The sequence below is a fragment of the Citrobacter sp. Ce129 genome, assembly GCF_030334545.1.
In the GTDB taxonomy this organism is placed as follows: Bacteria; Pseudomonadota; Gammaproteobacteria; order Enterobacterales; family Enterobacteriaceae; genus Citrobacter; species Citrobacter europaeus.
Map to the genome: position 1 here is coordinate 56,479 of NZ_JAOWDS010000058.1, position 82,748 is coordinate 139,226.

Below are 82,748 nucleotides of genomic sequence, written 5' to 3' on the forward strand. Positions count from 1 at the left end.
CAACCCGCATTTCCTGAGCATCATCATGATTTTCATGAAATTGTAGTGGTCGAGCATGGCACGGGGATCCATGTGTTTAACGGACAGCCTTACACCATTAGCGGCGGGACGGTGTGTTTCGTCCGCGATCATGACAGGCATTTATATGAACATACTGACAATCTGTGCCTGACCAACGTTCTGTATCGCTCTCCGGATGCGTTTCAATTTCTGGCTGGGCTGAATCAGCTTTTGCCTCAGGAACAAAATGGGCAGTATCCCTCCCACTGGCGCGTAAACCAGGGCGTACTGCAGCAGGTTCGTCACCTGGTGGGGCAGATGGAGGCGCTCGGCGAGGGGATGGATACGCCGACGGCGGCAAATCGCGAGATCCTGTTTATGCAGTTACTGGTGCTGCTGCGTAAAAGCAGCCTGATGGAAGCGGCCACTGATAACGACGCGCGGCTTAATCTTCTGATGGCGTGGCTGGAAGATAATTTTGCCGACGAGGTGTGTTGGGAGGCGCTGGCCGAGAAGTTTTCGCTCTCTTTACGCACTTTGCACCGCCAGCTTAAACAGCAGACAGGACTAACGCCGCAGCGCTACCTTAACCGTCTGCGGCTTATTAAAGCCAGGCATCTGCTTCGTCACAGTGATGACAGCGTGACAGATATCGCTTATCTCTGCGGTTTCGGCGACAGTAACCACTTTTCGACGCTTTTCCGCCGTGAGTTCGAGTGGTCACCGCGCGATATTCGTCAGGGGCGCGACCTTATTGCGGGAAGCAGCCTTCAGTAACGCGAAAGCTATCAACGTTTTTTACCGCCGAATCTCAGATAATCATGTCCCTCAACGCCGGATGGCGGCTACGCCTTATCCGGCCTACGTGTCACGTAATCTGTAGGTCGGATAAGGCGTAGCCGCCATCCGACAGGGAATATTGTGATGGCGAATCAGCTAATCCTTCTGAAATCAGACTTTTTTGCGCATGAAAAGCAGGCGGTCGCCGTGGCCGATCGTTATCCGCAGGATGTCTTTGCTGAACATACTCATGAGTTTTGCGAACTGGTACTGGTCTGGCGCGGCAATGGGTTACATGTTCTCAACGAACGTCCGTACCGGATAACCCGTGGCGATCTGTTTTACATTCGCGCCGAAGATAAACACTCCTACACTTCCGTTAACGACCTGGTGTTACAAAATATCATCTACTGCCCGGAACGATTGACGCTGAATGTTGACTGGCAAGGGGCGATCCCCGGCTTTAACGGTACGCCGCGGCAGCCGCACTGGCGTCTCGGTAGCGTTGGTATGACCCAGGCCCGGCAGGTGATAAGCCAGCTTGAGCATGAAAGTAATCAGCGTGATGCGCAGGCTTTTACCATGGCGGAACTGCTGTTCGGGCAACTGGTGACGCTCCTTAAACGCCATCGTTACGCCACAGATACGCTCCCGGCGACATCGAGTGAAACGCTGTTGGACAAACTGATCACCGCGTTAGCCGGTAGCCATGAGCATGCGTTCGAACTGGATAAGTTTTGCGAGCGTGAACGGTGCAGCGAGCGCGTTTTGCGCCAGCAGTTTCGCAGTCAGACCGGGATGACCATCAACCAGTATCTGCGCCAGGTGCGGGTCTGCCATGCTCAGTATCTGCTCAAGCATAGCCGGTTGATGATTAGTGAGATTTCTATGCGCTGCGGCTTTGAGGACAGTAACTACTTTTCGGTGGTGTTCACGCGCGAAACCGGGATGACGCCGAGCCAGTGGCGTCATCTCAGCACTCAACATAATTAGCTGGCCATTCCCAGACCCACAATGTTTGCCGCGACAATGATCACCACGCAGCCAAGGCTTAGCACGCTGACCGGACGGCGTCCTGCATTGCTCCACTCTTTCATGATCAGGCCCACGATGCCACCGCACAGGACGTAGAAGCTCATGTGCAGCATCCAGCTCATGTAGTCATATTGCGCCGGAATTTTGGCATGGCCCCAGGCGTAAAAGAAGAACTGGAGATACCACATCAGACCAGCAAGCGCCGAGAACAGGATGTTGCTGATAATCAGCGGCTTGGCTAACGAGAAGTCGGCTTTTACTGACAGGTTTTTCATTTTTGCCAGACGAATGAAGCAGTATCCCAGATTGATCACCGCGCCGCCGCCCATGATGACGACGTAGCTGGGCAGGGCAACATACAGCGGATCGATACCGAGCGCAGCAGCGGCTTCGTGCATGGGTTTAGCCGCATCCATCGCAAAGGACATCCCTGCGGAGAAAAAGCCGCACATCACCGCCAGTATCAGACCTTTTTTCAAATTGAACTCTTCGGCTTTGATGCCCATCTTGCGCTCTTTTAACTGTCCGGCGCGGGTAACAATCGCCACACCGATCAGGGCGACCAGCACGCCGAGCAGGGTCATACGCCCACCAGGTGTGCCGATGAGCACGTCAAATTTACCGGCAATGATTGGCGTCATTAAGGTGCCAACAATCAGCGTAATACCGATAGCGATCCCGATCCCCATCGACATCCCGAGGTAACGCATGGTCAGACCATAGTTGATGTTACCAATCCCCCACATGGCACCGAACAAAAATACCGGCAGCAGTGTGGACGCGCTGAATGAACTGTAATAGGTCCAGAAGTCCGGCAGCAGGATCGCGCTGACGAGCCAGGGAAGGATCAGCCATGAAACAAAACCACCGATGGACCACATGGTTTCCCAGGACCAGTGTTGTACCTTTTTAAAGGGGGCATAGAAACAAGCGGCACTAGCGGCACCGATAAGATGCCATATTATCCCCATCGTAATTGCGTTACCCATTCTGTTTCCTTTTGAATTATCGATTTGGCAGGATGAAAATCACCCGTTTTGATGTTCAAAAGTCTAAAGAGTGAGCAATGAATTAACCTTCAGCATGCTGCCGCGTGATGAGTAATGCTGGCAAAATTCAGGGGATGAAAGGGATGTTGATCACAAATGCGGCTCCGCCCCTCTTTTTTTGAGAAGGGCGGAAATATCGAGGATTAGCAGATTCTTACTGCCTGAATACCCAGTAGCCAGGCGAGTTTTTCCAGCACCTCACCATGATGCCCCAGGCCAATGCTGCAATGATGAGCGGGGCCACCCATGCACCATTGCGTGGTGAACTCGCGAGCCGATAATGGGAAGCGATAGCGGCTGTTGGTGTTGCCGATATCCAGGACTTCACCTGCCACCGCTTCACCTTCGGCATACTGTAAACGCACCCCATTTTCAGCATCTTCAATTACCGAAAGAAAGGTTACCGGGCCAGCTTTCACGGTCATCTGAATAGACACACCTTTACCGGGTTTGCCATGATAAACCGGCAACGGCACCAGATTTACCGGACCATCCGCCATCAACGGGTGTGCCGGACCATCATGTCCCCATAAAACAACATCATCGGTAAATTCAATACCATAGGGTTCTGAAAATGAACCGCCAGCGCCCAGAAGTTGCTGAATTTTCATCGCCAGCACATTTTTGATTTCATATTCTCCCGCTACGGGAATACCACGGTGGGTGAGCAGCGTGTTGCCGAGAATTATTGAGGTGATGATGTTCTCGTAAGCGTTACCGTTACGACCTTCATAGTAATAAGCGAGTGCACCGAGTTTATTCTGGGCAATCAGTTTATCCATGGCGCAGGCAGTGGTGATTGCCCGGCCAAGCTCTGCAGGTTCGCATGCCGCATCCAACTGAAGCACACGGTGCATTTCCTGTTGTTTGGCGTTGAAGTCTGCTTCGCTGACCTGCTCGCGGTATTCCGCCAGCTCACACATCTCCAGTGGCATAAAGCGGACGCCCATTTTGGCGGACAAATTCGTCATATTGCTGTAAACGTCCACCATGCCGTCATAATAGTGTCCGAGGACGCCGACCTGGCAACTTGCCAGCATTTGACAAGCGTTAAGGGCTTGCAGCCACTGCGAAGTTTGTTGCCAGACGTACTCATCGCCCTGTAATGCACCAACGATCAATTGAAAGCGGATATTCGCACGGTTAAACACGTTTGCCAGTTCGGGGGCGCTGCAGGCCTGACAGTGCGCCAGCCACTCTCCAGTTCGCCCGCCCCGATCGGGGATTTGACGGATAGTTGAATAGGGCAGCCCTGGCTCTGGCTGTAGGGCCAGAATAATGACCGGTTTATTGATACTCTGCACAAGGGGTAGCACCGTTGAGCTGAGCGCGTAGGTGCTGATGTAAAGGCAGACTGCATCGACTGGTTGTTGCTGCAACCGTTTGATAAGGGCATCGGCTTTATCGACGTTATCAATCAGGCCGCCATTAATGACGGTGGCTTGTTGCGCCGTCAGACGCTCATCAATTGTTTGCAGGTAGCCCTGAAGACGTGATTCCAGGCCTGTAAACTGGGGCCAGTATGTGTCGAGACCGATACCGAAAAGGGCGATATTGACAGACATAGCAAGATTTCCTTGTGAGATAATTCGCAAACTATCTCGTGCTTTATCTCCCATGTCCTTCATGTCACTGCCTGTTTTCTACCCAGGTTGGCAAAATTCGCCTGATTTTCCTAATGATGCTCACACTTTTACCGCATAATAACCCTGTAAAGAGTACGGCATTGATAATCATTTTCAATATCATTTAATTAACTATAATGACCCAACTGCTTACGCGGCGTTAACACTGGCCGCCCGACAATACTGGAGATGATTATGAGTTATACACTGCCATCCCTGCCGTACGCTTATGATGCCCTTGAACCGCACTTCGATAAGCAGACGATGGAAATCCACCATACCAAACACCACCAGGCTTACGTAAACAACGCGAACGCTGCGCTGGAGAGCCTGCCTGAATTCGCTAGCCTGTCTGCTGAAGAACTGATCGCTAAACTGGATCAACTGCCAGCAGACAAGAAAACCGTTCTGCGCAATAACGCGGGCGGCCACGCTAACCACAGCCTGTTCTGGAAAGGTCTGAAAACCGGTACTACGCTGCAGGGCGATCTGAAAGCGGCTATCGAACGTGACTTCGGTTCCGTCGACAACTTCAAAGCTGAATTTGAAAAAGCTGCGGCAACCCGTTTTGGCTCCGGCTGGGCGTGGCTGGTTCTGAAAGGTGACAAGCTGGCTGTTGTTTCCACCGCTAACCAGGATTCCCCGCTGATGGGTGAAGCTATCTCTGGCGCTTCCGGCTTCCCGATCGTGGGCCTGGACGTTTGGGAACACGCTTACTACCTGAAATTCCAGAACCGTCGCCCGGACTACATCAAAGAGTTCTGGAACGTGGTGAACTGGGACGAAGCTGCCGCGCGTTTCGCAGCGAAAAAATAAGTTCTACGCATTAACGAAACCCCTACAGGCGATGCTTGTGGGGGTTTTTTTGTGATCAAACTCAATATAAAAACGATGATCCACTTAAATTGAAACAAGGTTTTATTATGCGAGTGGGATCACTTTTATAGTCTCTATGAATGTCTATCTTCTTTCCATCAAGACGGGCGCATCTCAAAAGCAAGATGCAATCGCCCATAAAAATTGCCCCATTTTTATGTCTACAGGTGATGGAAATGCAGATCAAACGAACGATAGAGAAAATCCCAGGCGGTATGATGCTGGTGCCGCTTTTCCTGGGCGCGTTGTGTCACACCTTTTCCCCCGGCGCCGGGAAATATTTCGGCTCCTTTACCAACGGTATGATCACCGGTACGGTACCTATCCTGGCAGTCTGGTTCTTTTGCATGGGGGCGTCGATTAAGCTAAGCGCTACCGGCACCGTGCTACGTAAATCAGGCACGTTGGTCATCACCAAGATTCTGGTGGCATGGGTGGTCGCGGCGATTGCTTCACGTATTCTGCCGGAACATGGTGTGGAGGTCGGATTCTTCGCCGGGCTGTCTACGCTGGCGCTGGTGGCCGCTATGGATATGACCAACGGCGGGCTGTATGCCTCGATTATGCAGCAGTACGGCACCAAAGAAGAGGCCGGAGCGTTTGTCCTGATGTCGCTGGAGTCTGGCCCGCTGATGACGATGGTGATTTTGGGAACCGCCGGGATCGCGTCGTTTGAACCGCACGTGTTTGTGGGGGCTGTATTACCGTTTCTGATTGGCTTTGCGTTGGGGAATCTGGACCCCGAGTTGCGCGAGTTCTTCAGCAAAGCGGTGCAGACGCTGATCCCTTTCTTTGCTTTCGCATTGGGTAACACCATTGATTTAAGCGTGATTGCGCAAACCGGAGTACTGGGTATTCTGCTGGGTGTCGTGGTGATTATCATCACCGGTATTCCCTTGATTATCGCTGATAAACTGATTGGTGGCGGTGATGGTACGGCGGGGATTGCGGCCTCCAGCTCAGCGGGTGCGGCGGTCGCCACGCCGGTGCTGATTGCGGAAATGGTTCCGGCATTTAAACCGATGGCACCAGCAGCGACTTCCCTCGTTGCCACGTCAGTGATTGTGACCTCCATTCTGGTGCCGATTATCACGTCTATCTGGTCGAAAAGAGTTAAAGCCAGGGCGGCGGAAATTGATATTCGTGGTACCGTGAAATAAATCTCTTAAGCCGGATGGTCTGCGCCATCCGGCTTAACGAGTTAACCTTCTACGATAAATACTTCATCGATTGTCCGACATTCGCTCTCGTTCAACTCTCCGCCAGCATTACGTGACACGCCGGTGCAATAGCCAAACTTACGCGATACCACGGTTTTGATGGTGGTGACAAAATCTTCGCCAATGGCGTAGATGGACATGTAGGTGCCAATCTGGTCCTGAATATCGCGAAGCGCTGCCAGGTCGCCCTGCTTAAACGCTTCCCGCGCGCTGACAAACAGTTCCGGCATGACGTTGTTTAATCCTGAAATAATCCCCGCACCGCCTGCCAGCAGGTTAGGAATGTAGTATTCGTCATAGCCGGACAGCACGGCAAAATCCTCACGCACGGCGCGGGTGGTCTGAATCATACTGCGGGTATGGGACTGACAGTCGACGGTATCTTTAATGCCTGCGAAGTTGGGAAATTCATCGACGAGGGTGGCAACCAGTTCGGGGGTTAAATCGCAGCCGGTACGTGCCGGAAAGTTATAGGCAAACCATTTACCGCTGAGTTTCTGTCCCAACTGACGGAAGTAGCTCAGCAGCTGTTTTGCCGTTTGCCCATAGTAGTAAGGTGGGAGGATCATCACAGCGTCGTAACCGGCGCGATACGCTTCCTGCGCCATCAACAGCACATCATTCTGGCAGGTGGATGAGACGTTGGCGACCATCTTCAGCGAGCTCATGGCGCGGGCTTCGCGGATCAGCACTAGCCTTTCTTCGAGCGTAAAGGAGGCAAATTCCCCGATGCTGCCCATCAGCAAAATCACGTCGATTTTGGCCTCGGTTAGGCGTTTGAGATGCTGGCTCAGACCGTTAAGATCGATCTTGCCGTCATTGTCCATTGGCGTAATGGATGGACACCAGACGCCAGCAAATTGCGATTGACCAGTCACGTTGTCGACTCCTTATTTGAAATGATGTTTCAAAACCAGCTTACATTGATAGCATGTGTCCCTAACTTTCATGTGAACCGTGCTCTCATTTTGAGCGACTGGGGTAAAATAAATGTGGTGTAATGGGGGAAATTTATCGGGAGAGGGAACAGATGCGATATCCGGTCGATGTTTTTACTGGCAAGGTTCGGGACTACACGGGAAGCCGTCCCAGCGCGATTGCTAAAGTCCAGGTTGACGGTGAGTTGATGCTGACCGAACTGGGGTTGACGGGTGATGAGCAGGCGGAAACAAAAATTCACGGCGGGCCGGATCGCGCGCTGTGCCATTATCCGCGTGAACACTATCAGCACTGGAGACAAGAGTTTCCGGAGCAGGCGGAGCTATTTGTCGCCCCCGCGTTTGGCGAGAATCTCTCTACTGAGAGGTTAACGGAAGAGAATGTCTTTATTGGCGACATTTTCCAGTGGGGAGATGCGCTGATTCAGGTCACGCAGCCGCGCTCGCCGTGTTTTAAGCTGAATTTCCATTTCGGCATCAGCGACATGGCCAGCCAGATGCAGGATGCAGGCAAGACAGGCTGGCTGTGCAGCGTCATCGCTCCCGGTCAGGTGTCGGCAGACGCGCCGTTGATCCTGGCATCACGCGTCAGCGACGTCAGCGTACGGGAGGCGATTGCCATTGCCTGGCATATGCCGTTTGATGACTCGCAATATCATCGTTTACTGTCGGCTGCCGGGTTATCCAAAAGTTGGACCAGAACGATGCAAAAACGTCGTTTAAGCGGCAAGATCGAAGACAATTCCCGCCGTTTGTGGGGAAAATAAACCCACCTCTATCTTGCAATTAAATCAGGTGGCAACACCTGATTTACCTCTCCCATGCTCGTTATCTCTGCGTACTGAAGCGGGTAAAAACCTGCCTGTCACAACACGCTTTCTGCCCATTCTTGATACCTGGTCCACAAAAAGAAACTCTGCGTTGAAAAAAAACTTGAGTATTTCCGGCACTCAAATATCTTAGCTTCAAATTGGTTTAAACCAGATGAGCGAGATGAAAAAGAAAAACAATGTTGATGTGCTCAGAGAGCGCTTTGAAAGCTGGTTAAACGAAAATAATTTGCCAGCAGGATCCAAATTGCCCTCGGAAAGAGAGTTATGCGAGCTGCTGGATGCGAAGCGCATGACCTTACGTCAGGTTCTGATTGAGCTTGAGATCGATGCGCGTATTTTCCGCAAGAACCGCAGTGGTTGGTTTATTTCATCGAAACGATTTATTTATAACCCCAAATCACTTTCCAGTTTCAATGCCGAAGCCTGTGCTCAGGGGCGTAAACCTTTTTGGGATTATTTAACCAAAGAAACCATTGAGACGGTCCCGCATCATGTTGATGATGTTTTTCTCTCCACCGGTGAGCGCTATTTAGTTACCGGCTGGTGTGGTCTTGATTCACATAAAGTGTTTTACCATGAGTCCTACATTGATGCTGATGTTGCACCAGGATTCATAAACAAACTGGGCAATCAATCTTTTTCCAGCGTCTGGGAAGATGCGTTTGGTCATATTTTAAATATCAAAGAAATGATTTTTAAACCGGTAAATATGCCAGAAGTGGCGTGCAAAGAACTGGGCGTTGCGCCTAATACGTATGGAATTTTAGTAGAAAAACATCGGGCTACCCGAGATAAAAAAGTGGTTCAGGTTGATTTTGAATACTGGCGACTTGAATCAGTGGAACTTGTTATTCGTGATGAATGAGAAAACTATGGGAAAATGTAACCAGAAACTTCTTGCTGAACGTGCGAGAAATATACCACTGTACCTACATGCTTATGCCTTTCATCTGAATATGCGCTATGAGAGAGTCCTGCCTGGCGATCTTCTGGATATTGCGCATCAGCAGCAATTAAAGGGTGTGAAAATACATGTTGAGGATGGTGAATCCCAGTCACTGCAGAAAATAAACGATCGGCAGTTACACGATTTTAAAGAAAAGGCTAAAAAATATAACCTGGATGTGCATATTGAAACCAGCGCATCGGACCAGGCGACATTGACGGATGCAATTCGTATTGCTGTGGCAACTGGCGCAACGTCAGTTCGTTTCTACCCGCGCTATGAAGGGCATCTCAACGACGTTATGGCGAAGATTGCCAATGATCTTGCGTGGTTGTCTCAGTATGATGATTGTGGCCTGAGCTTTACCATTGAACAGCATGAAGATCTACAGGGTCATGAGCTGGTGACGCTGGTTAATAATAGTGGAATGAAGAATCTCTCTATTCTTTTTGATTTTGGCAACATGATTAATGCCAATGAGCAGCCGCTTTCTGCGTTAGAGGTCATGTCTCCTTTGATCACTCAGGTACATATTAAAGACGCAAAGATTATTAAAGAAGGTAAAGGCTGGGGGCATGAGGCTTGTCGTTCAGGATACGGTGATTTACCCATGGAAGAGATGCTCAAAGCATTATTACTCTTGGGAGAAGATAAACCACAAGTACATGCTTTTGGTCTGGAAGAAGAAGTTGAATATTATGCACCCGCATTTCGTTTTGATGATGAAGGTGATAATCCCTGGATCCCATGGCGCGATGCAAGTTATACGCCGCTACCCGACGCTGACATGATTGATGCGCGACTGGCGCAGGAAAAAGAACACGCTCTGGCTCAAATAAAATACATTCGTGACTTGTGTAATAAATTTATAGGTAATCAATAACTTTCATAATTTTACTAAATGCGAAAAGAGTTATGAAAATAACTCTACAGTTTTATTAATTATATAAATTAATCTAAATATTTCTCTCAACAAGCAATGAGGGTTTACTCATGTTCATGAATAAATGGGCAAGGCTCTGTTTTTTGATTTTAGGCGGCGGCACAATATTTAAACTTTCAAGTATGAAGGATGTTTTCTATGTGCCAATGCAAAGCGACTGGGGTTTAACTAATACGCAAATTGGCCTGAGTTTTACGGTTTATACTATTGTTCAGACAACCGGGCTTTTTCTTTCGCTTTATATCGCTGACCGTTATTCCAAGAAAATATTATTACCATTCGGTCTCATCGGCGTAGGACTTTGCGGCTTATATCTGGCAACGCTGCCGTCATTTACTGGTTATCTCATTTGCTTTGCCGCAATGGCATTCTTTGCCGATGTGGTTTACTGGCCGGTATTGCTGAAAGCCGTGCGTCTGCTGGGCACAAAAGAAGAACAAGGACGCATGTTTGGCTTTTTAGAAGCCGGACGCGGCGTGGTGGATGTCATCGTCGCATCTGGCGCTCTGTTTGTCTTCGTCCAGTTTGGTGAAGGTAAGGCGGGGATGCAGGCGGGTCTGTTGTTTTATACGGTTATTACGCTGGCGGCGGGCATTGTGACGTACTTTATTGTCGATGATGACAAAGTGAAAGGCGGCGAGAAAACCAGCGCCAATATGGAAGTTTTAAAGGGAATCAAACATGTGTTGTCCTGCCCTAACGTCTGGCTGGCTTCTTTAGGGATTTTCTTTGTTTACGCCGCATACTGCGGGCTGACTTACTTCATCCCGTTCTTAAAAGATATCTACATGCTGCCGGTAGCGCTCGTCGGGGCGTACGGCATCATCAACCAGTATGCGTTGAAAATGGTGGGAGGACCGATTGGTGGGCTGCTGGCGGATAAGGTTGCCAAATCGCCGACGGTATACCTGAAGTGGACGTTTTTGATCTCCGCCGTTGCGATGCTTGTTTTCATGCAGTTACCGCATCAAACAATGAACGTATACATCGGTATGGTAGCAACATTAGGATTTGGGGCGATTATCTTCTCCCAGCGCGCCATTTTCTTCGCGCCGATGGATGAAATTGGTACCCCACGTGAGTATGCCGGTTCGGCAATGGCATTTGGCTGTATCATCGGTTATATGCCCGCTATGTTTGCATACACGTTATACGGCTACTTACTGGATACCAATAGCGGCATCACGGGCTACAACTACGTCTTTAGCGTGATGATTGCGTTCAGCTTAATGGGCTTTATCTGTTCGACAATTCTGGTGAAGCGGATTAAAAAGCAAAAGCTAGCAGCTGCAGCGGCAACAGCATAAAGTGAGAGCTTCCCCGGCACGAGGTTACCGGGGAAGCCTGTTAAGCGCGTTTGTACAGCGGCAACCAAATCACCAGCCGTAAACCACCCAGTGGGCTGTCTTCGGCCTTCACCCAGCCACGATGCTGCTGGATTGCGGTTTCAACAATCGCCAGACCCAGACCTGTTCCGCCAGACTCGCGATCGCGCGCCTCATCGGTACGATAGAACGGACGGAAAATCTGTTCCCGGTCTTCAGGGCTAACGCCCGGGCCATCGTCATCCACAGTGATGGTAATCCCGTCGATATCCACCGCGAAGCCAACTTCAATCTTCGTGTGTGAATAACGCAGGGCATTGCGCACAATGTTTTCCAGCGCGCTTTCCAGCGCATTTGGGTTGCCGTACAGCGGCCAGGGACCCGGCGGGAAATTCACCGTGAGCGATTTACCCATCTGCTCGGCTTCAAAGGCGGCGTTATCCAGCACTTCGCCCCACAGCTGATTGGCTTTCACCGTTTCACTGACCAGCGCGTTTTTCTGCTGATTACGTGACATCACCAGCAGGTCGTTGATCATGCTGTCCAGCCGATGCGCTTCTGTTTCAATACGCTCCAGCTCTTTACTTTCACCGCTGCGACGGCGCAGCAGCGCGGTACCCAGCTGCAGACGCGTCAGTGGCGTTCTCAACTCGTGAGAGATGTCCGACAGCAGGCGCTGCTGCGTGGTCATCATTCGCTCCAGCGCCGTCACCATCTGGTTAAAGCTGGCGCCTGCCGCCAGAAACTCCTGCGGACCGGCTTCCAGCTCCGGATGCTGACGCAGGTTGCCCTGGGCCACTTCATCCGCCGCGTTTTTCAACTTACGCGCTGGTTTCGCCAGACTCCAGGCAAGCCAGAGCAATAGCGGAGAGCTGACTAACATGGTGACGATCAGCAACAACAGCGGTCGGTCAAACAGCAGGTTGATAAAGTCAGATTGTGAGCTGTTGGCTGGTCGAATGAGATACAGCTGGTAGTTATCTTCACCGTCTCTGACGGAGAAAGGCCCGACCATCTCAACGCGACCGTATTTTTTCTTTTGCGGATGGTCGGCGTTATCGGCCTGACCAATAAAGTTACGAATGATCTGCATTTCGTTGCGTTCTGCGCCGATCACGCGTCCTTCCGTCGTAACAAGCAATAACCGCTGTCCTGGCGGCGCCCACTTGTCTATCGCCCGAAACAAGCGACGCCACCACATCAAATCGTTGGGTGGGTCGTTCGCCAGTTCAGCTTCAACGTGTTGCTCAATCATCAACCCCTGGCGCTGCTCGCTGTCCAGTAGCTCGGTCATCTGGCGTGAATCGAGCTTGGGTAACATCAGTACCAACATCAACACCAGTGCCAGCGTCAACCAGAAGATGGCAAAGATGCGTGCGGTTAAGCTCCCTATCATGAAGCGGAGACCATCAGGTAGCCGCGACCGCGCAGGGTTTTAAACCACGGGTGTCCGTCTTTACGCTCTGGCAGCTTACGACGCAGGTTCGAGATATGCATGTCGATCGCGCGATCGAAAGGCGTCAGGCGTTTGCCCAGCACTTCCTGGCTCAGGTGTTCACGCGAAACCACCTGACCGAGATGCTGTGCCAGCAAATAGAGCAGGGTGAATTCGGTGCCGGTTAACTCCAGGGTTTGCCCGTCAAAGCTGGCTTCCTGGCGACCCGGATTAAGGCTTAACGCATCCACTTCCAGCGTCGGCGAACCGTTGTCGCTGTTCTGCTGTTGTTCGCTCCAGTGTGAGCGACGCAGAATAGCGCGGATGCGCGCGACCAGTTCACGGTCGTTAAACGGTTTGGGTAAATAGTCGTCCGCGCCCAGCTCAAGGCCAAGTACGCGATCCAATTCGCTGCCGCGAGCGGTCAGCATGATTACGGGTGTCTGGTGTGTCTGACGAAGTGCTTTCAGCGTATCGATGCCGTTTTTCTTTGGCATCATGACGTCGAGCAAAAGTAAATCGATGCTGTCATCCAGAAGCTCAAGCGCCTGTTCCCCATCATGGGCAACCAGCACATCGAAACCTTCCATTTCGAGCAACTCCTTTAACAGGGAAGTCAGCTCTCGGTCATCATCAACTAACAGGATTTTATTCATTGTTTACGTACCTCCGAGGCAGAAATTACGTCATCAGGCGTCGCTAATCTATGACTTTACGTTGTTTTACACCCCCTGACGCATGTTTGCAGCCCGAATCGTAAACTGTCTCTCGTTGAATCGCGACAGAAAAGATTTTGGGAGCAAGTGATGGGCAAAGTTACCGCTGCCGTCATGGCCTCAACGCTGGCATTCAGTACTTTAAGCCATGCAGCTGAAGTCGTCACAGGCGATCACTGGCACCTGGGTGAAGGCTCCGCGCAACGCAGCGTTCAGAGCCACATGTTTGACGGTATCAGTTTAACCGAACATCAACGTCAACAGATGCGAGATTTAATGCAGCAGGCAAGACACGAACAGCCTCCTGTTAATGTTAGCGAAATGGAGACAATGCATCGCCTTGTCACCGCAGAGAAATTTGATGAAAGCGCTGTGCGCGCTCAGGCAGAAAGAATGGCGCAAGAACAGGTTGCCCGCCAGGTTGAAATAGCCAAGGTCCGCAACCAGATGTATCGCCTGTTAACGCCCGAGCAGCAAGCGGTTTTAAATGAGAAACATGAACAACGAATGGAGCAACTGCGCGACGTAGCGCACTGGAAAAAAAGCTCATCGTTGAATTTATTGAGTAGTAGCAACTCACGTTCCCAGTAGTAACCCTGTTTTCCTTGCCATAGACACCATCCCTGTCTTCCCCCACATGATGTGGGGGTTTTTTTTGCCCAAAATTTGTCACTCGGTTATTGCCTGACTGTTTTACTTCATCCGTTATACTAGCGGCATATCCTGGCAGGAGTGTTTATGAATCAAACCTATGGGCGGCTGGTTAGCCGGGCGGCAATCGCGGCGACCGTGATGGCATCGCTGTTACTTTTGATCAAAATTTTTGCGTGGTGGTACACCGGATCGGTCAGTATTCTGGCAGCGCTGGTGGATTCTCTGGTGGACATCGCGGCCTCGTTAACCAACCTGTTGGTGGTGCGCTATTCGCTGCAGCCCGCAGATGATGAGCATACGTTCGGACACGGAAAAGCGGAATCGCTGGCGGCGCTGGCACAAAGTATGTTTATTTCCGGTTCGGCGCTGTTTTTATTCCTGACCGGGATTCAGCATCTCATCCAACCTACGCCGATGAAAGATCCTGGCGTCGGGGTGATTGTCACCATCATTGCGTTGGTGTGTACAATCATTCTGGTCTCGTTTCAGCGCTGGGTAGTAAAACGCACGCAAAGTCAGGCCGTCAGGGCGGATATGCTTCATTATCAGTCTGATGTTATGATGAACGGTGCGATTCTCGTGGCGCTTGGGCTGGCATGGTACGGCTGGCATCGCGCAGATGCCTTGTTTGCGCTCGGGATTGGCATCTATATTTTATATAGCGCATTACGCATGGGGTATGAGGCGGTACAGTCTTTATTGGATCGTGCTTTACCCGATGAAGAACGTCAGGAAATTATTGATATTGTGACGTCATGGCCCGGAGTCAGCGGCGCTCACGATCTTCGCACGCGGCAGTCAGGGCCGACCCGCTTTATTCAGATTCATTTGGAAATGGAAGATAATCTGCCGCTCGTTCAGGCGCATTTAGTGGCTGAACAGGTTGAGCAGGCAATTTTACGGCGTTTCCCGGGATCGGATGTCATCATTCATCAGGATCCTTGTTCGGTCGTACCCAAGGAAGGCAAGATGTTTGATCTTTCATAATTCGTTGTAAAAAAAGTGAACCGGGCCAGCATTTTGTGTATAAATTACCACCATTTGGCCTGACCTGAATCAATTCAGCAGGAAGTGATTGTTATACTATCTGCATATTCGTTGGATCGTTTCGATATGCGGAATCGACTTCCGGCAGCAGATTTCATTTTGCATTCCAAAGTTCAGAGGTAGTCATGATTAAGAAAATCGGTGTGTTGACAAGCGGCGGTGATGCGCCGGGCATGAACGCAGCAATCCGTGGTGTTGTACGTGCAGCGTTGACGGAAGGGCTGGAAGTCATGGGGATCCATGATGGCTACCTGGGTTTGTATGAAGACCGTATGGTCCAACTTGACCGCTACAGCGTGTCCGACATGATCAACCGTGGCGGTACGTTCCTCGGTTCTGCTCGCTTCCCGGAATTCCGCGACGAAAACGTGCGTGCGGTGGCTATCGAAAACCTGAAAAAACGTGGCATTGACGCGCTGGTTGTTATCGGTGGTGACGGTTCATACATGGGGGCAAAACGCCTGACTGAAATGGGCTTCCCATGTATCGGTCTGCCGGGCACTATCGACAACGATATCAAAGGTACCGACTACACCATCGGTTACTTCACCGCTCTGGGTACCGTAGTTGAAGCGATTGACCGTCTGCGCGATACCTCTTCTTCTCACCAGCGTATTTCCATCGTTGAAGTGATGGGCCGCTATTGTGGCGATCTGACCCTGGCAGCTGCAATTGCCGGTGGCTGTGAGTTCGTGGTGGTTCCTGAAGTGGAATTCAGCCGCGACGATCTGGTTGCTGAAATCAAAGCAGGTATCGCGAAGGGTAAAAAACACGCAATCGTTGCGATCACTGAGCACATGTGCGACGTTGACGAACTGGCGCATTACATCGAGAAAGAAACCGGCCGTGAAACGCGTTCAACCGTACTGGGTCACATCCAGCGTGGCGGTTCTCCGGTACCTTACGACCGTATCCTGGCATCCCGTATGGGCTCCTATGCCATTGAACTGCTGCTGGAAGGCCACGGCGGTCGCTGTGTAGGTATTCAGAACGAGAAACTGGTTCACCACGACATTATTGACGCTATTGAAAACATGAAGCGTCCGTTCAAAGGTGACTGGCTGGACTGCGCGAAAAAACTGTACTGATTGTATTTTTTGCGCGCCTGATGGCGCTTCGCTTATCAGGCCTACAGGTTGCAGAGACTTGTAGGCCTGATTAGACGTTAGCTGCCATCCGGCAAATCCTCAGATTTATTCCTTGAAGTTATAGCAAATCTTTTTTTATTCTTTAATGTTTGGATGCCTTTCTGGCACGCTTTGCTCATCACAACATCACATAAGAGAGCTGGGCGATGAACAAATGGGGCGTAGGGTTAACATTATTGCTGGCATCGACCAGCGTTCTGGCAAAGGATATTCAGTTACTTAACGTATCGTACGATCCAACGCGTGAGCTGTACGAGCAGTACAACAAAGCTTTTAGCGCGCATTGGAAGCAGGAAACTGGCGACAATGTCGTGATCCGCCAATCGCATGGCGGTTCGGGTAAACAGGCGACTTCCGTCATTAACGGCATTGAAGCCGATGTCGTGACGCTGGCACTGGCTTACGACGTAGATGCCATTGCTGAACGTGGTCGAATTGATAAAAACTGGATCAAGCGCCTGCCGGATAACTCCGCGCCGTATACCTCCACCATCGTGTTCCTGGTCCGCAAAGGCAATCCTAAACAAATTCATGACTGGAACGATTTGATCAAACCTGGCGTGTCGGTCATTACGCCGAATCCGAAAAGCTCCGGTGGCGCACGCTGGAACTATCTGGCGGCATGGGGCTATGCCTTGCACCACAACAACAACGATCAGGCCAAGGCACAAGACTTCGTGAAAGCCCTGTATAAGAACGTTGAAGTACTGGATTCCGGTGCGCGTGGCTCAACCAATACCTTCGTTGAACGCGGTATCGGTGATGTACTGATCGCCTGGGAAAACGAAGCGCTACTGGCAACGAACGAGCTGGGTAAAGACAAATTCGAGATAGTGACGCCGAGTGAATCTATCCTCGCGGAGCCGACCGTTTCCGTGGTCGACAAAGTCGTGGAAAAGAAAGACACCAAAGCGGTGGCAGAGGCTTACCTGAAGTATCTCTACTCCCCGGAAGGCCAGGAAATTGCAGCGAAAAACTACTATCGTCCACGTGATGCTAACGTTGCGAAGAAATACGAAAACGCATTTCCGAAGCTGAAGCTGTTCACCATCGACGAAGAGTTTGGCGGCTGGACGAAAGCGCAGAAAGAGCACTTCTCTAACGGCGGTACGTTCGACCAGATCAGCAAACGATAAATAAATCTGTGATTTACCGACCCGGTGGCTTAATGCGACCGGGTTTTTTATTTGTCATGGTTTTGCGTTACTCTTGCCCTTCAATGGGATACAGGAAACGCGTAATGAAAAAAGCAGGCTATCTTTTACTGGCGGTGATTGTGGTCGCCGCCGCTGCAGGTATCGGGTACTGGAAATTCACCGGCAACCCGGACGCATTACGCCAGATTGTTCTTCAGCAATGCCTGCCGCACCAGTTGCAGCAGCAGGATCCCGCGCCGTGCGCAGAAGTGAAGCCGGATGCCGGATATGTGGTATTCAAAGACCGAAATGGCCCTTTGCAATATTTGTTGATGCCCACTTACCGCATCAACGGTACGGAAAGCCCGCTACTGTTGAAATCAGGCACGCCGAACTTTTTCTGGCTGGCCTGGCAGGCGCGCAGCTTTATGAGCCAGAAAGACGGCCACGAAATTCCTGACAAAGCGGTATCGCTGACCATTAACTCGCGTAGCGGGCGTACGCAAAATCACCTGCACATTCATATCTCCTGCCTGCGAACTGATGTCAGACAACAGCTGGATGACAATCTGGCGAAAATCAGCACCCGCTGGCTGCCTTTACCTGGCGGGCTGCGCGGTCATGAATATCTGGCGCGCCGCGTCACGGAAAATGAACTGGCGCAACGCAGCCCATTTATGATGCTGGCAGAAGAGGTGCCGGATGCGCGTGAGCATATGGGCAGCTATGCGTTGGCGATGGTGCGTCAGAGCGATGAGTCTTTTGTCCTGCTGGCGACCCAGCGCAATCTGCTAGCGCTCAATCTCGCCTCCGCTGAGGAAATTCAGGATCATCAGTGTGATATTCTGCGTTAACCCCACCTAATCTGGCGTTTACTCCGCATGCTTGTCCCCGTATTCTTGTTGAAAAAAACAACAGGAGACAGGCATGTCGCTCTGGCTTACACACCCTCTGTTTATCCCCTCTCTGGTGGTTGGCATCACCATCCTGCTCTGGGCCACGTCGCTGCTGCCGGAGTTTATAACGGCGCTACTGTTCTTTGCCGTAGCGATGGTTGCCAAAGTCGCGCCTGCGGATGTGATTTTTGGCGGCTTCGCGTCGTCGGCGTTCTGGCTGGTTTTCAGTGGATTTGTGCTGGGTATCGCGATTCGTAAAACGGGGCTGGCGGACAGGGCGGCGAGGGCGCTGTCATCGCGGTTGACCGACTCCTGGCCGTTAATGGTGGCGAGCGTGGTGCTGCTGAGTTACGCGCTGGCGTTTGTGATGCCATCCAACATGGGCCGCATTGCGCTGCTGATGCCGATTGTCGCGGCGATGGCGAAGCGGGCCGGGATTAACGACGGTACGCGCGCCTGGTATGGTCTGGCGCTGGCCGTTGGGTTTGGCACGTTCCAGCTTTCCGCGACGATTTTACCCGCTAACGTACCGAATCTGGTGATGAGCGGCGCGGCGGAAGGCTCTTACGGCATCCACCTCAATTATCTTCCCTATTTGCTGCTGCATACGCCAGTTCTGGGCTGGCTTAAGGGGGCGGTGCTTATCGTGCTTATCTGCTGGCTGTTCCCTGGTAAGCCCCATGCGCCGCGCGATCTCACACCGCTGGAGCCGATGAGTCGGGATGAAAAACGCCTGGCCTGGATGCTGGCCGTGGTGCTGCTGCTGTGGGTTAGCGAAAGCTGGCATGGTATTGGTCCTGCGTGGACCGGGCTGGCGGCGGCGGTTATCACACTGCTACCACGGGTTGGTTTTATCAATGGCGATGAGTTTTCCACTGGGGTAAATATTCGCACCTGTATTTACGTAGCGGGTATTTTGGGTCTGGCGATCACCGTCACCCAGACCGGCATTGGCAGCGCTGTGGGCGAGGCGCTGTTACAGGTGATGCCGCTGGATGCGGAAAAACCGTTTACCAGCTTTCTCGCGCTGACAGGCATTACCACCGCGCTCAATTTTATTATGACAGCGAACGGTGTTCCGGCGTTGTATACCACGCTGGCACAAAGTTTTGCCGATGCGACGGGGTTTCCGCTGCTGTCGGTGATTATGATTCAGGTATTGGGATATTCCACACCGCTGCTGCCGTATCAGGCTTCGCCGATTGTGGTGGCGATGGCGCTTGGGAAAGTGCCTGCGAGGGCGGGGATGTTGCTGTGCATTTCGCTGGCGGCGGCAACGTATCTGTTGCTTCTGCCGTTGGATTATCTCTGGTTCAGTATGCTGGATAAATTATAACTGTATATAAATGTTAATTTTTTGTTTTGTGAGATGATGAATTGTTTTATTTGGGCTGATGGCGGTTAATACCGGGGCGCAGATTTGTGCACTGGAAACTCAAGGATTGATTCATGGACAGTTTGACCCCTATCCGCTGTTGGCCTGCCATCATTTCGCTCGCGATCACGCTTACCATCTGGTTTGTTATCCCGTGTCCGCCTGATGTCACTCCGCAAGCGTGGCATCTGCTGGCGTTGTTCATTGGTACGATCGCAGCGATTATCGGTAAAGCCATGCCCATTGGCGCCATTGCGGTTGTGGCGATTATGCTGGTGGCGATGACCGGCGTCACTAACCCCGGTAAACCCTCGGCCGCGCTGAACGATGCCTTGAGTGGCTTCTCTAATCAACTGATTTGGCTGATTGGTTTATCCATCATGCTGTCGCAAAGCCTGTTAAAGACCGGGTTGGGCGCGCGTATTGGCTACGGGTTTATTGCGCTGTTTGGTAAAAGAACGCTGGGTATTGCGTGGGCATTAACCCTTGCGGAAACGCTGATCGCACCCGTAACGCCAAGCAATACCGCGCGTGGCGGCGGCATTATCCATCCGGTAATGCGGGCGATTGCGGAAAGCCTCGGATCGCAACCGGGCAACAACGAGAATGGCTCAACGGGCCGCTATCTGGCGCTGGTGAATTACAACATTAACCCCATCAGCTCGGCAATGTTCATCACCGCGACCGCGCCTAACCCCTTAATCGTTAGCTTTTTAACGAAGGGAACGGATGGGGTGCTGAATATGACCTGGGGAATGTGGGCTATCGCCGCGCTGCTTCCCGCGGTGGTCTCACTGGTCGTCATGCCGATTGTTATCTGGTGGCTCTACCCGCCAGCCATCACACGCACGCCAAATGCGCCTCAGTTCGCACGACAAAAACTGGAGGCGCTAGGTCCGCTTTCACTGGCAGAGAAAATTACCCTGGCCGTCTTCATTTTGCTGCTTTGCCTGTGGGCGGGCGTTCCCGCAATGTTGATGGGCAGTAGCTGGAGTGTAAATCCTACCAGCGCCGCGTTAATTGGTTTGTCGATTCTGTTGATGACGGGCGTATTAAGCTGGGATGACATTCTTAAGTGCCGTGGAGCATGGGATACCATAGTCTGGTTCGCCGCGCTGGTGATGATGGCGGATTTTCTCAGCAAGTTGGGGTTGGTGGGGTGGCTGGCAACCAGCGTGGGTAGCGCAATCGACCATCTGGGTGTGCACTGGAGTATTGCGACGCTACTGCTGATCCTGCTTTACGTCTACTCGCACTACTTTTTCGCCAGTACAACTGCACATATTACGGCGATGTTCGCTGCGTTCTTCGCCGCAGGATTAGGCCTGGGGGCGCCGCCGGCGCTACTTGGGTTGATGCTCGGCTTCTCCTCCTCGCTGATGATGTCGCTCACGCACTATGGCACGGGTACTGCGCCTATCATCTTTGGTTCAGGCTATGTCACGCTGGCGGAGTGGTGGAAAACGGGGCTGGTAATGAGCGTGGTCAACCTGACCATTTGGGGGGTAACCGGCGCCTTTTGGTGGCACTGGCTGGGATACTGGTAGACCTGATGCGACGGGAGGAGTGCTCCTCCCGTCATACAACTTAAGCCTGTTTAGCGGCTTCTGCTGCTTTAACGATGACCGCGAAGGCATCTGCTTTCAGAGAAGCACCGCCAACCAGCGCGCCGTCGATGTCCGGCTGAGCGAACAGCTCAGCAGCGTTGGCTGCGTTCACGGAACCGCCGTACTGGATGATAACTTGTTCAGCGATTTTCGCGTCAGCTTTAGCAATGTGATCACGAATGAATTTGTGAACAGCCTGAGCCTGAGCAGGAGTTGCAGATTTACCGGTACCGATAGCCCATACTGGTTCGTAAGCGATGACGACGCCTTCGAATGCTGCCGCGCCCTGAGTTTTCAGAACGGCGTCGATCTGACGTGCGCAGACTTCTTCAGTTTTGCCCGCTTCGTTTTCTGCTTCGGTTTCACCGATGCACAGAACCGGAGTCAGACCCTGTTCTTTCAGAATGGCGAATTTTTTAGCGATCAGCTCGTCAGACTCTTTGTGGTAAGTACGACGTTCAGAGTGACCGATGATGATGTACTGCGCGCCGATATCTTTCAGCATTTCCGCGCTTGTTTCACCGGTGAATGCGCCAGACAGGTTCAGGTCAACGTTCTGCGCGCCCAGAATGATGTGGCTACCGGCAGCGGCGTGTTTCGCCAGGTCGATATACATTTCCGGCGGAGCAATCGCTACTGCACAGCCAGCAACGCCAGCCAGTTCTTTACGCAGATTAGCAACCAGTTCGTTTACCATGTGGCGGCTGCCGTTCAGTTTCCAGTTACCCATCACTAAAGGATGTCGCATTTCATTTCTCCACGCTTGTCAGCGAATTAAGGAATATGGCCGCCCGTCAGGGCAGCATGGTCTGTGAAACAGTATAGAGATTCATCCCCTGAAAGGCTTTGCTTTTTATCATTTCCCCGTCATTCTGCACGTTGCAGGTGCGTTGGCTGTACTCTCTCACCCCTGTCACTTACTGATGTAAGCTCCAGGGGATTCGTTGCGTCGCCGCCTTCCTGAAACGTGAATAATTTAGGGGGAATTCGCCTTCTCAAGACTTTCTGATAGTGCCAGCTTAATCGGTTCAACAGCGAAGGTCAGCCCCTTTTCCCCGTTATCTGCAACAACATAGCGAATTGCGCCTTCAGTTTCGGCGTAATAGTGCTTACCTTTGCCCGCTGAGAGCAGTTTTTGCAGCTTTTTCTGGCTCTGTTCTTTCGTCAGCAGCGGCGCGACGGTGCGGATGACGGCGCTCATATATTCCAGCGCTTTCGCTTTGGCCGCCTTTTGGTCTGGTCCCTGAATCGGCAACCAGGTTATTTGCATACTTTTGATTTTTAAGGTGCCGCGCTCAAGGGCGGAGGACGCATACAGGTTTTCATTGATTTTGCTGGCCGCGCGGGTGAGATTTGCCCGATCGCGACTGCTGTCGATGGCGCGGAACTCATTCAGGATAAGCTTCGGATTCTGCGTATTAAAGTTTTCGCGAAACTGGCTAATCGACAGGTCAAAAGTCGGCGCACCCGCCAGTAAATAGGGGGCCGTGGTTGCCGTCGATGGCGCTTCCGCCAGTGCCGCAGTGCTTGCGGTTAAGGCTGAAAACAATAATAAAAACAGTGTAAATCCTTGCTTCATCAATCGTACCTTTCATTCTCACTGCTCACGATTAAAACGGTAACCGTCGAGCTTGTCAAAAGGGTAAACTGTTCTGGAAGGTAATAATAAAGGAACTTACATGACCATACAGCAGTGGTTATTCTCATTTAAAGGGCGCCTCGGGCGCCGTGATTTCTGGATTTGGATAGGTCTGTGGATTGTCGGTATGTTGGTTCTGTTCTCGCTGGCGAGCAAGCAATTACTCGATATTCAGACCGCGGCATTTTGTCTGGTGTGTCTGCTGTGGCCGACGGCGGCAGTGACGGTAAAACGCCTGCACGATCGGGGACGTTCCGGGGCGTGGGCGCTGTTGATGATTCTGGCCTGGATGCTGCTTGCCGGAAATTGGGCGATGTTGCCCGGCGTCTGGCAATGGGCAGTTGGCCGCTTTGTTCCGACGCTGATTCTGGTCGGCATGCTCATCGATCTGGGCGCGTTCGTTGGCACCCAGGACGAAAATAAATATGGTAAAGATACGCAGGACGTGAAGTACAGAGCTGACTCGTAGGCCGGATAAGGCGCGTTAGCGTCGCCATTCGGCAAAATGCCCGGGGGCGCTTACCGGGCAAGTAAAACGTTCTTACCAGTAGTGCTCAGCAGTCATATGGCCCGGTCGACGGCGCAGATGTTTGGTCATCTGCCGGGTTTCTTTCAGCAGTTGCTGCGTATCGCGTACCATTTGTGGATTTCCGCACAGCATCACATGGCTGGTTTCTTTATCCATTGGCAGCCCTACCGCTTTTTCCAGTTCACCGTTTTCAATCAGCGCCGGTACGCGCCCGGTCAGCGAATCTGCAGCTGTCTCCCGGCTGACAACCGTCTGGATGCGTAATTTACCTTCATAGCGCTTTTCCAGCGCCTGCATCAACGGCAGGTAGCTCAAATCGGCGGCATAGCGCGCGGCGTGGACCAGCACCAGATTTTTAAAGCGATCCAGGTCTCTGCCTAACTGCAGAATCGACAAATACGGGCCGATAGCCGTGCCGGTTGCCAGCATCCATAGCGTTTCGCAATCAGGGACCTCATCCAGCACGAAGAAGCCAGCGGCTTCACTCACCACCTGGACTTCATCGCCAGGTTTTAGCGCCGCCAGGCGGGGGCTGAGTTTACCGTCGGGAACCGTCACCAGATAAAATTCTAAGTCGGGGTTGTCAGGCGCATTGACGTAGGAATAGGCGCGCTGGACGCGCTCGCCGTCGATCTCAAGGCCAAGCTTGGTGAACTGACCAGCAGTGAAAGGAAGAACCGGAGCTCGCACGGTCAAACTAAACAGGGCATCGGTCCAGTTCTGCACCTTTGTGACTTTGCCTGTTACCCAATCTGCCATGGTTTTCTCCTGTCTGCTTTGATTGCCTTATCTTCGTTCGTTGGAGGAAAGATTTCCAGCCCGGATGGGCTGGAAGGCTCTATTGATCAAATCAATTACAGGATGTGCGCCTGCACATCGGGATCTTTGCGATCGAGGTAGTGAATCGACTGAATGCGGCGGATCGTGCGCGATTTGCCGCGGATCAGCAGCGTTTCGGTGGTCGCGATATTGCCTTTACGGCTAATCCCTTCCAGCAGATCGCCTTTGGTGATGCCGGTGGCGGAGAAAATGACATTGTCGCTGCGCGCCATTTCATCCAGACGCAGCGCTTTGCCTGCTTCGATGCCCATAGCGGTACAGCGGGCCAGTTCCTGCTCGCCAATACGACGGTTCTCTTCGCTGTCGCCTTTGACGTCGTGACGCGCCAGCAGACGGCCCTGCATGTCGCCGTCCAGCGCGCGGATCACGGCTGCGGAAACCACGCCTTCCGGTGCGCCGCCAATGCCGTACAGCACATCAACTTCACTGTCTGGCATGCAGGTCAGAATCGAGGCCGCAACGTCGCCGTCAGGAATAGCGAAGACGCGCACGCCCAGTTTCGTCATCTCTGCAATAACTTCGTCATGACGTGGTTTTGCCAGAATGGTGACGGTTAGATCACTCAGCGGTTTGTTCATCGCGGCTGCAATGTTTCGCAGATTGGTTTCCAGCGACAGGTTCAGATCGATGGACCCTTTTGCGCCAGGGCCGACAATCAGCTTTTCCATGTACATGTCCGGCGCGTTCAGGAAACAGCCTTTATCGCCCACCGCCAGCACCGCCAGCGCATTCGCCTGGCCCATGGCCGTCATGCGCGTGCCCTCGATAGGATCGACGGCGATGTCGACTGCATCACCGTGACCGGTTCCGACTTTCTCGCCGATGAACAGCATCGGCGCTTCATCAATCTCACCTTCGCCAATCACGATGGTGCCGTCAATGTTGACCTGATTGAGCATAATACGCATGGCGTTTACCGCCGCGCCGTCAGCGGTATTTTTATCGCCGCGGCCCAGCCATTTATAGCCAGCCAGCGCGGCCGCTTCGGTCACGCGTGAAAATTCAATGGCAAGTTCTCGTCTCATTGCAAACTCGTAGCAGAAAGGAATGGCGCGAAGTGTAGCACAGGGGAGGGTGGGCGATTATTGATGTGTGTGCGGGGTTGCCCCCGCACGAAGATATTGCCGGATAAGGCACAGTCGCCATCCGGCAATGACGTATTACTCGTCGTGATCTTCCCACGCCATGGCGCGTTTGACCGCTTTTTTCCAGCCGCTGTAGCGGAAATTACGTTCGGTGGTTTCAATGCCAGGGCGGAATTCACGCTCGATAACCGCTTTCTCCTGCAGCTCATCCAGATTTTGCCAGAAGCCAACAGCCAGACCGGCGAGGTATGCCGCACCCAATGCGGTGACTTCGCGGACTTCCGGGCGCTCAACGCGTGTGCCGAGAATATCGGACTGGAACTGCATCAGGAAGTTGTTGGCTACCGCACCGCCATCGACGCGCAGGGCATGCAGACGAATACCGGAGTCAGCCTGCATCGCTTCCAGTACGTCACGGGTCTGATAAGCAATTGACTCAAGCGTTGCACGGATGATGTGGTTGGAGTTTACGCCACGGGTCAGACCGAAGATGGCGCCACGCGCATACGGGTCCCAGTACGGTGCGCCAAGGCCGGTGAATGCCGGAACGACGTACACGCCGTTGGTATCTTTCACTTTGGTAGCGAAATATTCGGAGTCGAATGCATCGCTGATGAGTTTCATTTCATCACGCAGCCACTGGATGGAGGCGCCAGCCATAAATACCGCACCTTCCAGCGCGTAGTTCACTTCCCCGGTCGGTCCGCAGGCGATGGTGGTCAGCAGTCCGTTTTCGGACTTAACGGCTTTCTCGCCGGTGTTCATCAGCATGAAGCAGCCGGTACCGTAAGTGTTTTTCGCCATCCCTTCCTTCACGCACAGCTGGCCAAACAGTGCCGCCTGCTGGTCACCGGCAATACCGGAGATAGGAATACGCGTGCCGCCCTTACCACCGATGTTGGTCTGACCGTACACTTCAGAAGAACGACGTACTTCTGGCAGCATGGCTCGCGGAATATCCAGCGCATCCAGCATCGTGTCATCCCAGTCCAGAGAGTGGATGTTGAACAGCATGGTACGCGAGGCGTTGGTGTAATCCGTTACGTGTACGCGTCCCTGCGTCATTTTCCAGATAAGCCAGGTGTCTACGGTACCGAACAGCAGTTCACCGCGACGAGCGCGCTCACGCGAGCCTTCTACGTGGTCGAGGATCCATTTCACTTTGGTGCCGGAGAAGTACGGGTCAATGACCAGACCGGTGTTATTGCGGATGTACTCTTCCATACCGTCGCGCTTGAGCTTTTCGCAGATATCCGCGGTACGACGACACTGCCACACAATGGCGTTATAGATTGGTTTACCGGTTTCACGCTCCCAGACGATGGTGGTTTCACGCTGGTTGGTAATACCGATCGCTGCAATCTCATCGGAACTGATATCGGCTTTCGCCAGAACTTCTACCAGCGTTGAGCTTTGGGTCGCCCAAATTTCCATTGGGTCGTGTTCTACCCAACCTGCTTTCGGGTAGATTTGCTCGAATTCACGCTGTGAAACGGCAACGATATTCGCATCGTGGTCCATTACGACCGCGCGGGAGCTGGTGGTGCCCTGGTCGAGCGCAACGATATATTTTTTTTCAGTCATAATTTTTTTGTCCCGTAGTCACATTACTGCGAAGCTTTTTGTTGAGTGTTGGTCGCAACGTCTTTTTCTTCAATCGTGCAGACATCGCACGGTAAATGACGACCAATCAGTTTGCGATATGCCCATGCGCCTAAAATCGCGCCGGTAATCGGGCCAAACACCGGGACCAGGAAGTAAGGGATATCGCGACCACCCGTGAAGGCAATCTCACCCCATCCGGCCATCCAGGCGAAGAGTTTCGGTCCGAAGTCACGTGCCGGGTTCATGGCAAAACCTGTCAGCGGCCCCATGGAAGCACCAATAACGGCAATCAACAAACCGATCAGCAGCGGTGCCAGCGGACCACGAGGCACACCGTTACCATCGTCGGTCAGAGCCAGAATCAGCCCCATTAGAATAGCGGTAATGACCATTTCAACCGCGAAGGCCTGCACAAAATTGATATGCGGATTCGGGTAGGTGGAGAAAGTACCTGCCAGACCCAGGCTCTCGGTACTGCCGCGCACGATATGGTTAGTTTGTTCGAAATCGAGGAAAAGATTGTAATAAAGCCCGTAAACCAATGCCGCTGCGCAAAAGGCGCCGGCAATTTGCGAAATAATAAAAGGGACAACTTTGCGTTTATCAAAACAGGCGAACAGCCAGAGTGCGATGGTTACCGCTGGATTCAGATGTGCACCAGAAACGCCTGCGGTCAGATAGATAGCCATTGCTACCCCCAGACCCCAGATGACACTGATTTCCCACTGACCAAAAGTAGCCCCAGCTACTTTGAGTGCAGCGACACAGCCCACACCGAAGAAAATCAACAACCCGGTACCGAGGAATTCAGCAATGCACTGGCCTTTTAAGGTTGAGGTTTGACTCATAATCGGATCCTGAAGAGAGTTTAATGTTTATTGTTTGCGAGAAGGTCACTGACATCCCCGGAGCCGGTAGGCACACTGTTAATTTATCGTTAACGCGCAAAAACGAGAAATATCGAAATTAAAATGTGTGTACTCCATCAACAAAATGAGCGTTTTCGCGCCATTGCGCGGTATTTGTTATACAAAAATAGTGTGAGCTGAATCATTTCACTGAACAACCTGTTAACACTTAAGAGTTATGACAGTAATGTCACCAGGAGAAAGACTAAAAGTGTTGCAAACCGCAATCTGCGCGGGATGCCGCTGGACAGGGATGACGCGGCTTCATACAATCGGTGTTAAGTAGAGTGCGCTCGTTTTTATTAAGGCGTCGCCGGTTATCGGGACGAGGATTTTTATCCATCAACGCCTTGCAATTCAGGAGAGGTATGACGATGTCATTAGAAGTGTTTGAGAAACTGGAAGCAAAAGTACAGCAGGCGATTGATACCATCACGCTGTTGCAGATGGAAATCGAAGAGCTGAAAGAAAAAAACAACTCACTGTCGCAGGAAGTTCAGTCTGCACAGCAGCAGCGTGAAGAGCTGGAGCGTGAGAACAACAACCTGAAAGAACAGCAGAACGGCTGGCAGGATCGTCTGCATGCCTTGCTGGGTCGTATGGAAGAAGTCTAATCCTCGTCATATTTCACGTTATGGCGGCGTTGGCTGCGTGCATTCACCCCAGTCACATAGTGGCCTATGCTCCTGGGGATTCACTTACTTGCCGCCTTGCCCTGACGCGAAATCTTTAGAGGATTTAGAGTACGAGTTTGTAGGCCGGATAAGGCGCAAGCTGTCATCCGGCAATACAATAGCTTACCGCAATACAACGTTCGTTTCAGGCATTCAAACCCCCATCTACGTCCAGACCGGTGCCGGAAATCTGCCCAGCCGCTGGGCTTGCCAGAAACGTTACCGCCGCTGCAACATCCTCCGGTGTTCCATAATGCCCTGTAGCAATAAGCTGCCGTTGGGATTCTGCCTGCTCGCCATCTGCTGGGTTCATATCACTGTCAGTTGGGCCAGGATGGACAAGATTAACGGTAATACCCCGTGGGCCGAGATCGCGAGCCAGGCCACGGGTTAGCGAGTTGAGCGCTGATTTAGTCATCGCGTAAACAGCAATCCCCGGTTGGGCGACGCGGTTGGCAAGGCAACTGCCAATATTGATAATTCGCCCACCTTCAGGGAGATGTGGCAACGCGGCCTGTATGGCAACCACCACGCCACGGATATTCACGTTAATCAATGCGTCGATGTCTTCCAGTGACATCGACTCCAGCGGGCCGCCGCGCGCGATCCCAGCGTTGTTGACCAGAATATCCAGTCCTCCAAGTGACTGTACCGTGCGGTTTACGGCGTTCTGAATTGCCTGAGCGTCAGCACTGTTTGCCTGAATGGCCTCACCATGGCGGCCAAGCGCTGTAATTTCATCGGCAACGGCCTGGGCTTTCTCCGCAGATTTTTCATAGGTTATAACAACATCAGCACCGGCTTTCGCCAGCGACAGTGCGATGGCGCGCCCTAACCCTCGACTGGCCCCTGTGACCAGCGCTTTTTTACCTGTCAGATCGATATGCATGATGACCTCGTGATGAGAGTGATGAGATTCATCATTAGGTATAGAGAGAGTTTTTTCTTCGTCAATGCGCAGGATGGGGGAATCGAAAGGGGGAGCGGCAAAAAAAAGCCAGTCAGTTGTTTAACTGACTGGCCTCACACCGACTTGCGGTATTTTCTTTACTCGATATCGAGCGGGTCTTCGGAGAGGATTATCCCGGTGTTGTCGGCGTACAGGTGGTCGCCGGAGAAGAACGTCACGCCGCCAAAGTTGACGCGCACATCGCTTTCCCCAATCCCTTCACCTGCAGCACCTACCGGAATGGCGGCAATCGCCTGAATGCCGATATCCAGTTCTCCCAGATCGTCTACCTGGCGGACTGAGCCGTAAATGACCAGACCTTCCCATTCATTCTGTACGGCCAGTCTTGCCAGTTCGGCATCGACCAGTGCACGACGGACAGAACCGCCGCCATCGACCAGCAGAACACGACCACGGCCGTTTTGTTCGAGCAGATCGTACAGCAACCCGTTGTCCTCGAAACATTTTACCGTGATGATTTGTCCGCCAAACGACGCCCGTCCTCCAAAGTTAGAGAACAGCGGTTCCACGACGTTGACATCTTCCTGATAGATGTCACAAAGCTCGGATGTATCGTATTTCATAGGCTTAACGTTCAGTTGCTGCGAGAATTTTTAGTATATCGCGCTATGTGTACTGTTGGCAAAATCATCAATTGTTAATTAGTGTCCAGATCAATAGCTATTCGTATTTTTCATTGAAAAACAGGTGATTACTGATTTTTAAAACAGCCGATAATGACCTACAATTACCCGGATTTCCCTCTGTAAAGTATCCCCGAGGTATCTCCGGTAGATTGCTGGAACATAAAAGAAAGCCCTATGAGAACGATCAGATTCACCAAAGCCGTGCTGATGGAACTCCCCGTTCCTGATGCCGGCAAACGCCTTGAATATGCTGATAGTGTCGTTAATGGGTTGCGTCTGCGCGTTACGTCTAGTTGCAGCAAAAGTTTTAGTGTGTCCCGAAAGCGCGACGGAAAATTTTACCGTGTGACGTTGGGCAAGTTCCCGGATATGACTATTGAGCAGGCCAGAGAGCGGGCATATGGTTTGGTGGCCCGTTCAGGCGTGAAGAAAAAGGCAGTAAAGCCCAGGCTGATTTATGGGCCCGTGTTCTGCGTGCTGTCTATCGCTATGCATATGATAGCTACCGTGATAAAGATGGCGGGAGATTGTTACCGGATCCGCCCACAACCATTTTAAGTATAAAAATGCTTTGGAATGGAAATACACGGAGAACAACTAATATCAGAAATAATGATTTAGGCAACTGGCTCACGGCCCTTGATACCGTAAGACAATGGGCTATAGCAGGCTATAAAACTGATGTGTTGATGGGGGTTGAAGCCCAACCGTACGGAAATGTACGCTAAGAACGTAACCTTATGATTTTAATCTTATAAAGTTTTTGCATTATTGGTTTGATTTACGTTGATTTGATGACCAGGTACGCTCGTATTGCAAGTAAGCGTGTTCGGGAATAGCGACGAGTATTGCAGGCAGTCTGCTAAGTGGTCTTTATTTCAGCAGATCTGCCAGCCAATTAGAATTACCTCTGCTGCTGGTTGTAACCAACCAGGCGGCTCCAGTCATCGTCGTATTTGATATTCCCTTCGATATAAAACCACTCAATGCCTGAGTAGGTGATGGCGATATTTTCCATCATGCCCGGAGTATGGGAACCCGGCATATAAGCATGAGCAGCATTGACGGACATGATTACGATGTTGTTAAGCGTAATTCGGTAAATCTCGTATTCGACACCCGCCTCGTTGATGTCGTAATAGTGGATTACTGCCTTTTGCAGCCGCTTACTTTGGCAGACTGCAACCGCAAAATATGGCGAGGTCTTATCAATCTCTTTGTGCAGGGTAAAAGCGTTGTGTTCGCGCGAACCCATCAGCTTACCAGTGTTGCGGCATGTGTTTTGGTACACACCGTAACTGCTGTTCATGATTTCAATTGCACTCTCACGGCCCAGCGCCATGCAACTGCCTTTGATCAGTTGTCCATTTTCATCATAAATATACATATAAGCTGGTAATGACATTTATAGATCTCCTTATTTTGTGCTTAATATTTGCCCGTTTCTGTCGATAAAAAAGTTGTAACGGTAATTCTTTCCGTTCAACGTGTATGAAGCCGCATAGATATAGCCCGGCGTTATCGGTATTTTTAAGCACGTTTCAGGATAGGAGAGAGCTACATGCGAATTTTCCGCCAATGTCTTGTATTCATTCCCCTGCTCAGAATAAACGCCGTATCGGCTCAGAACGTCCGATTTATTAACAGAGAAGCAAAGCGAATTATTTATAATAGGGAAACTACGCCATGGGGGAACGCTGTCGCCAGCGCCACACCCAGCCAGCGCAAAAAAGGCAGAAATGAGAAAGTAGTGTTTCAATGCGGGAACCTCCCTAATACTTTCTCATAGCGGGATATGAGGCTAAGGACAGGCTCAGATGGATCGTAATCCTTGAGGCGATACAAATCAGAGCGGTTGCCGAATCCATGCGTTTTAAGTAGCCAATAATCAGCCACCATTGCAGCCTGCTGCTCTAATCCGTAATCCAAGAGTATAGCCTTATCCAAGGTGTAATAGTAATCAACTGCCCAAGAGAACAGGCCCCGTATCCTTACCATCATCCCGCGCTGATGCTGCCAGACGTGCACCATTTCATGTAAAAAAAGATGCTGCCCACCAACGCGATCGTTATTAACATGCGGCTGTGAAAAGTCAGGCTCATAAGTACCTTCCTGAAAGTACAATTCGCCGTTGGGCGTCATGGCGTAGTTGTTCTTTTGGAGGTTGAAAGGTAGATAGCTGCTGCGGTGGATCCAGACTTCGTTATAGCGGAGGGTGAAAGCGTAGAGGGTACGGGCCAAGTTAATCTCACCAAGCGTTAACAGCCGTAACCCGCCCCGGTCTATATCGTTCATTTCCCTTATCATTGGAGACATCATCCATTGGTAAAACACCTTAATACGCCTTAAAGTAAATTTTTCCGTGTTAAAAAATGCGGGAAATATCCGAAATTGTCACAAACTGCGGTTACGCCGCTTCTCGCGTTAAGGCCCCTGGTTTGGGGAGCAATCGTACGAGATCGTACGGTTGAGCGTCAGACCCCGTAATCGGTTAAGTAAGCTGGGAAACGCTGATTTTAGTACTTATAGGTCACGGTGTTTACCGTTCGTTGGTATCCCCGAGGTATCTCCGGAAAATATAAAAAACATGGAAAAACCTCGCGCCCCTCTATTTGTAAGGGTTGCGAGGCGTTATGCGATTCTAAAAACTGAAATTGTTAATTGATATTTGTCAGTTAAAGAGACCACTGACTTAAGAAAATCCCGACAACAAACAGTAAGTTAGTTAATAGCGCTGCTTTTACGGTGCGTTCCAGCATTGGGCGCATTGCCGCAGGATCCATCTCGCGCATCACGTAACGTGCCTGTTTGATTAGCAGCGGAGCGGCGAGAATAAACAGCCATCCCCACAGACTTTGCAGCGAAAACAGGTTAAACAGCGCCAGGCAGACCAGTGTCCCCATCAGCAGGCAGGCATGGTAGCGGCGGGCATTGACGGCGCCTAAACGCACGACCAACGTATTCTTGCCGTTCTCCCTGTCGCTGTTGATATCGCGCAGGTTGTTGACGTTGAGCACGGCGGTTGCCAGCAGGCCGCAGGCGGTGGCAGGCAGAATCAGCGCCGGAATCAACGTATGCGCCTGCAGATACCAGCTCCCCATCACGCTGAGCCAGCCGAAGAATACCAGCACGGAAATATCGCCGAGGCCGATGTATCCATAAGGGCGATTGCCCACGGTATAAGTGATCGCGGCGATAATCGACAGGCCTCCAAGCACCAGGAAGCCGACAAAATCCGCCAGCGTGTGACAGGCCACAGCAACCAGGGCCAGACCGGACAGACAGATCAACACCACGGTGACGATCAGCGCGCGCTTCATCTGCTGTTGGGTGATAACCCCTTTTTGCATCCCGCGCAGTGGTCCAATGCGGTCGGGCTTGTCGCTGCCTTTGACGGCATCGCCATAGTCGTTAGCGAGATTGGACAGAATTTGCAGCAGTCCTGCCGTAATCAATGCCAGCAGAGCAACCAGCGGATCGAAGTATCCTTGCCACCATGCTAATGCCGTACCGACGATGATCGCCGCGAAGGCGAGCGGTAAGGTCTTAGGTCGTAAACTTTCCAGCCAGGCTTGTGAGCGGCTAATTTGTTGTTGTTCAGTCATATTTAGCGCCAATAAAAATGGGGCTTTATCAGCCCCATCAACAGTGATGAAAATGCATTGAACGCGATTATAGGATAAAACGGCTCAGATCTTCATCTGCGACCAGCGCATCCAGATGTTTGCTCACATAATCGGCATCAATTGTGATGCTTTGGCCGTTTAAATCGCTCGCATCATAGGAAATATCTTCCATCAGACGCTCAAGAACGGTATGCAGACGACGCGCACCGATGTTTTCGGTGGTTTCGTTGACCTGCCAGGCCGCTTCGGCAATGCGTTTAATGCCCGATTCGGTGAAGTTGATGTCCACACCTTCGGTCGCCATCAGCGCTTTGTACTGAACGGTGATGGAGGCATTCGGTTCGGTAAGGATACGCTCAAAATCGCTGGTGGTCAGCGCCTGCAGCTCGACACGAATCGGCAGACGACCCTGCAGTTCCGGGATCAGGTCAGACGGTTTCGCGACCTGGAATGCGCCAGAAGCGATAAACAGAATGTGATCTGTTTTCACCATACCGTGCTTGGTAGAGACCGTGCAGCCTTCAACCAGCGGCAGCAGGTCGCGCTGTACGCCTTCACGGGACACGTCCGGGCCGGAGGATTCGCCGCGCTTACAGATTTTGTCGATTTCATCGATAAACACGATCCCGTGCTGCTCAACGGCGTCGATAGCTTCCTGTTTCAGCTCTTCCGGGTTTACCAGTTTGGCTGCTTCTTCTTCAATCAGCAGCTTCATCGCGTCTTTGATTTTCAGCTTACGTGGTTTTTGCTTCTGACCGCCCAGGTTCTGGAACATGGACTGCAGCTGGCTGGTCATCTCTTCCATTCCCGGAGGCGCCATAATTTCAACGCCCATCGGTGCGGCCGCGAGATCGATTTCGATCTCTTTGTCATCCAACTGGCCTTCACGCAGTTTTTTACGGAACGCCTGACGCGCTGCAGAAGGCTCCTGCGGCTGCTCAGACTGTCCCCAGTTATTTTTAGCCGGTGGGATCAGCACGTCGAGAATGCGCTCTTCCGCCATCTCTTCGGCACGGAAGCGGTTTTTCTCGATTGCCTGAACGCGGACCATTTTGATGGCTGCATCGGTCAGATCGCGGATGATGGAGTCAACTTCCTTACCAACATAGCCAACTTCGGTGAATTTTGTCGCTTCAACTTTGATGAACGGCGCATTGGCCAGTTTTGCCAGACGACGGGCGATTTCGGTTTTACCAACGCCGGTCGGGCCAATCATCAGAATGTTTTTCGGCGTCACTTCATGGCGCAGCTCTTCGTTAAGCTGCATACGGCGCCAGCGGTTACGCAGGGCAATCGCCACGGAACGCTTAGCGTTATCCTGGCCGATGATGTGTTTGTTCAGTTCGCTGACAATTTCGCGTGGGGTCATTTCAGACATGGGGGATCCTTACGCTTTGGAGTTCAATTCTTCGATAGTATGGAAGTGGTTGGTATAAATGCAGATATCCCCTGCAATATCCAACGCTTTCTCAGCAATCTCGCGTGCGCCAAGCTCGGTGTTTTCCAGCAGAGCGCGTGCAGCAGCCTGGGCGTAAGGGCCGCCGGAGCCGATGGCAATCAGATCGTTTTCTGGCTGGATGACGTCGCCGTTACCGGTGATGATGAGCGATGCCGTTTCATCTGCGACGGCCAGCAGCGCTTCGAGTTTGCGCAGCATACGGTCAGTACGCCAGTCTTTTGCCAGTTCAACGGCAGCTTTCACCAGGTGACCCTGATGCATTTCCAGCTTGCGTTCGAACAGTTCAAACAGCGTGAATGCATCCGCAGTACCGCCCGCAAAGCCCGCGATGACTTTGTCGTTATACAAACGGCGGACTTTCTTCACGTTGCCTTTCATTACGGTGTTACCCAGTGTGGCCTGACCATCACCGGCGATTACCACATGGCCGTTACGGCGTACGCTTACTATTGTTGTCACGAGCAGACCCCTTGGTTACAAATGCAAAATACAGGCCCCGCGCAGTGTGCGGGGCGTAATGCAAGTATAGATGGGGGGGATTTTGTGGGTTTCAACCCCCAGTGGCGAGTCGAATGCAGTTTGTGTGACCAGCAACCTTCAGGCGGCTGATGGTGTTGTCGGCATTCTCTTTGCCTTTGACCGGACCAATGACCACGCGATTCCAGCCGTTATTGGTGGTAATACGTGAGTTGAAGCCTTCAAAGGCCAGCTGCGCACGCACCGTTTCTGCCTGCTCAGCACCTTTAAATGAGCCGCACTGTACCATCCAACGGCGTTCATCTTTTTTCTCCGCCGTCTGTTTTGGCGGCTGCGTTTCATTGGTTATTGGCGCGGCCGGCTGTGTTTTTGGCTGAGCAGCGGCGGTATGCGCCGGCGTTTGCAGCAGATCCTGATACGGCTGTTGGGTTGCCGGTTTTGGCTGCGCTTTCGGCTGCTGTACCGGGGCGGCTTGCGCAGTACGCGTTTGCGGCTGCTGGTACGGCTGTTCTGCTGCCCGTTGGCGTGGCTGTTGAGCCTGCTGCTGGGTGTTGTTCCACTGCTGCTGTTGCACCTGACGCTGACGCTGCAGCGTTTGCTGGCGCTGTTCAGGCGTTTGTTCGTTCCACGGTACTTCGTTGAGCTGCGTTGGCTGTTGGCGCATATCAGCCTGCATTTGCGCCAACAACTGGCGTTGCTCATTGGTTAGCTGGTCGGCGTTCAGCACCTCGCCGCCTGCAGACGGTTCGGTAGGCGCACGTACGCCAGGCTGACGGCTTTCCAGCTCTTTGATGTATCGCCAGCGCTCTTCCGGTTTTGGTGGAATGCCATTACCGGTGACTTTCTGGTTTTGCAGCGTTTCGGACTCTTCTTTCTTGTGATGCGTAATGAAGTACAGACCACCGATAAAGGTCACGAGTACGGCTGCAGCAATAGCAACCATAGCGGGCGATACCGCAGGCGTATTGCGTTGTTTTTTCCGTGATGTGCTCTTCTTGCGCCGCGAAGGTGCCGGTTGGCCGCGACGTACATAATCTCGTTGTGCCACTATCGTTTCGCTGTATTTATTCGTTCGTCAGCCCGCCATGTTACTTAAGCGGCGGGCCTTTGACCAGACAGGGGAGTCCGAAAGCACTTTACTTTACGTCAGTGCCCGGGTAGTACCCCGAATAATAAGCTCGCAGTCGAGTAAACGTGAGCCACTGCTGACGCTCTGCCCTTGTAATTGATCGAGCAGTAACAGCATAGCTTCGCGTCCGATATCGAAACGCGGCTGTGCAACGGTTGTCAGGGGTGGATCACAAAATTCCGTGAGCGAAATGTTATCAAAGCCAATGATGGATAAATCGTCAGGTACCTTCAGACCCTGACGTTTGGCGTAAGAGAGGGCGCCCAGCGCCATGACATCGCTGTGGCAAAAGACCGCGGTAGGTGGTTGCGGTAGCTCAAGGAGCTGCTTCAGCGCATTGGCTCCCGCTTCATAGGTAAAGTCGCCGCGCGCGATAAAATGTGGATCGACCGTAATTCCGCTGCGGCGCAATGCCTGAACGTAACCTTGCAGACGGTAATGGCACAGCGGCATGTCCTCTGGGCCGGCGATACAGCCAATGCGTTTATGTCCCAGTTCCAGCAGATAGTTCATCGCGTTGAAGGCGGCGGTGAGGTTATCAATGTGCACGGTGGGGAGTTCCAGTTCTGGCGCGAACTCATTGGACATGACCATCGGCGGCAGGTTGCGCTGCTCTTCCACGCTGGCATCAAACGGCAGGCGCGAACTGAGCAGCACCATGCCATCGATCTGCTTGGTGATAATGAGGTTTAGGAAGGTCTTTTCCTGCTGATTCTGGTGCGCGCAATCGCCGATCAGCACCAGATATCCCTGTTCTGCGGCGGTCACTTCTATGCCGCGAATCACCTCGCTAAAAAACGGATCGCAGATATCCGGCACAATCACCAGAATGGTACGTGATTCATTACGCTTAACGTTGCGTCCCATTGATTGGGGTAAATATCCCACTTCCAGCGCGGCCTGCTCAACTTTGTTACGGGTTGACTGTGAGACTTTGTCCGGGTTCATTAATGCGCGGGATACGGTTGCCGTTGAGACTTTCGCCTTCAGAGCAACATCTTTCATCGTAGCGGCGGCAACCTGCTTATTCGGTTTCACTCTTTCTCCTCGCCAGAGGGCTGCTGGCACAGACTCGTCCCTGGGTAACCTTCATCTGAAACATTTTTATCAGATAGTTAATGGAAGCGGTTACAGAATTTTCATAAAAAGTGTGATGGATGTTTAATTTTACGATCCGCCTCGCATCATGAGGCATTATCCCTCGATGGGATCGACATCCAGCACCCATTTAACCTTACGTGCATCGGGTAACGTATTGATCAGCGCCAGCGTGCCGCTGATGATATGTTGCAGGCGAATTCGCGACGGGTGCTGCAATAAAATTTGCCAGCGATAGCGACCGCCGCGTTTGGGCGCCAGGGCGGGAACCGGGCCGAGCACCCAGAGCTTGTCATCGGCCAGCGGACTGGCCTGAATCAGATTTCGCAACTGTTGTAAGAACATTGGCGCATGCTGGTTGTTGTGATCTTCTGCCCGCACGATCACATGGCTGGTCCAGGGGGGAAGCTGGAGCGTTTGTCGCTCGGCCAGCGCCTGCTCGGCAAATGCGTCATAACCTTTATACAGCAAGGTTTGCAGCAGCGGATGTTCAGGATGGTGCGTTTGCAGCACGACTTCGCCTTGTTTCCCGGCGCGTCCTGCTCGCCCGGAAACCTGGGTGTAGAGCTGGGCGAAGCGTTCTGCTGACCGGAAATCTGCAGAGAATAGCGCGCCGTCGACGTCCAGCAGCGCCACCAGGGTGACGTCCGGGAAGTGGTGGCCTTTGGCCAGCATTTGCGTACCGATCAGAATTCGCGCGCCGCCGCGATGCACTTCCGCCAGATGCTGCTCCAGCGACCCTTTACGGCTGGTGGTGTCGCGATCGATGCGTGAGATTGGCACGCCGGGGAAAAAAGGCGCCAGAGCCTGCTCAAGCTGTTCGGTGCCGAGTCCAACCGGAACCATATGCGTCGAGCCGCAGGAAGGACACTGACGCGGTATCGGGCGCTGGCTGTCGCAGTGGTGACAGCGTAAATGGTGCTGTGCCTGATGTAGCGTGTAGTAGTGATCGCAACGCGGACATTCGGCAATCCAGCCGCAGTCGTGGCACAGCAGCGCAGGCGCAAAACCCCGGCGGTTCAAAAACAGGATCACCTGGTTATCCGCCTGCAGGTGCTGACGCATACGGGTGATAAGCGCAGGGGCGAGTCCGGCCTGCACCTGCTGACCTTTGAGATCCAGCACGTGCTGAGTGGCAGGGCGCGCATTTCCGGCGCGTCGCGTCAGGCGCAGCATACGATATTTGTTCTGCCGCACATTACACAGCGTTTCCAGCGCTGGGGTGGCTGAGCCGAGAATAATCGGGATCTGCTCGCTGTGGGCACGGTAAACCGCCAGGTCGCGCGCATGATAGCGCCAGCCTTCCTGCTGTTTATAAGAGCTGTCGTGCTCTTCGTCGATGACAATTACGCCAAGATTTTTAAACGGCGTAAACAGCGACGAGCGCGTGCCGATAACTATCGCCGCTTCGCCATTTTTGGCTTTCAGCCAGGCTGAAAGGCGTTCGCTGTCGTTCAAGCCAGAGTGCAGGACTTCGACCGGCGCATGGAAGCGTTCGCGAAAACGAGCAATAGTTTGCGGCGTCAGGCCAATCTCCGGCACCATCACCAGCGCCTGTTTGCCCTGGGCGAGAACATTTTCCAGGACGCTTAGATAGACCTCTGTTTTGCCTGAGCCCGTCACGCCCGCTAATAGCCATGCGCTAAAACTGTCCGATGCGCTGTGAATCGCCCCGACGGCGGTGGCCTGCTCGGTGTTCAGTCGCAGACGCTCACCGGAAACCGCGTAGTTTGTTCGCCAGTCACTAAAGCCAGGCGTTTCGCTCGCCAGCTCGCACAGCCCTTTTTTCCGCAGCGCCTGTAATGCGGCGTCATTAAATTCCAGTTCAGCCACCTGGTCGCGCCAGATTTTTCCCTGGCGTAGCGCAGCCAGCGCCTGCTGCTGCTTGGGAGAGCGCTTCAGGCTTTTGAGATCGGTAACCTGACCTTCTTCAGTGGCAAACCAGTACCACATGGGCGCGTTTGTCGCCGGGCGCCCCTGGCGCAGTAAAATTGGCAGGGCATGAAACAGCACGTCGCCAATAGGATGATGGTAATAATCAGCCGCCCACAACAGCAGACGCCAGACGGAGGTCGAATAAACCGGTTCGCTGTCCAGCACTTCGAGAACGGCTTTCAATTCGCTCCGCGGCAGTTCGCTGTGCTCGCTGACGGACAGAACGATACCCACGCGCTCCTGTTGCTTGCCAAAGGGCACGCGTACACGATACCCGGCTTTGGCGCTCATGCCTTCCGGCAGGAGGTAGTCAAAGGTACGAGGAAGCGGAACGGGTAAGGCAACGTGCGCAACGGGCATTGAATCATCCTGACTTGAAATCTGGCGGGTTAGTATACACATTAGTGAAGGGTAGAATGCGGATCAGTTTGCATGGGCAGGTTAATTTCTGTATGATTCGCCGCCTTTGATGCAAATTGATTGCGTCAAATACTGACCATTACCCGAGAGTTTCGCGCGGCTGGAAGGCGGCAAGCGAGCGAATCTCTGGGAGCATAGTGAACTATGTGACCAGAGTGAGTGAACGCAGGCAACGCATCAGCAGTGTGAAAGGTGACGGGGAATAATTAACATCGCGTGGTGTCTGGCGTTAGGGCTGGAAGAGCGACGCGGCCTTAAACCGAGGTTTTCCCATGAAAAAAGATATTCACCCGAAATACGAAGAAATTACTGCAAACTGCTCTTGCGGTAACGTCATTAAAATCCGCTCTACTGTCGGTCACGATCTGAACCTCGACGTGTGCAGCAAGTGCCACCCGTTCTATACTGGCAAGCAGCGTGATGTTGCTACCGGTGGCCGTGTTGATCGCTTCAACAAGCGTTTCAGCATCCCAGGCAGCAAGTAAGTTTCAGCTGTCAGAAAAAAGCGCCTTATGGCGCTTTTTTTGTTTCTGTGCATGCAGACTGAAATTCGTATTGATGTATTGAATGATGTCTTTTCTTTAATAAATAAAACAGTGTTTTTATTTTTACGATAAAATGTTTCAACTGGTGATCTGAATCCTTTTCATCTTCTGATTTTTGCCACTTATGCCAGTTTTTGGCAAAATACCAAAGGTATCTTCCTTCTTTCTAAAATACACTTTCGTGGAAATATAAAATTATTCTTATTCCTTCATCGTTCCCTCATTTATTGATGGGACGAGATGGACAATTTCCTTGATATAGTGTGAAGAGGGATGGTCATGAAATTTAAATCCGCGTTATTACTGATTCCATTATTCTCTGCGGCCGCGCATGCGGGTTATGTTGATTATCGACATGAATATTATGACGATGGTCGCAATTACGACCGTGTTTATATGTCTCACCGTTTTGCTACGGGTTTTGGTGTGGCAGTGGAAGCCATTTCACGTTCCGAAGATACGCAATCTAATGATGCGTGGAATAATATGGAAAGTAATGGCAATGAGTATACGGCAAGCTACCAGTTCACCTGGCAAGGTCTTATCTGGCAGCCGGGCATTGCGATCGAAACGGGCGATAATATCGCGATATATAAGCCTTATATTCGCGTACAGTATAATATCAATGACAACTGGTGGACCGCGTTCCGCTATCGCCAGGAGTACATGCGCAGAAACTCCGACGGCAAAGATGACCGCATGGTCTATCGTCCGGAAGCATGGCTCGGTTACAACATCCATGACTGGATGTTTGAGCTAAATGGCATTTATAAAATTGCCGATAGCGAAGATTTATATAACAACCGAAAAGACGATTACGAATATAACTTCCGGGTAGCGTATAAAATAGGCTCATGGGTTCCATTTGTTGAGGTTGGTAACGTTTCCTCGGGTTATAACACTACCACTACAGACGATCGTCAGACCCGTTATCGCGTTGGTCTCGGTTATAACTTCTGACCATCAATACGCTTCTTATCGATTTATTACATTGAGCATCGGTATATACGCATAACTTGCGTGAATAATGTGTCTAAGGAGTTAACATCATGTCTAATGATGGAACTATGATCGGAAGTAATCAAAATATTACCGTCAGACCTTTCGGGTTAAGAGATAAATTCGGTTATTTATGTGGCGACCTCGGAACCTGTTTTATTCTTGGACTGGTAAATAGTTTTTTAATGATTTATTACACCAACGTCCTTGGTATTTCCGGCGTCATTGTTGGTTCACTCTATTTTGTGACCAAACTCTTTGATGCGTTTGTCGACGTTGGTGTAGGGCGCTTATGTGATACCTCTAAACTGACGGTTCATGGGCGTTTTAATCCATGGGTGCGGCGGATGAAGTATCCGTTCTGCATCATTGCGGTCGTCCTGTTCCTGCCGTTTGTGCATGATTTTTCTTATACGGCGAAAATTATCTACATCTGCTGTTCCTATTTTATTTACGGTTCGCTGTTATCGACGGTGAGTATTCCGTATGGCGCCATGTCTGCAGCTATTAGCTCGAACCCGGAGGATCGCGTATCGCTGTCAACCTGGCGCAGCGTTGGGTCTGCCATCGGCGGCGGGACAACCGGATTTTTTATTCCAATCCTGATGTACACCACCCTGGTGGACGGAAGCCAGGTGATTTCCGGGCAGCATTTCTTCTGGATTGCTATTGGTTGTTCAGTGCTGGGCTTTATCTTTTTAACGTTGACCTGTCAGTTAACGACGGAACGCGTGCGGGTGGAAAGAAAAGAGAGCATGCCTGTTTCTGTGCTGCTAAAGGGGCTGTTACGCAATAAGGCGCTGATTGTTTTAGTGGTTGTGGATCTACTGATCGTGATTAATCAGGGGTTGTCTGGTACCAACATGACTTACCTGTTTAACGACTATTTTCATAACAAAGAGGCTATGTCCGTTGCCTTGCTTTTCACCTTTGGCTCTCTGGTTTTGCTGGCGCCATCGGCATCCTGGCTCACAAGACGCTTTGGTAAGAAAGAAGCCAGCGTCGGCGCGTTGCTCTTTGCGGTAGCCATGTATCTGCTGATGTACTTCACCCACATTACCGACGCGAAGGTCTATTTGGTGTTCCTGTTCCTGGCAACGCTGGGGGCCGGATTATTCAATCTGATGATTTGGGCGTTTATGACTGATGTTTGTGATTATCACCAGTATGTCACCGGCGATCGTGAAGATGGAACCGTCTATGGCGTGAACTTCTTTGCCCGTAAAGTTGGTCAGGCGTGCGCAGGGGCTATTGGCGGCTTTATGCTGGCCATCATTGGATATCAATCTTCGTCAACGGGCGGCGCGGTGCAAACCAGCATCGTTCAGGAAAACATCTATACGATGGCGAATCTCTTACCGGCTTTATGTTTGTTTTTGGCGGCGGTCATTCTGATTTATTTCTATCCGTTGAACCGTAAAGAAACGCTAAAAATGGAAGAGACTTTGAATAAGCTCAATGGTATCAGTAAGTAACATAGTGAGAAGCGGCGGGAGTGATCCCGCCTTTTCTCATCTGTCTTCAACAATCAGTATTCCCACGTTTCTGGGTTGATACCCAGTTCACGCATGATTACCTTTGCTTCTTCCGGGATTTCATCGCTGCGCTCTTTACGCAGGTCGTCATCGTTGGGTAAGGGTTGCCCGGTAAAAGCATGCAAAAACGCTTCACACAGCAGTTCGCTGTTAGTGGCGTGACGCAGGTTGTTAACCTGACGACGCGTGCGTTCATCGGTAAGGATTTTTAACACCTTCAGAGGAATGGAAACCGTAATTTTTTTGACTTGCTCACTCTTCTTACCGTGCTCAGCGTATGGGCTGATATATTCGCCGCTCCATTCAGCCATGAGATACCTAATCCTCTTTGTCATTAATATTGAGGCCAGAACCTGAGCCCAGACCATAATTGCGCGTAGTTTATCGTAGTGGCGTGGCCCTGACACGAAGTAAGCCGACGCAGATGTACGCTAATGCATATAATTTTAACGGCTATTTCCAGTTTGCTCAATCTATACGCAAAGAAGTTTAGATGTCCAGATGTATTGACGGCTATCACAACTATGATTACTCTGGTGTCTGACTTTTCACCGACTCAGCCAGGATCTCCTCAATATGACGCGTAAACAGGCCACCATCGCAGTGCGTAGCGGATTAAATGACGACGAACAGTACGGTTGCGTTGTCCCGCCGATTCACCTCTCCAGCACCTATAACTTTACCGGTTTTAATGAGCCTCGCGCCCATGACTATTCGCGCCGCGGCAACCCAACGCGTGATGTCGTTCAGCGTGCGCTGGCGGAACTGGAAGGTGGTGCGGGGGCTGTACTGACCAATACCGGCATGTCGGCGATTCATCTGGTGACCATGGTATTCCTCAAGCCAGGCGATCTGCTGGTCGCACCGCACGACTGCTACGGTGGGAGCTATCGTCTGTTTGACAGCCTGGCAAAGCGTGGCTGTTATCGCGTCCTGTTTGTCGATCAAGGCGATGAGCAGGCGTTGCAAGCGGCACTGGCGGAAAAACCGAAGCTAGTGCTGGTAGAAAGCCCAAGCAACCCGCTGCTGCGCGTGGTGGATATTGCGAAAATCTGCCAGCTGGCGCGTGAAGCTGGCGCGGTCAGCGTTGTCGACAACACTTTTTTAAGCCCGGCCCTGCAAAATCCTCTGGCATTAGGCGCCGATCTGGTGTTGCATTCATGCACGAAATATTTAAATGGTCACTCCGACGTGGTGGCCGGTGTAGTGATAGCAAAAGATCCGGAAACGGTCACTGAACTGGCATGGTGGGCGAATAATATTGGTGTGACCGGCGGCGCGTTTGATAGTTATCTGCTGTTGCGCGGCCTGCGTACTCTGTCTCCTCGCATGGAGGTGGCGCAACGTAATGCTCAGGCGATTGTGGATTATCTGCAAACTCAGCCGTTGGTGAAAAAATTGTATCACCCGTCATTGCCGGATAATCAGGGCCATGAGATTGCCGCGCGTCAGCAAAAAGGTTTTGGCGCGATGTTGAGTTTTGAGCTGGATGGCGATGAGCAAACGCTGCGCCGCTTCCTCAGTGGGTTGTCATTGTTTACGCTGGCGGAATCGTTAGGGGGCGTTGAAAGTCTGATCTCCCACGCTGCAACCATGACACACGCGGGTATGGCGCCAGAAGCGCGTGCTGCTGCCGGAATTTCGGAAACGCTGCTGCGTATCTCCACCGGTATTGAAGATGGCGAAGATTTAATTGCCGACCTGGAAAATGGCTTCCGGGCTGCAAACAAGGGGTAAACATGAGTGTGATTGCGCAGGCAGGGGCGAAGGGTCGTCAACTGCACAAATTTGGTGGTAGTAGTCTGGCTGATGTGAAATGTTATCTGCGTGTCGCAGGCATTATGGCGGAATACTCGCAGCCTGATGACATGATGGTTGTTTCAGCCGCAGGCAGTACCACTAACCAGTTGATTAGTTGGCTGAAGTTAAGCCAGACCGATCGTCTTTCTGCGCATCAGGTTCAACAGGCGTTACGTCGCTATCAAAGTGAGCTTATCAGCGGTTTGTTACCTCCCGAGGTGGCGGATGGACTGATCGGCGCGTTTATTCACGATCTGGAACGCCTGGCCGGGTTACTCGACAGCGGTGTGAACGATGCTGTCTATGCCGAAGTCGTCGGGCATGGCGAGGTGTGGTCGGCGCGTTTGATGTCGGCCGTCCTTAACCAACAGGGGCTGGAGTCAGCCTGGCTGGATGCGCGCGATTTTTTACGTGCTGAGCGCGGCGCTCAGCCGCAGGTAGATGAAGGTCTTTCTTACCCACTGCTGCAGCAACTGCTGGCGCAGCATCCGGGTAAACGTCTGGTCGTTACCGGCTTTATTAGCCGCAGCAACGGCGGCGAAACGGTGCTGCTGGGACGTAACGGCTCCGACTACTCGGCGACGCAGGTTGGCGCGCTGGCGGGCGTTTCCCGCGTAACTATCTGGAGTGATGTTGCCGGGGTATACAGCGCGGATCCGCGTAAAGTAAAAGATGCCTGTCTGCTGCCGCTGCTGCGTCTGGATGAAGCCAGCGAATTGGCGCGTCTGGCGGCGCCGGTTCTCCATGCCCGTACCCTACAGCCGGTTTCCGGCAGTGATATCGATCTCCAGTTGCGTTGTAGCTATACGCCGGAGCAAGGTTCAACGCGTATTGAACGCGTCCTGGCTTCTGGTACCGGGGCGCGTATTGTGACCAGCCATGACGACGTGTGCCTGATTGAGTTCCAGGTACCTGCCAGCCAGGACTTTAAACTGGCCTACAAAGAGATTGATCAGATTTTAAAACGCACTCAGGTGCGTCCGCTGGCGGTGGGTGTGCATCCTGACCGCCAACTGCTGCAATTTTGCTACACCTCAGAAGTCGCTGACGGCGCACTGAAAATTCTGGATGAAGCTGGCCTGCCGGGCGAGCTGCGTCTGCGCCAGGGGTTGGCGTTAGTGGCGATGGTCGGGGCGGGCGTCACCCGTAACCCGCTGCACTGCCATCGTTTCTGGCAACAGTTGAAAGGTCAGCCGGTCGAATTCACCTGGCAGTCGGAAGAGGGCATCAGCCTGGTCGCGGTACTGCGCACCGGCCCGACGGAGAGCCTGATTCAGGGTCTGCATCAGTCTATCTTCCGCGCGGAAAAACGCATTGGTCTGGTGCTGTTCGGCAAAGGCAACATTGGCTCGCGCTGGCTGGAGCTGTTTGCTCGTGAGCAGAGCACGCTCTCGGCGCGTACCGGATTAGAATTCGTACTGGCGGGTGTGGTTGATAGCCGTCGTAGCCTGCTGAATTACGAAGGGCTGGATACCAGTCGCGCGTTGGCCTTCTTTGATGACGAGGCGGTAGAACAGGATGAAGAGTCGTTGTTCCTGTGGATGCGCGCCCACCCGTATGATGATTTAGTGGTGCTGGACGTTACAGCCAGCGAGCAGTTAGCGGATCAGTATCTGGATTTCGCCAGCCATGGCTTCCACGTCATCAGCGCCAATAAACTGGCAGGGGCGAGCAACAGTAATAATTACCGTCAGATCCATGACGCCTTTGAAAAGACCGGTCGCCACTGGCTGTATAACGCTACCGTAGGCGCGGGCTTGCCGATCAATCATACCGTACGCGATCTGATTGATAGCGGGGATACCATTCTGTCGATCAGCGGGATCTTCTCCGGCACGTTGTCGTGGTTGTTCCTGCAATTTGATGGCACGGTCCCGTTCACCGATCTGGTGGATCAGGCGTGGCAACAGGGTCTGACTGAACCTGACCCGCGCGTGGATCTTTCCGGCAAAGATGTGATGCGTAAGCTGGTGATTCTGGCGCGTGAAGCGGGTTACGACATCGAACCGGATCAGGTACGCGTAGAGTCGCTGGTGCCTGCGCATTGTGAAGAAGGCTCTATTGACCATTTCTTTGAAAATGGCGATGAGCTGAACGAGCAAATGGTGCAACGCCTGGAAGCGGCGCGTGAAATGGGGCTGGTGCTGCGCTATGTGGCGCGTTTTGATGCTAACGGTAAAGCACGCGTTGGCGTAGAAGCGGTACGTCCTGAACACCCGCTGGCGGCGCTGCTGCCGTGCGATAACGTTTTTGCTATTGAAAGCCGCTGGTATCGCGATAACCCGCTGGTGATCCGTGGACCGGGCGCAGGTCGTGACGTCACCGCCGGAGCTATTCAGTCAGACATCAACCGTCTGGCGCAGCTGCTGTAGTTTTTGTTGCCGGGTGGCGCTGCGCTTATCCGGCCTACGGTTCGTGTGTAATGTAGGCCGGTAAGATGTGTAAGCTTCGCCATTTGGTATTGACTGGATGTTGTATTAATCCCCCCTCTGTTAACAGGTACACCATTTTACGCGTGTTGCCTTGTTGCCAAAAATATCGATAACCAGTTGCGCAATTGTTCATCGTTAAACAGTGGGGAAAAGCTCCCACATGCCCTTCAGCAATTGATAGTGAACAGTGATGTCATCCTGTTACCAACGATTTTTAATAGTCGTTGGTTTTGGCCCGCAACTATCACCGATGGATGTGAGTCTTCTCACATAAAAAAACCTTTCAGAACGTAACGTAGCGATTCTTTATATGACTGAAAGGGATTGATTATGAAGTTAAAAATGCTTGCTGTCGGTGTTCTGGTCTCTTTGCCGCTCTGGGCGAGTGCCAAAGATGTCACGATTATTTATACCAACGATCTTCATGCCCATGTCGAACCTTATAAAGTGCCTTGGATTGCCAATGGCACACGTGATATTGGCGGTTGGGCCAATATCACGACAATGGTAAAACAGGAGAAAGCGAAAAATAGCGCCACCTGGTTTTTGGATGCTGGCGACTATTTTACCGGGCCATATATCAGCAGCCTGACTAAGGGGAAGGCGATTATCGATATCATGAACACCATGAATTTTGACGCTGTCACCATGGGTAATCATGAATTCGATCACGGTTGGGACAATACGCTGCTGCAGCTGAGCCAGGCGAAGTTTCCGATCGTGCAGGGCAACATCTTTTACCAGAACAGCAGCAAAATGTTCTGGGATAAGCCTTACACCATTATTGAAAAAGATGGCGTGAAGATTGGCGTGATCGGTCTGCACGGCGTGTTTGCTTTTGATGATACGGTTTCCGCTGCGACACGTGTCGGGATTGAGGCGCGGGATGAAGTGAAGTGGTTGCAACGCTATATCGATGAGCTGAAAGGCAAAGTCGATCTCACCGTGGCGCTGATCCATGAAGGCACGCCAGCGCGTCAGTCCAGTATGGGGGGCACCGATGTACGCCGTGCGCTGGATAAAGACATCCAGACCGCAGGCCAGGTGCAGGGGCTGGACATCCTGATCACCGGTCATGCGCATGTGGGCACGCCGGAGCCGATTAAAGTAGGTAACACCCTGATTCTGTCTACCGACAGCGGCGGCATTGATGTGGGTAAACTGGTGCTGGATTACCAGCAAAAACCGCATCAATTTACCGTGAAGAACTTCGAGCTGAAGACCATTTTTGCTGATGAATGGCAGCCAGACCCGCAGACGAAACAGGTCATTGATGGCTGGAATAAAAAGCTCGATAAAGTGGTGCAGCAGACGGTTGCCAACTCGCCGGTTGAGCTGACGCGTGCTTACGGTGAATCTTCTTCGCTGGGAAATCTGGCGGCAGATGCGTTGCTGGCTGAGGCGGGTAAAGATACCCAGTTAGCGCTTACGAACTCGGGCGGCATTCGGAATGAAATCCCTTCAGGAGCCATCTCCATGGGCGCAGTCATTAGCACCTTCCCGTTCCCGAATGAGCTGGCAACCATGGATCTCACCGGGAAGCAGTTACGTAACCTGATGGAGCACGGCGCGGGTTTAAGCAACGGTGTATTGCAGGTGTCCAAAGGGCTGGAGATGAAGTATGACAGCAGTAAACCGGTTGGTCAGCGGGTTAGCGTATTGACGTTAAACGGCAAACCGATTGAGGATGCCACGATTTATCACATTGCCACCAATAGCTTCCTGGCGGACGGTGGTGATGGTTTCACGACATTTACTGAAGGTAAAGCGCGTAACACATCCGGCGGTTACTATGTCTCTAATGCGGTCGTTGATTATTTCAAAGCGGGAAATACGCTGACGGATGAGCAACTCAAAGGCATGCGTGTGGAAGATGTGAAACCGTAGTGAGGTCAGGCCAGCAGATATTCCGCTGGCCTTTGTTTTAACCTCTGTAGGAGGCAAACACCTCTTTTGCAGCAAACAAACCGTTGAGTGCCGCAGGGAAGCCAGCATAGACGGCCATCTGCATTATCACTTCAACGATCTCATCCTGCGTTAAACCCACGTGTAATGCGGCGCCAATATGCACTTTCAACTGCGGTGCAGCGTTGCCCAGAGCCGTTAATGCCGCGACGGTAGCGATTTCTCTACTGCGTAAATCCAGCCCCGGCCTTGAATAGATGTCGCCAAAAGGAAATTCAATCAGGTACTGGGCGAAGTCTGGCGCAATATCCTGCAGACTTTCGACGACCGCATCGCCGCCTTTTCCATCCACTTTTTGCAACATCTCCTGACCGGTAATAAAGCGTTCTGAAGGCATCATTTCTTCCTCTTTCGTGTGGTCTGTGGCGTGAGGATAGAGCGTGCGGAATGATTGGGATAATACCGTTTCCGTGATACCTTTTCGGTATGACAATATCGTCTTTGCACTCTCTGGATATTCGCCTGCTGCGTTACTTTTCCGTAATAGCGGAAGAGAACAATATGAGCCGGGCGGCGCAGCGCTTGTTTATGTCGCAGCCGCCGCTGAGTCGCCACATTCGCCAGCTTGAAGAACGCCTGGGGGTGACGCTTTTTGTCCGCCATACCCGGGGGCTTACGCTGACGGAGGACGGGCAGCGCGTACTTGAAATCGTACGCCCGCTATTGGCGCTACAGGATAAAACCTGGGCGACGCTGAGTCAGTTAGCGAAAACGGGGGAGCAATCTCTGCGCTTAGGACTAAGTACGGCGTTTGAGCAGGGCGTTTTTGCGGCGCTTGAGTCGCAGCTTAATATGCGCGTACAGAAGCTACATATTGTCCGGCATAGTTCGCCGGAACTGGCCCGCCAGGTGCGGCGGGGAAAACTGGATGCCGCGCTGGTGGCACTACCGCTTGAAACTTCGGGGCTTAGCGTCACGCCGCTTGGCTGGCAAGAATCGATGATCGCCGCTTTACCCGCGCTCTGGCCAGAGGCGGCGCTGTCGTCACTCTCATTAACCGCGCTGAGCCACCGACCGCTGTTCTGGTTCAAACGCGAACGTAACCCTGCCTTCTTTGATTACACCCGACATATTTTTCGTCGTGCGGGTTACTTGCCTGCCTGTATTGAAGAGCCACTTGAACATGACGTATTGCTGGCGCGGATCGCGCAGGGTGACGGTCTGAGCCTGATTCCAGCCTCCTTTTGCGCGATCCAGCGTCAGGGCGTGATCTTCCTTCCGCTTACCGATACAGAATTGCGTATTAGCATGGGGTTGCTGATGCTGCCTGAGAACGTAACAAAATTAGGATGGCTGCAGACGGTCGTGACGCAATCCCTCATCATTTCAGGCTGATGTGAATTTTTTTCACATTGGCTGAGTATTCCTCACCTTTAACGATGATTTTTGTGTTGACGCCAGCGTGCTTTTCCGTCATTTTTACATCTAGACGTCTAAACGTATAGCAGTTCACAACACAACATATAACGACAAAAGATTGATGAGGTAAGGTATGAGCTTTTTTCACGCCAACCAGCGGGAAGCCCTGAATCAGAGCCTGGCGGAAGTACAGGGTCAGATTAACGTTTCGTTTGAGTTTTTCCCGCCGCGCACCAGTGAAATGGAGCAAACCCTGTGGAACTCCATCGATCGCCTGAGCAGCCTGAAGCCGAAGTTTGTTTCAGTCACTTACGGTGCAAACTCTGGTGAACGCGATCGTACGCACAGCATTATTAAAGGTATTAAGGATCGCACGGGTCTTGAAGCGGCTCCGCACCTGACCTGTATTGATGCGACCCGCGATGAGCTGCGCACCATTGCTCAGGACTACTGGAATAACGGTATTCGTCATATTGTTGCCCTGCGCGGTGACCTGCCGCCTGGAAGCGGTAAACCAGATATGTATGCCTCTGACCTGGTGACTTTGCTGAAAGAGGTTGCGGACTTTGATATCTCCGTTGCGGCTTACCCGGAAGTGCACCCGGAAGCGAAGAGCGCTCAGGCCGATCTGCTGAACCTGAAGCGTAAGGTTGATGCCGGTGCGAACCGCGCGATCACCCAATTTTTCTTCGATGTAGAAAGCTATCTGCGTTTTCGCGATCGCTGCGTGTCTGCGGGAATCGATGTGGAAATTATTCCGGGTATCCTGCCGGTATCTAACTTTAAACAGGCGAAAAAATTTGCCGACATGACCAACGTCCGCATTCCGGCGTGGATGTCGACCATGTTTGATGGCCTTGATGACGATGCGGAAACCCGCAAGCTGGTGGGGGCAAACATCGCCATGGACATGGTGAAAATTCTCAGTCGCGAAGGGGTGAAAGATTTTCATTTCTATACCCTTAATCGCGCTGAAATGAGCTACGCAATTTGTCACACGCTGGGAGTAAGACCAGCATAATCAGTACGTCAGCCCTCTTCGGAGGGTTTTTTGTTGATCACTTTGATCTACATCTCTGTAACTTTAAATATAAAAGGAATTAGCTATCGAATCTGTGGGTTTTTTCGACTATATCTTATCTCTGGTGGTGTATATCGTAGTCAGAACACTGTAAAGGGAGCATATAGATGAGCATGTCCGACGATAGCCAGAACGCATCAACTGCCGGTAAGTGTCCTTTCCATCAGGGCGGGCCGGATCACAGCGCGGGTGCAGGAAGAAATAACCGCGACTGGTGGCCTAATCAACTCCGCGTTGATCTTTTAAACCAACATTCCAATCGTTCGAACCCGCTGGGTGAGGACTTCGACTACCGCAAAGAATTTAGCAAACTTGATTACTCTGCCCTGAAAGGGGATCTCAGAGCCCTTCTGTCCGAATCTCAACCGTGGTGGCCTGCTGACTGGGGTTCTTATGCCGGTTTGTTTATCCGCATGGCATGGCATGGTGCTGGGACCTATCGCTCCATCGATGGACGCGGTGGCGCGGGTCGCGGACAGCAGCGTTTTGCACCACTGAACTCCTGGCCAGACAACGTCAGCCTGGATAAAGCGCGTCGTCTGCTGTGGCCAATCAAGCAGAAATATGGTCAGAAAATTTCCTGGGCCGACCTGTTTATCCTCGCGGGTAACGTGGCGCTGGAAAACTCAGGTTTTCGCACCTTCGGCTTTGGCGCCGGTCGTGAAGATGTCTGGGAACCGGACCTCGATGTAAACTGGGGTGATGAAAAAGCCTGGCTGACCCACCGTCATCCGGAAGAGCTGGCAAAAGCGCCGTTGGGCGCAACCGAAATGGGCCTTATCTATGTGAACCCGGAAGGGCCGGACCATAGCGGCGAACCGCTTTCTGCGGCAGCGGCTATTCGCGCGACCTTCGGTAACATGGGGATGAACGACGAAGAAACCGTGGCGCTGATTGGCGGCGGCCATACGTTGGGCAAAACCCACGGCGCAGCACCGGCATCGCACGTTGGGGCCGACCCAGAATCCGCGCCGATTGAAGCTCAGGGCCTGGGCTGGGCCAGCAGCTATGGTAGCGGCGCGGGCGCAGACGCAATTACTTCCGGTCTGGAGGTTGTGTGGACGCAGACGCCTACCCAATGGAGCAACTATTTCTTCGAGAACCTGTTCAAATACGAGTGGGTGCAAACTCGCAGCCCAGCAGGTGCGATTCAGTTTGAAGCGGTTGACGCGCCAGAAATTATTCCCGATCCGTTTGATCCGTCGAAAAAACGTAAGCCGACAATGTTGGTTACCGACCTGACGCTGCGTTTCGATCCTGAGTTCGAAAAGATCTCCCGACGTTTCCTGAACGATCCGCAGGCGTTTAACGAAGCGTTTGCCCGTGCGTGGTTTAAACTGACGCACCGTGATATGGGGCCAAAAGCGCGTTACATCGGACCGGAAGTGCCAAAAGAAGATCTGATTTGGCAAGACCCGCTGCCGCATGCGTTCTTCAACCCAAGTGAAGAAGATATCCTGAAACTGAAGGCGACCATCGCTGATTCCGGGTTGTCCGTGGGCGAACTGGTATCGGTGGCGTGGGCTTCGGCATCGACTTTCCGCGGTGGGGATAAACGTGGCGGCGCTAACGGCGCACGTCTGGCGCTGGATCCACAGCGCGGCTGGGATGTGAATGCCACCGCGGCACGCGTTCTGCCTGTGCTGGAAGGTATTTATAAGTCTGCCCATACCGCTTCGTTAGCCGATATTATCGTGCTGGCCGGGGTTGTTGGTATAGAGCAAGCGGCTAGCGCTGCCGGTGTCAGCATCAAGGTACCTTTTGCGCCGGGCCGCGTGGATGCGCGTCAGGATCAAACGGATATTGAGATGTTCGAACTGCTCGAGCCGATTGCCGATGGTTTCCGTAACTACCGCGCTCGTCCTGACGTGTCGACCACCGAGTCGCTGCTGATCGATAAAGCGCAGCAACTGACGCTAACCGCACCGGAAATGACCGTGCTGGTGGGTGGTATGCGCGTACTGGGCACCAACTTCGATGGCAGCCAGCACGGTGTCTTTACCGATCGTCCAGGCATACTCAGCACTGACTTCTTCGTCAATTTGCTGGATATGCGTCATGAGTGGAAGGCGGTTGATGAGTCACAAGAGCTGTTTGAAGGTCGTGACCGTCTGAGCGGTGAAGTAAAATACACCGCAACCCGCGCCGATCTGGTGTTTGGTTCTAACTCTGTACTGCGCGCAGTGGCTGAAGTTTATGCCTGCAGCGATGCCCACGAGAAGTTCGTGAGAGATTTCGTTGCCGCATGGGTAAAAGTGATGAACCTGGATCGTTTCGACCTGCTGTAACAGACCATGCCGGATGTCGCTTGCGCGGGTCCGGTATGGCATGAATAAAAAAATCCCCGCCTTTGCGGGGATTTTCTATTTGCAGCTTATTCCCACTCTTGCAGGTAACGTTGACCGTACTGATCAGCCACCAGCAGGGCGGCATACACCTGGTCCGGGGTTGCGCCGCCAGGCATGTTGTGGATGGTTTCGCCCTCAGCACAGGCCGCCTCTGCCACAATGCGCATTTTCGCCGGGATATCCTGTTTGATGTCCAGTTGCGCCAGCGTAATTGGCAGTCCAACGGAATGACACAGCGCCGCCACGGTTTCAATTTCATCGACCGGCGCGTTTTCCAGCACCAGCTGCGTCAGCGTACCGAAAGCCACTTTCTCGCCGTGGTAGTAATGATGCGCATCCGGGATTGCCGTCAGACCGTTATGAATGGCGTGAGCCGCTGCCAGACCACCGCTTTCGAAACCGACACCGCTCAGATAGGTATTGGCTTCAATAACGCGCTCCAGCGCAGGCGTTACCACGTGCTGCTCGGCTGCCAGCATCGCTTTTTCACCTTCTTCGATCAGCGTATTAAAGCACAGTTCAGCCAGCGCCAGCGCCGCCTGGGTACACTGGCCGCCAGCCATGGTGGTTGCGCCGCTGCGTGAACAGGCACGCGCTTCGAACCAGGTCGCCAGCGCATCGCCAATACCTGCGGCTAACAGACGCGCCGGTGCGCCTGCGACAATTTTGGTATCAACAATCACCCTGTCCGGGTTGTTCGGCAGCAGCAGATAGCGATCGAATTCACCCGCATCGGTGTAAATGACGGACAGCGCGCTGCATGGCGCATCGGTGGAGGCAATAGTTGGCGCAATGGCGACAGGCACGCCCATAAAGTGCGCCAGCGCTTTGGCGGTATCCAGCGTTTTACCGCCGCCAATACCAAGTACGGCGCCACACTGCGCTTTCTCCGCCACGCCGCGCAGACGATCGATCTCGTTTTGTGAACACTCGCCGCCAAACGGTGCAATTTCCAGCGCCAGTCCGGCATCCTGGAAGCTTTTTTCCAGCGCGCTCTGGGCAAAGCCTAAGACAAACTTGTCCCCAACGACCAGCCAGCGCTCTGCCAGTGGTTTGAGGTAGCTGCCAAGACGGGTAATAACATCAGCACCCTGGATGTACTTACCAGGTGATTGAATAATGCGATCCATACTTTATTTCCCTCACAGGTTGATGTGACCAAATGCGTTGTTCCAGTCCTGCTCAAACTTCTCTATTGCTGACTCTACCGCAGGAGTATTGAGCATTTGTTGCGCTACATCTAATGGCAGGGTGATTGCTTCGCATCCTGCCAGTAAGCAATCCAGCGCCTGACGCGGGGTTTTAAAGCTGGCGGCCAATACCATGCTGTTTGGCGCATGCAGTTCCAGTAACGTTTGCAGCTCTTGTACCGTGCGAATTCCGTCGCCGCCCTGTGCGTCAATACGGTTAATGTAAGGTGCGATATATTTAGCCCCCGCCAACGCAGCCAGCAGCCCCTGAGAAGCACTGTATACGGCGGTTCCCAGCGTGGTGATACCCTCTTTTTTCAGCATTTTGATCGCGGCCAGACCTTCGGAGGTCACCGGGATTTTTACCACCAGCCCGGGGACCGCGTTGCTCAGGCGTTTGGCTTCCTCCACCATGCCCTGCGCGTCGCGGCTCATGGTTTGAGCAAACAGAATGCCCTCTTCGCCAATGGCGTTTTGCAGGCGCGGCAGCACATCCCAGATGGATTCTTTGCTTGCCGCCACAATGCTTGGGTTGGTGGTGACCCCAGCAATAGGGAAGATGCGTGCCAGACGTTCGACTTCCGCGACGTTGGCGGTATCAAGGTACAGTTCCATACAAAAACACCCTCTTTAAAGTTCAAGTTCATGTTGCAGCAGGCTAGCGATAGCGTCGGAAGAGGCGGCATTAACCAGCGCGTTACGGAATTCTTCATGCATAATGCGACGTGCCAGACGCGAGAAAATACGCATATGTTGGTCGCCAGCGGCGTGTTTGTTGAGCGTCAGCATAATGATGAACTGCGCATCATCATCACCCCAACGTACCGGCGCTTGCAGGCGCGCTACGCTGATGGTGGATTGCTCAATATGTTCGGACTTGCTGTGCGGAATGGCGAAGCTAAAACCTAATCCAGTAGAAAAGACCGCTTCGCGTGCCCACAGATCGGCCTCCAGTTTACGTGGATAGCGGCAGCGGCCTGCCAACAACAGATTGTCAGTCATCCCTTTGATGACCTCCTCTTTACTACGCCAGTCGCTATCCAGCGTGATGCACTCGGCGGTAACCAGAGGTGTATCCTGTTGGGTCATGCGGAACTGGGCCAGCAGATGTTCTACCTCCAGCGAAGTTCGACAGGCCATTGCTTGGTTCAGCAACTGACGGCAGGCGCGGCTGTCGAGCTGCGCCATTCGTGCTTTAGCGGCGGGAATGGCGGGGGCGCTCATGCTGATCTCGTCCAGACCCAGTCCCACCAGCAGCGGCAGGACCGAACCTTTGGCGCCCAGTTCGCCGCACAGGCCAATCCATTTTCCCTGACGATGTACCGCCTGCACGGCGTAATCCAGTGCGCGCAGGAAGGCAGGGTTCAGGCTGTTGTAGTGGCGGGTAACTTTGGCGTTGTCGCGGTCGACCGCCAGCAGATATTGCGTCAGGTCATTGCTGCCAATACTAAAGAAATCAATTTCTTCACAGCATTGATCGATGATGAACATCACCGACGGAACCTCCAGCATAATACCGAGCTGGATCTTCTCATCAAATGGGATGTGTTCACTGCGCAACTGCTGTTTGGCTTCAGCCAGCTTCTCTTTGACCCATAGGATCTCTTCCATAGAGGAGATCATTGGGATCATGATTTTCAGGTTACCGTGTGCTGATGCGCGCAGGATCGAGCGCAACTGGGTGGTAAACAATGCAGCGTATTCTTCATAGATACGCACCGCGCGATAGCCGAGAAACGGGTTGGCTTCGGCAGGAATATTCAGGTAATCAACGGGTTTATCACCGCCGATATCCATGGTGCGCACAATAATGCTGCGTCCCTGTGCAGGCTCCAGCGCCTGGCAGAAAATGTTGTATAGCTCGTTCTCATCCGGGGCGCTGGTACGATCCATATACAGCATTTCCGTACGGAACAGGCCAACTGCTTCCGCGCCGTTGCCAAAAGCTGCCTGCGCTTCCACGGAATGGGCGATGTTGGCGGCCACTTCCATGCGGATGCCATCAGCCGTACGCGCCTCCTGGGTCAGCCAGATACGTTGCTGTTCTCGAAGGGCATCCTGAATACGGGCTTCCTGCTGATAGTAACGCACCACGGATTCCTCAGGGGCAACGACGACCGCTCCTGCGTTACCATCGATATAAATCGTTTGCTGCAGCCATGGCATCAAAGATTCAATATCCACGCCAACCAACGTAGGGATGTTAAATGATCGGGCGAGAATCACCGTGTGTGAAGTGGTGCCGCCGCTTTTTAACAGCAGGCCTTTCAGCAGTGTTTTGTCGAGTTCAAGGAACTGGCTCGGTGTTAGCTCATCCGCCATACAGACCGTAGGCTGGGTTAATTTTCCAGGCGCAGGGAAACGCTGCTCCCCATAAATTTGCTGCAGAAGCTGGAAGCAGACATCGCGTACATCCAGCGCGCGTTCCTGTAAATAGCTGCTACTGGAACGGGCGAATTCATCACAAAAATGTCTGGCACTTTCGATAATCGCCTGGGCGCAGCTTAACCCGCGTGATACGCCGGCGAGCAGGTGCTGACGCAGTGAGAGGTCGCTTGCCAGCGAGCGGTGTGCTTCCAGAATCGCACTGGTCGCGCCGTCACTATCGAGTAACCGAAATTCAATATTCTTCACCAGCAGCGTTAAACCGTTATCCAGTGCCGCCTGCTCGGTTTCAATATCTTTAGCGGACGGGAGATTGTTAAGCGCGTTGAGATCCAGCGAAGAGAGCAAGTTCAGAACGCCTCCCGAACTGCCGCTGCAGACAGTACGAGCGCGGAAAAGCTGGGGATTGAGATTGGTGAGGGATGCCGGAAGTGGCTCCAGTTCGTTGTTTTTGGCTTCCGCTAACGGTGCATCACAGTGCGGAAACTCATTACGTAACCATTGGCTCAAATGCTGGTGGGCTGCCTGTTCATCTGTACCAGAAATCAGCAACTGACAGCTATCTCCCACCAGAGTATCGGTGCCAATCAGCGACAGCGCACTCTTGGCGTTGCCCTTACGTTCGGTACGCAGGTTATGCCATTCAATGTGCGAGGTAAATGTGTTGCACTGCGTTTCTATGTGGCTTGCCGGACGCGCATGTACGCCATTGGGCAGCTCACAGGTAAATTCCACAATCAGGGCCATAGCCTCATCTCCCATAACGATTTCTCGCTACAGGATAAAAGGGCAACGCCTGAGCCTGCCATGTGACAAATCTGCCAAAAACTGGATAAATGTAATGTAACCATCAAAGTGAGATATCCCTCACAAGTCAGCATGTCCCTTATAAATTCCGAGAGTCTGCAAGTTATGAGGCGGATCGCATTTTTGTACTGACATTACAAAAGTCCAGCAAATGGCCTTTTTATCCACTGTTTGCGTCGCGTCGGATTGCCTATTGTTTTCCGCAACAAGTTTATGGATATGGGCTTTAGGCAGCCCGGGAGCGACTTATGAAAGAGTTGGTACAAATCCTGAAAAATACCCGTCAGCACCTGATGACCGGTGTTTCGCATATGATCCCCTTCGTCGTAGCGGGCGGTATTTTGCTTGCTGTCTCCGTCATGCTGTATGGCAAGGGTGCGGTACCGGATGCTGCGACCGATCCTAATCTCAAAAAGCTGTTTGATATTGGCGTCGCTGGGTTGACGCTGATGGTGCCATTCCTTGCCGCTTACATTGGTTATTCCATTGCTGAACGTTCTGCTCTGGCCCCTTGTGCGATTGGTGCATGGGTGGGAAACAGCTTCGGCGCAGGTTTTTTCGGCGCATTAATTGCCGGGATCATTGGCGGTATCGTCGTCCATTATCTGAAGAAGATCCCCGTACATAAGGTGTTGCGCTCGGTAATGCCTATTTTCGTTATTCCGATCGTCGGCACTTTTATCACCGCAGGCATCATGATGTGGGGGCTGGGTGAACCCGTCGGCGCGTTAACCACTAGCCTGACCGAGTGGCTGCAGGGTATGCAGCAGGGCAGTATCGTACTGCTGGCGGTAATCATGGGACTGATGTTGGCCTTCGATATGGGAGGACCGATTAACAAAGTTGCCTACGCCTTCATGCTGATTTGTGTGGCGCAGGGGGTTTATACCGTAGTGGCAATTGCGGCGGTAGGGATCTGCGTGCCGCCGCTGGGTTTAGGTTTGGCGACGCTGATTGGTCGTAAGAATTTCTCTTCTGAAGAACGCGAAGCCGGTAAAGCTGCGCTGGTAATGGGCTGCGTTGGCGTAACTGAAGGCGCAATTCCGTTTGCTGCGGCCGATCCGCTGCGCGTTATCCCATCAATTATGGTTGGTTCCGCCTGTGGCACGGTAACCGCCGCCCTGTTTGGCGCGCAGTGTTATGCCGGCTGGGGCGGGCTGATTGTTCTACCCGTTGTGGAAGGAAAACTGGGTTATATCGCGGCGGTTGCCGTTGGCGCTGTAGTGACCGCAGTGTGCGTTAACATACTGAAAAGTCTGGCGCGGAAAAAAGTGTCTCAGGTCGACCAGAAAGAAGACGACCTGGATTTAGATTTTGAAATGAATTAAGTGAGGAATGAGTCATGACCAAGATTATCGCAGTAACCGCATGTCCTTCTGGCGTTGCCCACACCTATATGGCAGCCGAAGCGCTGGAAAGCGCCGCTAAAGCCAAAGGTTGGCAAGTAAAGGTTGAGACTCAGGGGTCGATCGGTCTGGAAAACGAACTTACCGCGGCGGATGTGGCGGAAGCCGACATGGTCATTCTGACCAAGGATATTGGTATCAAGTTTGAAGAGCGCTTTGCGGGCAAAACTATCGTTCGCGTCAACATCAGCGATGCAGTGAAACGTGCCGACGCCATCATGAACAAGATTGGCGCGCATCTGGCGCAAACCGCTTAACCGTTTGTTTGCCGGATGGCGGCTTCGTCTTATCCGGCCTACAGATGCGTAGGCCTGATAAGCGTAGCGCCATCAGGCAACTATTCCCGCAGGAGTTCCTCATGACTAACCGTATCCAACGTTTAAAAAACGCTCTGTTTCAGAACAACCGTGAAATTTCGCTTGAGCGCGCGCTGCTATACACAGCCAGTCACCAGCAGACGGAGGGAGAGCCGGTAATTCTGCGTCGGGCGAAAGCCACCACATATATTCTTGAGCACGTTGAGATTTCGATTCGTGATGAGGAACTGATTGCCGGGAACCGTACCGTTAAACCGCGTGCGGGCATTATGTCGCCGGAAATGGATCCTTACTGGTTACTTAAAGAGCTGGAGCAGTTTCCAACCCGTCCGCAGGACCGTTTTGACATCAGCGAAGAGGATAAGCATCTCTATCGCGATGTGCTGTATCCGTACTGGGAAACGCGGTCGATGAAAGATTTCATCAACGGTCAGATGACCGATGAGGTAAAAGCCGCCGTCAGTACACAGATTTTTAGCATTAACCAGACTGACAAAGGTCAGGGACATATCATTATTGATTATCCACGCCTGTTGAATCACGGGCTTGACGAGCTGGTAGCGCAGATGCGGGCGCATTGTCTGCAGCAGCCGGATAATCACTTTTATCAGGCTGCGCTGCTGCTGCTTGAGGCTTCGCAAAACCATATTCTGCGTTACGCGATGTTGGCAGAGAAGATGGCGGGAAGCTGCCTGGATGCGCGTCGGCGCCAGGAATTACTGAAGATTGCTGAAAACTCCCGGCATAACGCCCAGCACAAGCCGCAAACCTTCTGGCAGGCATGTCAGCTGTTCTGGTACATGAACATTATTCTGCAATATGAATCCAACGCCAGTTCGCTCTCGCTGGGACGCTTCGACCAGTATATGCTGCCGTTTTATCAGGCCTCGCTGACGCAGGGGGAAGACCCGGCATTCTTACAAGAGATCCTCGAATCACTGTGGGTGAAATGTAATGACATTGTGCTGCTGCGATCCACCAGCAGTGCGCGCTATTTCGCTGGTTTCCCAACGGGCTACACCGCACTGCTCGGGGGATTGATGGAGAATGGTCGTAGTGCGGTAAACGTACTGTCGTTCCTCTGCCTTGATGCGTATCAGAGCGTGCAACTGCCGCAACCAAACCTCGGTGTGCGCACGAACGCGTTGATCGATACGCCGTTCCTGATGAAAACTGCACAGACAATTCGCCTCGGGACCGGTATCCCGCAAATCTTTAATGATGAAGTGGTGGTGCCCGCGTTTCTTAACCGTGGTGTCTCGCTGGAGGATGCGCGGGACTACGCGGTAGTTGGTTGTGTCGAGCTGTCTATTCCAGGCAGAACATACGGTTTGCACGATATCGCCATGTTTAATCTACTGAAAGTAATGGAAATCTGTCTGCATGAGAATGAAGGCAACCGCACGCTGACTTACGAAGACCTCCTGACGCATATTCGTGCCAAAATCAGCCACTACATCACGCTGATGGTTGAGGGCAGTAATATCTGCGATATCGGTCATCGCGACTGGGCGCCGGTGCCGCTGCTCTCCTCGTTTATTAGCGATTGTCTGGATAAAGGGTGTGATATTACCGACGGTGGTGCACGCTATAACTTCTCCGGCGTACAGGGGATCGGCATTGCGAACCTGAGCGATTCGCTGCATGCGCTCAATGGGGTGGTATTTGAACAACAGCGCTTATCTTTTGACGAGCTTCTGTCGGTGCTAAAAGACAACTTTGCTACCCCGGAAGGCGAGAAAATTCGCGCCAGGCTGATTAACCGATTCGAGAAATACGGCAATGATATTGATGATGTAGATAACATCAGCGCCGAACTGCTGCGTCATTACTGTAAAGAGGTAGAGAAATACCAGAATCCACGCGGCGGGCAATTTACGCCGGGTTCGTATACCGTCTCTGCGCACGTGCCGTTGGGTTCGGTCGTTGGGGCGACACCGGACGGCCGCTTCGCCGGGGAACAACTGGCGGACGGGGGCCTGTCGCCGATGCTGGGGCAGGATATGCAAGGGCCGACGGCGGTCTTGAAATCGGTCAGCAAGCTGGATAACACGCTGCTTTCCAATGGGACGTTGCTGAACGTGAAGTTTACGCCAGCCACACTGGAAGGTGAGGCCGGTTTACGCAAGCTGGCGGATTTTCTGCGAGCATTTACCCAGCTCAAGCTCCAGCACATCCAGTTTAACGTGGTGAATGCCGACACATTGCGCGAAGCGCAGCAGCGCCCGCAGGATTTCGCCGGGCTGGTGGTGCGCGTGGCGGGATACAGCGCCTTTTTTGTCGAGCTGTCGAAGGAGATCCAGGATGACATCATTCGCCGCACCGCGCATCAACTGTGAGGTTATTCACCCATATGGCGAGGATGTCGCGCGTATATTCAATATTCAGCGTTACTCGCTGAATGATGGGCAGGGTATTCGTACGGTCGTCTTTTTTAAAGGCTGCCCGCATACCTGCCCGTGGTGCGCTAACCCTGAATCACTCTCCCCACGCATAGAAACGGTGCGACGGGAGAGTAAATGTCTGCACTGCACACCCTGTCTGCGTGATGCTGACGAGTGTCCTTCCGGTGCGTTTGAACGTATCGGTCGTGATATCACGCTGGACGAGCTGGAACGTGAAGTGATGAAAGATGATATTTTCTTTCGCGCCTCTGGCGGAGGAGTGACGCTTTCTGGCGGTGAAGTGCTGATGCAAGCGCCTTTTGCCGTACGATTCCTGCAACGTCTGCGGCGCTGGGATGTGCGCTGCGCAATTGAAACGGCTGGCGATGCGCCGGGCAGTCGTTTGTTATCGCTGGCAAAAGAGTGTGATGAAGTACTGTTCGACCTTAAAATTATGGATGTAAGTTTGGCTCGTGAGACCATTAACATGAACCTGCCGCGCGTGCTGGCGAATTTACGGCTATTGGTGGAGGAAGGGGTTAATGTCATACCCCGCCTGCCGCTGGTTCCGGGTTTTACGATGAATGCCGATAATACGCAGCATGCGTTGATGCTGTTGTCATCATTAGGCATAAAGCAGGTACACCTGCTACCGTTTCATCAATATGGCGAACCGAAATACAACCTGCTCGGATTGCCCTGGCCGATGAAAGATGTGCCCGTCCCGTCGGCTCAAGAGGTAGACACCATGCGTAAGATGGCAGAATACGCCGGATTTCAGGTAACAGTAGGAGGATAGTATGACCATCGCACCTGTACGATATCTGGTTGCTGTCACCGCGTGCGTAAGCGGCGTGGCCCATACTTATATGGCCGCTGAACGGCTGGAGAAACTCTGCCAGCAGGAAAAATGGGGCATCAAGATTGAAACTCAGGGGGCGTTGGGTACCGAAAACCGTCTGACGGAGGAGGATATTAACCGCGCTGATGTGGTGTTGCTCATTACCGATATAGAACTGGCAGGAGCAGAGCGTTTTACGCAGAGCCGATACGTCCAGTCGGGCATTAGCGCATTTCTGCGTGAGCCGCAGCGGGTGATGAGCGCTGTGCGAAAATTGCTTTCAGCGCCACAGCACACGCATCTTACTCTGGATTAGCTTTTATCTCCGTCAACTGGCTATGATATTGCCGACGATATTCTGACGGCGAGCGTTCGGTATTTTTACGAAACAGGCGGCAGAAGTAGTTGCTGTCAACAAACCCGCAGGTGTGCGCCACTTCTTTAATCTTCAGCTCATAACCTTTCAGTAACGTTTTCGCGTGTTCCAGACGTGTGTGGTTCAGGTATTCGTTAAACCCGATGGCGCCCGTTTTTTGAAACAGATGGGAGAGGTAATTGGGAGAAATGTAAAACGCCTGCGCGACGGACTCTCGGGTGAGCGGCGAAGCGTAGCGTTCATCAATATAGTCGCGAATGGCTTCGAACAGCGCCTGACTGCGTGACGCGGTCTGGATCTGGCTGCCGAGCAGATCGCGGCAGTGGCTGAGTAAACTCGCGACGATTAACCTGGCGGTTTGCTGCTCCTGTGGTTGCATCTGCATTTCATTGAGCGTTTGCAGCAGGAAAGAGCCAATGCGTGGCCCACGCCGCGCGACGTGCTGGCGGTTAACATTTTGATATTGCTTACCGTCCCACTGGACGATGCTGAAACCCAATTGCTGTTTACCGAACAGGATGCTGAGTGTGGTCACTGGTGTGCGCCACTGGGGAAAGTTCCAGCCGCCAGCTGGAACGAACAGCACATCGCAAGGCAGTAACGTCGCGGGTGCGCCTGCAACGCCGTTATCGGTGAACTCACCTTCCAGCACAATCTCCAGCCGGGGGAAATCGACCTGATACGCCAGTTCCGGCGTTGAGCTATTGGTGCTGGCAAAATACACCTGGCGCAGCGGCGTGGGGCCGTTAATCAGGCGTGAGAGAAGATGACTGACGTCGTGATACATGTTAATCCCTTGCAGGCAGCAGACAGGGAGAACAGTAACCGCCATCATAAAAAAAGGCCACTCTTAAAGAGTGGCCGGTGTGGGATTACTGATTACCGATTTGATCGCCGTAAGGCAGTGTATCGTAATCAATCAGGCCATTCTTTTTATACGGGTCGCCAATCCAGCGGGTCGTCTCTTTGAACTGCGGGTTAGTAATGGCGCGAGTTGGATCAAAACCATCGTAGGTGAATCCCGCTAAATCAGACCAGGTGTGGATAAGCTCAGAGCTGCTGTACTTACGATCCACATCCTGTGAGAAGTCGCGGGGGTGTGCGGCCTGCCATTTTTCAGAGGTCCACAGCAGGAACGGTACCGTATACATATGGCGCGTCGGGTTGTCTTCATTACGACCCTGCGTTTTATGCGGAGGCGTATCGTATACCTCTTCCCCGTGATCGGAGAAGTACAGCAGGAAGCCGTTCGGATCGGTCGCTTTATAGTCTTTGATCAGACTGGCGATGATATGGTCATTGTAGGCATTCGCGCTGTCGTAATCGTTGTAAGCTTCCAGCTCATCATTACTCAGGCCAGCGGGAACATTGTCGATATTGTTATCGAATTTACCCTGGCCATCCGGATAGCGGAATTTGTACTTAATATGCGTTCCCAGCAGGTGCACGATGATGAACTTTTTCGGTGCCGGGTCAGCCAGTACTTCTTTAAATGGCGCCAGCACGTTGCTGTCATATTCGCGCGCGCTTTGCGTACGCTGCTGGTTCATATAGAACTGCTTATCCGTCTGCTTCGAGAACACGGTCAACATGGTGTTGCGGGCAGTCATCGTCTGCTGGTTGGTTATCCAGAAGGTTTTATAACCGGCCTGTTTCATCATGTTCATCAGGGACGGCTGAGTCAGATACAGGTCCGGGTTCTTCTCGTTGGCGAAAGTCAGCGCCTGCTGCAGGATTTCAATGGTGTACGGACGTGAGGTCACGACATTATTGAACACGGTGAAGTTAGGATCGGATTTATGCAACGCATCCAGTTCTGGCGTCGTTTCGCGCGGGTAGCCATACAGGCTCATGCGGCCACGCTGCGTTGACTCCCCAATCACCAGCACCAGCGTACGTGGAGCATCGCCGGAGTTATCTTTGAAGTTGGCCAGCGGCGGCAGGGCATTGTTCTCATTCAGCAGGCTATTCAACGAGGTCAACTGCTGACGATATTGATAATAACCAGAGATGATCTGCCACGGGGCCGCAGGCTCCATACGTGAGGCGAGACCATCTAACGTTTTTTCAAACGGTTTATGTTTGATGAACGTATTAACCGCCATTGGGTGCAGAATCAAACCGTATAACAGCGCGAAAGACACCAGATAACGCCAGGGCGATGGAATATGCACAGGGCGCAAACGCGTCCACAGCAGAATAGCCACAGCCGTATAGGCCAGAGCGATAAGGACAATTTTCAGGCTGAAATATTGGCTCAGATATTCGCTGGCTTCGTTCGCATTGGTTTCAAACATTACGTACAGAACGCTTTGCGAAAACTCTTGTCCGTAAATGACGTAATAGCTCAGAGCCGCCAGCGAGGCCGCCCATAGCATGACGCCAATAATGGCAGCGATCGCGCGGATACGGTTTGGAAATAAGAATACCGGGATCAACCACAGCGAACTGAATAGTAACGAGTCGCGTAACCCATTAGTTCCGCTATAACCGGTTAAACAAATAATGACCTGGAGTAAACTGGAAAAAAACCAAAAATAGAGGAGCGCCCAACCCAGGGCTTTCCAGCTAAATTTAGGTTTAGACTGGAGTTGTAAGGATTGCATAATGTGAGCCTGTCTTTAATCGTAGCGCCAAGAATAGCGACTAAACATTAAGAGGAACTGAAGCATCACGATCTCAGGATCGTGTTTTGCTGTTGATACATTCGTATAGTGAATATATTCAGGCGGGAATATATTGAAAAAGAAGCGGTTATGACAGCAGTTTTTGCCGTCGCCTTCATACAATAGCACGAAGGCGACGGGAGGGGACGTTAGCCTGTATTACGCATGCCGGCTGCGACACCAGCGATAGTCACCATCAACGCTTGTTCAACGCGCGGGTCCGGTGCATTGCCTTGCTCTTCCGCCTGGCGTGAGCGGTGTAACAGCTCTGCCTGTAAGACGTTCAGCGGGTCAGTATAAATATTTCTTAACTGAATTGACTCGGCAATCCACGGCAGGTCGGCCATCAAATGTGAGTCATTGGCAATTGCCAGTACGACATCGATATCGGCTTCCAGGCGCTGACGCAGCTCTTTACCCAGTGGCCACAGCTCTTTTTTGACCAGGCGTTGATCGTAGTACTCTGCCAGCCACAGGTCTGCTTTGGCGAAAACCATTTCCAGCATGCCAAGACGCGTGGAGAAGAATGGCCAGTCGCGGCACATGGCTTCGAGTTCGCTTTGCTTGCCGTCTTCAACCACTTTTTGCAGCGCGGTACCTGCGCCCAGCCAGGCCGGGAGCATCAGGCGGTTCTGCGTCCAGGCGAAGATCCACGGAATAGCGCGCAGAGACTCTACCCCGCCGGTTGGACGGCGTTTTGCCGGACGTGAACCGAGCGGCAGTTTACCCAGTTCCTGCTCCGGCGTCGCGGAACGGAAGTAAGGAACGAAGTCTTTGTTTTCACGCACATATCCGCGATAGAGCTCGCAGGAAATATCGGAAAGCTCATCCATGATATGACGCCAGTTATCCTTCGGCTCTGGCGGTGGTAACAGGTTGGCCTCCAGAATTGCTCCGGTATACAGCGACAGGCTGCTGATGGTCACTTCCGGCAGGCCGTACTTAAAGCGGATCATCTCCCCTTGTTCTGTCACGCGCAGACCGCCTTTCAGGCTGCCTGGTGGTTGAGAGAGCAGCGCCGCATGCGCAGGCGCGCCGCCGCGACCAATGGAACCGCCACGACCATGGAACAGCGTCAGTTCGATACCGGCTTTTTCGCAGGTTTTGATCAGCGCGTCCTGTGCCTGATATTGCGCCCAGGAGGCCGCCATCACGCCCGCGTCCTTTGCGGAGTCAGAGTAGCCGATCATGACCATCTGCTTGCCCTGAATAAAGCCACGATACCAGTCAATATTCAGCAGTTGGGACATGACGTCATCGGCGTTATTGAGGTCATCCAGCGTTTCAAATAACGGGGCAACCGGCATAGCAAAACCGATACCGGCTTCTTTCAGCAGCAGGTGCACGGCCAGCACATCCGATGGCGTTTTCGCCATGGAGATAACATAGGCGGCAATGGAGCCATACGGGGCTTCGGCAATGACCTGACAGGTGTCGAGCACTTCGCGGGTGTCGTTGCTCGGTTCCCAGTTACGCGGGAGCAGCGGACGCTTGGAGTTCAGCTCGCGGATCAGGAAAGCCTGTTTATCCGCTTCCGACCAGTTTTCGTAGTCGCCAATGCCCAGATAACGGGTCAGTTCGCCAAGGGCTTCAGTGTGACGGGTGCTTTCCTGACGAATATCAATACGTACCAGCGGTACGCCGAAACATTTCACGCGGCGTAGGGTATCGAGCAATTCGCCATTGGCGATAATGCCCATGCCACAGGCCTGCAGAGACTGGTAGCACGCATACAGCGGGTCCCAGAGCTGTTCGTTTTGGGTGAGAAGTCCCGCCGGTTTCGGCAATTTCTCGCCTTTAAGACGGGCTTCCAGCCAGGCCTGGGTTGCCATCAGACGAGAACGCAGGGTTTTCATCAGATAGCGGTAAGGTTCTGCTGCGCCTTCTTCGCCCACCAGCGCCAGCAGTTCCGGCGTGGCATCCACCATCGACAGTTCAGAAATCAGAAACTGGATGTCTTTCAGAAACAGGTCGGTGGCTTTCCAGCGGCTGAGCAGCAGCACGTGACGGGTGATATCCGCCGTTACGTTCGGGTTGCCATCGCGGTCACCGCCCATCCAGGAGGTAAAGCGAACCGGGACAAAATCAACCGGCAGCTTATAGCCCAGATGCTCTTCCAACTGTTCGTTCAGCTCGCGCAGATAGTTTGGTACGCCTTCCCACAGGCTGTTTTCGACCACGGCGAAGCCCCATTTGGCTTCATCAACCGGGCTTGGGCGTATCTTGCGGATCTCATCCGTATGCCAGGACTGGGCAATCAACTGGCGCAGACGGCGCATCAGTTGATGGCGTTCATAATCGACGAGATCTTTGTTATCAAGCTGTTTGAGGCAGGCGTTCACTTCACCCATTTTATGGATCAGCGTACGGCGGGTGATCTCGGTCGGATGGGCGGTAAGAACCAGCTCCAGGGAGAGAGATTCCACGGCTTTTTTGATGGTGGCTTCATCGAGGTTGGGCTGCTCTTTCAGTTTACGCAGCGTGCGGGCAATCACTTCCGGGTTGCTGGCTGCTTCGCCTTTTGGCGAAATGCTATGGTGCTGCTCGGCGGTGTTGGCCAGGTTCAGAAACTGGCTAAACGCGCGGGCAACCGGCAGCAGCTCGTCGTTAGACAGGTTTTGCAGCGTAGTAAGCAGCTCCTGGCGATTGACTTCATTGCCAGCGCGGGATGATTTGGACAGCTTACGGATTGTTTCTACGCGGTCGAGAATGTTCTCTCCCAACGCATCCTTGATGGTTTCTCCCAGCACTTTGCCGAGCATACTGACATTACTACGCAACGCGGAATATTGTTCGTTCATTAACCCAGACACCCCATCTTTAATTTATGCGTCCTGTATCTTTCGCGCCTCAGCGGCGTTGGCTGCGCCACGAAATCTCTCGGACTTTGTTTGTTCGCCGTCTTTTATAAAGCCACGTAAAACTCGTGACGTCAATTGCTGCGAAATCGGTTCAGCAAACGAAAAAATGGCGGGAATTTACGTTATTTAATTCACATCGAATCAAATAAGCTTTGCTTATGGAAATGTTAATAATTCACCTCGATTACCACTAAAGGGTTAACGAGGTGATTTGCGGTTAATGCCAGCAGAAGTGATGTACGACCTGGGTAATTAACTCCCGCGTCGGCTTAATAAAACGAGTTTCCAGATACTCATCCGGCTGATGTGCCTGATTAATAGAACCTGGGCCCAACACCAGCGTTGGGCAAAGCGTCTGGATAAACGGCGCTTCGGTGCAGTAGTTCACCACTTCCGTTTGCGCTCCCAGTAGCTTCTCAACCACTTGTACCAGTTGATGATCCGGCGGGCATTCATAGCCCGGAATTGGCGGATGCAGTTCCGAGACCGTCAGGCGACCCGGCCAGCGCTCGCTGACAGGGGCCAGCGCATCGTTAAGTAAGCCATTGAGATCGTTGAGCGTCATGCCGGGCAATGGGCGAATATCCATATGCAGTTCGCAGCAGGCGCAGATTCGGTTGGCGGCGTCGCCACCGTGGATGTGACCCAAATTCAGCGTCGGGTACGGGACGGTAAAGGCGTCATGGTGATAGCGCTCTTTCAGGTCATCGCGCAGAGTCATGATATGGCCGATGGCATCATGCATTAGTTCAATCGCATTAACGCCACGCGCGGGATCGCTTGAGTGACCCGATTGTCCCAAAATGCGAATCGCATTAGAAATATGACCCTTGTGCGCGCGGACCGGTTGCAGGGAAGTGGGTTCGCCAATGATCGCGCAGTCCGGGCGCAGAGCGGTGGTTTCAGAGAAATAACGTGCTCCCGCCATGCTGGTCTCTTCGTCGGCAGTGGCCAGAATGTACAGGGGCTTTTTCAGCTTCGTGACGTCGACATCACGCAATGCGTCGAGGATAAACGCGAAGAAGCCCTTCATATCTGCCGTACCCAGACCGTAGAGCTTATTGTCATGCTCGGTCAGGGTGAACGGATCGCGCGTCCAGCGTCCGTCGTCAAAGGGGACGGTATCGGTATGGCCCGCCAACAGCAGACCGCCAGCGCCTTGTCCAATGCTCGCCAGCATATTGAATTTATTTCGCGTGTCGGGAACCGGCTGGACCTCCACATTGAAGCCTAAATCTTTAAACCAGCCCGCCAACAGAGTGATTAAACCTGCATTGCTTTGATCGAGCGCTTCTTCGGTAGCGCTTATCGATGGCGTGGCAATCAGAGCGCGGTAAATCTCGATAAATGGCGGTAAATTGTTTTTCATTGTTGACACACCTCGGGTCATGATAGTATCAATATTCATGCAGTATTTGTGAATAAAAATACATTAACGTTAAGCGTAATAAAACCCACCAAGTGTAAGGTGAGGTGATAAAGGCTTATACCTGGCAACAGAATCTAAGAAGGTGAGCAGCCCCGATGTTGAATACGCTGATTGTGGGCGCCAGTGGCTATGCCGGCGCAGAGCTTGTGACCTATGTAAATCGCCATCCTGATATGAACATAACCGCTTTGACCGTCTCAGCGCAAAGCAATGATGCAGGAAAATTAATCTCCGATTTGCATCCGCAGTTGAAAGGTATTGTCGATTTACCGTTGCAGCCGATGTCAGATATCAGCGAGTTTAGCCCAGGGGTGGATGTTGTGTTCCTCGCAACGGCTCATGAGGTGAGTCATGACCTGGCCCCGCAGTTTTTGCAGGCCGGTTGCGTCGTGTTTGACCTCTCAGGCGCATTTCGTGTAAACGACGGCGCGTTTTATGAAAAATATTATGGCTTTACCCATCAGCATCCCGACCTGCTGGAGCAGGCAGTTTACGGGTTGGCGGAATGGAACGAAGACCAACTGAAAGAAGCTAATCTGATTGCCGTGCCGGGTTGTTATCCGACCGCGGCGCAGCTGTCGTTGAAACCACTGATTGATGCCGGGCTGCTGGATCTCAGCCAGTGGCCGGTGATTAACGCCACCAGCGGCGTGAGCGGTGCGGGCCGTAAAGCGGCTATCTCTAACAGTTTTTGTGAGGTGAGCCTGCAGCCGTATGGCGTGTTTACCCATCGTCATCAGCCGGAAATCGCCACTCATCTTGGCGCGGAGGTGATCTTCACTCCGCATCTGGGCAACTTCCCACGCGGAATTCTGGAAACCATTACCTGCCGTTTGCAAGCGGGCGTAACCCATGCGCAGGTGGCCCAGACGTTGCAGCAGGCGTATGGTGATAAGCCACTGGTGCGTTTATATGACAACGGCGTTCCGGCGCTGAAGAATGTGGTTGGCTTACCATTCTGTGATATTGGGTTTGCCGTGCAAGGTGAGCACCTGATCGTGGTGGCGACGGAAGACAACTTATTGAAAGGCGCGGCGGCACAGGCGATGCAGTGCGCAAATATTCGTTTTGGCTTTGCCCAAACGCAGTCTCTTATTTAAGGGTGCAACAATGAATCCATTAATTATCAAGCTGGGCGGCGTTTTACTGGATAGCGAAGAGGCGCTGGAGCGTCTGTTTACCGCACTGGTGAATTATCGTGAGTCGCACCAGCGTCCGCTGGTCATTGTGCACGGCGGCGGCTGCGTGGTCGACGAGCTGATGAAACAGCTGAATCTGCCGGTGAAAAAGAAAAATGGTCTGCGCGTCACGCCTGCCGATCAAATTGATATTATTACCGGAGCCCTGGCGGGAACAGCGAATAAAACCTTACTGGCCTGGGCGAAAAAGCATCAGATTGCGTCCGTGGGTCTGTTTCTTGGCGATGGCGACAGCGTAAAAGTGACGCCGCTCGATAAAGAGCTCGGTCATGTTGGACTGGCGCAGCCGGGTTCGCCTAAGCTGATTAACACGCTGCTGGAAAACGGTTTTTTACCGGTAGTAAGCTCCATTGGCGTTACGGAAGACGGACTGCTGATGAACGTTAATGCCGATCAGGCGGCAACGGCGCTGGCGGCTACGCTGGGGGCGGATCTGATCCTGCTCTCTGACGTAAGCGGCATTCTGGATGGTAAAGGACAGCGTATTGCCGAAATGACCGCCGCGAAAGCGGAGCAGTTGATTGACCAGGGAATTATTACCGATGGCATGATCGTGAAGGTCAATGCGGCGCTGGATGCCGCGCGTACGCTGGGCCGACCGGTGGATATCGCCTCCTGGCGCCATGCCGAGCAACTGCCGGCGCTGTTTAACGGTACGCCGATCGGTACGCGTATTCTGGCTTAACTATTAATGGCCGGATGGCAGCTTCGCCTTATCCGGCCTGGATGGGTTTTGTAGGCCCGGTAAGCGCAGCGCCACCGGGCAAAAATATCATATTAAGGAAATTCGTTATGGCACTTTGGGGTGGGCGTTTTACACAGGCAGCAGATCAGCGGTTCAAACAGTTCAACGACTCGTTACGTTTTGACTACCGCCTGGCTGAACAGGATATTATCGGCTCTGTGGCCTGGTCCAAAGCGTTGGTAACGGTCGGTGTACTGACTGCCGATGAACAACTGCAACTGGAAGAGGCGCTGAATAACCTGCTGGAAGAAGTGCGCCTGGATCCGCAGCAAATCCTTCAAAGCGATGCCGAAGATATTCACAGCTGGGTGGAAGGTAAGCTGATTGATAAAGTCGGCCAGCTAGGTAAAAAACTGCATACCGGTCGTAGCCGTAATGACCAGGTCGCGACCGATCTTAAACTGTGGTGTAAAGACACGGTTATTGAATTACTGTCGGCTAACCGTCAGTTGCAAAGTGCGCTGGTGGTGACGGCAGAGAATAACCAGGACGCCGTTATGCCGGGTTACACCCACCTGCAACGCGCGCAGCCGGTGACGTTTGCCCACTGGTGTCTGGCCTATGTCGAAATGCTTGCGCGTGACGAGAGCCGTCTGCAGGATGCGCTCAAGCGCCTGGACGTAAGTCCGTTAGGCTGCGGCGCGCTGGCGGGTACGGCGTATGAAATCGATCGCGAGCAGTTGGCCGGTTGGTTGGGCTTTGCCTCGGCGACGCGTAACAGTCTGGACAGCGTTTCTGACCGTGACCACGTGCTGGAGTTACTCTCCGATGCCTCTATCGGTATGGTGCATCTGTCGCGTTTTGCTGAAGATCTGATTTTCTTTAATACCGGCGAAGCGGGCTTTGTCGAACTGTCCGACCGTGTGACTTCGGGGTCATCTCTGATGCCGCAGAAGAAAAACCCGGATGCGCTGGAGTTAATCCGTGGCAAATGCGGTCGCGTACAGGGTGCGCTGACCGGCATGATGATGACCTTAAAAGGTCTCCCGCTGGCGTACAACAAAGATATGCAGGAAGACAAGGAAGGGCTGTTTGACGCGCTCGACACCTGGCTGGACTGCCTGCATATGGCCGTGCTGGTGCTGGATGGCATTCAGGTGAAACGTCCGCGTTGTCAGGAAGCGGCGCAGCAAGGCTATGCTAACGCCACTGAGCTGGCGGATTATCTGGTGGCGAAAGGTGTTCCGTTCCGCGAAGCGCATCATATCGTGGGGGAAACGGTGGTCGAGGCAATTCGTCAGGGCAAACCGCTGGAAGCGCTGTCGCTTGCCGACTTACAAAAGTTTAGCCAGGTGATTGGCGATGACGTTTACCCGATCCTCTCGTTGCAATCTTGCCTGGATAAACGTGCGGCGAAAGGTGGCGTGTCGCCGCAGCAGGTTGCGCAAGCGATCGACTACGCGAAGGCGCGTCTGGCGTAACCTTTGTCTTTGTAAGCCTGATATGCGTAGCGCCATCAGGCAAACAGTTATCAGAGCCTGGCATTACGCCGGGCTTTTTTATGCAAAAAAAATGCGGACTCAAGGTCCGCAAAAGTTCACGTTGGCTTTAGTTATTTCGAGTATGAGAGAAACTCTCAAAACGGACAGTAGCTTCAAGGGTTAAAGGGGTACCGTTCCGTTTCTGTGGTGCATTATTAAACAGAAAGCTTGATAGGGATAATCGTTCGTTGCTATGCTACCTATCGCTACGAACTATCGTGGCGATGGAGGATGAATAATGAATATTCGTGATCTTGAATACCTGGTGGCGCTAGCCGAACATCGTCACTTCCGACGTGCGGCAGACTCCTGTCACGTTAGCCAGCCAACGCTGAGCGGACAGATCCGCAAGCTGGAAGATGAGCTTGGTGTCATGCTGCTGGAGCGTACGAGTCGCAAGGTGCTGTTCACTCAGGCAGGTCTACTGCTGGTGGATCAGGCGCGCACCGTGCTGCGCGAGGTCAAAGTGCTCAAGGAGATGGCAAGCCAACAGGGTGAGACAATGTCTGGCCCGCTGCATATTGGTTTGATCCCAACGGTGGGGCCATACCTGCTGCCGCATATTATCCCTATGTTGCACCAGACCTTTCCAAAACTGGAAATGTATCTTCATGAGGCGCAGACGCATCAGCTGTTGGCGCAACTTGATAGCGGTAAGCTCGACTGCGTCATCCTGGCGCTGGTGAAAGAGAGTGAGGCGTTCATCGAAGTACCATTATTTGATGAGCCTATGTTGCTGGCGATCTATGAAGATCACCCATGGGCAAACCGCGACTGTGTGCCGATGTCCGATCTGGCGGGTGAGAAATTGCTGATGCTGGAGGATGGTCACTGTCTGCGCGATCAGGCGATGGGCTTCTGCTTTGAAGCGGGCGCTGATGAGGATACTCATTTCCGGGCAACCAGCCTGGAAACGCTGCGCAACATGGTGGCGGCAGGCAGCGGTATTACCTTACTGCCTGCGCTGGCCGTGCCGCCGGAGCGTAAACGTGATGGCGTTGTCTATCTGCCCTGCATCAAGCCTGAACCGCGTCGCACGATTGGTCTGGTGTATCGTCCAGGCTCGCCGCTGCGCAGCCGTTATGAACAGCTGGCAGAGGCCATCCGTGGGTCAATGGATGGCCATTTCGACAGTGCGTTAAAAAAGGCGGTTTAAGCCATTTAGCGCCGCTACCCGATAGGCTTCTGCCATGGTTGGGTAGTTAAAGGTGGTGTTAACGAAGTATTCGATGGTGTTACCACCACCTTTTTGCTCCATTATCGCCTGACCGATGTGAATAATTTCGGCCGCGCGTTCCCCAAAGCAGTGGATCCCCAAAATCTCTTTGGTTTCGCGATGGAACAGGATCTTCAGCGTCCCGACACTCATACCCACGATTTGCGCACGTGCCAGATGTTTAAACTGGGCTCGGCCAACCTCGTAGGGAACTTTCATTGCCGTGAGCTGCTGTTCGGTTTTACCGACGGAGCTGATTTCCGGAATGGTATAAATCCCGGTCGGGATATCTTCAATCAGATGCGCGGTTGCCTCGCCTTTTACCAATGCCTGGGCGGCAATGCGTCCCTGATCGTAGGCCGCCGATGCCAGACTCGGATAGCCGATCACATCCCCTACGGCATACACGTGCGGCAGCGCCGTCTGGTACATGCTGTTGACCTTCAGCTGTCCGCGGCTGTCGGTTTTCAGACCAATATTTTCCAGCGCCAGCGAATCGGTATTACCGGTACGACCATTGGCGTACAGCAGGCAGTCAGCCTTCAGTTTCTTGCCAGATTTCAGGTGCATGATGACGCCGTCATCGCAACCTTCAATCTTCTCGTATTCTTCGTTGTGGCGAATAACCACACCGCTGTTCCAGAAGTGGTAAGAGAGCGAGTCGGACATCTCTTGATCGAGGAACGCCAGCAGACGATCGCGGGTGTTGATTAAATCAACTTTGACGTCCATTCCGCGGAAGATCGACGCATATTCGCAGCCAATTACCCCCGCGCCATAAATCAAAACGTGGCGGGGTTCATGGTGCAGACTTAGGATAGAGTCGCTGTCATACACCCGGGGATGCGAGAAGTCGACGTCAACTGGGTGATATGGGCGTGAGCCGCAAGCGATAACGAACTTATCCGCGGTCAGCGTTTCCACCGTGCCGTCGTGGCATTCCAGGGCGATCGTGTGTTCATCAATAAAACGGGCATTTCCCTGCAAAATTTCGCAGTGGTTACGCTCGTAAAAGCCTTGCCGCATACGCGTTTGCTGATTAATAACGTTATCAGCGTGGTTGAGAATATCGGCGAAAGAAGAACGAAGGAGTCGGGAGTGGTCGCTGTAAAGTGGGTTCTGATTGAATTCAATAATACGGCTGACGGCGTGGCGGAGAGCTTTCGACGGGATGGTGCCCCAGTGGGTACAGCCTCCACCGACGTTATGATAGCGCTCAATCACCGCGACGCGCGCTCCTTGCTTAACCAGCCCCATTGCAGCGCCTTCGCCGCCGGGACCGGAACCTATTACTATTGCATCGTAATCGTAGGAATGTGACATGGTCAGGCTTACCTGTTCTTATACATAAAAGCAACAGAATAGTAACATCGTTGGCGAGATAACCCAATTATCGTTGTGCTTTTTTGCGAACCCGAAGCACAAACTGCGCGTAAACAATCGTTCACAAAGCCATGCCAACCGCCTAATCTCTGGTATAGTGCCAGCAAGGTATGTGGAAGGATTCAGACATCGTGATGGGCGTTAGAGCGCAACAAAAAGAAAAAACCCGGCGTTCGCTGGTAGAAGCCGCATTTAGTCAACTCAGCGCTGAGCGTAGTTTTGCCAGTCTCAGTTTACGCGAAGTCGCTCGTGAAGCGGGCATAGCGCCAACCTCGTTTTATCGCCACTTCCGCGATGTGGATGAACTCGGCCTGACGATGGTGGACGAGAGCGGTCTGATGCTGCGTCAGTTGATGCGCCAGGCGCGTCAGCGTATCGCGAAGGGCGGGAGTGTGATCCGCACCTCGGTCTCAACATTTATGGAGTTCATCGGCAACAATCCCAACGCCTTCCGTTTATTATTGCGCGAGCGGTCTGGTACCTCCGCGGCGTTTCGTGCCGCAGTGGCTCGTGAAATTCAGCACTTCATTGCGGAACTTGCGGACTATCTGGAACTCGAAAACCATATGCCTCGTGCGTTTACTGAAGCGCAAGCCGAAGCCATGGTAACGATTGTGTTCAGCGCCGGGGCAGAAGCACTGGATGTTGGCGCCGAACAGCGTCGACAGCTGGAAGAGCGGCTGGTATTGCAACTGCGGATGATCGCCAAAGGCGCATTTTATTGGTACCGCCGTGAACAAGAGAAGATGACGCACCACTCCGAGTAACGAGAAGGACGAGCAATGAAACAGTCAGGTCAAGATAAAGGTACGCTGCTGCTGGCGCTGGTTGCTGGCTTATCGATTAATGGTACATTTGCGGCGCTGTTTAGCTCCATTGTGCCATTCTCAGTATTCCCGATTATTTCGCTGGTGCTGACGGTTTATTGTCTGCATCAACGCTATCAGAATCGCACCATGCCTGTGGGGCTACCGGGCCTGGCCGCCGCCTGTTTTATTCTCGGCGTTTTGTTGTACAGCACCGTAGTTCGCGCTGAATATCCGGATATTGGTTCTAACTTCTTCCCAGCGGTACTGTCGGTGATTCTGGTGTTCTGGATTGGCTTTAAGGTGCGTAACCGTAAACAGGAAATAGCGGAGTAGTAATAGTTGTAGGCCGGGCAAGCGAAACGCCCCCGGCCAGCACATCACTTACTTTGCGGTCAGTAATACACCGCACTCCATATGGTGCGTGTACGGGAACTGATCGAACAGAGCCAGACGTGAAACATTGTGGGTCTGGCTTAACGTTTCCAGGTTCTTACACAATGTCTCCGGGTTGCAGGAGATGTACAGAATTCGCGGATACGCCTGCACCATTTTCTCCGTTTCGCTGTCCAGACCGCTGCGCGGTGGATCAACGAAAATGGTTTCACACTGGTAACTCTTCAGATCGATCCCCTGCAAACGGTTGAACTCGCGCACCCCGTTCATCGCCTGAGTAAACTCCTCGGCCGCCATGCGGATAATTTGTACATTATCAATATGGTTCGCCGCAATGTTGTACTGTGCAGCAGCCACAGATGGCTTGGCGATTTCAGTGGCCAGTACGCGGTTGAAGTTTTGTGCGAGGGCGAGAGAGAAATTGCCATTGCCGCAGTACAGCTCAAGCAGATCGCCTTTTGACCCCCTGGTGACATCAATCGCCCATTCCAGCATCTGAATATTCATGGCGGCATTCGGCTGGGTGAAGCTGTTCTCAACCTGACGATAGATAATCTCTTTACCCGCAACCGGCAAGCGTTCGTCAATGTAGTCCTGGTCCAGTTCGATTTTGGTTTTAGTTGCCCGGCCAATCAGATGCACGTTCAGGTTTTGCGCCCGCAGCGCATCCCGCAGCGCTTCGGCTTCCTGACGCCATTCATCATCCAGCTTTTTATGGTACAGCATCGATACCACCGCCTGATCGCTCAGGGTTGTGAGGTAATCAATCTGGAACAGTTTGTGGCGCAGGACGCGGTTATTGCGTACCCCTTCGATCATTGCCGTCATCAGCGTGTTGATAAGCTCGCTGGCCGCCGGGAAGCTGTCGACACGAATACGGTTTTTGGTCTGGCTGTCGAACATGATGTGGTACAGGTCATCCCCGTCATGCCACAGACGAAATTCCGCGCGCATACGGTAGTGGCTGACCGGTGAGCGAAACACTTCCGGAGCCTGTGCATAAAATGGCGTCATTAAGCTCTGCAGACGCACTACTTTTTCAGCTAACTGGGCGTCGTACTGTTCTGTCGGAAGGTGTTCGGGGGTCATGATGCGTCCTGAAAAATAAAAGTACGCGGGGATTGTAGGGATTGCTCAACAGATGTCCAGTCATTGATGATTTTCGATATTGTGATACGCAGTCTGGACAGTGGGTTGTAACAAACTGTAGCATCCGTTTTCCGGTCCTGTGAGTTAAAAGGGAATCCAGTGTGAATCTGGAGCTGACGCGCAGCGGTAAGGAAGGTAGGAGATGAGCGCACCTGGTGCAGACACTGCGGCTTGCCGTGGGAAGTCATCATCTCTTTAAGTTGCCTCCAAGCCCGAAGACCTGCCGGCTAACGTCGCATCTGGCTTTCATCATCGCGTACTATCGGTGGGACCTGCGGCATCCTTCTTATATTGTGGATGCTTTACAATGATTAAAAAATCGCTGCTGTGCACGGCACTGTCCGTCACGGCATTTTCTGGTTGGGCGCAGGACACTAGCCCAGATACTCTTGTCGTCACTGCCAACCGTTTTCAGCAGCCTCGTAGCGCAGTACTTGCTCCTATCACCGTTGTTACGCGTCAGGATATCGATCGCTGGCAATCCACCTCCGTGAATGATGTGCTTCGTCGCCTGCCCGGCGTCGATATCGCGCAAAGCGGCGGCATGGGACAAAACTCCTCAATTTTTATTCGTGGAACCAATTCCAGCCATGTACTGGTGCTGATTGACGGTGTGCGTCTGAACTTAGCGGGTGTGAGCGGATCTGCCGATCTCAGCCAGTTCCCTGTCTCGCTAGTACAACGTATCGAATACATTCGTGGGCCGCGTTCGGCGGTTTATGGTTCTGATGCGATTGGCGGCGTGGTGAATATCATTACCACGCGCGAAAAGCCGGGGACAGAACTTACGGCCGGTGTGGGGAGCAATGGGTATCAGAATTACGATGTCTCAACCCAACAGCAGCTCGGCGAAAATACGCGCGTCACGCTGATGGGTGATTATGCCTATACCAAAGGCTTTGATGTTGTAGCATACGGCAGCACCGGCTCTCAGGCTCAGCCCGATAAAGACGGTTTTTTAAGTAAGACGCTGTATGGCGCGCTGGAACACAACTTTTCCGATACATGGAGCGGGTTTGTTCGTGGCTATGGTTATGATAACCGCACGAATTACGACGCATATTACTCCCCTGGCTCGCCGCTCCTCGATACCCGAAAACTCTACAGCCAAAGCTGGGATGCCGGACTACGTTTTAATGGTGAGCTTATCCAGTCGCAGCTGGTTTCGAGCTATAGCCATAGCAAAGACTACAACTATGATCCGGATTATGGCCGCTATGACTCCTCGGCCACACTGGATGATATGAAGCAATATAATGTTCAGTGGTCCAACAGTATGGTGCTGGGGCACGGTAACGTAGGCGCAGGCGTCGACTGGCAAAAACAAACCACAACGCCAGGCACCGGGTATGTTACGGACGGTTACGATCAGCGTAATACGGGGCTCTATCTGACCGGGTTGCAGCAACTGGGCGACTTTACCTTTGAAGGCGCGGCGCGTAGCGATGACAACTCCGAGTTTGGACGTCATGGCACATGGCAAACCAGCGCCGGATGGGAGTTTATTGAGGGCTATCGCTTTATTGCGTCCTACGGTACATCTTACAAAGCGCCTAATCTTGGACAACTGCATGGTTATTACGGCAATTCGAACCTGGATCCTGAGCAAAGTAAGCAATGGGAAGGGGCGTTTGAAGGCTTAACGGCGGGCGTGAACTGGCGAGTTTCAGGGTATCGCAACGATATTGATGACATGATCGATTACGACCCGCATACCGAAAAATACTTTAACGAAGGCAAAGTACGCATTAAAGGTGTGGAAGCGACCGCAAACTTTGATACCGGTCCGCTGGCACATACGCTGAGCTACGATTATGTCGATTCGCGCAATGCGATTACGGACAAGCCGCTTGCGCGCCGTTCTAAACAGCAGGTGAAGTACCAGCTTGACTGGCAGGTCTATGATTTTGACTGGGGCCTGACGTATCACTACCTGGGAACGCGTTATGACACGGACTACGTAACCTACCAGCCGGTAAAAATGGGTGGGGTTAGCCTGTGGGATCTTGCCGTGTCATATCCAATCACCTCACAGCTGACAGTTCGTGGTAAAATCGCCAACCTGTTCGATAAAGATTACGAGACAGTTTATGGCTACGCAACTGCAGGACGGGAATACACCTTGTCTGGCAGCTACACCTTCTGATCCACGTCCCACCGTGCTGGTGTTTGATTCCGGTGTCGGTGGGTTGTCGGTCTATGACGAGATCCGGCGTCTTCTGCCGGATCTCCACTATATCTACGCTTTCGACAATGTCGCCTTTCCTTATGGAGAGAAGAGCGAGGAGTTTATCGTCGAACGTGTTGTTGAGATTGTGACTGCGGTCCAGCAGCGCTATCCCCTCTCTCTTGCTGTCATCGCGTGTAATACAGCAAGCACGGTGTCGCTTCCTGCGTTACGTGAGAAATTTGCCTTCCCGGTTGTGGGCGTGGTGCCTGCGATTAAACCGGCGGCGCGACTCACGGCGAATGGCGTAGTGGGGCTGCTGGCTACACGTGCAACGGTGAAGCGTTCGTATACTCACGAGTTGATTGCGCGATTTGCTAACGAATGTCAGATAGCGATGTTGGGTTCCGCCGAGCTGGTGGAACTGGCTGAAGCGAAGCTACACGGTGAAACAGTTTCTCTGGAAGAACTGCGCCGCATCCTGCGCCCTTGGCTGAGGATGACGGAACCACCTGACACGGTAGTGCTCGGCTGCACCCATTTCCCTCTATTACAGGAAGAACTTTTACAGGTACTGCCCGAGGGAACGCGGTTGGTGGATTCTGGTGCCGCAATTGCGCGTCGCACGGCCTGGTTATTAGAACATGAGGCGCCAGACGCAAAATCAACTGACGAGAATGTCGCATTCTGTATGGCAATGACCACAGAAGCCGAACAATTATTACCCGTACTGCAGCGTTATGGCTTTAAGTCGCTCGAAAAACTGGCGGTTTAGGTCGTTTTGGTGGAAAAGTAGGCACTCGGAAGATTATTTTAAATTTCCCCTTGTCAGCCTGAAATAACTCCCTATAATGCGCCTCCACTGACACGGAACAA

73 protein-coding genes and 1 riboswitch (1 of these 74 running past the window's edge) are annotated in these 82,748 nt (G+C 52.6%); of the genes, 40 read left to right on the plus strand and 33 right to left on the minus strand.

Features of this window, described 5'->3' with window-relative positions; translation table 11 throughout:
- Window positions 1-777, plus strand: the 3' portion of a protein-coding gene (gene rhaS / locus OGV77_RS09260; RefSeq protein WP_043018902.1) for an HTH-type transcriptional activator RhaS. Its footprint begins 72 nt before the window's first position; the window shows 777 of its 849 coding nt (coding positions 73-849); the start codon falls outside the window, past its left edge; the stop codon is at window positions 775-777.
- Between the two features lie 147 nt (window positions 778-924).
- A complete protein-coding gene (rhaR, locus tag OGV77_RS09265; RefSeq protein ID WP_075145403.1) occupies window positions 925-1,773 on the plus strand; it encodes an HTH-type transcriptional activator RhaR in 849 nt (282 codons plus the stop codon).
- Here rhaR and rhaT read toward each other — a convergent pair.
- Together rhaT and OGV77_RS09275 are read right to left on the minus strand one after the other, a co-directional pair.
- Complete coding sequence (gene rhaT, locus OGV77_RS09270; protein ID WP_003028737.1) at window positions 1,770-2,804, minus strand: L-rhamnose/proton symporter RhaT; 1,035 nt, start codon at window positions 2,802-2,804, stop codon at window positions 1,770-1,772. The two genes, rhaR and rhaT, sit on opposite strands and share 4 nt — an antisense overlap.
- Window positions 2,805-3,007: 203 nt before the next feature.
- Window positions 3,008-4,429: an L-fucose/L-arabinose isomerase family protein gene (locus tag OGV77_RS09275; protein ID WP_087050709.1), complete on the minus strand. Its 1,422-nt coding sequence runs from the start codon at window positions 4,427-4,429 to the stop codon at window positions 3,008-3,010.
- A 255-nt stretch (window positions 4,430-4,684) separates the two neighbouring features.
- On the opposite strand from OGV77_RS09275, the gene sodA reads away from it, so the two are divergent.
- Complete coding sequence (gene sodA / locus OGV77_RS09280) at window positions 4,685-5,305, plus strand: superoxide dismutase [Mn] (RefSeq protein ID WP_043018905.1); 621 nt, start codon at window positions 4,685-4,687, stop codon at window positions 5,303-5,305.
- Between the two features lie 236 nt (window positions 5,306-5,541).
- A complete protein-coding gene (gene kdgT, locus OGV77_RS09285; protein WP_047407434.1) occupies window positions 5,542-6,525 on the plus strand; it encodes a 2-keto-3-deoxygluconate transporter in 984 nt (327 codons plus the stop codon).
- A 41-nt stretch (window positions 6,526-6,566) separates the two neighbouring features.
- Here the strand turns inward: kdgT and OGV77_RS09290 are convergent, their stop codons facing one another.
- The gene (locus OGV77_RS09290) at window positions 6,567-7,463 is read right to left on the minus strand and encodes a dihydrodipicolinate synthase family protein (RefSeq protein WP_043018907.1); all 897 of its coding nucleotides are present in this window, start codon (window positions 7,461-7,463) and stop codon (window positions 6,567-6,569) included.
- Window positions 7,464-7,615: 152 nt separating this feature from the next.
- Here OGV77_RS09290 and yiiM point away from each other — a divergent pair, with 152 nt between their 5' ends.
- The 4 genes from yiiM (at window position 7,616) to OGV77_RS09310 (ending at window position 11,552) form a co-directional block, all read left to right on the plus strand.
- Window positions 7,616-8,290 carry a 6-hydroxyaminopurine reductase gene (gene yiiM / locus OGV77_RS09295; protein WP_087050708.1) on the plus strand — a complete coding sequence of 225 codons (675 nt, stop codon included), beginning with the start codon at window positions 7,616-7,618 and terminating at the stop codon, window positions 8,288-8,290.
- Between the two features lie 226 nt (window positions 8,291-8,516).
- Window positions 8,517-9,221, plus strand: coding sequence for a GntR family transcriptional regulator (locus OGV77_RS09300; RefSeq protein WP_047407429.1), 705 nt, complete (start codon window positions 8,517-8,519; stop codon window positions 9,219-9,221).
- A 7-nt stretch (window positions 9,222-9,228) separates the two neighbouring features.
- On the plus strand, window positions 9,229-10,185 hold the full coding sequence (locus OGV77_RS09305) for a sugar phosphate isomerase/epimerase family protein (RefSeq protein ID WP_075146351.1): 957 nt from the start codon (window positions 9,229-9,231) through the stop codon (window positions 10,183-10,185).
- A gap of 116 nt (window positions 10,186-10,301) precedes the next feature.
- Window positions 10,302-11,552 (plus strand): MFS transporter, encoded by a 1,251-nt coding sequence (locus tag OGV77_RS09310; protein ID WP_087050728.1) that lies wholly within the window; start codon window positions 10,302-10,304, stop codon window positions 11,550-11,552.
- A 40-nt stretch (window positions 11,553-11,592) separates the two neighbouring features.
- Here the strand turns inward: OGV77_RS09310 and cpxA are convergent, their stop codons facing one another.
- Entirely contained in the window at window positions 11,593-12,966 is a 1,374-nt protein-coding gene (gene cpxA, locus OGV77_RS09315; protein WP_087050707.1) for an envelope stress sensor histidine kinase CpxA, read from the minus strand.
- On the minus strand, window positions 12,963-13,661 hold the full coding sequence (gene cpxR, locus OGV77_RS09320; protein ID WP_005121756.1) for an envelope stress response regulator transcription factor CpxR: 699 nt from the start codon (window positions 13,659-13,661) through the stop codon (window positions 12,963-12,965). Before cpxR ends, cpxA begins: the two co-directional genes overlap by 4 nt.
- 150 nt (window positions 13,662-13,811) lie before the next feature.
- Here cpxR and cpxP point away from each other — a divergent pair, with 150 nt between their 5' ends.
- The 7 genes from cpxP to OGV77_RS09355 all read left to right on the plus strand — a co-directional run bounded on the left by cpxP (window position 13,812) and on the right by OGV77_RS09355 (window position 21,524).
- On the plus strand, window positions 13,812-14,312 hold the full coding sequence (gene cpxP / locus OGV77_RS09325; protein ID WP_043018911.1) for a cell-envelope stress modulator CpxP: 501 nt from the start codon (window positions 13,812-13,814) through the stop codon (window positions 14,310-14,312).
- A 147-nt stretch (window positions 14,313-14,459) separates the two neighbouring features.
- Window positions 14,460-15,362, plus strand: coding sequence for a CDF family cation-efflux transporter FieF (gene fieF / locus OGV77_RS09330; RefSeq protein WP_043018912.1), 903 nt, complete (start codon window positions 14,460-14,462; stop codon window positions 15,360-15,362).
- Between the two features lie 185 nt (window positions 15,363-15,547).
- Complete coding sequence (gene pfkA, locus OGV77_RS09335) at window positions 15,548-16,510, plus strand: 6-phosphofructokinase (RefSeq protein ID WP_043018913.1); 963 nt, start codon at window positions 15,548-15,550, stop codon at window positions 16,508-16,510.
- Window positions 16,511-16,716: 206 nt separating this feature from the next.
- Complete coding sequence (gene sbp, locus OGV77_RS09340) at window positions 16,717-17,706, plus strand: sulfate/thiosulfate ABC transporter substrate-binding protein Sbp (protein ID WP_075145398.1); 990 nt, start codon at window positions 16,717-16,719, stop codon at window positions 17,704-17,706.
- A 104-nt stretch (window positions 17,707-17,810) separates the two neighbouring features.
- Complete coding sequence (locus OGV77_RS09345; RefSeq protein ID WP_043018915.1) at window positions 17,811-18,560, plus strand: CDP-diacylglycerol diphosphatase; 750 nt, start codon at window positions 17,811-17,813, stop codon at window positions 18,558-18,560.
- Between the two features lie 73 nt (window positions 18,561-18,633).
- Window positions 18,634-19,938: an SLC13 family permease gene (locus tag OGV77_RS09350; RefSeq protein WP_087050706.1), complete on the plus strand. Its 1,305-nt coding sequence runs from the start codon at window positions 18,634-18,636 to the stop codon at window positions 19,936-19,938.
- A gap of 113 nt (window positions 19,939-20,051) precedes the next feature.
- Window positions 20,052-21,524 (plus strand): DASS family sodium-coupled anion symporter, encoded by a 1,473-nt coding sequence (locus OGV77_RS09355; RefSeq protein WP_043018917.1) that lies wholly within the window; start codon window positions 20,052-20,054, stop codon window positions 21,522-21,524.
- Window positions 21,525-21,564: 40 nt separating this feature from the next.
- Here OGV77_RS09355 and tpiA read toward each other — a convergent pair whose 3' ends face one another.
- Together tpiA and OGV77_RS09365 are read right to left on the minus strand one after the other, a co-directional pair.
- Window positions 21,565-22,332, minus strand: coding sequence for a triose-phosphate isomerase (tpiA, locus tag OGV77_RS09360; protein WP_043018918.1), 768 nt, complete (start codon window positions 22,330-22,332; stop codon window positions 21,565-21,567).
- A gap of 228 nt (window positions 22,333-22,560) precedes the next feature.
- Window positions 22,561-23,163, minus strand: a complete 603-nt coding sequence (locus OGV77_RS09365; protein ID WP_080625890.1) for a YiiQ family protein — start codon at window positions 23,161-23,163, stop codon at window positions 22,561-22,563.
- A 100-nt stretch (window positions 23,164-23,263) separates the two neighbouring features.
- On the opposite strand from OGV77_RS09365, the gene OGV77_RS09370 reads away from it, so the two are divergent.
- On the plus strand, window positions 23,264-23,692 hold the full coding sequence (locus OGV77_RS09370; RefSeq protein WP_043018920.1) for a DUF805 domain-containing protein: 429 nt from the start codon (window positions 23,264-23,266) through the stop codon (window positions 23,690-23,692).
- A gap of 72 nt (window positions 23,693-23,764) precedes the next feature.
- Here OGV77_RS09370 and fpr read toward each other — a convergent pair whose 3' ends face one another.
- The 4 genes from fpr to OGV77_RS09390 form a co-directional block, all read right to left on the minus strand.
- Window positions 23,765-24,511 carry a ferredoxin--NADP(+) reductase gene (gene fpr / locus OGV77_RS09375; RefSeq protein WP_087050704.1) on the minus strand — a complete coding sequence of 249 codons (747 nt, stop codon included), beginning with the start codon at window positions 24,509-24,511 and terminating at the stop codon, window positions 23,765-23,767.
- A gap of 95 nt (window positions 24,512-24,606) precedes the next feature.
- Window positions 24,607-25,617: a class II fructose-bisphosphatase gene (glpX, locus tag OGV77_RS09380; protein WP_043018922.1), complete on the minus strand. Its 1,011-nt coding sequence runs from the start codon at window positions 25,615-25,617 to the stop codon at window positions 24,607-24,609.
- A gap of 135 nt (window positions 25,618-25,752) precedes the next feature.
- Window positions 25,753-27,261: a glycerol kinase GlpK gene (glpK, locus tag OGV77_RS09385; protein WP_043018923.1), complete on the minus strand. Its 1,509-nt coding sequence runs from the start codon at window positions 27,259-27,261 to the stop codon at window positions 25,753-25,755.
- 23 nt (window positions 27,262-27,284) lie between these two features.
- Window positions 27,285-28,130, minus strand: a complete 846-nt coding sequence (locus tag OGV77_RS09390; protein ID WP_087050703.1) for an MIP/aquaporin family protein — start codon at window positions 28,128-28,130, stop codon at window positions 27,285-27,287.
- 428 nt (window positions 28,131-28,558) lie between these two features.
- On the opposite strand from OGV77_RS09390, the gene zapB reads away from it, so the two are divergent.
- A complete protein-coding gene (gene zapB / locus OGV77_RS09395) occupies window positions 28,559-28,804 on the plus strand; it encodes a septal ring assembly protein ZapB (protein WP_019077914.1) in 246 nt (81 codons plus the stop codon).
- Between the two features lie 205 nt (window positions 28,805-29,009).
- On the opposite strand, the gene OGV77_RS09400 is transcribed toward zapB, so the two are convergent.
- Window positions 29,010-29,753: an SDR family NAD(P)-dependent oxidoreductase gene (locus OGV77_RS09400; protein ID WP_043018925.1), complete on the minus strand. Its 744-nt coding sequence runs from the start codon at window positions 29,751-29,753 to the stop codon at window positions 29,010-29,012.
- 158 nt (window positions 29,754-29,911) lie between these two features.
- Window positions 29,912-30,397 (minus strand): ribonuclease E activity regulator RraA, encoded by a 486-nt coding sequence (rraA, locus tag OGV77_RS09405; RefSeq protein WP_043018926.1) that lies wholly within the window; start codon window positions 30,395-30,397, stop codon window positions 29,912-29,914.
- Between the two features lie 237 nt (window positions 30,398-30,634).
- Between rraA and OGV77_RS09410 the strand changes: the two genes are divergently transcribed.
- Window positions 30,635-31,018, plus strand: a complete 384-nt coding sequence (locus OGV77_RS09410; RefSeq protein ID WP_087050702.1) for an integrase arm-type DNA-binding domain-containing protein — start codon at window positions 30,635-30,637, stop codon at window positions 31,016-31,018.
- Window positions 31,019-31,364: 346 nt separating this feature from the next.
- Here OGV77_RS09410 and OGV77_RS09415 read toward each other — a convergent pair whose 3' ends face one another.
- The 9 genes from OGV77_RS09415 to priA all read right to left on the minus strand — a co-directional run bounded on the left by OGV77_RS09415 (window position 31,365) and on the right by priA (window position 40,544).
- On the minus strand, window positions 31,365-31,865 hold the full coding sequence (locus tag OGV77_RS09415) for an Hcp family type VI secretion system effector (protein WP_087050701.1): 501 nt from the start codon (window positions 31,863-31,865) through the stop codon (window positions 31,365-31,367).
- Window positions 31,866-31,877: 12 nt separating this feature from the next.
- On the minus strand, window positions 31,878-32,219 hold the full coding sequence (locus OGV77_RS24730) for a putative T6SS immunity periplasmic lipoprotein (RefSeq protein WP_353655792.1): 342 nt from the start codon (window positions 32,217-32,219) through the stop codon (window positions 31,878-31,880).
- On the minus strand, window positions 32,216-32,767 hold the full coding sequence (locus OGV77_RS09420; RefSeq protein WP_087050727.1) for an eCIS core domain-containing protein: 552 nt from the start codon (window positions 32,765-32,767) through the stop codon (window positions 32,216-32,218). Before OGV77_RS09420 ends, OGV77_RS24730 begins: the two co-directional genes overlap by 4 nt.
- Window positions 32,768-33,135: 368 nt before the next feature.
- The gene (gene menA, locus OGV77_RS09425; protein WP_003825185.1) at window positions 33,136-34,065 is read right to left on the minus strand and encodes a 1,4-dihydroxy-2-naphthoate polyprenyltransferase; all 930 of its coding nucleotides are present in this window, start codon (window positions 34,063-34,065) and stop codon (window positions 33,136-33,138) included.
- Window positions 34,066-34,132: 67 nt separating this feature from the next.
- Complete coding sequence (hslU, locus tag OGV77_RS09430) at window positions 34,133-35,464, minus strand: ATP-dependent protease ATPase subunit HslU (protein WP_038636017.1); 1,332 nt, start codon at window positions 35,462-35,464, stop codon at window positions 34,133-34,135.
- Window positions 35,465-35,473: 9 nt separating this feature from the next.
- Complete coding sequence (gene hslV / locus OGV77_RS09435) at window positions 35,474-36,004, minus strand: ATP-dependent protease subunit HslV (RefSeq protein WP_003028805.1); 531 nt, start codon at window positions 36,002-36,004, stop codon at window positions 35,474-35,476.
- A 91-nt stretch (window positions 36,005-36,095) separates the two neighbouring features.
- Window positions 36,096-37,070, minus strand: coding sequence for a cell division protein FtsN (gene ftsN, locus OGV77_RS09440; protein WP_072033900.1), 975 nt, complete (start codon window positions 37,068-37,070; stop codon window positions 36,096-36,098).
- A gap of 93 nt (window positions 37,071-37,163) precedes the next feature.
- A complete protein-coding gene (gene cytR / locus OGV77_RS09445) occupies window positions 37,164-38,189 on the minus strand; it encodes a DNA-binding transcriptional regulator CytR (RefSeq protein ID WP_003825179.1) in 1,026 nt (341 codons plus the stop codon).
- 156 nt (window positions 38,190-38,345) lie between these two features.
- Window positions 38,346-40,544 (minus strand): primosomal protein N', encoded by a 2,199-nt coding sequence (gene priA, locus OGV77_RS09450; RefSeq protein WP_087050699.1) that lies wholly within the window; start codon window positions 40,542-40,544, stop codon window positions 38,346-38,348.
- A 332-nt stretch (window positions 40,545-40,876) separates the two neighbouring features.
- Between priA and rpmE the strand changes: the two genes are divergently transcribed.
- The 3 genes from rpmE to OGV77_RS09465 all read left to right on the plus strand — a co-directional run bounded on the left by rpmE (window position 40,877) and on the right by OGV77_RS09465 (window position 43,623).
- The gene (gene rpmE / locus OGV77_RS09455) at window positions 40,877-41,089 is read left to right on the plus strand and encodes a 50S ribosomal protein L31 (protein WP_003028810.1); all 213 of its coding nucleotides are present in this window, start codon (window positions 40,877-40,879) and stop codon (window positions 41,087-41,089) included.
- Window positions 41,090-41,428: 339 nt separating this feature from the next.
- A complete protein-coding gene (locus tag OGV77_RS09460; RefSeq protein ID WP_043018929.1) occupies window positions 41,429-42,109 on the plus strand; it encodes an oligogalacturonate-specific porin KdgM family protein in 681 nt (226 codons plus the stop codon).
- Between the two features lie 89 nt (window positions 42,110-42,198).
- Complete coding sequence (locus tag OGV77_RS09465; RefSeq protein ID WP_047407403.1) at window positions 42,199-43,623, plus strand: MFS transporter; 1,425 nt, start codon at window positions 42,199-42,201, stop codon at window positions 43,621-43,623.
- A gap of 53 nt (window positions 43,624-43,676) precedes the next feature.
- Here the strand turns inward: OGV77_RS09465 and metJ are convergent, their stop codons facing one another.
- The gene (gene metJ, locus OGV77_RS09470) at window positions 43,677-43,994 is read right to left on the minus strand and encodes a met regulon transcriptional regulator MetJ (RefSeq protein WP_003825168.1); all 318 of its coding nucleotides are present in this window, start codon (window positions 43,992-43,994) and stop codon (window positions 43,677-43,679) included.
- Between the two features lie 265 nt (window positions 43,995-44,259).
- Here metJ and metB point away from each other — a divergent pair, with 265 nt between their 5' ends.
- From metB to OGV77_RS09485, 3 genes are all read left to right on the plus strand, one after another.
- Entirely contained in the window at window positions 44,260-45,420 is a 1,161-nt protein-coding gene (gene metB / locus OGV77_RS09475) for a cystathionine gamma-synthase (RefSeq protein ID WP_087050698.1), read from the plus strand.
- Between the two features lie 2 nt (window positions 45,421-45,422).
- Window positions 45,423-47,855 (plus strand): bifunctional aspartate kinase/homoserine dehydrogenase II, encoded by a 2,433-nt coding sequence (metL, locus tag OGV77_RS09480; RefSeq protein WP_087050697.1) that lies wholly within the window; start codon window positions 45,423-45,425, stop codon window positions 47,853-47,855.
- A 390-nt stretch (window positions 47,856-48,245) separates the two neighbouring features.
- The gene (locus tag OGV77_RS09485; RefSeq protein ID WP_087050696.1) at window positions 48,246-49,802 is read left to right on the plus strand and encodes a bifunctional metallophosphatase/5'-nucleotidase; all 1,557 of its coding nucleotides are present in this window, start codon (window positions 48,246-48,248) and stop codon (window positions 49,800-49,802) included.
- 37 nt (window positions 49,803-49,839) lie between these two features.
- On the opposite strand, the gene OGV77_RS09490 is transcribed toward OGV77_RS09485, so the two are convergent.
- On the minus strand, window positions 49,840-50,217 hold the full coding sequence (locus tag OGV77_RS09490) for a carboxymuconolactone decarboxylase family protein (protein ID WP_075145390.1): 378 nt from the start codon (window positions 50,215-50,217) through the stop codon (window positions 49,840-49,842).
- 89 nt (window positions 50,218-50,306) lie between these two features.
- Here OGV77_RS09490 and OGV77_RS09495 point away from each other — a divergent pair, with 89 nt between their 5' ends.
- From OGV77_RS09495 to katG, 3 genes are all read left to right on the plus strand, one after another.
- The gene (locus tag OGV77_RS09495; RefSeq protein ID WP_087050695.1) at window positions 50,307-51,215 is read left to right on the plus strand and encodes a LysR family transcriptional regulator; all 909 of its coding nucleotides are present in this window, start codon (window positions 50,307-50,309) and stop codon (window positions 51,213-51,215) included.
- A 157-nt stretch (window positions 51,216-51,372) separates the two neighbouring features.
- On the plus strand, window positions 51,373-52,260 hold the full coding sequence (gene metF / locus OGV77_RS09500) for a methylenetetrahydrofolate reductase (protein WP_043018935.1): 888 nt from the start codon (window positions 51,373-51,375) through the stop codon (window positions 52,258-52,260).
- A 167-nt stretch (window positions 52,261-52,427) separates the two neighbouring features.
- Window positions 52,428-54,608, plus strand: coding sequence for a catalase/peroxidase HPI (katG, locus tag OGV77_RS09505; protein ID WP_087050694.1), 2,181 nt, complete (start codon window positions 52,428-52,430; stop codon window positions 54,606-54,608).
- Window positions 54,609-54,694: 86 nt separating this feature from the next.
- Here the strand turns inward: katG and gldA are convergent, their stop codons facing one another.
- From gldA to ptsP, 3 genes are read right to left on the minus strand one after another with little or no spacing between them, the layout of a single operon-like run.
- Complete coding sequence (gene gldA / locus OGV77_RS09510) at window positions 54,695-55,798, minus strand: bifunctional L-1,2-propanediol dehydrogenase/glycerol dehydrogenase (RefSeq protein WP_006686227.1); 1,104 nt, start codon at window positions 55,796-55,798, stop codon at window positions 54,695-54,697.
- A 12-nt stretch (window positions 55,799-55,810) separates the two neighbouring features.
- A complete protein-coding gene (gene fsa, locus OGV77_RS09515) occupies window positions 55,811-56,473 on the minus strand; it encodes a fructose-6-phosphate aldolase (RefSeq protein ID WP_075145388.1) in 663 nt (220 codons plus the stop codon).
- 15 nt (window positions 56,474-56,488) lie between these two features.
- Window positions 56,489-58,990 carry a phosphoenolpyruvate--protein phosphotransferase gene (gene ptsP / locus OGV77_RS09520; RefSeq protein ID WP_043018958.1) on the minus strand — a complete coding sequence of 834 codons (2,502 nt, stop codon included), beginning with the start codon at window positions 58,988-58,990 and terminating at the stop codon, window positions 56,489-56,491.
- 308 nt (window positions 58,991-59,298) lie between these two features.
- Between ptsP and OGV77_RS09525 the strand changes: the two genes are divergently transcribed.
- From OGV77_RS09525 to OGV77_RS09545, 5 genes are all read left to right on the plus strand, one after another.
- On the plus strand, window positions 59,299-60,378 hold the full coding sequence (locus OGV77_RS09525) for a PTS fructose transporter subunit EIIC (protein ID WP_043018938.1): 1,080 nt from the start codon (window positions 59,299-59,301) through the stop codon (window positions 60,376-60,378).
- Window positions 60,379-60,392: 14 nt separating this feature from the next.
- Window positions 60,393-60,713, plus strand: a complete 321-nt coding sequence (locus tag OGV77_RS09530) for a PTS fructose-like transporter subunit IIB (protein ID WP_003825151.1) — start codon at window positions 60,393-60,395, stop codon at window positions 60,711-60,713.
- Between the two features lie 101 nt (window positions 60,714-60,814).
- Window positions 60,815-63,112: a formate C-acetyltransferase gene (locus OGV77_RS09535; RefSeq protein WP_087050693.1), complete on the plus strand. Its 2,298-nt coding sequence runs from the start codon at window positions 60,815-60,817 to the stop codon at window positions 63,110-63,112.
- Window positions 63,078-63,956 (plus strand): [formate-C-acetyltransferase]-activating enzyme, encoded by an 879-nt coding sequence (locus tag OGV77_RS09540; protein WP_043018941.1) that lies wholly within the window; start codon window positions 63,078-63,080, stop codon window positions 63,954-63,956. The genes OGV77_RS09535 and OGV77_RS09540 overlap by 35 nt, the downstream gene beginning before the upstream one ends.
- 1 nt (window position 63,957) lies before the next feature.
- The gene (locus tag OGV77_RS09545) at window positions 63,958-64,314 is read left to right on the plus strand and encodes a PTS fructose-like transporter subunit IIB (protein WP_043018942.1); all 357 of its coding nucleotides are present in this window, start codon (window positions 63,958-63,960) and stop codon (window positions 64,312-64,314) included.
- Here the strand turns inward: OGV77_RS09545 and OGV77_RS09550 are convergent.
- From OGV77_RS09550 to argE, 4 genes are all read right to left on the minus strand, one after another.
- Window positions 64,301-65,161, minus strand: coding sequence for a helix-turn-helix transcriptional regulator (locus OGV77_RS09550; protein WP_043018943.1), 861 nt, complete (start codon window positions 65,159-65,161; stop codon window positions 64,301-64,303). The two genes, OGV77_RS09545 and OGV77_RS09550, sit on opposite strands and share 14 nt — an antisense overlap.
- 85 nt (window positions 65,162-65,246) lie before the next feature.
- Window positions 65,247-66,980, minus strand: a complete 1,734-nt coding sequence (locus tag OGV77_RS09555; protein WP_043018944.1) for a phosphoethanolamine transferase CptA — start codon at window positions 66,978-66,980, stop codon at window positions 65,247-65,249.
- 209 nt (window positions 66,981-67,189) lie between these two features.
- Window positions 67,190-69,841, minus strand: coding sequence for a phosphoenolpyruvate carboxylase (gene ppc / locus OGV77_RS09560; RefSeq protein WP_075145385.1), 2,652 nt, complete (start codon window positions 69,839-69,841; stop codon window positions 67,190-67,192).
- Between the two features lie 277 nt (window positions 69,842-70,118).
- Window positions 70,119-71,270 (minus strand): acetylornithine deacetylase, encoded by a 1,152-nt coding sequence (argE, locus tag OGV77_RS09565; RefSeq protein ID WP_043018946.1) that lies wholly within the window; start codon window positions 71,268-71,270, stop codon window positions 70,119-70,121.
- A 155-nt stretch (window positions 71,271-71,425) separates the two neighbouring features.
- Here argE and argC point away from each other — a divergent pair, with 155 nt between their 5' ends.
- From argC to oxyR, 4 genes are all read left to right on the plus strand, one after another.
- A complete protein-coding gene (gene argC, locus OGV77_RS09570) occupies window positions 71,426-72,430 on the plus strand; it encodes an N-acetyl-gamma-glutamyl-phosphate reductase (RefSeq protein WP_043018947.1) in 1,005 nt (334 codons plus the stop codon).
- 10 nt (window positions 72,431-72,440) lie between these two features.
- A complete protein-coding gene (gene argB, locus OGV77_RS09575) occupies window positions 72,441-73,214 on the plus strand; it encodes an acetylglutamate kinase (protein ID WP_043018948.1) in 774 nt (257 codons plus the stop codon).
- Between the two features lie 107 nt (window positions 73,215-73,321).
- Complete coding sequence (gene argH, locus OGV77_RS09580; protein WP_080625878.1) at window positions 73,322-74,695, plus strand: argininosuccinate lyase; 1,374 nt, start codon at window positions 73,322-73,324, stop codon at window positions 74,693-74,695.
- 298 nt (window positions 74,696-74,993) lie between these two features.
- The gene (oxyR, locus tag OGV77_RS09585; protein ID WP_043018950.1) at window positions 74,994-75,911 is read left to right on the plus strand and encodes a DNA-binding transcriptional regulator OxyR; all 918 of its coding nucleotides are present in this window, start codon (window positions 74,994-74,996) and stop codon (window positions 75,909-75,911) included.
- On the opposite strand, the gene sthA is transcribed toward oxyR, so the two are convergent.
- Entirely contained in the window at window positions 75,894-77,294 is a 1,401-nt protein-coding gene (gene sthA, locus OGV77_RS09590; RefSeq protein WP_087050692.1) for a Si-specific NAD(P)(+) transhydrogenase, read from the minus strand. The two genes, oxyR and sthA, sit on opposite strands and share 18 nt — an antisense overlap.
- Before the next feature lie 191 nt (window positions 77,295-77,485).
- Here sthA and fabR point away from each other — a divergent pair, with 191 nt between their 5' ends.
- Both fabR and OGV77_RS09600 read left to right on the plus strand, forming a co-directional pair.
- A complete protein-coding gene (fabR, locus tag OGV77_RS09595) occupies window positions 77,486-78,121 on the plus strand; it encodes an HTH-type transcriptional repressor FabR (RefSeq protein WP_003028862.1) in 636 nt (211 codons plus the stop codon).
- Window positions 78,122-78,136: 15 nt separating this feature from the next.
- Entirely contained in the window at window positions 78,137-78,496 is a 360-nt protein-coding gene (locus OGV77_RS09600; protein WP_003825114.1) for a YijD family membrane protein, read from the plus strand.
- Window positions 78,497-78,544: 48 nt separating this feature from the next.
- Here the strand turns inward: OGV77_RS09600 and trmA are convergent, their stop codons facing one another.
- Entirely contained in the window at window positions 78,545-79,645 is a 1,101-nt protein-coding gene (trmA, locus tag OGV77_RS09605) for a tRNA (uridine(54)-C5)-methyltransferase TrmA (protein ID WP_043018952.1), read from the minus strand.
- Window positions 79,646-79,760: 115 nt separating this feature from the next.
- A riboswitch (cobalamin riboswitch) is annotated at window positions 79,761-79,947 on the plus strand.
- Between the two features lie 65 nt (window positions 79,948-80,012).
- Between trmA and btuB the strand changes: the two genes are divergently transcribed.
- Together btuB and murI are read left to right on the plus strand one after the other, a co-directional pair.
- Window positions 80,013-81,851, plus strand: coding sequence for a TonB-dependent vitamin B12 receptor BtuB (gene btuB, locus OGV77_RS09610; protein ID WP_043018953.1), 1,839 nt, complete (start codon window positions 80,013-80,015; stop codon window positions 81,849-81,851).
- Window positions 81,796-82,647, plus strand: a complete 852-nt coding sequence (gene murI, locus OGV77_RS09615; protein WP_043018954.1) for a glutamate racemase — start codon at window positions 81,796-81,798, stop codon at window positions 82,645-82,647. Before btuB ends, murI begins: the two co-directional genes overlap by 56 nt.
- Window positions 82,648-82,748 lie beyond the last annotated feature (101 nt).

Excerpts from the sequence above, each read along its gene's own strand:
- OGV77_RS09530 (WP_003825151.1), top strand. The coding sequence starts at position 60,393 with ATGACCAAGATTATCGCAGTAACCGCATGTCCTTCTGGCGTTGCCCAC.
- argH (WP_080625878.1), top strand. The coding sequence starts at position 73,322 with ATGGCACTTTGGGGTGGGCGTTTTACACAGGCAGCAGATCAGCGGTTC.
- argC (WP_043018947.1), top strand. The coding sequence starts at position 71,426 with ATGTTGAATACGCTGATTGTGGGCGCCAGTGGCTATGCCGGCGCAGAG.
- rhaT (WP_003028737.1), bottom strand. The coding sequence starts at position 2,804 with ATGGGTAACGCAATTACGATGGGGATAATATGGCATCTTATCGGTGCC.
- cpxA (WP_087050707.1), bottom strand. The coding sequence starts at position 12,966 with ATGATAGGGAGCTTAACCGCACGCATCTTTGCCATCTTCTGGTTGACG.
- OGV77_RS09410 (WP_087050702.1), top strand. The coding sequence starts at position 30,635 with ATGAGAACGATCAGATTCACCAAAGCCGTGCTGATGGAACTCCCCGTT.
- argE (WP_043018946.1), bottom strand. The coding sequence starts at position 71,270 with ATGAAAAACAATTTACCGCCATTTATCGAGATTTACCGCGCTCTGATT.
- rpmE (WP_003028810.1), top strand. The coding sequence starts at position 40,877 with ATGAAAAAAGATATTCACCCGAAATACGAAGAAATTACTGCAAACTGC.
- OGV77_RS09485 (WP_087050696.1), top strand. The coding sequence starts at position 48,246 with ATGAAGTTAAAAATGCTTGCTGTCGGTGTTCTGGTCTCTTTGCCGCTC.
- OGV77_RS09555 (WP_043018944.1), bottom strand. The coding sequence starts at position 66,980 with ATGCAATCCTTACAACTCCAGTCTAAACCTAAATTTAGCTGGAAAGCC.
- kdgT (WP_047407434.1), top strand. The coding sequence starts at position 5,542 with ATGCAGATCAAACGAACGATAGAGAAAATCCCAGGCGGTATGATGCTG.
- hslU (WP_038636017.1), bottom strand. The coding sequence starts at position 35,464 with ATGTCTGAAATGACCCCACGCGAAATTGTCAGCGAACTGAACAAACAC.
- OGV77_RS09370 (WP_043018920.1), top strand. The coding sequence starts at position 23,264 with ATGACCATACAGCAGTGGTTATTCTCATTTAAAGGGCGCCTCGGGCGC.
- OGV77_RS09300 (WP_047407429.1), top strand. The coding sequence starts at position 8,517 with ATGAAAAAGAAAAACAATGTTGATGTGCTCAGAGAGCGCTTTGAAAGC.
- katG (WP_087050694.1), top strand. The coding sequence starts at position 52,428 with ATGAGCATGTCCGACGATAGCCAGAACGCATCAACTGCCGGTAAGTGT.
- OGV77_RS09355 (WP_043018917.1), top strand. The coding sequence starts at position 20,052 with ATGGACAGTTTGACCCCTATCCGCTGTTGGCCTGCCATCATTTCGCTC.
- rhaR (WP_075145403.1), top strand. The coding sequence starts at position 925 with ATGGCGAATCAGCTAATCCTTCTGAAATCAGACTTTTTTGCGCATGAA.
- pfkA (WP_043018913.1), top strand. The coding sequence starts at position 15,548 with ATGATTAAGAAAATCGGTGTGTTGACAAGCGGCGGTGATGCGCCGGGC.
- glpX (WP_043018922.1), bottom strand. The coding sequence starts at position 25,617 with ATGAGACGAGAACTTGCCATTGAATTTTCACGCGTGACCGAAGCGGCC.
- oxyR (WP_043018950.1), top strand. The coding sequence starts at position 74,994 with ATGAATATTCGTGATCTTGAATACCTGGTGGCGCTAGCCGAACATCGT.
- sodA (WP_043018905.1), top strand. The coding sequence starts at position 4,685 with ATGAGTTATACACTGCCATCCCTGCCGTACGCTTATGATGCCCTTGAA.
- OGV77_RS09600 (WP_003825114.1), top strand. The coding sequence starts at position 78,137 with ATGAAACAGTCAGGTCAAGATAAAGGTACGCTGCTGCTGGCGCTGGTT.
- ptsP (WP_043018958.1), bottom strand. The coding sequence starts at position 58,990 with ATGGCCCTGATTGTGGAATTTACCTGTGAGCTGCCCAATGGCGTACAT.
- OGV77_RS09525 (WP_043018938.1), top strand. The coding sequence starts at position 59,299 with ATGAAAGAGTTGGTACAAATCCTGAAAAATACCCGTCAGCACCTGATG.
- priA (WP_087050699.1), bottom strand. The coding sequence starts at position 40,544 with ATGCCCGTTGCGCACGTTGCCTTACCCGTTCCGCTTCCTCGTACCTTT.
- OGV77_RS09345 (WP_043018915.1), top strand. The coding sequence starts at position 17,811 with ATGAAAAAAGCAGGCTATCTTTTACTGGCGGTGATTGTGGTCGCCGCC.
- trmA (WP_043018952.1), bottom strand. The coding sequence starts at position 79,645 with ATGACCCCCGAACACCTTCCGACAGAACAGTACGACGCCCAGTTAGCT.
- OGV77_RS09540 (WP_043018941.1), top strand. The coding sequence starts at position 63,078 with ATGACATCATTCGCCGCACCGCGCATCAACTGTGAGGTTATTCACCCA.
- glpK (WP_043018923.1), bottom strand. The coding sequence starts at position 27,261 with ATGACTGAAAAAAAATATATCGTTGCGCTCGACCAGGGCACCACCAGC.
- sbp (WP_075145398.1), top strand. The coding sequence starts at position 16,717 with ATGAACAAATGGGGCGTAGGGTTAACATTATTGCTGGCATCGACCAGC.
- OGV77_RS09305 (WP_075146351.1), top strand. The coding sequence starts at position 9,229 with ATGGGAAAATGTAACCAGAAACTTCTTGCTGAACGTGCGAGAAATATA.
- OGV77_RS09495 (WP_087050695.1), top strand. The coding sequence starts at position 50,307 with ATGACAATATCGTCTTTGCACTCTCTGGATATTCGCCTGCTGCGTTAC.
- OGV77_RS09550 (WP_043018943.1), bottom strand. The coding sequence starts at position 65,161 with ATGTATCACGACGTCAGTCATCTTCTCTCACGCCTGATTAACGGCCCC.
- yiiM (WP_087050708.1), top strand. The coding sequence starts at position 7,616 with ATGCGATATCCGGTCGATGTTTTTACTGGCAAGGTTCGGGACTACACG.
- OGV77_RS09545 (WP_043018942.1), top strand. The coding sequence starts at position 63,958 with ATGACCATCGCACCTGTACGATATCTGGTTGCTGTCACCGCGTGCGTA.
- OGV77_RS09310 (WP_087050728.1), top strand. The coding sequence starts at position 10,302 with ATGAATAAATGGGCAAGGCTCTGTTTTTTGATTTTAGGCGGCGGCACA.
- fsa (WP_075145388.1), bottom strand. The coding sequence starts at position 56,473 with ATGGAACTGTACCTTGATACCGCCAACGTCGCGGAAGTCGAACGTCTG.
- OGV77_RS09365 (WP_080625890.1), bottom strand. The coding sequence starts at position 23,163 with ATGAAGCAAGGATTTACACTGTTTTTATTATTGTTTTCAGCCTTAACC.
- btuB (WP_043018953.1), top strand. The coding sequence starts at position 80,013 with ATGATTAAAAAATCGCTGCTGTGCACGGCACTGTCCGTCACGGCATTT.
- OGV77_RS09465 (WP_047407403.1), top strand. The coding sequence starts at position 42,199 with ATGTCTAATGATGGAACTATGATCGGAAGTAATCAAAATATTACCGTC.
- cpxP (WP_043018911.1), top strand. The coding sequence starts at position 13,812 with ATGGGCAAAGTTACCGCTGCCGTCATGGCCTCAACGCTGGCATTCAGT.
- OGV77_RS09415 (WP_087050701.1), bottom strand. The coding sequence starts at position 31,865 with ATGTCATTACCAGCTTATATGTATATTTATGATGAAAATGGACAACTG.
- OGV77_RS09275 (WP_087050709.1), bottom strand. The coding sequence starts at position 4,429 with ATGTCTGTCAATATCGCCCTTTTCGGTATCGGTCTCGACACATACTGG.
- OGV77_RS09350 (WP_087050706.1), top strand. The coding sequence starts at position 18,634 with ATGTCGCTCTGGCTTACACACCCTCTGTTTATCCCCTCTCTGGTGGTT.
- OGV77_RS09535 (WP_087050693.1), top strand. The coding sequence starts at position 60,815 with ATGACTAACCGTATCCAACGTTTAAAAAACGCTCTGTTTCAGAACAAC.
- metB (WP_087050698.1), top strand. The coding sequence starts at position 44,260 with ATGACGCGTAAACAGGCCACCATCGCAGTGCGTAGCGGATTAAATGAC.
- metJ (WP_003825168.1), bottom strand. The coding sequence starts at position 43,994 with ATGGCTGAATGGAGCGGCGAATATATCAGCCCATACGCTGAGCACGGT.
- gldA (WP_006686227.1), bottom strand. The coding sequence starts at position 55,798 with ATGGATCGCATTATTCAATCACCTGGTAAGTACATCCAGGGTGCTGAT.
- OGV77_RS09390 (WP_087050703.1), bottom strand. The coding sequence starts at position 28,130 with ATGAGTCAAACCTCAACCTTAAAAGGCCAGTGCATTGCTGAATTCCTC.
- fieF (WP_043018912.1), top strand. The coding sequence starts at position 14,460 with ATGAATCAAACCTATGGGCGGCTGGTTAGCCGGGCGGCAATCGCGGCG.
- OGV77_RS09460 (WP_043018929.1), top strand. The coding sequence starts at position 41,429 with ATGAAATTTAAATCCGCGTTATTACTGATTCCATTATTCTCTGCGGCC.
- metL (WP_087050697.1), top strand. The coding sequence starts at position 45,423 with ATGAGTGTGATTGCGCAGGCAGGGGCGAAGGGTCGTCAACTGCACAAA.
- OGV77_RS09400 (WP_043018925.1), bottom strand. The coding sequence starts at position 29,753 with ATGCATATCGATCTGACAGGTAAAAAAGCGCTGGTCACAGGGGCCAGT.
- OGV77_RS09420 (WP_087050727.1), bottom strand. The coding sequence starts at position 32,767 with ATGATAAGGGAAATGAACGATATAGACCGGGGCGGGTTACGGCTGTTA.
- tpiA (WP_043018918.1), bottom strand. The coding sequence starts at position 22,332 with ATGCGACATCCTTTAGTGATGGGTAACTGGAAACTGAACGGCAGCCGC.
- murI (WP_043018954.1), top strand. The coding sequence starts at position 81,796 with ATGGCTACGCAACTGCAGGACGGGAATACACCTTGTCTGGCAGCTACA.
- cpxR (WP_005121756.1), bottom strand. The coding sequence starts at position 13,661 with ATGAATAAAATCCTGTTAGTTGATGATGACCGAGAGCTGACTTCCCTG.
- metF (WP_043018935.1), top strand. The coding sequence starts at position 51,373 with ATGAGCTTTTTTCACGCCAACCAGCGGGAAGCCCTGAATCAGAGCCTG.
- fpr (WP_087050704.1), bottom strand. The coding sequence starts at position 24,511 with ATGGCAGATTGGGTAACAGGCAAAGTCACAAAGGTGCAGAACTGGACC.
- ppc (WP_075145385.1), bottom strand. The coding sequence starts at position 69,841 with ATGAACGAACAATATTCCGCGTTGCGTAGTAATGTCAGTATGCTCGGC.
- OGV77_RS09490 (WP_075145390.1), bottom strand. The coding sequence starts at position 50,217 with ATGCCTTCAGAACGCTTTATTACCGGTCAGGAGATGTTGCAAAAAGTG.
- rraA (WP_043018926.1), bottom strand. The coding sequence starts at position 30,397 with ATGAAATACGATACATCCGAGCTTTGTGACATCTATCAGGAAGATGTC.
- zapB (WP_019077914.1), top strand. The coding sequence starts at position 28,559 with ATGACGATGTCATTAGAAGTGTTTGAGAAACTGGAAGCAAAAGTACAG.
- argB (WP_043018948.1), top strand. The coding sequence starts at position 72,441 with ATGAATCCATTAATTATCAAGCTGGGCGGCGTTTTACTGGATAGCGAA.
- sthA (WP_087050692.1), bottom strand. The coding sequence starts at position 77,294 with ATGTCACATTCCTACGATTACGATGCAATAGTAATAGGTTCCGGTCCC.
- menA (WP_003825185.1), bottom strand. The coding sequence starts at position 34,065 with ATGACTGAACAACAACAAATTAGCCGCTCACAAGCCTGGCTGGAAAGT.